Below are 92,629 nucleotides of genomic sequence, written 5' to 3' on the forward strand. Positions count from 1 at the left end.
CGCCTCACGAAGCGGCACGCCGAACCGCGTCAGGTAGACGTGGTCCTTGCCGAGGAGCTCGCGGCGCCGGTTGAGTAACTCCTCCAGCTGGCAGGCCTTCTCAAAGAGTTCCGGCTCGGTGCGGCGCGTATCGTGCCAGGCTTCCGGCCGCTGGAGAGGACAGAACCAGCAGCTGCTTTTGGGCGGTACCGGCAGGCCCGCGCCTCGGATGATGCGTTCGCAGTCCGTACGCCGCAGGCCGAGGTCAAGCAGCGGGTAGACGATGTCCTCGTGCGCTTCGTAGCGCCGGTTGTTCGCCCGGTGCATCTCGTCGACGGAGATACCTATGCCGATCGTCGCCTTGTTCCGGGCGGTCGCGCCTCGCCGTTTGAGTTCGCGGGCGACGACCTGGATTTTGTAGTCGGCCGTGCAGGAGCGCGTACCAGGGGCGCCGTTGGACATCCGTATGGGGATCTTCAGGGAGCGGGACCCCTCACGGGTCATGTCCTCGTACAAAGTCCTGGTGTCCCCGGTCCGCTGCATCACGCGTTGCAGCGTGCTCAGTTCGATGCCGTGCTCGGCGGCGAACGGGGCGGCGCGCTCGGCGACGTAGCGCAGGGTCGAGGGTTTCTCGGAGTCGTCGCCGACGTTGGCGAAGAGGAAGAGCGGGAAATCTATGACGCGCCGTGCGGCCAGGACGAGGAGAGCGGTGGACTGTACGCCTCCGCCGTAGCTGACGGATCGGAGCCAGGTCATCGGGGACCGCCGTCCTGGGCGACGTGCTGGTCGATGAACCGGTCGGCCTGTTTGGTGGCGTCAGATGTCCGGTGCGCCATCCACTCGTTGAGCGTGCCGGAGCCGACGGGCCCCGCCAGGTACCAGCCGGTGTACGGGGAATCGTCTTCCGGATTGCGCGCGCGGTAGCTGAGTTCCCACCAGTCGCCCGCCCATCGGTACAACTTGTGGTCCGTGGTGTCGGGGATCCAGCGGGCAGTGCCGAGGCGTTCCGCGAACGTACGGTTCTGGTCTTCGAGGCCCTGCACTCGCTCGGTGAGCCGTGTGGCGTCGTTGGTCAGGTCGGTGACCTGCGTTCGGAGCGTGTTCTGCTGGGCGGCCATACGGCGGATCAAGGTTGCGGCGCCATGCATGCCGTGCTGGTCCAGCCAGTCGGCGGTGGCGGCAGGTTCGATTCCGATGTTCGTCATGAAGGGTCCTGGAGTCGGGTGCTGCTCCGGCGCGTGGCCGGAGCAGCACAAGGCAGACGGGAGTTGATCAGCTGAGGGCCGGCTTCTCCTGTGGCCGGATGCCGGTGTAATCGCTGCCGATCTCGGCTGCGTGCTCGGCGTTCCACTCGTCGAGGGCGTCGGCGAACGCGTCGCCGTGTTCCCAGGCGGGATGGCCTTCGCGGTCCCAGCGCACGGGTATCTGGTCGAGACGGCCGGCCACGAGCGAGCGGACGGCCTCGGCGACGACCGCGGGCGGCGGGATGAGTTCGGCGGTGAGTTCCCGACCGTGTTCGGGTGCGCCGCCCCGGCGGACGGCTGCGTACTGCCAGCCGTCGTGCTGGTTCCACTTCACGAGAACGCCGTACGGCCACGCTCCGCTGTGCAGGCGCCGGCCCGCCTCGTAGGCGAGCGTGCCGTCGAGCTGGTGGCCGAAGTCGATGTCGGTCCAGCAGTCGTCGGCCTCGATGCCGGCGGCTTTCAGGGCATCCGCTACGGCGTCCATGTAGCCGTCATGCAGCAGGCGATCAATCAACAGTGTCTCCTATCTTGAGTCTGGCCGGGGTCGGCCAGGGCGAGGTGAGTCAGGAACGATTTCGGCTTCGATCACGACTCTCTCCAGGGGTGGCTGGCCCCGACTTGGGGTCGGCGCCGGGACCTGGTCTTGGGCGGGTTGACCTCGCGGGCCTTCCTCCTGCGCAGGCTGGCGGCTTCCCGGGCCGCTTGGAGGCAGGATTCGCAGGCTCGTTCGCCCCGCCGGTTGTGGGCGCGCGCTCCGGCTTCTCTTCCGCAGCTGTCGTAGGTGCCCGGTTCTCTCAGCCCATCGGGTTCATCGAGCTCGTCGGGGTGGGCGGATGTACAGCTCTCTATGGCCTTGCCGTCGCACCACAGGCGGCCTCCGCAGATCCCGTCGAACTTCGACTTGGCGGGACGGACGCGTGCGACGCAGGCGGCCCGGAACGGGCACGCGTCGCAGATCTTCAGCAGGTCTTCGCTGGGCACGCGCATGGGCAACTGGACGCCCTCGGGCAGGACAAACGCCTGGTTGTCCACGCAGGGGGCGTCAAGGACCCATGCGAGGCCGCTCATGAGGGGATCTCTCCTTCCTTCGGCAGTGGGGCGCGAGGCCGGACGGCCGGGCGCAGTCGGGAGGCTGATCAAGCGGCGAGCGCGAGCATCAGTCGCTCGCCGAGCCAGCGGGCGGCGTTGACGCTGACCGCGTTTCCGGCCATGAGGGTCTGTTCGCCCTTGTTGCCGAGCAGCACGTAGTCCGGGTGGAAACGCTGTCCGAGCATCTGCTCCCGGGGCTGGAGCATCCGGAAGTGGCACTCCTCCAGCTCTGCCGCCACCGCGACCAGCGCCGCCGAGTCCTTGGTCGACAGGGTGTGCAGCGGCATGTCCGTCGTTTTCGGCACGGACTTGCGGTACGGGATGACCAGGGAGTGCCGGGGCTGTGCGGCGGCGATGCGCCGAGTGGCTCCGGGAGTGGCCAGGCCGTGCGGGGTGGTCAGACCGTGGTGGCGCCCACCCGTCAGAGTGGACAGGGGTACGTCGACTCCGCGGGCTGTGCCGTGGTTCCGCATCTCGACGATGAACGGCACGGTGACGAGAGCCTCGCTCTCGCGAGTCGTGCGGGTGCGCAACGGCACGTCCACCGATGACGCGGTGTCGTTCCAGCTGCCGCCGACGGGAACGAGCAGGCCCTCGCCGATCTTCGCGGTGCGCGCGGGTAAGGGCTGGGCACTGACGGCGAACGCGCGGCCGTCGTGGTCGCCGTGGTTGACGGTGATGGCCGACGCCTCGTGCGGGAACATCTCCCGGCCCTTACGGATGCGTTCCATCGTCCGGGCAGCGAGCGGCTTCTTACGGTCGCCGATCTTCTCGCCGAGGTTCGCCCAGTCGATGATGTCGCGGGCAGGGCGTACGTAGGGCTCGACCAGCGCGTGACGGCATCGTTCGTTGGGGCAGCGGTAGTCGTACTGCTGCTTGTACTTGCCGACGGCGCGCCCATTGCGCCAGGTCTGTACGGCGCGTACGTCCTCACCGCACTCCGTGCAAAGGGCCAAGGGGTTCGGACGTACGTCCGGCAAAGGAATGCCTCTGCGGGTACAGACGATGTAGACCCGGTCGCGCCACTGAGGAGCTGGAGCGTTGTCGTCTCCTCCGAGGTGGGCCGAGGAGGCGGAGACGATCTGGACGTTGTAGCCCAGGCGCCGCAGACCGTCGGTCCACCAGTCGAACATCTCCCAGTCCGTCACGAACTCGACGACGTTCTCGATGATCGCCGCGAGACAGCGGTGGACTTCGAGGTAACGGATCACGTCGTGCGCCGTGGCTCTCGTACGGTCGAAGGTGCCCTTGTCGATGGGACCGAACTCCAGCAGCGTCTCCTGCCCCTTGGGGATGCGGCGGCGGCCGCCGGCGGGGCTGATCTCGGTACAGATCGGGGAGGCCCACAGAACGTCCGCTTTGGGCAGGCGGCGCATGTCGTAGTTGTTGATGTCAACGCAGAGGTGTTCGGCGGTGGGGTGGTTGGCCGCGTGCGTGAGCATGCAGACGTGAGAGTGGTTGGCGGCCAGCAGCAGTTCGAATCCGGCTTCCACCAGGCCGCTTGAGGACCCTCCGGCACCGGCGAAGAGGTCCACGACTTTCAGTGTCACGGTCGTCCCAACAGGGTCGAGGGCGCCGGACCCCGCCACCAGGCGGGGCCCGGCTCGGCGGTCAGATGGCGTCGTCGGCGAGCTGCAGCACGGTGAGATGGCTGTCGCGCTCCCACGTACAGGCAAACGGCCGGTCGGACTGCGCCCGCCACGTCATCCGCCAGCCCTCGACGGCCAGCTTGTTGGCGTGCTCGATGTAGCGGGCAACTGCGGTGCCGGCGTCTTCGTGTGGTCCGGCGGTCTTCTGGACGTATCCGCTGGGTGCGAACTTCACCGTGAGCATGTGGAAGCAGTCGTCCCGGTGGCTGGGGAACAGGGAGGCGAGCCGCCGGAACATGGGCACGGAGGCCTTGCCGTGGTGATCGTGCGCGCCACCGGGGGTGGAGTTGTAGAGCACCGTCTGATGGGTGGCGTCACCTACAGGCGTGCGGACGATGAGCCACCCGGTGACGTGGGACGGGTCGGCCGGAAGCGTGTCGGCCGTGGAGATGACCAGTTCGGTGCCGTCGGCCAGGTCGGCGCGGATGGTGTAGTTGTTGCCGACGGTCTCCACGTCAGTCACCCACCCCTTGGCGCGCAACGGAGTGACGACGTGGCCGTAGCGGCCGTAGAGAGACTGCCACCACTTGTCTTGGGTGAGCCGGTGGTCGGGCAGCGGTGCGAGCTTCATGTGGTCTCCAAGAGTGTGCGCGGATGGCTCGGGTTCATTACCCGAGCCATCCAGTGATGCAGTGTCACCTATCTTTTGGTTACACCTCGGGCCCGGCGGCAACCTCATGGGCCGCCAGGAGGGACAAGCCCCACACCACCCCGTCGGAGCCGATGACGATGGCCGCAGGGAGGCCGTTCCAGCGCCCGACATAGGCGGCACCGCGGCAGCAGTCCGCGAGAGCGCGGGCCGTCGTTCTCACCTCATCGTCGGCGGTGTCGACGACGACGTGCACGCGATTGCCGTAGCAGGGGCTGGACTTCGCACCGAGGAGCGCGTCGACCACCAGGACGTGGCCGATTCGCGCACCGAGAGTGAATGACATGCGGTCTCCAAGAGTTGAGATCGACTTCTTGCCGATCTTGTTACTTATATCTTATTCGCATAGCGATCTGTGTCAATGAGAAGGTTCGAAGAAGGTCATCTACCTACTTCGGCCATCCTGGACCGCGCCCTTGGCACGACGGGCGATTTGAAAGGCACGGTTCCGCGCCTCTGCCACCGCCTGCGCGTTGGCCTCGGCAACCCGGCGCCGCTGCTCCATGCCGGCCTTCCAGTCTTCGAGCCAGGCGCGCTGCGCCTCGCGCTCCCGCTCGTCCTCTTCCCGACGCTCCCGCTCGCGGGCCGCCCGGGCGTTGGTCCCGCACCCACGGCAGTTGCCTGCGGGAGTCGAGTGCTTCGGACAGCCGCCAGAAATAGCTGGGTCCGCGTCAGCGGTGGCGGGCTCCCCCGCGGCGCCAGCCGTGGGGGTAGGGGGGTAAGGACGGTGGGAGGAAGAAGCAGGAAGAGAAGGGGTTTCCCCAGGGGAACCCCCACGGTTCCCGTCGGGGAACCCACTGGGTTCCCCTGGGGGAACCCGCTCGCTCTCCCCGCCAGGGTTCCCCTCGGGTAACCCTGGCTGCACGTCGCTGCCGGCTTGTGCCCGGGAGGACTGCCGGGCCGCGACATCCTCATGCGTACGGGCGGCTGTGGCCGGCTTCGCACGCTGTACACCGGGGCGTGCCAGCCGCTCGTTCTTCGGCCGCTCGCGTGCCTCGCGCCGCCGCTCGGCCAGCATGTCGGTCGTCGGGATGGCTGGAACTCCCAGAGGGAAGACGCGGTACTCGGCACGCCGACCGGCACGTCCCACGATGATCCGCTGCACCAGGCCGAGTTCAACCAGCTCGGTGACCACCGTGGTGACCCTCTTCTCGTTCACCCCGGACCACGCCATCATGCGCTCCAGCCCAGGTCGGGCGATGCGCGTCTCCTCGTCTGCCGAGTCGCAGATCTTCATCAGCACCAATTTCTGTGTCGAGTTCACGACCGACTTCGGCAAGTACGCGGCCACCACCATCAGATGAATGCTCAACGTGTCCCCTCGGGTAGCTCGGGCCCAGAGATCCCGGGGCCGCGCTGGACGCGGAAGGCCCCGGGAGCGTGGTGGTAGTACGTCAGGTGCGGGCCGGGCGGACGTCGATCGACCGGGGAGTCTTCCTGCCCGTCTTGCGCATCGGTACGGCCAGGCCGGCCTCCTTCAGCGTGGCGACCATGGCGTCCCGGTCGGGGATCATGGGCACGGTCAGGTCGTTGGTCTCGTACAGGTCGACCATGGCCTGGGTGTCGGGCTCCTCCACCGGCTTCTGTCCGGACCAGCGGAGTTGGTTCGCCCCATAGACGCCCGCGGCGGTCTTGTCGAGCATGGCCCTGGCCTTCTTCTTCATCTGCTTGCCCGGGGCCTCCATCTCGTGCCCACGCACGTAGTCAGCCAGGGCCTTGGCCCGGTCGTCGTCATCGCGGACGAGAAGCGTCTGTACGGGGACTCCCGGTGGCGCCTGGCCCCAGCAGGCCGTGGCCCATGAGCAGTGGTCGCACACCGCGGACAGGCCGGGGCCGTCGTGGTCGCGCTGGAGGCGTTCGGGGTCTCCGGCTTCCAGTACACGCTCGACCCACCATGTCGCGGCGGACAGACGCATGGGGTCGACGTCGAACTCCTGGACGTGTTCCTCGCCGTTGTCGCGGCAGATGAAGCGGAAGCGGATCCGCTGTACCGGTATCGGCCCGAGGCGGGCCAGGTCCTTCTGCCCGCGGATGTCGGCGAAGCCGTGGCTGATGAGCATGCCCGCGTAGAGGTAGACCTGCCGTAACTCGGCCTCGGTGGCCCCGTAACGCAGTACGTGGTCCCAGCGGCGAATCGACTTCGTCTTGATGTCCTCGACCGTGATCACCTCGGCGGACACCTTCGGCCGCAGCCGCCTGGGTAAGCGTCGCGCGGTCGCCTCGTCGAGCTGGACCACGTCGACGTGCCCGCGCACATGCTCGCCCTCGACGGTGCGCTCGACCAGCCATCCGAACTCCGTACGGGCTGACTCCAGCAGCCCGGCGTGGATGTACGTACCGAGGATCGCGGCCTTCGCGTCGGGCTGGTCGGTGCGCTCGGCGCCGACCAGGATGAACGCCGCTCGTCTGGAGCACACGGTGTCGGACGCGCCGAGCCGAGTCTGTCGCGAGCGCGGCTTGCGGCCGTCCGCGTTGTGAGCGGCCTGCCAGATCGAGGGTGACTCCGCGAGTTGCACCGTCACGCCGACACCTCCGCGGTCTCCTCGGCGGCCGACGCATCGGCAGCCCGGCGGTCCACGGCTTCCCGCAGGCGCTCAGCGTCGGTCAGCGGGCGGTCGCCCATCTCCTTCTGCGGGTTCTCCAAGTCGGTGGCCCGGCGTTCGATCGCCGCGCGTACGGTCAGGATCTCCTCGCGCACCAGGTTGCTGTCCGGCCCAACGGTGTCGTGCCACAGCTTCTTCAGCTTGTCGATGTCGGTCATCTCAGCAGCCCGGTCCAGCCAGGGCTGGACTCGGTCACCGGCGAGAGCGGGCATGATCCGTGGCTGGGATTCCTGCGAGCAGCCGAGACGCTCGAAGACCAGGTCCTCGATGGAGAAGTCCCGCAGACGCAGGGGCTTGTTGCTCTCGACCCGCAGGCGGAGCGAACGGGCCTTGATGATCTGCGGGTCCTCGTCCCGGCGCATCCGTACCCACACGGTGGAGTCGAAGCCGAGGTCCTTCTGTCCGGCGACCCGCCACTCGGTCTTGTGCGGGATCGGCTTGCCGTTGTCGTCGATGGCGGAGGTCTGCTTGCCGCGTGCGAGGACGATGGCGATGCCGGACAGGGTGCGCAGTAGCCACAGGACGCGCGACCATCGCTCGTTGGCGTCGTTCCAGAGGTTGATCGCCGGATCGATCGCCGCGTCCGGGTCGTCCTGGAGCTTCTTGCGGTTGTGCACCGTGCGCCGTGCCCGTTCGTGGGTCCAGTTGGTCAGCATCCGCCACAGCGCGGAGCCGGAGTCGATGGTCAGCACGACGGGCGGTTCGCCGGCCAGGGCGGCGCGGCGGGCCTCGGCGTGTACGGCTTCGATCTGCTCCAGGATGTCGCGGTACGTGCCGTCGTGCTCGATGATCAGGTAGTCGGTGCCGGGGATCGCCGCGTACTCGTCGGCGCTCCCTTCGTCCAGGTCGATCCAGTAGGTCTGGCCGATCTTCTTGCTGGCCGAGAACAGTGCGGCCGAGTAGGTCTTGCCGGCTCCTTCCTCCCCTTCGATGAGGATCAGCGGCCAGGGAACGGTGCCGGTCGGCTTCCTGGTCCTGAGACGAGGACCGGATCGTGCCGGCGTCTTGGGCGCGGTTGCGCTCACGTTGTGGTCTCCAAGAGGTCTGGTGCTCGGTCCGTGCGCTGGGCGCGGACTTCGAACACGGTTGTCCACTCCGGGTGTTGCTCGGTCAGGAGCCGCATGTAGCGGGAGTGGAAGTTGTTGTTTGCCTTGCAGTGGTAGCCCTGAGTGGCCCGGTCGTAGCTCCGGTGTGGGGCTCGAAGAGCGTGCCGTTGTCGACGCAGTCGACGGTCAGCCGCTCCAGTAGCGGGAGCACCCAAGCGTTGAGCTCGTGGAACGCCTCGAACCTGCTGCTTGATCGACGGGGCGGAGTCGACGTCGCACTGCGCTACCAACTCGTCCTCGAGTCCGGGAAGTTCGCCCTCGACGGCTTGCACACCTCCATCCATCCAGAATGAAACTTGCAACAGTGTCACCTATATTGAGGGCGGAAGGAGCGGCAATCAATCCAGACCACCCCTCCTCCATCGACCCTCGCGACCGCCACCGGAGCCCGTGTCGAATTCGAACAGGAACCCCACAGGCGGGCACCTCCCAGTGAATACTTATATTTTATTCGCATTTCCCCTGAAAATCCACTACCCGCGCCGCGTCAGGCACCTTTGACTGTTTCGCCTGAATGCTTCGCTCGGTCACTTGCGCTGGGAGGTCTTCGGCCTGGTGATCAGGCTCCTGACTGGCTGCCCAGGGGCCTGTGTGAACCTTTCTGCCTCGAATGCCGACTGTCTCGGTGAAACGCGACACGAGGCGGGGAGGTGCGGTGAGGGGCGACGGGCGGCGCGAGGGGCTGTTGGCGGTGCGGTGCCAGCTCGGGGAGCGGGAAGCGTTCCGCGAGTTGGTGCGGGTCTGGCATGCCCCGTTGTGGCGCTACCTGCGGGGCATGGTCGGCTCGCCGCACCTCGCGGACGATCTCGCCCAGGAGGCGTGGGTCGCCGTGGTGCGCGGGCTGCCGCGGCTGCGGCAGCCGGAGCGGTTCGCCCCGTGGCTGTTCACCATCGCTCGGCGCGCGGTCGCCGACCACCTGCGGCAGGCATACCAGGCTTCGGAGACGTCCGTGGAAGAGGTGGACGCCGTCGTCGTCGATGACGGCTCTCTCAGCGGCGTGCTGACCACGATGCAGGTAGAAGCCTGCCTCAACAGGCTGCCGCCCGTGGAGCGTGAAGTGCTGATTCTGTTCCACCTGCAGGACCTGTCTCTGACTTCCTGTGCGGAGGTGCTCGGCGTCCCGCCCGGCACGGTCAAGAGCAGGCTGCACCGCGCGCGCCGCATGCTGCGGAGCGTCCTTGCCGAGAGGGGATACGAGGCATGAGCGAGCAGAACCCCGCAGCTCAGCGGGATGTGCCCAAGGAACTCGAGCGCGCGCTGGCTGCGGAGGTCTCGCTGGGCGCCCGGATGCGCCACGTGGCCGTGGGACTGGCGGGAGGGTGTGCGGCGGCACTGATCGCGGTGCTGTGGGCCACCGAACCGCATCCACTTCCGGCGCGCACCCAGGCCGCCTTCGCCGGACTGATCGCCATCGGGCTGGCCTGGGCCGCTTTCGCCGGCTGGGTGCTGAGCAGGCGCCGACCGCTGTTCGCCCGGGACCGGGTGCTGGGAGCCCGGCTCGCACTCGTGGTCACCGTGGTGACCGGCGTGGCCGGGACGGCACTGGCCGCGGCACGCGCCACCGCAGCCGGGACGCTGGCCACTGCCCTGGCCGGCGTAGCCCTCGTCGCCACAGCGGGACTCGTCCTGGTCCGGGCGCGGGCCCGTCGTCGCGAGCTGCTGCGGCTACAGGACGCTCTGCAACAAGATGCCGCCTCCTGAACCCTGAACCCCGACATGCATCCGTCCGGATCCCTCCAGATCACCAAGCTTGAGATAAAACCTCCGGATTCGAACAGCTCCGACCAGCTCCTCCTGTCGCACGAGCAGGCTTCGCGACACGGTCGGAAATCAGGGCAAACCGGGGTAGATAGTGCGCATGTCAAGGTGGCGAAGCCGACTTGCGGTCGCGTTCGAGCGGCGAGGTTTTATCTCAAGCCAAGGAGACTGCCGATATTCGCTTGCGCACCCTCGTCACTCGCGTCAACGTCTGACACCTGACGAAGGCGAAGAAGATGACCACGCAGCCCCACCCCGTCGACCACGAACTCATCCAGGCCGCAGCGCACGTCGCTCGTACTCGCTGCCAGGGCGACAACCACACCATGGCAGCTGCGGCCCGCACCCGGGACGGCCGGATCGTCACCGCGGTGAACGCCTACCACTTCACCGGAGGACCCTGCGCCGAGCTGGTCCTCATCGGCGCGGCAGCCGCCCAGGGCGCCTACGAGCTGGACACAATCGTCGCCGTGGGCGACCGAGATCGAGGGGTTGTTCCCCCGTGCGGCCGGTGCCGTCAGGTCCTCCTCGACTACTTCCCCGCCCTGAAGGTCATTGTCGGCAAAGACGACCGTATCCGAACCGTTCTCATCACAGACCTGCTGCCCGAAAGCTACGTCTGGGCCGACCACCAGCTCGACGCCGAGTAGACCGCGCCAATCAGCACGGGCTGACACCGTCAACTGACAGCAGGGCAAACTGCCTGCCGGGAGCATTAGGCTGTTCGCGTGACGCCGAGCGAAGACCGCCAGTTTCCTGCCGCGCTCGCCGCCGCCATGGCGGTCCGGTTCGACTACGCCAGCGGTGAAGGTGTCGACTTCGAACCCTTCGCGGCCTTCCTGTCTGCCGATGAGACAACCAACTGGTTCCAAGCATGGACCGGCAACAGCGAGCTGAATGGCGACGACTTCCGCGTGTTCGGCCAGGACGGCACCGGCGGATACGCCGCGTTCTGGCTGGTCCGCCCAGGCCGGGCACTGGTCGAGCAGCCTGTCGTTTTCCTCGGCTCCGAAGGGGAGACCGGCATCGTTGCGCGCAACCTGGACGCCTTCTTGTGGCTGCTGGCCGACGGTTTCGGCCCTTGGGAGGCAGCCACCTCGTACGAGCCCGACCGGGTTCCACACCCCAATCCTGAACTGACGGCCATCGCGGAGCAATTCGCACCAGGCCACCGCGCACCGGCAGCTTCCGTGATTGAGCAGGCCATACACGAGTTCCCCGACTTCGACGACACCATCATGGAGTTCTGTCGCTGAACACGGCCGCCTGCGCCAGAGGCGAATCGGCACCAGATCGCTTGAAAAAACCCTCCAGTGTGGCTATGAACGGGCGGCACGCCCCCGGGGGAGCACCTGCGAGCCGGGCCCCTCATAACGCCCCTCGCGGAGCGCCGCCAGCACTTCGGCATCGACGGCCCAGGGCAGGCTCCGCGCTGTCTCCCTCAGCCCGGGTGCGGCGGCCAGCATCGTGTCCAGGAGCCACAGGCGCGACCCCGACAGCTCCCAGTCCGCCGACGGGAAGCGACCGCTGGCGATCGTCATCGCGAGGGTGCCCTGCGACGGGATGCCGAACAACGCGATGGTCTCCTGCTGTCCGACGATGGGCGGTAGCTCTTCAGGAGTCTGAGCCATCCACCCCGGAGACTGGCTGCTGGTCAGCTCCTCCAACACCGACTCGTCGACGTGTTTCGGCCGGGCTGTCGTCGTGCCGTACCCCTTGGCGAACCCGAGTGGCCAGTAGTGCACTCCCGACACGATGACCGCGTTGGCGGGGTCCAGCACGCCGCGGTGCATCCACTGGCCGATCATCTGCGGCTTGACGGAGTAGAGCGCCGCGAACTCCTGGTTGCCGACCAGGAACGGCTTGCCACGCTGCATCCCGCTCTCCTTCCCGCCGTGGGCCTCCCAGTGCGCACAGATCATAATTGGTCTCGCACACCGAAGCCGTCGGCGAGCCCGCTGGTATCGTGAGAAGCGGTCTTCCAAGAGGCCCGAAGCCCCCCACCTCACGGTGGGGGGCTTCATTTGCGAAGGCGGGTGCTCTCAACTCAGGCTCTGCTCTGCGGTTCCTGTCGTGCGCAGCCACCTGGGAAGCAGCTTCTGCACGGCATCGAGCGCCATCACGCGGGTGAGTCCGGCGGCCACCGCGAGGGTGACGCCGACGCCGGCGAAAGTGCGCGGGATACCGGCGGCTTCGACGATCAGGGGCAGCGCGGCGGCGAGCCCGAGGAGGGTCTGCACGACGGTGCGTACCGTGCGACGGTTGGTGTCGGACATGTGGGGCTCACTTCACAATCTTGATCTTGTCGCCCGGGTAGATCTTGCCCGGGTCCTTGATGTCGTTCGCCTTGACGAGCCTGGCGACGGTGGTGCGGTACTTGACGGCGATCTCCGAAAGGGTGTCGCCGGTCCGCACCGTGTACGTGACGGTCTTCTCGCCGGACGAGCCGCTGCCCGCCCCTGCCGGGATCTTCAGCTTCTGGCCCGGGTAGATCGTGTTCGGGTGGGCCTTGAAGGAGGGGTTCGCGTCCAGCAACGCGTGCAGCGTGACGCCCTGTCGAGCCGCGATGCCGGACAGCGTGTCGCCGCTGCGGATGGTGTAGGTGCGGCTGCCGCTGGGCAATGGCGAGTCACCGGACGTACCAGCACCCGACCCCGTCGAGCTGCCCGACGCGCCGGCCCATGCCCGAAGGGCGGCGGCGTTGGCGAAGTTACCGAGGTTCGTGTCGATGGGCGTGCTGGTGTACTGGTGGAACTTCCATTCCGCCTTGATGCTGGGCCGGCCCGGCTTTCCGTTGTACTGGGCGATCCACAGGCCGTCGCCGGCGTACGAGGTGGTGTCGCGGGTGGTCCAGTAGTCGACGTTGCAGTACAGGATCACCCGGTGTCCGGGCGCCTTCCTCTTCACGTACTTCAGCCACGCGTCCTTCTCGGCGCAGGACACTCCCGGGTCCTCCCAGTCGAGGGCGAGGATGTCCCCGGCCCGCAGGTTGATCTTCGACAGGAAGTAGTCGGCCTGCGCGGTCATCGAACCGGGCCGGACGAAGTGGTAGAAGCCGGTGACGAGGCCCGCGTCGCGCGCGGTCCCGCGCTGGGCAACCCACTTCGGGTTGGTGTAGGACGTGCCTTCCGTGATCTTGACGAACGCGAAGTCCAGTCCCTTGGTGCTGAAGTCCGTCGCCTGATACGAGGCGACGTCGACTCCCTTGACGGTCATGTGGCGCGTACTGCCTTCTCCCCCGCGCCGTTTCTGGTGATGGTGTGCCCGCCGGTGATGGCTACGGGCTGCCCCGCACCGTCGCCCACAACTGGAAGACGTAGATGACGGGCGGTGCGACGAACGCGGAGATCACCCATCGACGAGTCGTGGTCTGCCGGGTCTGGTCCTCCTCGCGGGCACGGGACACTGCCTTGAGGTCCCGCTCCAGAGTGTCCAGGCGCTGGGTGACGGTGCGCTGGTCCGCGCGGTAGACATCCACGGTGACCACGTCGTCAAGGCGTGCAGCCAGCGAGGCGAGGTCGCTTCGAAGGTCGTCGCGGAGTTGGGCCATGCCCTCTCGCTGGTCGGCACGCAACTGCGCCAGGGTGCGGTGGAGTTCCCACAGAGTGGGCTCACCGCCAGGTGGCAGGGTCACGGTGGCTCCTCGCCAGATCCGGCCCCGCGCCGTTGCTCCATGCTAGGGGATCACCCCTCGTACGTCTTGAGGCATGCCTCTGCAAGATCGAAGTGCGCCCGAGTGCCGTGCTCGGGAGCTCAGGTGATGGCCTGACCGGCGTAGTCGTTGGCTGAGCCGCAGTCTTCTACAAGGAGATACGCCACGTTGTCGGCGTTGGCGGTGACGGTCCATGTCTGTGCCACTCCGCCTTGGACGCCGGTCCAGCACAGTGCGGTTGTGATGGTGCTGCCTGTGGTGTTGGTCAGGATGGTCTGGAAGGAGACCGCCGCGTTCGCCGGGGAGCCTTGCAGGTTGCTGACGCGTATCTGGTTCTTGTAGATCGTCCCGGAGACGTTGTTCTTCCGGATCCGGTACAGCGCGTAGTTGCTGCTCGGTGCTCTGTGGAGAGCCCAGACGGAGACCCTGTAGGCGCGGCCGGTCTCGAAGGTGATGCTGTCGGTGGTGATGATCGCCGTCTGGGTGCTGGAGAACGTGACGTCGGTGGTGAGGGTCTGCTGGGCGACGAACCCCCGGCCCTGGGCTCGTCCGTGGACGCTGAGATCGCGGTCGACGGCGAATCCGCTGGAGGTGAGCCTGGCGGAGGACTGCGCCGAGTCGCTGGGGGCGTCGCGGACGTACAGCTCGATGGAGGAACCGACGCTGGACGTGTCCGCCCCGTAGCCGTTGATGTAGGCCACGCCGTTGCCGCCGAGGTCGTTGGCGTGCAGGTTGAACACGGACCCCGAATAGCCGGGGACGTGCGCCTGCAGGAACAAGCCGGTCTCCTGGGCTGACCCGCTCACCTTGGGGGCGGTGAGCGAGATGCTGGGGATCTCGTAAGTGACCCCGCCTTGGAAGCCGTAGGCGAGGGCCGTGCGGAGTTCCGCTGGCGCCGATTCCTGGGCAGACCCCGAGTAGAACGCGATGAATCCCGTCTCCGGGTTGGTGTTGCCGGGGCTGATGACAACGCGCTGACCGGTCGCCGCGGTCCGCAGCACACCGCCGGTGATCGTGGCGCCGCTGATGAAGGCGCCTCGGATCGTCTTGCCGTTGATGGCGTCGGCGTCGAGCATGGCCGCTGTGATCGACCCCGCGGTCAGCAGAGCGATCCGGGCCGAGTTCGCCTCCAGGTGGTCACCGGTGATGGAGGAGAACTTGATCTCCCTGCCAGTGATGGTCTGGGCGACGACATTCCGGCCGACCACCGAGTCGGCTGCCAACTCGTTGGCGCCGATGGACTCGGCGAGGATGAGGCCGGCCACGACCAGGGTGCGCAGCTCGGCGTTGTCGAACCAGGCCCGCCCCTTGGTGACTTCGGAGGCCTCCACCACCAGTGCGGCGGACACGGTGTCGGGCGGGGCCTGGACTTGGGCTGTCACTCTCCTCCACGGTCCGCCGAGGGTCGGTGCTTCAGCAGCCTCGCCGTAGCCGATGACGGCTCCGGCCGCGTCCTGGTACCGCAGGACGATCTTCGTCCCGGTTCCGTCGAAGTTCTCGGAGACCCGGTAGTCCACGGCGATGAAGTGCCGCTCGCCGGGCAGTACCGGGAACTGGCTCAGGACGAGGTTCTTCCACGTCACGGTGTCGCTGGTGCAGTCGACCGTGAGGGCTTGCGGCGAGTCGGCACCCGGGGTCGCCAGGGTCCAGTCCGGGCGCTGCCCTTCGGGGAGTTCGGCGAGCAGGGCCAGGGTCGCCGGGCCTTCGAACGACGGATCGGGGACCAGGTTCCCTACGCCGACGGCCAGTTGATCCGGACCGATCGCACCGAGTTGCACCTTGGCCCGCGTAACGGCCTCGTCCGCCAGCTTGGTCTCGGTGATGATCCCTTCGAGGACGTCCTCGGCCACGACGACCGCCGGTTCGACAGGTCCAGCCTGGTCGGACGGGGTGGAGGCGGTGCCAGAGGTGTTACGGGCCACAAGCCGTACGTACAGCGGCTGTTCGGCCGGTACGGGGATGGTGCCGCCCTGAGGCGATTCGAGCGTGGCCCGCAGAGTGCCAGGATTCGGCTCGAAGCCGTCTGTGGTGGAGGTGTGGATCTCCAGGCGGGCCCAGTCCAGCGGCACGGCAGTGGTGTCGGTGAAGGCGCCGGTCCAGGTCACGGCGATCCCGCCGAGGACCGGTACGGCGGTCGGTGCTGCTGGGGTGGGCGGGGGTGCGCCGTTGACGGCGGTCACGCCTGAGGTGCCGTCGGGCTGCTGGCCGATGATCGCGCGCAGTGAGCCGTCGTCGTCGAAGACCTCGACCGCGCCGTTCTCGATGGAGGAGTACGCCAGGCGGGCCGTGCGGGTGGTGCGGGCGAGCTGCTTCTCCAAGGCTGCGACCCGTGCGGCAAGGCGGGCGATCTCGGTGGTCACGTGGTGCCTCCTCCGTAGGTGAAACGATCGGCGCGCTGCATCTGGATCACGGCGTGCTCCTGCTCGTCGCCGGAGGCGGGTTTGATCTGCCAGCCGGTGATGCGGCCCCAGGTGTCGAAGTCGGTCCACTGGTCGTAGACGCGGACACGTACGTCGTCGCCGATCTGCCAGCTGCCAATCGGCGCCGAGGGGTGGTCGCGGACGGTGATCTCGGTGACGTCGCCGATGACCTGCCGGGCGACGCGTTCGGTGCGGGCACGGGCGGCAAGGCGGTCGTTGGCCTTCTCGGAGTGGACCTCAAGGAGGTATTCCAGGCGCAGGCGGTTGTCGCGTACGGCGTCGATGGCGCGGCGGCGGTTGCGGCCCTCGCCGGCGCCGAGGGCGACAACGACCTGAGCGGCATTGTCGGCGTCGTACTCCACGGGCACGGCCTTGAGGATGTTGACGCCGGTGGTGAAGGAGATGTCGGTGCGGCGTCTACCCAGGCGTGGCCAGCCGAGGCGGATGCGCATGCGGGGTGTGCCCCTGTTCCAGGTCACTTCTTCCGTCCACTCGGGGCCGCCCTCGACCACGGTCATGTCGTCGACGACGTCGCCCAGGCTCGGGGTGTCCCACCAGTTGACGCTGTACGGGTCGGCGGGTGTACCGACGGTGACCTTCGAGGTAGTGGCATCCACAGCGACGCCCAGGTCGCTGTCCGGCTGCTCCTGGACGTACGCCCACACGTGCCGGATCACCGTGCAGGGGTCGGCGTACGTGTAGGGGCCGCGGCCGCCCAGGTTGCCGTGCAGGTCGTGGCGGCGGTACGGGTACGAGCCAGGCCCGGCCGCCTCGACGTGCAGGGCCTGCCCCTCGGGGGAGGCGCGCCACACGATCCCGCCCCACATCAGCCGGGCGTCCCGTTCGGCGAACAGCAGCGTGTTGCCCGGATCGAGCTGGGAGCGCACCAGGTGTGCCAGGCGCGGTTCGATGGTGCCGAAGAACCCTCCGCCGGCCGACAGCGCGGGCCCGAACTCGACCCCGGTCAGCGGCAGATCCCACGCCACGACCTCGCCGGTCAGCGCGCGGGCGGCGATGTACCGGTAGGTCATCAGAGGGTGCCCTCGGTGAACTCGACGTCGGCGATCAGCGAGGTCGCCGCGTCGACCCCGAGGTTGCCCCACTCGTCCCTGGAGGGCCGGGTACGGACGTAGAGGTCCTGGGTCGTGCCGCGCAGTGCCGCAGCGACCGTGATCGTGTCCGCGAGGACGACCGTGGAGCGCCGTACGCCAGAGCCCTGGTCGTCGTCGATGGAAGTGATCTGCCCGAGGTCGGTGCCCAGGACGGTTCGCATGTGCGCGAACACGTCGGACTCCGACAGGCGCAGCCCGGCGATGGTCACCACCAGTTTGGCGGTGGTGGCCCAGGCGGGGACCGGGACTCTCCAGCGGGCCGGGGCAGGCCAGTTGTACCACTGGCCGTTCTGGGCGATCAGCCTGCTCAGCGAGGACGGGTACGCGGTGTACAGCTTGCGGTCCCGGCGCGGGTTCGCAATCCGCCGCAGATCCGTGATCATCGCGTTGGTGATCGTGGCCGTGTTCGCCGGGATGTCGAGGCGGGCCAGCGGGATCGCGGTCATGCCCGACGGGGCCGTGCTGGCTGTGGCGGACACACCGGACACGACGTGGAAGTAGCCGATGTCGTCGGCGGCCGGGTCCCGATTGCCTTCGTACTCCGGGTCTTCCACGCGCAGGCAGACCAGGTCGGAGCGGGCCGAGGAACCGGTCGGGGCGATCGGCACACTGGCGTCGCCCACGTTGTACTGGGTGTAGGAGCCCTGGCCCCACGCGGCGCCCGTCACGACGGCCGAGCCATCGCCGACGCGAACGCCGGCGCCGGGGGTGGCCCATTGCCTGACCTTCAGGTCGTTTCCCTCGGTCACGCCCTGGCTGCCGCGTGACATGTCGCGGATCATCATGCGGAAGGCTCGGGCGGGGTGGGTTCCGCCGTGGGTGAGCATGGGCGGCTGGATCAGCGCCATATCGGTGCGGCTCCTAACAAGGGCAAGGCCCTACAGGGCGGTGTACGCGTCCCGCCAGGACACGGTGAGGCGGGCGGTGTTGGTGTAGTCGGTCGCGCCCCACCGGATCTCGCTGGTGCCGGCGGGGATGGTGAACAGGTCCAGGCGGGAGGCGGCGGTGAGGGCCGCTGAGGCGTTGCCGGTGCCGTTCCTCAGCACCCAGCGGGTGCCGGGTCGGGTGTCGATCCGCAGGTACTCCCCCACGCCGGTGCTGTTCGTCAGCTCCAGGGCACGCCCGGTCTCCACGATCCAGACCCTTGGGTTCACAGCGGGACCGGTGATGGTGATGCTGGGCCAGGCGGGAAGGTCACCGGCGTTCGTGACCCAGCCGGGGCGCTCCATGGGGTCGGCGACCCCGGTGGTGATCGGCGCGGTCACGGGGGCGGTGAAGCCTTCGTCATTGTCATCGAGAGCCAGGGGCAGCGTGATCTGCTTCTCGGTGTCGTCGTGCCATCGCGGGTCGGTCGCACCGAATTCCAGAGTGAGCGGGATCCATCCGTACAGGCTCTGCGTCATGGTGACGGCCTCCACGCGGCGCACTCGCCCGTGCAAGCGGCGGACTCCCCGGCCCGGCCACAGCACGCGCAGTACGTCCAGCGCGCCAGCGGTCTTGCGGACGGACGGGTTGGAGGCCGCCCGGTGCAGCGCGGCCAGGGCCTCGTTCGCGGCAGCCGGATCGCCGGGGGTGCGGATTCCCGCCTCGATGGTGACCGTGCGCGGCCTGTAGAGGTCGACTCCGGGGAACGCGCCGTCGTCGGTGGGCAGTTCGACGTCCTGGGTACGCAGCTCCGGCGTTCCCAGTCCTGTGACGTCGCCGAGGAGGTAGGGGGTGCCGGGGCCGAGGAGGACGCCCGCGAAGTCGATCTGGTAGTCAGTGGTGGGGGCGGGCATCAGATGCGGCCTCCGCGCTGGGCGTTGCGCAGACGCCGCATGATCGCGGCGCCGATGTCGTCGGCTGTCCTGCGGTCTGCGGTGCCGTTGACGGTCACGGGCATCGAGCCGACGAGTGCGGCGGGCCGCTCCTCGCGTATGACCACGACCTGGATGCCGGCCTGTGGGCGGGCGTCGACGAGCCGGACGGGGCCGGGGCCGCCCGACGTGCTGAGCTGGTAGCCGAAGCGTGCGGCGACGTCCTGCAATACGGCGGTCGCCGAGCCGCGCTGGGTTTGGCCGAGCGGGATGAACGCCTCGCCCTGGGTGGCTGGTTCGGCGAAGCGCACGATGCCGTTGCTGGTGGCGTAGATGCCGGGGGTGAGGATGCCTCCGCTGAGGTAGGCGAGGCCTTTGGCGGCCTTGTTCAAGTCGGCGAGGAACCGGTTGGCCTTGCTGCCGCGGGCCTTTCTGATTCGGGCCTTGCCGAGGGTGGCGATCTCGATGATGCGGTCCTCGTCCAGCTCGGTTGCCTCGGCGACGTCGTGGATGCCGGTCTTCGAGGTCGTGATGGCCCCGATGATCGCCAGCAGGTCGGGCAGGTCCTCGTCGGGGATGGTCTTGTTCGCCGACTTCGCGGCCTTGTTGGCGGACTTCGCCTTCTTCCTGGACTTCACCGCTTCGGCGGCCAGGGCCTCCGCGTCCTCGTCGCCCTGCTCGGCGAGGAGCGTCGCGAGGTCCTGGTAGCCCATCGCGGCGAGCCTGGCGAGGTTCGTCTCGAACGCCTTCTGGTCCTTGACTGCGGCCTTGAGCTGGGTGGTGAAGTCGCCCAGGGTGGCCTTCGCGATCACGCCCAGCCGCTGAAGGTCCTTCGTCATCTCTTTGAGGTACTTGGAGCTGCCGGTGGCCATCTTGCGGGTCAGTTCCACCCCGTCCTCGCCCATGGCCTCCAGGGCGTCGGCGACGTCCTGCCCGGCGCGGCGGGCCACCCTGGCGAGGTTCCTGCGCCAGGCGGCGGCCTTCTTCGACGCCTTGTCGAGGTTCTTCTCGAACAGAGCCAGGTCGAAGATCTCGACCTCCTTCCCCTTGCGCTTGACGGTACGCATCGAGTCCGAGCGGACCGATGACACCTGCACCAGCTCGGACAGGCTCGTGGGGCTGTACGACCAGCCGGACAAGCCGCCGTCGGCGTACCACTCGATGTGGCGGCCGCCGAGGCGCCGTACGGTCTCTTCGGCGATCGCCCGGGAGCGGACGCGCTTGGAGGGGTGAAGGGGTATGTAGCTTTCGCCCCCAGTGGAGGGCTCCGCCCACACTCGCCAGGCGCCCGCGGGGGCGACCTGCGCGACGTGGTTCTCACGTCGGATGCCGCCGTCGGCGTAGAAGTCGAGCACGGAGCCGTCGGCCTGCGGTGCCTGGATCCTGTCCGGGACGCCGTTGGCATCACGGTCGTAGGACGTGGCCTGTCGCTTGATGACCAGCGGGACGACGATCGGTGGCGGCTGATTCGCCGTCACGCTGACAGTGACGGTCTTGCTGCCGGGGATGCTCTGCACCGAGACCCCAATGGCGTCGAGCTGCGACTGGACGGCGGCCATGTCGCCGGATAGCAGAGCGGACGTGAGGGACGCGGCGGCCTGTGATCCCTTCTCCCGCGACACGACCGTGATCAGGTCGAGCATCCCGGCCCACGAGTCCCGCGCGTTCCGACCTGCCGTGTGGAAGGCTCCGACCACGCCTGCCAGGTCAGGGACCTTCACCTCCGCATCGGCGCCCCAGATCGCCTTGAGGGTGCCCATGGCCGTCTCGATCCGGCCGTCGAGGAGGGCGTCCTTGAAAGCGGCGGCCGAGTCCTGGCCCTTGCGCCGGGCGACCTCGGCGATCAGCTCCATGCCGCGCTCCAGCTGTTGGCGGGCGTCAGCCGAACTGGCCTTCGCGGCCTCGCCGAGCTGGCTGAACGCCATCTTCGAGGTGACCCGGGCGAACGCGGCCGGATCGTTCGTCTCCGACGCCTTCGCCCACTCGCGGGCGATCTTCTCGCCGTACTGGGCGGCGATCGCGGGCAGCAGGTCCAGGCCCTGCTTGTACGCCTCGGTGGACCGCGCGGCATCCTCGGTGACGATCGCCTGCATCTCGTCGGCGATCTTCGTCTTGCCCGCCCTCAGGCTCGTGACGAGTTCGGCGAGCATGGGCGCCGAGTCGACCCCGAGCTCGGCGAAGTGAGTGGTCAGGTCCCCGTACCCCTCGATCGCCAGCTCCGACAGATTCGACTGGAAGTCGCGCTGCGCCTCCGCCTGGGCGCGCAGTTCCCTCATGTAGTCGCGCAGCGACACCTTCGCGGAATCGGCGTCCTTGCCCGCCTTGCGCATGGCCTCGCCAGCCTTGGTCTGAGCGTCCTTGAACGCACGCGACGGGTCGACCGCGTCCCCCACCGCATCAGCGAGGGCCTTCATGTCCTCGGTGTATTGAGGGGCGCCGTTCTTGTCGAGCGGGATCAGCTGGTCCAGGTTCCATGCCGAGTTGCTGGTGGCCTGCTGCCGGATCTTCGCGGCGATGATGCGTTCCTGCTCCAGCCGCTCCTCGTAGTCCTTGATCGACTGATTCCAGATCCTGCGCCGGTCGTCGAGCGCCTTCTTCGCCTCGGAGAACCTGGTGATGTTCTCCACCCCGCCCGGCTCCTGACCGGCCCGGACCTTCCGGCTGTACTCCATCGAGTCCTGGTCGAGCCGCGCCTTGAGCGCGGACAGCTTCGCTCCACCGGAGGTGATCGCGTCGATGGCTTCGTTGATGTCCACCCCGGCGTTCTTCAGGGTGTCGATGTCGTCGCCACCGGTGATCTGCTCGACCAGCTTGCGCAGGGCCAGCCCGCTGCCCTGCTGCTCGTCCTCGGTCTGCAGCGCCTCGACCAGTTCCTCCGTCGCGTCCTTCGCCTTCTGCTTGGACGCGGTGTACGCGGCGTATCCGAGGGTGCCGACGGCGAGGAGCCCGGTCAGCCCGGACACGGCCAGACCCGCTCCGGACAGGACGGTGGGCAACAGCGCGCCACCGGCCCGGGTCGCGGCCAGGTTGGTGCGGAACGCGGTGACCTGAAGGCTCAACTTCGCGAACGCGGCCCTCGCGATCAGGGCCGTGGCGACGAGGACGGCCAGCCCGGCCGCCAGGGTCTTTACCGGTCCGGGAAGGTCGTTGACGGCTCCGGCGAACACGTTCAGGGATTCGCCGACCGCCTGCAGCGCCGGCAACAGCGCGCGGCCCAGGTCGATGCCCACCGCGCGGGCCTGGTTGCCGAACAGCTGCCACTGCCCGGCTGTGGTGTCCATCTGGATGTCGTAGGCCTTCTGCGTGGCCCCGGCCCGTTCGACCTCGTTGGCAATACCCGCGTATGTGTCGGCGTAGTTCTGTCCGTCCGCCGCCGCGAGCGCCAGCGCGGCACGGGTCGCGCGGATGTCCTTCCACAGGTTCGCCAGGTTCTCCGCCGTGCCCCCGGCGGCCCTGTTGAGCTTGTTGACCACCACGTACAGGCCGTCCTGCTCCACCGCGGACGCCGCCGACTCATAACCCAGCTCCTGGATGGCCTCCTTCACCTGCCGGGTCGGAATCATCAGCCGCGTCATCAGCATGTTCAGGGCCGTCGCGGACTCGGCGGCCGGGATACCGGCCAGCGTGATCGCCGCCAGCGCCGAGCTGAGGTCATCGAACTCGACGCCGGCGGCTGCCGCCATCGGCACCACGTCTCCGAGCTGCTGCGCGAGTTCCTCGAACGAGATCACGCCGAAGTTGACGGTCTGGAACATTACGTCCATGACGTCGACCGCGTCCGCGGCTTCCAGCCCGTACGCCTTCAGGACGCCCAGCAGGGCGCGTGCCGAGGTCTCCGACGTGGTCAGGCCGGCGGCGGCACCCTGTGAGGCGACCTTGAGGATCATCATGGCCTCGGCGCCGTCGAAGCCCGTGCTGACGATCTGATACAGGCCTTGGGCCAGCTGCTCCGCCGTCTGCGGCAGCTGTGTGGACAGCTCGACGATCTGGTCGGTGAACGCCTCGATGTTGTCGCCCGTGATCTGCTGGGAGATCGTCATGACGTTCGCCATCTCCCGCTCCAGCGCGATGGCGTTGGCCACGCCGACACCGAGGACAGCACTGATGATCAGCCCGTTCTGCGCGAGGGACGCCGCCCGCTGGTTCCGCGCCGCGGCGAGTTCAGCCTCTGCGCGGGCAGTGCGCCGGGCCGCCGTCTGGGCGTTGCGGGCGGCGGTGCGCTGCGCCTCGTCACGGGCCGCGACTGCGTTACGGGCCCGGCCCTCCGCGGTCGTCACCACTCCGGCCGCGCGGGCTGCCGCCGCCTGTGCGGCCGCAGTCCTCGCCTGAGCCGCAGCGTGGGCCTGGGCCGCCCGGGCTGCGGTGGCCTGGGCAGCAGCAGCCGTCCGCGCGGCTGCCGCTGCGCCCCGCCCGGTGGCGGCGGCAGCACGCGCAGCCATCGTCTGTGCGAGTGCCTGAGCACGGGCGGCCCGCGCCCCGGCGGCCGACTGGGCCGCGGCGGCGGCCTGGGCACGGGCAGCGGTCCGGGCAGCGACTGCCTGCGCGCGGGCGGTGATCTGCTGCACCTGAGCAGCCCTCTGCGCGGCCTGCGTCACCTGCGCATGGGAGCGCACCATCTGCGCCGATGCCGCCGCCTGCGCGCGGGCGAGCCGCGTGGTGGCGGCCTGTACCTGGTTCAGTCGGCCACCGACACCGGCGAGTTGTCCGTCGAACGCCCGGAGCTGAGTCGCTCCTGAACGCAGGCCACTCGTCAGATGGCCGAAGTTGGCCATCATGTTGACGTACAGGTTGTACGTGCTGGCCACGGCTACCTGTCCTTCCGGGGCCGAAGCCCGATCTTGACCCCGCGCCCTTCCGGGCCCTCCGGCACCTGGTCCCGCTCCATCTCGATCAACTCGCACCCCGGGCAGCGGCTCGTCTCCGGGATGTAGGCGAACCGGTCACCACCGTGCGTCTCGTCCCACTCCGCCGCCCGGGTGCCGCAACCGCTGCACACCGTGCGGGTGTACGCCAACCACGCCAGAGCCTTCGCCCGGTCCAGGGCCGTCCACCGCCCCTGTCCGGCGCCGGTGAACTGCGAGTGCGGGATGCCGTACTGCGCGCACAGCTCCATCTCGGCCCGGAAGCCGGGATCATCGATCAGCCTTTTCCCAGGTCGGCCCGGAGGGTCTGGTTGGGCATCAGCGCGGCAGTGAACAACGCCTTGGCGTCCGCGTCCGACCAGGTGTCCAGGAGTTCCTGTGCATCGCTCTCGGTCATGCCGTCCACCGAGCACGCGGCGATCAGGGCGGCAGGGAACGTCTCGACGTTGTACTCGTGCCCCATGTCCGCCTGCGCCTCGGTCGGAGGGTGCTCACGCAGCAGCTGCGCCCACACCGGCTGGGGAAGAGCACGGAAGGTGAGCCGGATCGTGCCCTCCTCCAGCGCGTTCTCGGCCGCCTGGAGTGCGGCGACCGCGGCAAGTACGTTGGGGCGGGCCTGGACCCACTCCTCCCGCTGCTCCTCTGCTATGCCCTGCTCGATCGACTCCGCCGAGGCCGTGGTGCGGGCCTTGGCGAGCGCGAGAGCCGCTTCGTTGACGGCCGTCTTCAGGCGCGGCTCGTCGACGAACGTGACAGGGCGCTCGGGGAGTTGTCGGGCCCGGAGCCGGGCCATCTTCGCGGCCCAGTGCGCGTCCTTCGCGACGGCCTGGGCCGACGGTTCGTGCGTCGTCGTAGTGGTCGTGGTCGTGGTCGCGGTCGTGGCCATGCGGTACCCCCAGGTGGTCAGGCCGCGGCCGGGATGGCCGCGTCGAGGGTGGGCTCGGCGGTGACGGCGAAGCTGACCTTGAACTTCGCGGGCTCCGCGCTCGCTGTGAAGGCGGCCGCGCGGCTACCGACCCGGACGGGGAAGATGTCCATCGGCTTGCTGCCGACGCTGTCGCCCTCGCTGCCGGCGATGTCGCCCTTGCGGAGGATGACGATGTACCCCTCGACGCCCTTGGACAGGAGTGACTCCAAGGTGCCGTCGATCTTGTCCTCGTAGAACGTCAGGGAGCTGTTGTCGGCCTTGTCCTCACCGGGGATGTTCGACGTGAACTCGCTGGCCATGTCCGGGGTGTCGATGGCGGTGTTCTCCAGTGCCCAGCCCTCGATGTCGGAGATGGCCGCCGACAGGTCGGTGCCATTGGGGCTGCCCAGCTCCGGGCGGGTGGGGATGTTGGTCGAGGCCTCGATGGCCTTGAGGAAGAGGAACTTCGTGACGCCGCGGCGCATGTACCGCTGCTGCGTGACAGCCACTGACTCTCGCTCTCCGAGGACCGGCCCCGAGAGCGCACCGGAGGCCCGTCCCCTACGAATCGCGCGATGCGAAAGGGGAGTTCGGCCCGTACCGGTGTGGCCGGGCGTCCGCGACAGGGCCTCCGCGGTGAGGTGGCTGATACGTCAGGACCCGAGAGTGGTCACGGTGAGGACGTACCGCTGCACGTAACTGTATACGCCGCCACTGACGGTGACTCCTTCCTCCTTGTCGAGCTCCCGGCCAATGACTGCACATCCGGCGACGGTGACGGCGTTGACGAAGTCGCCGCTGCTCGTCCGACCGAGGATCGCGGTACGCACCCTGTCGGCCATCCACTCCGCCTGCTCGGCGGTGAGGGCCACTGAGGTGACCTGGAACAGCACCCGGGCGTCTGCGTCGGCATCACCGTACGCGGGACCGGAGGTGGTGATGCCCAACGGATACAGCACGCTGTACGGAATCGTCGCCCCGCTGGGCGTGCTGGACGAGGTCGGCGCCGTACCGTACCCGCACGAGCGGGTCGTCGCGGCAGCGAGCATCGACTGCGCGGCCAGTGACACGAGCCGACCGGAGACGGGCATGTCCACTCCTCCTCTTTGTCCGCGTGGTTGAAGCGGCGGGTTGGTGTGCCGACCTCCACGCCGAGCAGGGAGTAGGGGGGGCAACCCCGCCGATGCCGCACCGCCATCTCGGTCGAAGGCTCGATCGTCCTCGCGTCGTCCCCTTGCTTCGGTGGCCATGACCGTGCGGGAGGAAGGCAGCCGGTATCCGTTCTGCTGGCGCGCTTCGTTGGCTGCATGTGCGGAACCGTGCTGACATTGCCGCCGCCACTCACAGCCCGTCGCGGATGGTCTCGCCGAGCGTCGTCAGGAAGAGAGGCCGGATCTCCTCGACGGCAGGTCCGACATGCGGGAAAGGTGGCTGGTTGAAGACTCTTCCCAGCGAGTCCTGGCCAACGAAGCCGAACTCCAGCCTTCTGGCCTGGGGCTTGCTGGTACCCACCACGGCCGTGACGGAGACAGCGTTCGCCGACACCTCATGCGTCCATGAGCGGCGGTAGTCGCCGGTCGGGGCGTTCGGGCCCGGCCGACCGCTGGCCTTCGCCTTGATGCGGGTCTCCAGCAGCATCGCGTAGTGCCGGACCACCCCCGTCACCTCCGGCAAGGTCCTGACGGCACGAGCGTCCAACTGGGCGGCGATCTGTAGCGCGTTGGAGTACACCCCAGTCGGCGGGCGGGCAGTCGTGCGCGGAGTCCGCGAGGAGGCCACGAGCTATTCCTCCTGCGCAGACGGCTCGTTGGCGCCCTGCCACTGGCCGAGCGCCCATTCACGCAGCTGGGCAAGCATGACCCGAGTGAGCTCGTGCGGTCTGCCGTCCATCAGATCGTGCCGGGCCAGTGCCGCCGTCTCCAGCTCACGGGGATCAATCGCTTCAAGAAACGCGGCGGCGGCCGGCCCGGGGTCCGGCGGCTCACCGACCACCACACGCGCAGTCCCGTCGAACACGGTGCCCGCCGAGGCGCTCGCCGACAGCCACACGACCATCTCGGCTACCTCGCTGGCCCGGTGGGTGATCGTGTAGGCGGCCAACAGTTCGGAGACGTCGTGCCCGTCGATCTCCACCACGGCGCTGTGGCCGGAGGCGGCGACTTTCACGGGGCGCACATCAACAGCCATTGCAGATTGCTCATCTTTCAAAAATGTCACCTAAATAACCTAAGGCCAGTCAGTGTCGGCGGCGAACCCCTCCCCCAGGCACCACCGATCCCCGGGTTTCAGGCGCCGGTGAAGCCTCGGCAACGCCGCTTCCGATCACGGTGGCGTGATCTCGTCCAGGCGGGTAACCCGCGCGATCTCCACCGTCGACGCCTCCGACGGATCGAGGACCTGCCACACCCGCCCCAGCGTCGCCGCATGTTCCGCCGCCGCCTCGATGACCTCCACCCGGTCGTAACGCGACGGCACCGGCGTGGAGATCGGGGTAAGAAGCCGGTACCAGGACACCGTGTCATCCAGCCACTCACGGCCCAGCACATGCTGCGCAGTAACCTGCCCGTGCCCAGACAACACCGCGCCAGGGCCCTCGTACACGAGAGCCGAGGGCACCGGGCCAAGCAGCCCCGTTTCGGAGTCCAGAACCGCAGTGCCAGTCGGCCGGCTAATGCGCACGGTGTCGACCAGCACCACAGCCTCCAGGCGCTGTCGCTCCTCCGCCGTATCAACGGGCGTACTCACGCGGCACTCCCACTACTCTGCGTCTCCTGATCCAGCCAAGTCGTACGCACCACGGCGAGCGTGGACGTCTCCCCAATGTCGAGCACCCGCCAAGTACGGCCCACCGCCACCGGATCGGCGGCAGCCGTGATCATCACCGTGTCCTCACGGGAGGCAACCGGCGCGGCAAGCGGAGTGAGCAGCTTGTACCGGGACGTGAAGTCGTCCACGTACGCCTGCCCTTCGAGATGCAGCACGATGCCCGGACCTCCATCTGGGAAGATCCCACCCGGCCCTTCGTACACGGTGACAGGCGGTCCCGGCTCGTACTGCCCGGTGTCCGGGTTGAAAACCGGCTCACCCGGTCGGTAGATCCTCACCGTGTCGGTGAGGATCTTCTTCTCGACGATCTCGCTGACGGCCCCAAGGGTCAGTCCCTCATTTACAGGAACGCTCATGCGCCTGAGCGTAGGCGGCGGCACAGACAGCCTCAGGCGCAGCACAGATCGCCAAAGCACCTCCTGGATCGGGCCACGCCTCAAACCCAGCCTTGTCCAACTTCCGTGCCACTTTCGTCCTACTTCCAGCGGGCGTTCGCTGCAACGTCCTACCGCTGTACTCCGGCAGCAAGGCACCGTGCACCCCTGGGGAGTTCGCCGCGTTCGACCCGGTACAGGATGTCGCCTTCCCGCCGGTCTGCGTGTCGAGTGAATCCCCGCACCGAAACATGTCGGACCCTGTGGATAACTTCGAGGGCCCGAAGGCGGGTGGGGCGCCCGCTGTGTTCCCCGGCCGGGCTTGCCTCTGTCGCTGGCCAAGACGTAAGTAGTAGAAGACGACATCCGAGTTGTCGCCGGAGGCCGAAAGCGGTCGGGGGCTCGCGCTGCTGGACGCCGTCGTGGACAAACGGGGTGTGGGGCCGAGATCGGGTGGCGGCAAGGCGGTCTGGTTCCAGTGTGAAATGCCTTGACCAAAAAGTCATGTACACGTAACGTCCGGGCCCTCTAGATGCCCGGGCGTACGCATGTCCATCCCCCCACCGCCTGGGGCTCCCTCGTATCCGTACCGGGAGAAAAGGACGTACCCCTGTGGGTTTAAGACGTGTGCGTCTCAGACGCGCCTTCCTGATGCTCTGCGCAGTGATCGTTTTGCTGGCTGCCACCGCGCAGACCCCCGCCCTCTCGGCGCCCGGGCGTGCCGGTGGGCCGCCGGGGCCCGCGGCCGGAATGGCCGGACAGACCAGGTCGCCCCAGCAGGAGACCGCTGCGGAGGCCACCGAGCCGCTTCCCGCGGCAGCGAAACAGAGCTTCAAGAACCAGAAGCAGGCCGATCGCAAGCCTCAGAAGGTCGAGGAGAAGCGGTCGAGGATCAAGCAAGGCGTCAGCTGCGACGAGCTGAGGCGTGATCCGGCGAAACGCAAAGGCGGCGCGGTCTGCGTCGAGGAGAGACGGGCCCCCGCCTCAGCCGCCCTTACCGCGGCCGACGCCCTCCCCGTCTGGTGCGACGGGGGCACGGCCCTCATCCAGGTGACCCGCTTCAGCATCTGCTCCGTGCGGTACTGGGGTGTCATCGTCTGGGACACCGACGGCAGCGAGCTCGGGATGGCCGACATCACCACCGCGCAGGAGATTGACACCGAGCCCAGGCAGTCGGACTTCATGGAGGAGTTCTACATGCGGGTCGATCGCATGGATCCCGCCCTGGCCACCGTGACCGTCTCCGCCAACACGGAGTGCAACTACCTCACCGGCTGCTCCGACGGCGGGCAGGACCCGTGGGTCGGCGAGCTGCCCCTGCCCTCGGTCGGCTACTGGTGGGAGGGCACCGTGCATCGCAGCTGGACCGGGGCGAACGGCCACGACTCGATCCTGATGCTGTGGACCCTGACGTTCACCAAGCCGGACAGCGGCAAGAGCTCCACCGTCTCGTGGGGCGGGTACGACTACGAGATCCGCTGCGACGACGAGATCGGCGGCACCGCGGGCTGTGTCGTCCCCAGCTACACCCCGACGATGGTCGTCGACGGCTCCGCCTACCCCGGCGCCCGTGACTACATCGGCCGCGTCCAGGCGAGCCTGGAGTCCCACATCGGCTGGCTGGGCATGGGCGAGGCGCTGCACCGCGAGGGCGACTCGACGGTGAGGGAGGAGAACCGCAAGAAGGTCTGTGACAGTTCGTGGGTCAAGGAGGACCGCTTCGGCGGGAAGAGCTATCCCGACCCCGACAGCATCGAGTGCGACGAGTTTCCCTTCGCCGCCACCAAGGAGAGCGGCGGCCAGACGGGCATCTCCTCGGGGACGGAGTGCCAGCAATGGACGGTCTGGCCGGGGGGTTCGGGATCCGGATGGCCGTCCACGGACTACGCCGTGCAGGCGTGGACGAAATCCGGCACCACCGGCGAGTGCGCCCGCGCCAGCATGCCCAGGAGGCAGAACGGCGGCGTGGGCACCGCGCTCAGCAACTTCTACCAGAACCAACGCATCCTCGACAGCGAGGACTTCTGGCTCGACTCCGGCGCGGCCTCCGTCTACGAGGACCCGGGCCCGGTCAAGGCCCACCAGCCGAAAAGCTGCTCTCTGAAGTCGCCGGTATTCTCCGAGGTGACGCCCGGTGCGGCCCCGCAGAGCGCCTTCCTGGACTACGCGAGGAGCACGCCGAACGGCTGGACCGGCGGCGACTCCACCTACTCGGTACGGCTACCCGACGGCCGTAACCTCTGGCTCTTCTCGGACACCTTCCTCGGGCCGCTCAACTCGGACGGCACCAGACCCACCAGCGCCCCACTGATCAACAGCTCCTTCGTCATCCAGGACGGTTCGAACCTGACGACGATCACCGGCCCGAACCGGACCGCGATCATGCCCAACAACGATGCCGGCCACTGGTACTGGCTCGGCGACGGAATGATCGCGGAGCGCGGCGGCACCAAGTACCTCCAGGTGATCTTCCAGGAGTACTACCGCTTCGGCGACGGCCTGTGGGACTGGGGCTGGCACCACAGCGTGCTGGCCACCTTCTCGCTCTCCGACCTCAACTCTCCTTTGAGTGTCGTCCCGTTGCCCTCGGCCGGGGGCGTCACCTGGGGATCGGGCATCCTGCCGTCCAGCAAAAGCGGCGACGGATACACGTACATCTACGGCGTGGACGACGCCCCCACCAAGAAGTCGATGCGCGTCGCCCGCGTCCTGGGCGACGACCTCAACACCCGCTGGGAGTTCCTCGACCCGGCGAACAACCGGTGGGCACTCGATGAGCGGCGCACCTCCAACACTCTGACCGGCGTGGCCAACGAATACAGCGTCACCCCCTGGAACGGCCAGTTCATGCTGCTCACCCAGGACAGCAACCTGGCCTTCAACGCCCAGGTGTACTCCTACTCCTCCTGCGATCCAGCAGGCGGATGGTACAACCAGGCAGAGGTGTACAAGATGCCGGAGACCGGGCTGTGGGGCACGTACGGCGACGAAAACATCTTCGCCTACAACGCGCACATACACCCGCAACTGAACTCCGACGGAACCCACTTCACCTTCAGTTACAACGTCAACACGTTCGACAGCCGGGTCTCCGAGGAAGGCTCGCACTACAAGGACCCCAGCATCTACAAACCCCGCTGGGTATCCTTCGCCGTTCACCCCAATCCCTGCCCACCGAGATGCTGACAGGATGACGGAATGACCGACGGACTCCGCTGGGTGTTCGAGGCGTACCCCTTCGGTTACAGCCTCATCTTCTGCGAGGACCTCACACCGGAGGAGGTGCTTCAGCGACTCGGCGCCCGGCGCGAGTCCGTCTTCCCGCTCACCCGAACCGAGGCCCAGGAGATCGAGGTCCGCAACGCGGCGGACGAGCCGTACGACCTTGACCACCTGGACGACCTGGATGTGGAGGCGGTGGAGGAACGGGGTTTCCTACGACGCGAGACGGACGCCGTGATCCGGGCCGGGGCGATCGAGGGCTGGTCCTTCGCGATCCAGGCCTCCACGTCGTATGTATCCTCCCGCGGCTACCTTCCCGAACTCTCCCGGGATACCCGGGTCATCGCGGCCAGCCGGGACGTGAATGCCGTGCAGCGGGTGGAGTACGCGGTCGACGGGCGCATGCTGTCGTCCTTCGACCCCGGGATGCCCGCGTACGACGACGGCGCCGATCCGGCGGCGTTCGGCTGGCCGTCGGAGAGCGAGGGCATGAGTTCACCGCAGGTGCTGGAGTATCTGGAGAGCCGGTTCGGGCTGTGGGTGCCGAAGGACTCCGAGGGGCAGCGGCTGCCAGCGGCGGGATTGTCGACGACCGGCCGATGAGTCACAGGGCACCCGCGGCGCCGGCAGCCCGGCCGCAGCCCTCGCGGTGTTCAAGCTCGTCGAGTCCGCCCAGGCCCGCTGGCAGTCAGTCACCGGAGCCCACCTGGTGCCCCTGGTCCGTGCGGGCGCCCGGTTCGAGAACGGCGTCCTGGTCGAGCGCCCTGAGCCTGCGGTGGCATGACCGTCGAAGTGTCAGAAACTCACTGGTCCAGCTGAATCCCGAACCGTGATACTCGATGTTCATGACACGCGATAACGTCACCGGAGACATCCCGGTCAACCCGGCGTTGCGTCGGGTTCTGGCCCGGGCCGACGGCCCGGAACTGTTGGAACTGCTGGCCAGCGGGATGTCGGGCGCGGATCTGACCACGCTGCTGCTGGAGGTGTTCCGGCGCCGGGCGGACCGGCTCTCGCCGGCCGAGGTGATGCGGCGCTATCGCAGCGATCGGTTCGTGGCCCCAGCGCCGGTCGAGTTCGCCGCACTGCGCCGCACCGAGGACGCGTTGCTGTCGGCGTTACCCGACAACTTCGAGGTCCTCGTGCTCGCCCCGGTCGTGCCGCTGGCCGCGCATTCGGCCGTGGCGACCGTCGATCCGCGCAAGGTGATCGCGACTGTCCGGGGCAGCGAGGTGGCCGCCGATCCGACGAACGCACTGGCGCTGGAGGCATCGCACCGGCGCTCCGTGGCCCTGGCCGCCCATCCGCGTTCGCACGCGCCGGTCCGGCTGGCGGCCAGCCAGCGAGTGGCGCGTGCCCAGAGCTTCAACGGTCCGAGGAACCTCGCCCACTTCCAGCTCTTCGGTCTGGTGACCGCCGGCCGAGACACCGGCAACCGACTCTTTGAGCACCGGCACCTGGCCGAGCACCTGCAGTTCGCCGCCCAGGTCATGGCCGACATCGGGGCACAGGACACACAGATCAGACTGACCTTTCTGGAGGACGCGACTGGTCCGACCCTCGAACGGATACGCCACAGCCTCGCCGGGCTGCCAGGAGCAGAGGTATCCGAGGACCCCGACCGGGCCACCGGACGCGGCTACTACACCGGCATCTGCTTCAAGATCTACACCAGCATCGGAGGCCACCAGCTGGAAGTCGGCGACGGCGGCTTCGTTCAATGGAGCCAACTGCTCACCGGTAACCGTAAAGAACGCCTACTGATCAGCGGATTCGGCGTCGACCGCCTTGCCGAGGCCCTGACGTCGAAGCCGGGGCCTGGCGAGTCCTCATCGCAGCAGACAGATCGAGCAATCCACAAGTCTTGATTACTCGAAGATCTGGGCCGCCGGCCAGATCTCCTCGGCCCCCGCGACGGCCTTCGGTTCCGCCTCATACGACGGACTGATTGCCTAACCTCGATCTTGCATGAGGCTGTCAGCGGGTGTGTCAACTTCGACCAGCGTGCGTCGGAGCTCCCCCTCGCTGATGTCGAGCGCAGCCATCAGGTCGGCCCGAATTTCTGCCGGAATGCCGCCCCGGCCGAGCGCGCAGGCTTCCACCACGTGGCCGAGCTGTTCGGCTTGGAGACTCGTCAGGAGGCTGGAACATCCGGTGTGAGCGAGCACGTCGCGGGCCGCGTATCCGTCGCCCGTCGCCACCGTCTGATCAATGAGTTCCGCCGCGGCGCGATGCGTAGCGGATGGGTCGACGTCACTGGCGACATCGATGACGCAGAGACCCAGCCGGGTGTGGAAGACGGCCAGATCCGGAGTGCGGTCGAGCTGTTGATAGTGGTCCAGCATCGCGGTGAGATGTCCGCTGACCGGCAGGGCGGCCTGCCGCCGGGAGATCATGTCCAGGCAGGCCGTCACCGCGTTCTCCCAGGGCTCGCCCGGCGCGGTCTCCGCCAGGAAAGGCACGGCTTCGGACGCTTCGCCTGCCATGAGCCTGGCGATCACCGCGACCTGGCGGCCGTCGAGCATCCGCTTGCCGATCCCCTTGTGCCTCTGAAGGTGGGCGAGGGCATCCGTCCACCGGTCGACGCCGGCCAAGGCGCGGGCTCCGTCGGCCAGTAGTACGGCCCATAGCCACTGGTGCAGCTCTCGATGGTCATCCTCTGGCCCGCTGATGTGCTCGAACGACACCGCGCGCCCGTCGATCACGGCATCTGACCGGGACTTCACCGCGTGGAACAGTGTGTCGAGGAGGTCGTGTGCGGCTGCGCCGTCGCCGGAGCGGATCAGAAGCCGGGCCAGGTTGACCAGGGGTTCAAGACCGTACCGGGCGACCTTCGCATCCAGTGGCTGGGTGCGCAGGTACGCCTCGGAGTGTCGCCAGCACAGAGTGCGGGCCAGCTCAGGGAGCCCACAGTCGCTGGCGAGGAGCGCGGCTTTGTTGAATGCCGCGGCAGCCAGTGACAGACGGCCAGTGTGTTCGGCCTGTCGCGCCAGGGCGCCGATCTCCCGGACCCGCTCGGCAAGAGGAGCGCAAGCGGGCCGAGGGCGGGCGACCAGAGGGAACCGCCGGACTATCGGGCCGACGTCCATCTCACTGCCACTCGATGACGACCCGGTTGATCGGGTTGTCGAGGGCGAAACGGCCCGGCTTCGAGGAAAGCGGGGCGGCGTCGAGCGGCTGGATCTCGAACGCCACATCCCGGCCTCGGAAACCGCGGTCCCAGATGCGCATCTCCTCGGTCACCCGGTCGGCCAGCTCCTTGCCCGCTGGGCCGTGGCCGACGGCTCCGGCCTCGTAGAGCTGGTTGCCGTCCTGGTCCGTGTCGGCTTTGCGCAGGGTCAGGTAGGCGACGCTGCCGTGCTCCGCCGCCGCCATGGGACGGAAACCCTCCCTGAGCCGGCCGACTCCGATGGCCTTGCGATCGACTTCCATCCGGCTCAGGGCGTTGTCCAGGGTGCAGGACAACCACAGCCACATGAACTCCGGGGATTCCGGTCCCCGGAATGTCACGCCCGACCACGCCTCGGTGCCCGGCTGTTCGAGCACCCCGCTCAGGGCAGCCTCGTCAGCCTGCTGCTCCTCATTGAACTGGAGCACGACGGCACCGTCGTCGGTCAGCGAGACGAGGCGGCGAGGATCGTCGGCCACTCCGGCTCGCAGCGGCATGAACGTGCACATCTCGCTGCGGACGCTTCGCCAGTGGCCTGCGTCGTTCCGCTCGAAGGCGACGGCACGTGAGACGCTGCCGCGCAGTCGCATCGGCACGATGAGACGGCCGTCAGGTGTGAGCTGGTCCAGCCACGCCTGGGGGATGCCGTGAGCACCGACGGTGGCCACGATCCGGTCGTAGAGAGCACCGCCCGAGTGTCCGACCGCGCCGTCACCGAGGAGGACGGTCACGTTGCGCACCCCGGCCTTGTCGATGGCAGCGCGGGCCCCGTCGACAAGGTCCTGGTCCACGTCGAGCGTGAAGACGTGCCCGTCGGGGCCGACCAGGTGCCCGAGGTAGGAGGCGAACAGGCCACTGCCAGCGCCAGCCTCCTGGACCCGCATGCCCTTGCGGGCATCGGTGAGTTCGAGCATCAGCCCGTTCACCGTGGGCTGCGAGACCGCGCTGATGGAGACGCCCGCGTCGTCGAACTTCGTGTGGACGGGCCGGTCTGCATACGACTCCTCCAGGGAGGCATCGGGCTTGAACTGGCGAACGAACACGTCGCGGGGCACGGTCCGTACGGCCGCGTCTACCGCATCAGTGGTCACTGTGCCCTGTGCGCGCAGCCGGTCGGCCAGCTCTCCGCGGAGGTGTTCGGCGGTACGGGTGTCGTCGGTCATTTGAGTGCTCACTTCGTTGAGGCTAGTGCTGGTTTTGCTGGTCCTCGGTGCCAACGCGGCGCCGTCCCTCGTTCCCATGACGGTCTGTTTCGCCAGGGTTGACAAGATGCTCTGGTCTGCGGCCGACAGGCCCAGACGGTTCCATTGGAAGATCACGTGGTGGGCTATGACCGCTCGCAGGCCGCGTTCCAGGACGCCGCGCCAGCTGAGGTCTGCGAGCTGCCGGCCGGTCTGCTCGAATGCGGCGATCCAGTCGGCGAGTGACGCGAGTGGTCCGCCGTTGACCAGGTTGCTCGTCGGTCCGACGTCGACGGTCATCAGGCGGCGTACGGCCTTCTTCAGTCGTTCGGAGATGGGTGCGGTTTTCCTGGGCGGTCGTTCGTCGGCGACGCGGGCCCAGACGTCGCCCTGCTCGTACCAGTCCAGTCCCGCGCTCCTCATGAGCACGCTGGGCAACAGGATTCCCAGCTCGCGCACGCCGAGTTCGGTCCCTTCGGCGGATTGCGAGCGGGCCAGGTGGTCGAGAACGTTGCGGCTGTCGTGCTGGAACAGTTCGTGGGCGATGTCCATCCCGGCGGGGCCGCCGAAGGCGTGGACCTCCGGTTCGTAGATGCCCGGGGTCCATCCGGTGATCTGGCCTTCGGTGGTCAATGCGTCGAGAAGCGTTTCGAGGTGTCGGTGTGCGCGGCCGTCCGCGGGGAGGTAGCGGAGCCGAAGGCCGGGAGGCTTGCGGATGAACCACCAAGAGATGATCGCGCCGTCGACGACCAGCGCCGTCAGCTCGGGGTGGAGGCCTTCGGCGGCCAGTCGCTCGGCGGCGTGCTGATCGGTGCACTCGATTCCGTACTGCGGCCAGTGCTGCGTGGGCTGCATGGTGTTGCCTTCCTTGGGGCGCCAGGTGTCAGTTGATGAGGAGGAATGCGTCCCAGCCGGAGAGCGGAGCGCCGGTGCCGACGGCGAGCAGGGCCAGCGCGACGCCGGCTCCCCCTTCCAGGAGTCCGATGTCCCCACCGTCGGCTTGGGTGAGGGCGGCGGCCACGGTGTCCGGGGCGGTTCCGATCTCTTCGAGGAGGTGCGGAATGCGGGCGGGGAGGTCCTGGGTGAGCGCGTCGGCCGCTGTTTGTGCGGCGATGTGGGCCATGCCGGCGTATCCGTGGCACAGGCTTCGGTCGGTCGTTGCCGCGAGTTGTCCGGGGTCCGTGAGTGCCCTGACGAGTGCCCCTTCGGCGGCCTGCTGTCGTTCGGTGTCGCCGATGGCCAGGGCGGCGAGTTGCTGTGCTCGCGCGTGCCCGGCAGTGCCGTAGCACCAGGAGGGCCTGGAGGGATGTACGGCGAGTGGTCGTTCGCCGCGGTACTGGGCGCGGGTGACCAGGTGTGGCCACCAGGGACCGACTGGGCTGTGCTGCCGCCAACGGTCGAACCAGGCACAGATCCGTTCGATCGCGGAGAGATGGCCGCTCACGAAGATGCCGTTGCGGGCGGCGAGGGCGAGCAGCGCGAGCGGACCGCCGATGCCGTGGGCCATGCCGTGGTTGGAGTGCCCTCCCGGGTAGTTCGGGGAGGGCACTCCGGAAGGAGCGAGGTCGCTCCACCAGCCCGGCAGCAGCTCGGCGTCGCCCTTCAGCGGCTCGGTCAGACGCACCAGATAGGCGAGGACGTCGCGCAGGAGGTCTGCGTGCACTGGGCGTCTCAACAGGTACGCGCCGATGCCGGACAGGCCCCGGATGCTGTCGAACTCCGCGAGAGCTGGATGTGCGGCTGCGTCTATCCGGGCGTGGGCGCGTTCCAGGCGATGCCGCGTCGTTTTGGCGATGTTGCGGTCCAGCGTGTCCAGGGCTCGGGCGTACTGGCCTGGGCGGTCGGCTGCCGCGTTCAGGGCGAAGGCGACCGCCGGGACGCCGTAGTGGAGGTGGCTGTCCTCCCAGGACTCGATCTGTCCTGCGGCTGCGCAGGTGAGCCAGTCGTGGGCGCGCTGCCATGGCCCCAGGCCCGTGCGGGCAAGCTCAACGTGCAGCAGTGCGACTCCCGCGGCCCCGTAGGCGAGGGACTGCGGGTGCCAGCCCTGCGGAAGGCCGAGGTGCCGGGCGGTGGATGGCGTGGCCAGCCGGTCGGCGACGGCTGCGGCGATCTGTTCAGCTGCTTCCGGGGGCATGGTCATCCTCCCTCTTCCACGGTGCGGGCCCGCCACGAGAGCGCGACGGCACGGGCGAGCCGACGGCAGGCCGCCTCGCTGTCCCGGTCGATGCCCAGAGCCCGGATGTGGTGAGCGTGCAGGAGAGAGTCGAGGACCGCGTCCAGCTGCAGTTCCTCACCGCGGGCCAACTCCTCGCGGTACCGGGCCAGGGCTTGACGCCGTGCGGTCCACGCCGCAGCGATGGCCGGGCCCCCTGGTACCGCCTTCAGCGCGCTCCAGGCGTCGGCGGGGTCGGCGAGGCGTACGGCGGTCTTGAGCAGGGTCCGGTCCATCGGCCGGGCAACTGCACCACGGGCATGTTCGAGCAGCCAGGTCATACCGGCCTGGGTGCTGCCGGTGAAGTCGCACGCGATCGATACGAAGTGGATGGCGGCGAGGACCTGCGCAGGTGGCCGGTCCGGCACCGTGAACTGGGTGGCCAGAGCGGCGGAGTCGGCGACGAAGACGTCCTCGGCCGCGGCCAACGCCGAGCCGCTCCCCCAGCGGCCGGTCTCCGGGTGACTGCTCGCGAACTGCATGTCGCTCAGCAGCCCTTGCTGACGCAGGCTGCCAGCCCATGTGTTGATGCGCTGTGCCGCGATGCCGAACTCGGCCATGTCGGTTACGGCGATCCGCAGCCTCATGTGCCACTGCGGGTCACGGAATCGCGTGAACCACCACCGCGGTGGCGCGTCCCACGCGGCGAACAGCTCCGGCAGGTGCCGGGCCACGAGATGGGGAAGCCGGTCGGGGTGACCGTACAGCTTGGCGTGCAGCCAGGGCGGCGAGCCGGGGAGGTGGCCGTGGTCGCGTTCGACTGGCCTGCGCGGCTTGGCTGTTGGGAGTGGCGGCGCAGGCGGCCGGACGGCCGTCATCGTGGTCACGATCTCGTGGGGGCGTCCGCCGAACCAGCCCTGGGCGGGGTCTGTCGGGGCCTCGATGAGGATGGCGGACCCGGCGTTGACCTGGTGCGCCCGGAGCAGCACAAGGTGGGCGGTCTGGTCGAGGTCGAGCTTCAGGCGGTGGTCACCCTCGGCGAGGAAGACAGTGGACGCCAGGCGTCGCCGTTCCCGCCACTCGACCACCGCTTCGCTCCACTCGTCCCACGAGGCATCGCTGCCTGGAAGGTCGGTGGCTTCCAGCCGCCAGCGGGCCGGGGCCAGGACGGTTCGCCCGTAGCGCAGGCGCGGCAGGTACGGAAGGTGAAGTGCCGGGCCCCAGTCGAATCCGGTGACCACCGCGTGCTGGGCCCTGGCCACCTCGACGAGGAACCGCACCAGCGGAGGGGTGTGGGCCCTCAGGTCCAGGGCGTGCAGCATCGTGGGGGACAGTCGGCGTCCACGGGACAGCGAGACCAGGAACAACCGGTCCTTGGTGCACTGCACCGCCAGGTCCTGAAGCGGGATGACACGGCTGTCCGGCGCGCGGTGTTCGCCCACGCTGATCAGGTCGGACAGCATGTCGGGCGCCCGAGCGACGTGCGCGTTCGTCGGTTCGAGCGGCGGAAAGGACACCTGCACCGGCAGCGCCTCCGGGTCGGCGACCGTGAGCTGGTCGAACACTGTGGCTATCTGCTCGCGGTCCGGCCGCTTCAGCAGGCCGAGGAACCGGCCGGACATGGTGCCGGCCGCCCGCGAGGCGCTGACCACCCACAGTTCGAGGTCCCCGCGGTTGAGGGCGGCGGGCGAGGGGGCCGTGAGTTGGAAGCACAGCTCCATGTGCGGCGGGACCTGCACCCGGTCCTGGTCGGCCATGGCGAGTTCGCTCACCAGCCGCTCGTCCAACTCGATCTCACGGCGCCCGTCCAATGCCGCCCCCTGCGCCATCGCGAGGAGCCGCCGATGGCGGGCTGAGAGGGGCTCGCGCGGCTCGGGCTCACCACCCAGGTATCCGGCAGGCAGGCCGAGCCCGACATCCGGATCTACGAGGTCCAGCAGCGGCACGGGCGAGCCGACTCCGTACCGTGCGAAGAACCGTGTGAAGTAATCCGCCCATGCCGGGGTGCCGAACGGGTACAGGCTCAGGCGCGTGAGCACGCTGGCGGCAGTTTCCGCCTCTTTCGCCACCTCGCACGGCAAGGTGAGCGAGCAGTCGACCAGCAGGTCCACCGCCAGGGGGCGTCGCACGTCTGGGGCCAAGATCGTCATGTTCCTGATCGCGGCCGCACGGATGGTCCGGGCGTCCATGGCCGCGTCACCCCCGTTGTGGAGGTCCAGCAACATGCGGGTCTCGCGCAGCTTGCTGACCAGTGGCGCCACCTCGACGATCCCGTCAGCGCCCGCGATCTCCAGCTGCTCCAGCACGTGTCCGAAGGCGTCGCCGATCCCCGAGTGCGCCTGCAGGGAGGTGATGAGAACGTGCTGCTTGACCAGGGCGACCAGCATCCGCTCGATGGTCGGAGCCGGTGTCGTGGGGAACTCGGTCGCGAGCTTGTCTGCCAGGGCGTCGAAGCGGATGGGGGCTTGGGCCTGGGCCACCGCGGTTCGGACCGCCTGCGTGTGACGTACGGACACCTCGGCCAGTGCCGGGCCAGTCTCCCCGTGAGGGCGTGGCGGGTGCGGCACAACGAGGCGATCACCGCGCACGAAGACAGCAGTGTTCACCATGACGGGCAGCCGGACGAGAAGGTCGCGGCAGGACTCCAGTTCAGCGACGACGCGGACCAGCCAGGAGGCGTCGGCCATGGCCACGGCACGGTGGTCCGTACCGAAACGTACGGCCGTTTCTGAACCGAAAGCGACAGCGGAGACTCCGGCAAACAGACCGAACGGGGTACTTCTGCCTCTCATCCGCTGCACGTACCTGGCAACCGACACAGACGTGCGCCGCACCTGGCGGACGTCTCTCGCCCCTGCCGTGAGCACGGCGCCGACCTGCCGAGCGAGGTCCGGGCTGGCCTGCTCGATCGCATCGCGGACGGTGCCGGGCTTCCAGGCCTCCCCCAGCCATGCCGTCCAAGCCTCAGCGTGCTCCCGCGAATCGACGGGCACTTCAGGCCAGTCCGGCAGCTCCGCTTCCGCGTGGGCGCTGGACCTCAACAACCCGATGCCTGCGCACCGATACAACTGCTGATCCTTCTCCACCACTCGATTCCCCATCGCCATGAGATCCCTGCGGGTGGTGGCGGCCCGCGGCTTTGTGCGGGCCGCCACCGTGCACCGAGACGATCAGGCCACGTTCGTGGCACAGGAGTCCGGGCACGAGGGGTTGCAGCCGTCGTCGGTCAGGGTGATCAGCGGGACGGTCCCGCCGCCCAGCTCCAGGACGTCGATGTCCAGGTCGAACGGGTCCCTGTCGATCGGGTCTCCTACGGCTCCGTCCGCCGCCTGGGGCGTGTCCTGCACGGTGGTTGCGCTCATGGGAAGAACCCTTCTGTCGGAGTTACATGTCGTCTTGCTGACGACCAGGTCCCGCCGAGCGCGTAGCCGACCAGCTACGTCGTACCGGCGTTCCCCGGCCACCGGCCCGAGGCGCCTTGCCCCGCATGAGCAGAGGGGTAGGAGGCTGCTTTTCCCGGGACGGCGTTCTCGCCCCGCCCCCGTAAACCGGGCTCGACGCGACCGGTTCACGGAGGCGGGCGTCTGTCAGGCCGCGGTCTCAACCGCTTGCTGATTGAGCACGTCCGAGAGGCTGTCGGCGTCGAGCGTGACCCGGACGATGTGGTGGTCGGATTCGTCTTCGGGTACCTCGATCACATCGACACCGATCACCGCGCTCAGGAGGTCGGTGGAGGTGTAGACGCGGTCGATGCGGGAGTCCGGACCGTGTGTCTCGCAGCCGTTGACCGTACGGGCGACCGCCGTACGGTCGCTGTGTTTGACGGCCCAGTGGCGGGCCACGTCCTCCAGGCCGGCGGTGCGCAGCGTCTCGTCCGGGCGGGTGTCCATCACCCGGGTGCCGTCCGGACCCACGTACGAGCGGTGCAGGCGGTGTGGCCGGTCGTTGATCTTCTCCAGCAGCGGAAGCGCCGGGTCGCCCGCGACACCGGGGGCCGGGTAGCTGTTGTTGTCGCCTGCGGCGATGCACGGCATCCGTATGGTTTCGCCGTCCGGTGTGGTCCACTTCTTGTCTGCCCAGGTGGACAGCCATTCCGTCTCGGCGACTCGGTTCGTCCCGGACGCGTAGTTCAGGTGGTAGGAAGCCAGGGCCAATGGCGTCGCCTCGGCTCCTGCAGGCAGGAAGCGCATGGTCAGCGCCGTGGGCGGCAGCACCCACATGGGCCCTGTCTTCGGCCACTCACGCACCGGCTGGAAGAGGCGCGGGTCGGCGAAGATCGCGGTGCACGCCTCCGGACCGAGCCAGCCGCGCAGTCCCAGCACGTCCTCCAGCTGGTACAGGATCGCGTTGCCGTCGGCATCCGCCTTCCACATCTCCTGGCGGAACACCAAGTGCGGGTTCAGGCGGACCAGCCTCTCGTGTGCTCGAAGGCGCTTCGTCGCGTCGCCGCCGCCGTTGTTCTCGAAGTTCCAGGACAGCAGGGTGATCTGCCTGCTCATGCCGGGGCCTTCTTTCCAGACAGGGCGGCCCGGATGTTGTCGTCGGGCTCAATCACGACGTTTCTCCTCGGGAGTTGGTGTGAAAGGTCGGCCGTCCAGGCGGCACGCACGAAGGCACCGCTCGCCCTCTGCACCGAGCCTTCAGCCATGAAGGGGGCGAAGTCGTCGGTGTCGTACAGGGAGAGTTGCCCCCACGGGGCGATGCCGGAGCTGAAGCGAGCGGATTGCTGCGTCAGGTCGAACAGCAGAGACAGCACGAGGGCTGTGATGCGGTCCGTACGGTTTCCGCGATCGAGATGGTCCGCCGGAGCCTCGGCAGTGGGAGGGCGGAGTTGCTGGATCTCTGCGGGCCGAGCGAGGAGATCACGCACGGAGGAACCCCCGATCGATACGGCGGATCCAGGTGTCGGGGTCGGCGATCTCCTCGTCGGTGGGAAGGAGGGTGACGTCCTTCCAGACCTGGTTGACGAGGCCGGTGCCGTGTGCCTCAACAGCGTGTGCGATGAGGCGGGATCCCTGCTCGTATGCCGCGCGGCTGGGGCCGAGGCGGCGGATGCCGGGCAGACGGTTGTGGAGCCGATAGCGCAGGGTCTTCGGTGATTGTCGGTGATCGGCCGGTGTGCCGAACAGGCGTGTAGTCACTTGCCGGTCGGCCCAGTCGGCGTGTCCTTCGAGGACAGCCGAGACGCCACGCGGCGTGATCCCTCGCTTCTGGGGAAAGAAGGTCTTCCAGACCGTGCCGCTGCGCGCATCGGCCTGCACCTGGTGGACCAGCTCATGCGCGACGACCTGATGGAGAGCCGGTTCATCGGCCAGCAGTCCGCCGTGACGCAGGGCCCTCGGAGCGAGGATCGTCTCGCGTCGGCCGTCGGCGGCCGCCAGAGTGTTGGCGAGCATCAGGGGCCAGACCAGTACCGGGACGAATCCCATGATCTTGAGTCCACCGCGGGCAGCGTCGATCTCCTGTGAGGTCAGCTCCAGGTCGGCGATGTCGCGGGCCAGGATGCGTTCTTGGTTCATCCGGAACTCGTCCCGCCATGCCTTCGGGGTCAGCAGGCGGAAGCGGACCTCCGAGGGGAGGGGAAGGTCGGTGAGCTCCTTCACCATCGGCGCCACCCGGTGAAGGATCCCGGAGATCTGCTCGGCCAGGTCGGGATGGCCGCGGGTGTCGTCAAGAACGGTGAAGTGGGGCTGGGTCACTGATGGTCCTGTCCAGAGAGTTGGTTGGAGTGGCCGTCTCCGCGGTGTGCTTCGGAGACGGCCAGTCGTCGGCTTCGTCGGCCCTTCGCTCCCCGGCCACCGTCATGTCCCGGGGAGCGAAGGGGGTTTGTGCCCCCGTCGCCGAGTGGGGAGTTCGGGCTTTGTCTCGACGACGGGGGTGGACCCGCGCGCGGCAGTGGATGACAACGGGGCTGCCGTGCGCGGGAGTCAGGCGGTCAGGCCCTCCGGGCGGGCCCATGAGGCTTCGGCGGCCAGTCGTTCGGACCATTGGATGGTGTCTTCGTGGAGGGCGGCCTCGGCGAGGCGAATGCGCTGGAACTCACCGGTCCCGGCGGGCGGGTAGGTGTGCTGGATGTCCCGCCACAGGCGCTGGAGCGGATAGTCGGCGTCCAGGGCGCGGGCGCCGTGCAGCTCCATGGCGTCGCGCCCTGACTCGACGGCCAGTTGGTCTCCGCGGTACTTCGAGTTGATGAGGTCGTGGTCGCAGGGCAGTTTGTGGTCGAGCAGGTGCACGGCCTGGTAGGCGAGGACGCGGGCGGCTCTGAGCCGGGACTCCATCTCCCCGAGACGGTCGCGGAGGACCGGCAGGTCGGACAGGGTGCCGTTGTAGCGGGGGCGGTTCTTCAGGTAGCGGGCGGTGGTCTTCACGAAGGCTTCGTGGAGACCGAGGCTGACGGCGCACAGGTTGGGCCGGCCGTACAGGATGCTGCTGCACTGGCCGACACTCATGCCCTGGCCGATGTCGCCGAGCACGTTGGCCGTGGGTATGCGCACGCGGTCGAGGTCGAGGCGGCCGACGGAGAAGCCGTGCAGCCCGAGTCCGGGGCGGTGGCGCTCGACGCTCAGTCCCTTGCGGTCGTGCTCGATCAGGAAGGCGGTCAGGGCCTGCGACGCGGTCACTCCGGGCGGTGCGGTGCGGGCGATGACGACGTGTACACCGGCGATGTGGCTGTTGCCGATGTGGACCTTGCTGCCGGTGATCAGCCACTCGTTGCCGTCCTTCTCGGCGACGGTCTCCATGCCTCCGATGTGGCCGCCCGTCTCCGGTTCGGTGGCGGCGATCGAGAACAGCACCGAGCCGTCGGCGACCTGCGGGAGCCAGCGCGTCTTCTGCTGGTGCGTGCCGAAGTGCAGCAGGGCGGCGACGGGGATGAGGCTGGCCTGGAGGATCGCGGCGGCGGCCGCGGACACCGTGGCGATGCGGTGGATCAGGATCGTCTTGGCGACGTGGCCGGCGCCCATACCTCCGTACTCCTGCGGGACCGTCACCGCGAACCAGCGCCGCTCGGCCATGCGCTGCGGGAGTTGGCGTTCCACCGTGCGGGGTGAGGCTTCCATGCTCTTCACGCGCGGGGCGACGTGCTCGGCGGCGAAGGCGTCGGCCTCCTGCCACAGCCGTTCGTGGCCGGGGTTGAGATAAGGGCTGAGTGCGGTGGGCGGTGTAGTGGACATGGTCGTCTCCCTTTCCCTGGCAGGGGTCGCAAGGCGGAGTGCGGCCGGATCCGCGGAATGGGTCTCCCGGGTGGCGGAGCGGAGAGGTCAGGGGGTGAGGGCGCCGGTGGTGATGGCCTGCATGACCGTCTCGCCGGTGTCGATGACAAGGTCTCTGAGGCGGCGGGCGTCGCTGACGGGGCGCTTGTCGATGTCGGTGACGCACACGGTGCCCAGCACGATGCCGGTCTCGTCGTGGATCAGGGGCGCGCCGAAGTACGAGCGGATGCCGATCGTGTCGACGACGTGGTTGCCGCTGAAGCGGGGGCTGGCGTGGACGTCGTACAGCGGCAGGGCCTTTTGGCGCTGAACGACTTCGGGGCACCAGCCGTGCTCGCGTCCCAGAGTGCGGCCGACGATGATGTGGCCGCTGTCCGCTGGGGGGTTGTGCAGGCCGATGAAGGTCTGCTTGGCCAGGAAGAGGTTGATGAACCCGTACAGGAAGCCGGTCCGGGTTGCCATCTCGGTGGCGAACTCGTCGAAGAGGGGGTGCGGGCCCGTGGGGATGCCCAGCTGCTGCATGAGCCGGGTGCGGGCGGCCAGCTCGGCCAGCTCCTGGGCGTCGGAGCCGCTGACGGTTTCGCTGCCCGTACGGATCGCTCCGTGGGGCGGGACGATCACCCCGGGCTCTGCTTCCACGGGCAGCCGGCGGGGCGGGGGGCCGCTGACGGCCGATGGGATCGGGGCATGGAGGTCATGTGTCATCAGGCGTCCAGGAGTGTGGAGTTGGCCGGGTGGATGGGGCCGGTCGGGGTGCGGGACAGGGCGTGGTCGACGAGGGTGAGCAGGACCCCGGCGACCGAGGCGGGGACCCGGGCGTCGCAGGCCACCACGGGGATGCGCGGGTCCAGGTCGAAGGCGTCGCGGATCTTGTGTTCGGGGTAGCGGTAGGCGTCGGCGAATTCGTTGATGGCGACGACGAACGGCAGACCGATGTGCTCGAAGAAGGTGACCGCGGCGAAGCTGGTGTCCAGGCGCCGGGTGTCGGCCAGGACGACGGCGCCGACCGCTCCGCTGGACAGGTCGTACCAGAGGTCGACGAACCGGTCCTGGCCGGGCGTGCCGAACAGGAACAGTTCCAGGTCCTGCGGGTCGTCCAGGGTGAGGCGGCCGAAGTCGAAGGCCACCGTCGTGGTCGACTTCTCCGCTACGCCCTCCACGCTGTCGGTGAAGGCGCCCGCCTCGGTCAGGTACTCCTCGGTGGTCAGCGGCTCGATCTCGCTGACGGAGCGCACACACGTCGTCTTGCCGACTCCGAACCCTCCGGCGATCAGGATCTTCAGGACTGTCGGGCCGCCGGCCCGCTCGTCGTCGGCCGGCACAGCCGGGTCAGCCGACCCGGCGGTACGGGACGGCATCGGGCCACTTCTTCCTGAGACCGACACTGACTGCCTCCAGAAGCTGTCGGGGCGGGCGCGGATCGTCCGGGGAACCGGGCGATGTCGTGTAGGCGGCGGTGACGGGGGGCACCACGAGGGCGTCGGCGTCCAGCAGATCCGAGATCAGAACCATGACGGGGGTCACCGGGCGGCCGATGGTGCCCGCCAGTTCGGCGACCGAGCGCCGCCGCAGCCGGCACAGGGCCACGATCTGCCCGCACTCCTCGGGCTGCCCCGGGCCGGGTCTGCCAGGGCCCGCCTCCAGCACCGTGTCCAGACCCAGCAGGTAGCGCGGACGCGTCCGCCCCTTGGTCAACGTGTAGGTCCGCACGAACTCGGACGTCTGTTCGTCTCCCGCCGCGTCCGGTCCCGCTGCTGACGGTGGACGCCGACTGTGGAGGTTCACCGGACGTCGTCGCCCTCGATGGCGTCGGCACGGACCGGGATGGCCATGTACGGGGCGAACTGGCCTACGAGGCGGCCCATTTCGTATCCAACGGTGCCTACGTCGGCGTCGGGCCGGGCGAGCACAGCGAGCACGGTGTCGACCTCGCCCCGCGTGTTGCCGGGGTGGTCCTCGAAGGCGCGGCTGGTGCCCGCGCTCTGGAGGAAGAACAAGGCGTCCTCCCGCTCGATGATGATCTGCTGCGGAGACACCTTGGCGTTGCCCGGCCCGGGGATGTTCGCGGTCAGCGAGGCGATGCCCGAGAACCCGGCGGCCAGCTTGTCCGCCCAGTCCGGGTACATGTCGCTGTCCAGAAGCCTCAGGCCGTCCCGTGACAGCAGCAAAACGTGCGTGACGCCCGGGACGCTGGAGGCGAATTCCTTCAGCAGCCAGGTCATGCTCTCTCTCGGTTCGCCCGTGTCGGGGGGAAGCACGCGTGCATGGGGGTCGCTGTTCTCGCTGGTCATGTCAGGGGTGGTCATGATGGATTCGCTCCGTGAAGATCGGGGTGGCCGCCCCGGCGGGGGGCGGGCCGTGGGGTGGAGGATCAGGCATGTGCGGCCGGGGGGCCGCCAGGACCCGAGGCAGGCGGGACCGGGACGGGGGCCGCCGTCCCGCCGGTCCACTGGGCCTGCATCCCGCCCCGGAACGCCGCGGCCAGACCGGGACGAGCTGCGATCGTGGGGGCCTGCGGCCTCTCCTCGGCGGGTGGGAGATTCTCTCCGCGTACGCGCTTCGGCAACGGCGGTGCGCCGACAGGCCGCCCCGCCCCAGAAGCAGGGGCCGTCGAGCGTGTCACGGCGCGGGCAGGCGACGTGCCCTCAGCCGCAGCCGGCGGCGTCGGCCGTGGGGGCGCCGCGGCCGACGACGGCGGGGCTGCAGCGGAGACCATGGCTGCGACGCCGGACGGCGGGACCGTCACGAGGAGCCTGGACGGTACGACCACGAGGGCTGTCGTACCGCCGGTGGCGTTCTCGGACAGCCTGATGGTCATACCGTGGCGCCGGGCGATCTTCGCGGCCGTGAGCAGACCGATCTTTCCGTCACGCACCTGGGCGCTGACGTCCACCTCGTCCGGCACCGCCAACAGGAGGTTCATCTTCTCCCGCAGGTACGGATCCATCGGCATCGCCCGGTCCTCGACCTCAATCGCCAGCCCGGCCGCCACCTGCTGCGCCCGCACCCACACGTGCGTGGCCGGATCGGAGAAGTGGCACGCGTTCTCGATCAGCTCGGCCACCAGGTGCGACAGGTCCGGACCCGCGTGCCCGGGCAGCGCCAGCTGAGTCCCTACCGATCTCGCCACTACGGTGACCCGCTCGTACTGCACCACCTCGGAGGCCGCACCACGCAGCACCGTCTCCACGTTCACGGGACGGCGGACGCTGCGCAGGGACTCACCTCCCAGCACCGCCGTGCTCTCCACCTGGCGGCGCACCCGAGTCACCAAGTGATCGATCGCGAAGATCTGCGCCAGCAGATCCGGGTCGTCGGTCAGCTTCTCCAGAGCCGACAGCCCCTCCAACGCCCGGCCCACCAGAGCGTGTTCACGCCTGGCCAGACGACGCAGCATCTCCAGCACCACCGCGGACTGCGACTCGTCGTGCACGCGTATCAAGGACGCCACAGCCACAACTTGCAGCTCTCCCAGTACCGCTTCGACCACTGCCGCCGGACCAGCGTCCTCTACCAGCCCGAGCGGGCCGGGAACCGACGGCCGTTCACCCCGGCACAGCTCCTCGGCCGACCACACCACCGACTTCTCAACCGCGGCCGCCGCGTCCATGACCCTCTGCGACTCCGCCACCCGCACCCGATGCAGAGCAGCAGCCGCCGCCCGCGCTCGGTACACGCCGACGAGTGCCGCGACCGCCACGCCGCACGCCAGGCCGAACAGGAGCTGCCCCGTCCCGGCCTGCTCCACCCGCCAGACGATGACGGCCACGCCCACCAGCACCACGACGATCACCAAGGGAACGGCCACGGCCGCCCGGACCTGTCCGAGCACGAACGGTTCCACTGGAGGGCGCCGTCGACGAACACGACGGTGCGTGACCGGGCGGGTGGACGACACGCGGTCAGACATTGGGTTCCTCGGTAGTCGGGTTCTTGACGGGACAGGGCACGCTGAAGGAAGCCGGGCAGTGCGCCAGCTGTTGCGTCACGGGCAGGTGGGCCGCATACGCACCCGCACGGTCTTGCCGCGTTCACGAGTCGAGCTGCCCCAGCTGATCTCGCCCCCCCCAGCGCACGTACGAGCCCGAGCCCCGTCTGCTTCCGTTCAGCAACGGCCTCGTCGAACCCGTCGAACTCCGGGGCCGAATCCGACACCTCGATAAGCAGGTCCTCGTCCTGAGCAACCGAGAGGGCGAGCGTGACCTCGCCTGTGCCGACGTGCCGCACAGCGTTGTGGACCAGCTCCGCAACCACGGCGGTAGCGGCCTCTTGGTCGCCCGCCCAGGCCGTCATCGTCAGACGTGTACGGGTATGCAGACGAGCCAGCCTGGGAGCCCCGAGCGTCATGGGCCATGTGCCAGCCCATCTCTGGGGACGGACGGGAACTGCGGGGTACGCGACCACCGGAAGACGTGTCGCCGATGTCATGCGGACCTCCTACAGCGCACCGGCGAGGTGCCCGGTGTCGCGCTGCCGGCACGCGAAGGCGGGACAAGGGCAGCAGGGATCACCGTGGGACTTTCCGGACGGTGGTTTCTGGGAGGGCTGTCGCGTGCTTCGGTGGCCGACGGTCCGCAAAGGGGTGCCGTGAGGGTGCACCAGGTACGTGTGCCGCCGTTGCTCGTGCCCCAGCTCCCGCCGCATTCGGAGGCGATGGCCTCTACCAGGAGCAGCCCACGGCCGCATTCCTCATCAAGGCCCGCTGTTCCGGGACGCGGCAACTCAGAAGATCCGTCGTCGACTTCGATTCGCACCACACCATGGAGTCCGTCGGGCGTATACGAGATCGAAAAGCCGATCTCGGTCCCCGCACCGTGCTCAAGTGCGTTGGTGACCAGCTCACTGATCACCAACGCAGCCGGATCGACGAGCTCCTCGGGCCCCCAGTAGCGGAGCTTCGCCCTGCCGATACGCCGGAGCCTCGGCACCCATGCCGCATGCTCCGGCTTGAGTGAGCCGCCGTAACCTCTGCCGATGCACTCGAAGGACACGGCAGCCCCGTCGGCCATGCGGGGTCTGTCTGCGGCAGGGAGCGCCTCGCCGCATTGCACCGTCGCTGGAGCGGCCAGCTCCGGCAGCATGAGCGTCATTCGTGTCCCCTTGATGACTGGCGCCGAGCATGTCTGACGTCGTGTCGAAGTGCTCGGCTCTTCAATCTCGGTGACCGAACGATTTCGCCGAGTAGGCGGACCTCGATACGGCCACCGCGTGGACTTCTGGGACGCGCCGTGGTCGTGCCGTGGACTTCTGGGACTTCAGAGCACCGCTGGCCCCGCTGGGATGGGTATGGGCCTCACAATCGCGTCATCAGGTGAGTGGTCCGTGGCGCCGATCCGGAGGGGGATCCGTAGTGAGCGAGCGGCAGTTGACGAGGTTCGGGTGGCTTCTGCGAGAGCGGGACTGGCCCTATTCGCGCTTTGCTCGTGAGAGCAGGCGGATCGCGGCCGAGCTGCGGTTGGACGATCCGACCCCTCAGCGCAAGCAGTTCGACCGTTGGCGCTCCGGAAAGATCAAAGGCCTGCCACACGCACCGGCGTGCGAAGTGCTGGAACGGATGTTCCCCGGGATGACGGCCCAGGAGCTCTTCAGCCTGGTGGACACGACGCCGACGCCCGTGCTTGAGCCCGCGGACGATCCAGCAACGGTGACAGAAGAACGAGGCCAACCACCGGCGACGGTGGAAGTCCTGGGCGAGGAGGACGACATGAAGCGGCGAACTCTGCTGCGTGGCCTGGTCATGGGGTCAGGACTCGGTGTCTCCGGCGGGGCACTGGAGGTACTGGCCACGGCCCGTCAACGCATGGACTCGACCCTGGAGACGACCACTGTCAGCCAGGCGACCCTCGAACGCTGGGAGAGTGCCGTATTCGAGTACGCCCACGCATACCAGACGGTGCCACCACAGCAGCTGCTGGGCGATGTCATTGCCGACTTCATCGAGCTGCAAGGGCTCCTGGAACAGCGACAGCCGATTCGGTTCCGGCAAAGCCTGTGCCGGTCCGCAGGCCAACTCGCTGCTCTGGCAGGAATCTTCATGTCCGCACTGGGTGCTCACCGGGAAGCCCGCGGGTGGTTCCACACCGGCCGTCTTGCCGCCGCCGAGGCCAGTGACGCCCAGTTGGAGGCGCTCATGGGGGTGCGTACCGCCATTGTGTCGCTGTACTACGGCAGCCCCGCCTCGGCGTACGACCAGGCTGCTCGGGCACGCCATGCCCTGGGCAACTCCGCGGGGCCGGCCGCCTCACGCGCTCTTGTGGTCGAGGCACGAGCACTCGCACGCCTGGGGCGGGGGAACGAGGCGTTTCCCCTCCTCCAGCAGGCTGAAGACACCTTTGACCTCCTGACACACGAGGAACGGAACGACCCCGCCCTCGGCTACACCGAACGCCAATTGCTCTTCACGGTCGGTAACGCGTGGACCCATGTGGGCCGCACCGAGGAAGCTTGGCGGGCTCAGCGCCTCGCGCTCGATCTGTACCCGGCGGACGAGTACCTCGACCCAACGTTGATCCGTATGGACCGGGCCGTGTGCCTGGCACGCAGCGGCGAACCCGAGGAGGCGTACCGAACCGCCACCGAAGCCCTCACCTCTCTGCCGGACGAACACCGTACGGGCATGGTGCTGAAGTACGCTGCCGACTTCCACCGAGTCGCCGGGCGTACGGACATTCCCGCCCGTACGGAATTCGCCGAGCTGCTGCGCGCGTGAGATTCAGATGACCGGATTGGTCAGCGAGCCGATCCCGCCGATGTGGACGGTCACTTCATCACCGAGCACGATCGAGCCGACACCGGCCGGAGTCCCGGTGAGGACGACATCACCGGGGTTGAGCGTCACGGCCGCCGTGATGTGTTCCAGCAGCTCAGCGACCGGTATCAGCATGCTGGACGTTGCCGCGCGCTGCCGCTCGACCCCGTTCACCTCGCAGCGCACTTCAAGTTTCACCGGATCCAGTCCCGGGACGATCCAGGGGCCCAGAGGACAGAACGTGTCGAAGGCCTTCGCCCACGATGGCTGGCCATCCGCACGCTGGATGTCCCGCGCGGTGACATCGTTCCCGCAGGTGTAGCCGAAGACGTAATCCAGCGCCCTGTCCGCTGCGACATTCCGCGCCTCCCGCCCGATGACCACAGCGAGTTCCGCCTCGTAATGCACTTCCTTCGATTGCTGCGGGTACCGGATCCCAGCCCCCGGACCGATGACTGCCGACGGCGGCTTGAAGAACAGCCGGGGCATCGCCGGCGTTTCCATATGCATCTCGGCCACATGGTCGGCGTAGTTCTTGCCTACAGCAACGATCTTCCCCGGCTCAACAGGGGCCAGCAGCCGCACGTCGGCCACCGCAACACTGCGGCCCGAGGGCGCCGAGGATCCGCGTAGAGGATCGCCGCTCAGCACCTCCAGTACTTCCGCGCCCTCCCGGCCCGTGACCAGACCATGGAACGTCTCGGCCTTCCAGTCGAACCTCGCGTATCGCTGCGTCTCGTCCTGTGGTCCCATGGTCCGCACCGTATCCCGCGCACCGGAGCGGGGAGGAGGGACACCAGATACCTCAAGTACAGCCGTAGACCTTCGAAACTGGGCGAGACGAGGCACCGCTGAGCGAACGGTACGGGTGGCGCGAGCAGCGACAGAGCACGCCGGTTGATTACGCCGTTGCGCCGAGGAATCTCGAGATCCCGGACAGAGTTGTCCAATGGGCTGTACCGGGGCGGAGAGACGACTACGTTAAGCGCCTGCGGTGTGTCGCCACGAGGGGGAACGGGTCATACGAGTTCGGTATCGCGTGCTGGTCGCCTGTGCGGGCGTGGCGCTGATCGTTCTGTACCTCTGCGTGGCGAGTGTGGCTGGTGCGGTCCCGTCGGCGCCGACGTTCCGGGGATGGGTGGCTGTGCTCGTGCCAGCGGATGCGAAGCCGCACCAAGTCCTTATCGATGCAGCCCCAGTTGATCCCGGTGCTCCGGGGTCGCACCCGGTGGTTGACATCCGCGTCATGGCGTGCGGACCGTCGCCGTTCAGCGCCATTGTGCTCCTGGGAGGCGCGGCGCGTCTTGCCGAGCCCACGCTTACTGTGCCTGATCCGGATGCGGCACGACTGATCACGAAAGCGGTTACGCCCACCAGGCTGACTGGCGGTCTCTACAGCCTCTACAGCGTGGCGGAGGGACGTGACCTGGCTGGAGATGATACCGAGTGGCTACGGGTCAGCCTTCCGGAGGTCCCAGAGTGCCTGGAAGGGTCGGAGCCCGTTGCCGTGGGATCGTCTGCCGTACTCAGGGGCTCTCTTCGCGAGCCCGTCCGCCGCAAGCCCAGGATGCTGCTGGGGGACGCTCCGCGTGAATCGCAGAGCTGGCCTCTGATCGGCGGGCCACCGAGTGTGCCGTCGAACTTCCTCGGAGCGTTTCGTCTCAGCGGGATTCCTGGTTCGTGGGTGAGACCGTCGCAACTCGCTGTACAGGTGTCCGTTGGATCGCTGGAGCGGAGGACGCAGGTCGAGGCAAGCCGACCTGCACTGGAGAACGCAGAATCGTTGACGTGGTCGTCCTCCACTCCCATCGCGCCCTCTGCTCGCTTGATCGATGTTCAGGCACAGGCGCAGTGGCAGAACTATTTGGTGGCAGCCGGTGTGGGCCTGGGCGTTGGGTGTTCTCTGCTGGCCGCCATGCCCTTCGAGATGGCCAGCACGCGTGGCAATCGAGACCGCCGGCACCTTCACCGGCCACCGTCGCCAGCGCGACCATCACAGACAGTCGCAGACCGGAGAACAGATCCAACGTCGCCGGTTCCTTTGGCTGGACCGGCGCGGGACCGTGGCGCCCATCAGGGACACGCCCACGGACGTGTTCCTCACCAGTCGCCCGAGCGCGTTCGTCCCACGTGGACCTTCCTCGGAGGCATACTGGTAGGCGCAGTTGCGCGGCGGCTGCTTGCACGACGGGGAACCAAGAAACATGGCCGGAGACGCGCATAACCTTCTGCACCCTTGCCGGTGGCTGAGTACGGCCGCGCTGCCAGCACGCGTAGGCGGCACAGCTCGAAGCCGACATCCAGCGCATCTTGACCACGTACCCCAACCGCCCGGTCGGTCCGCTCTTCCGGGAAGTTCGTGAGCTCCGCAACCGAGCCTTCGACCTGTTGGAGGGCCGCCAGCCGCCCCAGTACACCCGGGACTCTACGTCGCCGCCGGGATGCTGTGCGGAGTCCTCGCCAACGCCAGCTTCGACCTCGGACGCTACGACGCGGCAGAGACCCAGGCCCGTGCCGCGTTCATGTGCGGGGAACTCGCCGGCCACAACGGGCTCCGCGCATGGGGCCGAGGACTGCAAGCCTTGATCGCCTACTGGGACGGCCGCCCACTCGACTCCGTTCGACTCTGCGAAGCCGGAAGCGACTTCACCCCCGAGCACGGCACGGCGCACATCCGGCTCGCCAGCATCAAGGCGCGTGCGTACGGCCAGCTCCAGCAGGCCAGCGACGCCCTTGCCGCACTGCGCAGCGCCGACACCATGCGGGACGAGCTCACCGACACGGACGACTTCCCCGACGGCATGATGGCCTTCCCCACCGCCAAGCAGCTCTTCTACGCAAGCACCACCAGTCTGTGGCTCGGCGGAGCTCAGCACCTCGCCAACGCGGAAGCACGCGCGGAGGAAGCGGTGAACCTGTTCGAGGCCGCGCCACCGGAACGGCGGCGGCTCGGAGAGATGTCACTGGCACGCATGGACCTGGCAGCGGCCCGTCTGAACCGCGGTGATCTCGACGGCGCGGCGATCCAGGTCCATGACGTGCTCGCGGTCAGCGCGCGCCGGGGCACGGAGAGCGTCAGAAAGAGGCTCGGGCAGTTCAGCCGCGAACTCGCGCTCAGCCCGGCCGTCGCCTCCCCCGCCGCCATCGGCATGCGAGAAGCTATCGTCGCCCACCAGGAACGCAGCCGCGCCGAGCTTCCGCCGGGAGGTACACAGTGAGAACGGTGACCGTGCTACACCCCGGCTCGATGGGAGCGGCCATCGCCGCCCAGGCGGTGAGAAACGGTCACCGCGTCCTATGGGTACCGGACGACCGCAGCGCGAAGACACACAAACGCGCGCAGGCAGCAGGACTGACGACGTGCGCCTCGCTCTCAGAGGCTCTCGACGCGAGCGAGGTGGTGGTCTCCATCTGCCCTCCTCACGCGGCGGAAGAGGTCGCGACAACAGTAGCCGGGCACGGGTTCAACGGCCTCTACGTTGACGCGAACGCCATCAGCCCGCAGCGCATGGAACGCATCGCGAACGACATCAGCCCCGCGCCCACGGTGCTCGACGGAACCATCATCGGTCCCCCGCCCAACGCCCAACAGACCTGTCGCCTCTACCTGTCGGGCAGCGAGCAGGCCATGAACCTTGTGGACGGTCTCTTCCAGGACTCATCCGCCAAGGTGATGAGAGCAGGCCTCCAGATCGGCGCGGCGTCGGCCCTGAAGATGTCCTTCGCGGCCTTCCAGAAAGCTGCCCGCACGCTGGCCGGGGTAGCTCACGCCCTCGCCGACAGCCACGGCGTCGCCGACCTCCTCACCGCAGAGGCTCAGCGCATGCCCTCCAACATCCTCTCCGACCCCGACTACTTGCCCAGTGTCGCTGCCCGAGCCTGGCGTTGGGCACCTGAGATGCTGGAGACCGCCGACACCTTGCGCGCGTCCGGCCTCCCCGCCGACATGGCCGAAGCCACGGCGGCGGTGATGGAACGCTGGGCGAAGGACAAAGACCGGTACGGCATCCCGCTCGCCGAAGTCCTCGACCACCTCCGGGACACCCCAGAGCGGCCACCTGCTCAGCCGTAGGCCCTCGAATCAGGCGGTCGGCATCAGGTACGGCCGCACTACTTATCGGGACGGGGTCCGAAAGCCCGACGACAGCGCGGATGGGAGATCGGCCACTCGGCGGCTTCCTCGACGGTACGTACGGTGCGGTTGGCCTTGTCGAGGTCACGGTGGTTGGTCCAGCCACAGTCGGAGCCGTCGAAGACCTCGACCCAGCCGACACCGGCCTCTCGCGTCTTGTTCAGCGTGCCGGCGTTGTACGCCACGGCGCTCTTCGCGAGGGTCGCCGCCTCGGCCCAGATCCGGACTGGAACACGGGCGCCGTTGCGGTAGACGACGTAGGCCAACTGGTGGTCAACGAGGAGCCGGTCGGCGAGGTTCTTGGCGGCCTGGCGGTCGGTCATGCCCGCGGCGGCCAGAAGCGGCACCTCGGACCGGGCTGCAGCGCGGGCGGCTCGGTAGAACTGCTCTGCCATGCGCCCAGCTTCCTGGGAGCAGCGCAGGAAGTCGGCGTAGGAGTCGGAGGCGAGGGCCTGGAGGGCATCCTTGTGGATTTGCGTCCAGGTGAACGGTGAGCCGATCGCGGCGGCGGCCGCCCGGGCGCCCTGCTGGTACAGCCAGGGAAGCTGGCGCTGGACGAAGGCGCGAGCCTCGTCGTCCGCACGGTTGCGGAAGTCGCTGATCGCCTGCTTGAACTCCTCAAGGGTCGCCAGGATGAGCGTGGCGCGTGGGGTGTTTGCCATCGTCTCGATGACGGTCTGCTGTCGGTCCTCAAGCCGCCGCCACGCCTCCTGCAGGACAGCAGCTACACGCTGCGCCACCTCGTCCGCGTCTCCCGGAGTCAGCGGTGGCCACTCGTACACCATGCTGCCCGCTATCTCGTACGACGTGCTGGCAGGAGCGGGGCGGTGGCCAGCACAGCGGTCTCGTCTGCCGGGGCGGTGTCGTCGGGGGCGACGGCGGCCGTGACAGCGGTGATCTGGCGCTCAATGCCGGTCAGGTTGTTCGTGTTGTCCATGGTGACCACACCGTCGACCGTCAGGCGTAGAGGATCGGCGAGGAGTTTCGCGCGCCGTTCGGCCAGGACTTCCAAGGCGACGGCGCGCGCGGAGCCGAGCCGGGTGTAGCGGGCCTCCAGATCGGCGACGTCGGTACTGGTGCCGAGTTGGGCGAGCAGCCAGGAGAGTACGGGCTGGTCCATTCGGGGCGTCTCCGGGTCCGGGCAGGCCCGCCCCGCTGCTTCCAACTGGGCGGGCCTCGATGGTGGTTACTCGGGGGTGGTCTTGCGGGTGCGGGTCTTCGGAGACTCGGCCCGCGACGGTGTCGGCTCGGGCTTCGGGATGCCGACGGTGGCCGGGCTTGGCTCCTTCACCGGCTCGGTGACCGGCTGGGGCTGCGGCACGAGCGCAGCGTCCGGCTCCTCCGGCTGAGGGAGTTCGGGCATGATGCCGTCCTCCCACGCGTCCGGGTTGGTGATGAGCACGGCCACCTCCGGCTTCGGTTCCTCCCCGGGCTGCAGCACGACCGGCTCTCGGGTCGACGGGTGCTGGAGGTGTACCGCCGCCGCCAGTCGAGCGCCCATCAGATGACCTTCGCCACGAGGTGCGCGTCCGGCGTGTGCAGGACCGGCATGGCCACGGCGGCACCCTTGGTCCAGATCTGCGGCGGATCGTCCTGGGTTCCGCGGGTGATGATGACGCCCGGTGCGTCCTCGCGGGTGATCTCCGGATTCGTACCGCGGCTGAGCACCAGGGACTCCACGGTGGTGCCGTACTGCACCTGGCCCCACTTCGTGCGGTCCGGCGGGACGAGGATCCAGCGGTCCTCCGGCAGCACCTTCGTCTGCACCCCGTCGACGCGGACCTGGGCCTTGTAGAAACGGATCGGCGGCAGACCGTAGTTGCCCCGCACCACGTTGACCTGCTCCGGGTTCAGCGACGCGGTCGGCGTCGCCGACGGGGACACCGACCCGTAGTAGGCGGCCCGGTAGGCGTTGTTGGACGCCAGGTAGGAGTACGCCCTGCGGCTGGTCAGCACGAACTCCGGCTCCGGCACCCCGAGGTCGTCCAGGTAGGTGATCCAGCCCAGCTCGTCCTGGAGAGGATCGGAGGCCGGGTCCGACCACAGCACTGGAACCGTCGGCATGTTCCCGGCCGGAACGCCCCAGTCGACCTCGATCGTCAGCCCGTTCTCGTTGACGAGGGAGAACTTGCCGTCGGTGAGCACGTCGCCGGCGGCCAGCTCCAGCCGAGACCGGATGGCCTCGACGTGCCGCTCGACGTCGTCGTACAGCAGCTCGATCAGCCGGTCCTGGTCGGCACCGCGCGAGGCCTCCAGGAGGAGCTGCTCCTGCTCGCCGACCAGCAGCTTCTGGCCGAGCGGGGGCAGCATGCCCTCGCGGGTGGTCTCCCAGGCCGCGCGGGTGGCGAACGGCACGCTCGCGTCGTACGCGCGGTACTTGGCGGCGTTGACGTAGCGGCCGTTGTCGCGTACCCGCCACTTGACGTCCTGGACCTCCAGCGCGGGGAAGATCCCGTCGGCGTTGGTCAGGAGGTAGTCGCCTGGGGTGGGGATGGCGCGGGCGAAAGCGGTGAGGTCGCGGGCGGTAACACCGTCGATGAGATCCTGAATCGTCACTGGCCGGCCCCCTCACACGAACCGGATCTGGGCGCCCGTGGAGGACGGGCTCACCGTGGAGGGATCGATACCGCCGGGCACCGCCGCGGCCTTGACCACCCCGTGCCACAGCAGCGCCGCCGGGACCCGCGTGGCAGTGGGCGCGAACAGGGCCTCGGCGAAGGTGATCCCGGCGAGCTCCTGGCGGCCGTCGGCGGCGGCCGCGTCGTACGGCCCGTACAGGCCGGAGGCACTTATCTTGCCGACGGGGATGCCCGACAGAACCCGGCTGTAGGGCTGATGCGGGTCGGTCGACGCCACCCAGTGGGTGTCCTCGGCGAACGTCGAGATGTCGAGGGTGATGGTCTCGGTCTGGTCGGTGCCGTGCAGCGACGCGAGCCAGGCCCGGTCGGCGGTGTACGACCTCGACGAAGCGATCGGCTGAAGGGTCACAGCCAGTCCTCCCGTGGACGAGAAGCGAATGGGGGATTCGCGCGCTCACCGGCTGGTGGCGCCGTCCACGGAAGGAGGTCGGGGCGTGGTCCCCACTCCGGCCTTGTCCCGCCGGTGGGAAGGAGTCGTGGATCAGTTGGAGGTGACGTAACCGCGTCGACGGGCCATCTCCAGCCCGGCCGCACCCGGCTTCGCCGGAGAACTCCCGCGCGGCGGCGGCCCGCCGGCCGGAGACCCACCCGGAGCGGGCGGGGCACTCCCGCCCGGCGTGCCGAACAGCTCCGGCCGCCGGGCCGCGAGGGCCTTCGCCGCCTCAGTAAGCGCCTGGTCGTCCGCGTCGTCCGGCACGATCAGCAGCTGCTCGGCATCCGCGAGGTCGTCGCCCGTCGCACCCAGAGCGACCAGGGCGGCCCGGCGCTGAGCCGCCCGCTCCCGCGCCGTCGCGGCCGCCTCGCGCGCGGATGCGGCCTGCTCCCTCTCGGTCGCAGCCCTCTCCCGGCGCTCCAACTCCGACAGCGCCTCCGTCTCCGCCTGCTTCTTGTCCTGGATGAACGCCGTCAGGGTCGCTGCATCAGCGAATCCGGTCTGCTCCAGCAGCTCCTTCACCGCCGCCCGGCCGCCCTGCTGCTTCTCACGGGCCAGCAGGGTGGTGACCTGCTCCTGGGTGAACGCCTTCGGCGCGGCGGGCGGTGGGTTGGCGGGATCCTCGCCGGAAGCGCCGAGGATCGGGTAGATCGGCTGTCCATCTCGGCGATACCCGACCGGCGTGAGCGGCGGGGGGAGCGAGCGGCGCGTCATGCACGAACCATCCAGTCATCTACAGCGCCCCCGCGCCGCAGATCAGCATAGCGAGAGTTGAGACAGCGCACGCCGCGGTCAGTAACGCACCGGGAGACTCAGCAGGCCGCGGGCCCGCATCGACGGCCGCCAGCGCAGTTCGCCCGGAGGGATGTCAAGGGCGAGTCCAGGGAGGCGCTCAAGGAGCGCGACGAGAGCGACCTCGGTCTCCAGCCGGGCCAGCGGTGCGCCGAGGCAGTAGTGGATGCCATGGCCGAGGGCGAGGTGGCCGGTGGCGTCACGGCCGATGTCGAGCCGGTCAGGGTCGGTGAAGCGATGCGGGTCTCGGTGAGCGGCTGCGAGGGAGGGCAGGACGGTCTCGCCGGCCGGGATCGTGACGTCGCCGATGGTGATGTCCTCGGTGGCGAAGCGGCGGATGGCCAGCAGGGCGGGGCCGTCGTAGCGAGCCAACTCCTCGACAGCGCCGTTCACCCGGGCGGGGTCGGCGCGCAACGCGGCCAGTTGGTCGGGGTGGTTGAGCAGGGCCAGGGTGGCGTTGCCGATGAGGTGGACGGTGTTCTCGTACCCTGCGAACAGGATGAGGAAGGCCAGGGACATCAACTCGTCTTCGCTCAGCCGGTCTTCCTCGTCGCGTACCGAGATCAGGGCGGAGAGCATGTCGTCGGCCGGGGCTGCGCGCTTGTCGGCGATGAGCTGCGTGAAGAAGACCAGCATGCTGCGCACGGCTTCCTTCGCCCGGGAGGGCTGCGCCGGGTCCGGGGCGACGAGGGCGTCGGTCCAGGCCCGGAAGTCATGACGGTCGTGCTGGGCCACGCCGAGCAGATCGCAGATCACGGTGATCGGCAGCGGTGCGGCGTAGGAGGCGATCAGGTCGGCGCGGCCGTCCGGCTCGATGGCGTCCAGCAGCTGGTCGGCGGTCTGCCGGATCGGCTGGCGCAGTTGCGCGATGCGGCGCGGAGTGAACGCCTGGGACACCAGCCGCCGGATGCGGGTGTGGTCCGGCGGGTCCATGTTGAGCAGGTTCGCGTCCAGCGCCGGTGGCAGCGCGAGCCCCTGGTAGCCGCCGGGTTTTGCATTGCGCTTGTCCAGGGAGAGCCGGGGGTCGGCGAGTGCCTGGCGTACGTCGTCGTAGCGGGTGACCAGCCAAGCCGGGAGCCCATCCGTCCCGGTGATGCGGTGAACGGGCCCGGCCTGGCGGAGCCGCGCGTACACGGTGTACGGGTCGGCGATCAGCTCTGCGGGGTCAACAAGGGGCGGCTGACTGGGCGTTGTGGTCGGCATGGCCTCAACCCTAAACAGGCAGAGCCTCCACCACGGCGGGGCAGAGTCAGCCGTCTCGCCCCTCTCGTAAACCCTTAAGTCGGTGGAAGAACCGGCACCGGCGGGACTCCGGGGTCAGCCTTCGGCAGACCGAGGTAGGCACGCACGGCGTCGTTATCACCTGTGGCATCGGCAAGGCGGGCGGCAGCGTCGAACGCGCGCTGCTGTATCCGCTCGACTTCGTCTTGAGCATCCTCGATTGGATACCCGGCGTCGATCAGCATGCGAACGCAGGTCTCCAGCGACAACACCCCTGCAGTGAAACCCTTCACGACCTCGTTCAGGACAGCCGCCCGATCGGTGGGCATGTGCGGACCCCAGGCCAGCCGGGCGGAAAGAGACGCCCCAGCGGGCCAGCCGTCGGCGTGACCGGCCTGGTGAAGACGCTGCACCATCTTGAACAGCAGCCCGTACTTGTGGGCGCGCGCCAGTCGCATCGAGCTGACCAAGGAATCGAGCGGGCCGAGGGCGAGTTGGAGCGCGTACCCGGACGGCACCGCAGCAGGATCGAGGGTGCCCAGGCCGGAGGAGGTGAGGCGGCTGTTGCCGGCGATGCGGTCCAGCAGGTGATCGACTCGGGCGCGCAGTTCGGCGAGTTGTGCCGAGGTGTCGAGCGCGTCCATGCGCCCTCCTTCGTCGAGCTGCCACACCATGCCAGCCTGGACACGGACCGGCAGCGGCTGCCCGGTCCTACGGTCAACCGGTAGCCGGGCCCCGGCCAGACCGATGATCGGCGAGCCGGTGGTCGCGGACGCGGAGGAGGAGTCGGAGTCGGTTGCCGACAGCTCGTCGAGCCCCTGGAGGACCTTCGCGAGTACAGGTTGGCCCCAGTGTTCTCCGGCCGCGGGGATGCTGTTGATCAGGTGGATGACCGGAATGAAGTCCACCATCAGATCGAGCCGGTCAAGGACCTCTCCGTCCGAGCGGACGCGGTAGGCGGCCTTGTCCGCTGGGAAGTTGTACACGTCGTCGGCACGATTGAGGTCGTCGAGCAGCCATTCAGCATCAGTGAGGTAGCACGTGGTGCCGGAGGGCTGCTCGGGCGACCACGGGTACATGCGTCGCACCGTGCCGGTGTCGGCGTCGAGCCGGTCGCCGACGATCAGCACTGGTTCGCCGTCCGCGCCGTAGACCCGTTCGCGTACCGGCTTCCCGTCCTTCGCCGTGCCGGCCTTGGTCGCGGGGCCGATCGGCCCGAGTTCGTACGTGACTCGGCGGACTCGTGCCTTCAGGCCCCGCCTCGGGTCCTCCGGCAGTTCCCATGCGAAGTGCACGCGGGTCGGGAACTCCGTTCCGTCCTGTTCGCCGTCCTCGGGAAGTTCCGGGAAGTAGAACCCGGGGTCAAGGCTGCGGAGCAGCACCCGCGCCTTGGACGGGTCCCACGCCAGGGTGTAGATCCCGTCCCCGGTCAGGATGGCCGTCCGCTCGGTCTGCTGCATACGCAGCGGCAGCAGCTCCTTCTCCGCCCAGGACCGCAGCTGCGCTTGCACTGCGGCTGCCTCGGCCGCGTTCGCGGGCGGGTCATCATCGTTCGCGTGCTCGGCACCCTGTACGACGATCGTCTGCTCGGAGCCCAGAAGGTAGCCGAGCGCGGTGTCCACCAGCTTGGCCGCGTCGCCGAGTTCCCGGCGCTCGAGTCCGGCATCGTCGCCGGACGCAGCGGTAACCTGCCCCGCCTGGTTCGAGTCGTACGCGGCCAACAGCTTGTACGCGGCGAGGCGTCGCAGGTCCTCGTCCGGAACCCACGATGCGGCGAGCTCGGTGAACGCATTGCGGCCTGGCCTTCGCGGGTCCGCCATCACCGGCTTGTAGTTCAGCCACGACCAGGCGTCGATGACGAGTTGACGCAGGCGCACAGTACCCCTCCAGAGAGTCGGCCCCGCGCCGCACGATCAGCGTAGGGTGCCAACCCGTCATCTGCTTCGGCGACTCATCCTTACCCCCACCTTCAGGCTGAAGGGGCATGTCCTCTCCGCCACTCCCGTGGCGTCCTGCAGCCCTGTCAAGTTCGATGCCCTGGTAAACCTGGGGGACCTCAGGCAGGAACTCGGATACAAGAAGCTGGGCAAGTGGGTGTTTGTCGAGGTGGCGGAGGCACTGGGCATGGACAAGCTGGGCTACTTCCAGGAGTGCATGCTCGACCCGCAGCACAACACCGTTCCTCGCCAGGCGCAGACGGTCTGGATCTACGAGAACAACGGCGGCACCCGCGCCCAGATCATCAACGCCGTTCTGCACTCGGACCGGCGCGACGTTCGGGCGGCGCTGGACGCCCTGGCGGACCACGGCGAAGCTCTGACGCCGGAGCAGAAGCTCGACCGCATCCGCGACCTGGTCGGCTCGTAGGAAGATGAAGCCGTGATCCCCGCAAGGGCAGGCCGCTCAGGCAGGGGTCACGGCTTCATCGGCCGTGGGTGGGGCCGCGCAAAGCGGCCCCGGTCTCCGATCCGTCGTTCCTCAGTCCGACGTGGCCCCTATCGCGAGGACGCACGTCCAGAACGGGTATTGCCCCCACGGTCGCTGGAGGTTCTGAAGAGCTCCACCGACGCTCTCCCCGACAGCAGGCTGATCAGCCGGGACCTGATCGTGGCCGCCATGAGGGCCGTCCCCTCCAACACGTGGCCGCTGACTATGGCAATGAGGCTTCCTGCAAGGACGATCAAGACGATCGTGAAGTGCATGAGCTGGCCGATGCCTGCGCGGCGCTCGTTATGACGGACAATCAGCCGCTCTAGGTTGCGGCGGTGCCGATCATCGGCCTGCAGTCCACGGTGATGCATTTCGGGCATAGTGCACCTCTCGGTGCACTGCCTGCCCGATGGCGAGTGCTCGCTTCGGCTATTCCAGCCGGGTCAACTTCACTTATCCGAGATCGAATTCTACCGCAGCGGATGCGACCAGGCGGGGCGCATGGCCGACCCGGCGGGCGCGGTCACGATCGAAGCTGACTGGCCTGCGACAGTGCTGACACGTCCAGACCATCGGCCACGAATTCCCGGTCAGCGAGTAGATCTTCGCCGCCGTGTCCTTGCTGCTGTCCCGCCACGCTGGTGCGTGCGGTGGCTGCTCACAGAGGTCATACCGGAAGTCGACGATGATGTCGTCGTTGGTAAGCCCTTGTCCATCGCCACGCTGTGCCGTGCCGCATCGCTTGCCGCACCCTTGGTTGCCGCAGTGCAGTGCCGTACTCACAAGTTCCTGCATCCGAAGAGAGTAGGGCCTACGTCGCGAACTGCGGGATTTCACTTCCTGCATCCCAACGGTAGTCATTGAGGAGGACGCGGACGCTGTGGTCTTCGACCCTGGTCGCCTGTTCGGCGGAAGGGCGGAACGCTCGCTACCGTTATTGACTGTTCCGTTGGTGCACCAGTATCAACCCCCGGAGGCAGCCCAGGAAGCATCGTCCCGTGTACGCGGCGAGCACCCCGGTCGGTGCCTCGTGGCAGACGTGGTTGTTTTCAAAGGCTCATCATTCGGATTAGCGAAAAGTAGTGATGCTGTGGCAGAGTGTGACGCGCACGCCCGGCGCCTAGGCGACGTCGGGCACCCTCCTCGGTCAGGTCGCGAGACCGCGTCCGGAGGGATGTGTCACGCGGGCTGACGGCTTTGGCCGTTCAGCACCAGGGCACGAAGACGATTCGCTCACATCCCTGAGCAACGCTCAGGATCACTAAGCCAATCAGAGACGCTGCCCTTGTGGCGGACCTGCTGTCCCGGCCCTGTCTGGGGTGCTATATCAGGACAGCAGTTTCAGCCGCTGCCCGGCAGGCGGCATCCGGCGGGGTCTCCCGGGGGGTAAGTGTCGTACAAGATGCCACCGCTTGACGGTCAGCTGCGCCCGGACTCGTTGTCCATGCGCCGACTCGTTCTGGCTGTACTGTTGGCGACCATGCTGGCCATGGAAGCGGCCTCCTGGCCGACGGTATCCCGGTCGGACGATGCCTCCGCAGGTCCGCCGTCCGGGCTGGCTCCCGGTGTGTTTGTCAAGGAGTGGGAGACCCGGGTCGAAGGCGCCAGTGAGCTGGGATATGACGCTCCCACCCGTACCCTGTTCCTGTGGTACTCCGACGGTGGCAGACCATGGTCTCCCCACCGGCTGTTCGTACTCAACGCGGACACCGGTACCCGCCGCTGGATGGCCCAGCCTGCGGGATGGGACATCCAGCTGGACTACCTGCCGGACGACTACGTGCTCGGCAACGTCGCCGTTGTGGTCGGGACCGACCCGTCGGGAAGATTCGGGGCCGCCGCCCTCGATGTCGAAGACGGTGACCTGCTGTGGACGCGGTTCTTCCCGAAAGACTATCCCGAGATCGCGTTCTTGCGGGATGCGGTCGTGGTGCAGACCTCGGCATCGACGGTAAGGGCGCTGGATGCCGCCGGGGGCGGCACCCGGTGGACGTGGTCCACCCCGACTGACTGCACCGTGGAGGTGGTACGGGGAAGCGCGGAGCTCGTCGTCGTCGAGACCGCGTGCGGCGACCGGCACCATCTGCGGTCCCTGGACCCGCGCACCGGGCGCGAGTTGTGGCGGCACCGTATCGACACCCGCGGCGGGCCGCAGTTCGGCCCCTCCTGGACCGTGAAGGGGGGGATGGTCGGCCTCAGCTACCAGGATCAGATGTGGGCGTACAACAAGGGTGGGGAGACCGTGTTCGACCGCCCGAGCGGCGCTACCTGTGTGCGAGGCCTGCGAGGCCAGGGCTGCTTCGCAACTGCCGACGACGTCGGGGTCCTGTCATTCCACACCGGCCGCAAACCTGTAGTGGAGGCTGTCGACCTGCGTGACGGCACCCGCCTGTGGCGGCACTCGATGGGGCAGCCCACGTGGTTCGAAACGCGCGGAGAGAGCCTGCACATCTTCGGAACCTTCCCTGAACCACTCTTCCCGCATTATCTCGCCACGGTGGACCTGCGCAGCGGCACGTACCTGCTCAATGCCACGCCCATTGCCTTTGACGGCACTGCCGAATTCATCGGAATCGTGGACGAACGCGTGGTTCTGAGCGAGAAGCACAGGCACACCACCGCCTACCGGATCAAGCCGCGCCAGAGCGGGTTCTTCGGCGGTGCGCCTCCGCGCGCCTGGCCAGACGCCTGCACGCTGCTAAGCCCCGAGCAGGTGGAAGATGCGGTCCCGAACGTAGACCGTTACGAGGCGGTACCGGATCGGCTGGCCTTTCTCAGTACCTCCTTGCCAGAGCCGGTGACCTGCCGATACCGGCCGGACCCGCTCAGCGGCCCCGTCGCGACCGTCTCCATCATCTGGGTGGCGGACACTGCACAGCGAGCCCAGCAGATCCTCGGGCGCTTCGCCGACGGGGCTGGGAAATCCCGCGAGATACTCCCGGAAATCGGGGATTCTGCGGCATGGAGGGTGCCGTGGACAGGCCAGGACTCGCACACGGTGTACTTCCGTGTCGGCCGCCACCTCGCATCAGCGACGGTCGACAGCCCGGACGACTCCGCTGAACTGGCCCAGGACCTAGCGCAGAAGGCCGCTGAGGGGCTGCGTTCCATCGGCTGAGTGCCTCTAGCACACAGTGTCCCGACCACAACCTGCCGAACAGGAGCGAGATGGGCTTGCCTGGGGGACCACGCCAGTTGAGACGCCGTGTTCGGATCAGCTCACCGAGCAGACGCCGCGCGGCACCGGAGCCCGACAGCGCACCCGACGGCGCGGCTGCCAGCTCACCCCGCACGCCGCGCGGCTGGCTCATGCTCTCCGTCGTGCTCGTCGTCACCGCTTTGGCCACCAGCATCGGCGGCGGGTTGGGAGGCGACCTCTACGGCGCGCTCAAAGCACTGATCGGCATCGGCGACCAGGAGACCGACTCGGACGATCCTTTCACGGTGATCGTGTCTGCCGACTACACCGACGTGCCCGGTGTCGCCCTGAGCAAACCGCTGCGCAGGGGGGACGACGCGTTCGCCCTGCGACGCGGGATCGACAGCAACGAGAAGTGGGCCGACCTCCTCGCTCGTCAAGGCGGCGCCGTCATAGACGAGTTGAAGGTGTCGTTCGTGTTCACCGGAGTCCGGGACACCTCCGTGCGCATCACCGACATGACCATCCACAAGCTCGCTACGTCCCCGACTCTCAGCGGCACAGCGATCTATCCGTACACCCAGGGAGAGGTCGGCTCCATCCCCGTACACGCGGACCTGGACCAGCCGCGCCCGCGCATCCTCGGCAAAGACGGCAAGCCGTACTTCGCCGCATACGACATCGACCTGGCCAAGGACGAGCGGGTCACCGTGGCACTGTCCTGTCAGGCGGATGCAGCGATGTACCGCTGGGTGATGTCCATCGACTACGTCGACGACGACGGTGCCCACACCGTGTATGTGGACCGTGGCGGCAAGCTTATTGAATCCCGCGACAAAGTGTCCTTGAAGTCCACCTTTGCGGTGACCGGAGAAGCAAAATCCCACACTGTCGTCTACGAAGGAAACAATTCCAGCCCAGGCTTCCACGTAAAACCGTGAGTGCGTTGTGGTGTGCAATATCCTGCAGGTTCGGCCGAGCATCTCCGCTCTGTTGCAGCAGGTCAGCCGGGCAGGTGAGATCGGCGAGCCCGTGTGGATCATGATGGAACTTCGAGAATGCTGAAGTTCCATCATGATCCACACGCGGATGTGCGGGCCGCTACCTGCGGACTACCTAATCAGTCCCCGTGCCGAGACATTGAGCGTCACGACGAACTCACAGGTTGTTGCATACCCTTCCTGCAGCGGCGGGCAGCCGCGGCGACGCTTGCCGGGGAGAGCTCGACGGCCCCAAGGTCTCGTTCGCCCGGGCGGCTCAGGTTCCCGGGCTCCCGACGGGGACCATCACCATCCTCGCGGCCGCGTCCGTACGGCGGTAGGGAGACGGCAGCGGCCCCGGACCAAAGGAAGTCCGGGGCCGCTGCGCTGGTCTGTCGAGCGGTCAGCCCTGAGGGGGCTGCTGAGCGGAGACTGCCGCGATCCAGGCGGCGGCCGCGACCTTGAGCAGCTCCAGGGCGAGTCCGTGCGCACCCAGGGTGAGGAGCAGCAGCCCGGCCCCGCAGGCGGTGGTCCCGCTCCAGAACAGGATTGCGCGGCTGTGGCGGCGGGCCCAGCGGGCGGCGGCGCGGCGCTTCTCGCGGCGGCGCTCACGGCGCATCTGCCGAACCCGTCGGCGCTGGAGAGCCAGGTCCTTCTTGGCGTCCCTGATCATGTCGTCGAAGGTCGCCCGGGCCCACGCGGGCGGCTCCTCGCGCTGGCTGTCGGGAAGGTGGATGCTGGTCATGGAACTGACCTCCTGGTCGAAGTTCCCGCCGCTCGTGGTGTGGCAGCCGAGTCGAGCGGACGGTGCCGGGACGCTTGTGTGTCCCGGCACAAACACCAGTAGGGCCGGAGGCCCTGGCGTTTGCTCCAGGTCTCCGGCCCTACTGGTCTCGCTACGGTGGACGCTTCCGGTCACCGTTTAAGGAAACTCCGGTTGGTCACTGCTGAGACACCTCCCGCTTGGTCGGACGGGTGAACAAGGCGCTTGCCAGCGCGACGATGTGTAGTCCTGCCCGCTTACCGAACCGGGTGGATCGAGGCCCGTCGGTGGGAAACAGTGCCTGCTTGATCGGCACCATCGCGATCAGGACTGTGTCCCAGAGGCGGGAGATCCTGTAGGAGATCAGCGAGACGATGGTGCGCATCGCTAGCCCCCAGTCTTTGTTCTTCGTCTTCATACGAGTGCTACCCCCAGTAGCCGGCGTGAGTGCGTGTGGTTGGTGGTATTGCGGCCAAGCAACCCACCCTCGGTGTGCAGGGGCCTCGTGTCGCGACGGGCCCCTGCACCCGGGGGAACGGTTACTTGGACGGCACCGCCCAGCCGAGATTCCCGCGCATCGGCTTGAGCTTCTTGCGTGCCCGGTGGACGGCGTTGCGTACGGCGCCGTCCGTGATCCCGAGCAGGGCGGCCGCCTGCGGGGAGGTGAACCGGTCGAACTTCACGAGCGCGAGCGCGAGCAGCTCCCCGGGCTCCAGCTCCGCGGCGAGCGTCTTGCCGTACTGCGCCATCTCCATCCGGTCGGATACGGTCGCGGCCACGGAGTCGAGGCCGAACTCCACGACGTAGCCCGCAACCGGCTGGGGGGCTTCCTCAAGCACCCATGTGTCGTCGCCGATGAGCAGTTCCCGCGCCCGCTGCTTGGCCAGCGTGTTGTGGAAGGCCCTCACCGCGTTGTTGAAGGACTTCCAGGCATAATCCTTGATCTCCTTCTCGACGGGCCCGCTCTTCAGCTTCGTGTGCAGGCCCTGGAAGATCTTGTCGGAGACGTCGCCCTCGTGAACCTCCCCCACGTTGACCCGGATGTGCCGGCGGAAAGCGGGCTCGTTCTCCGCGACGTACCCCCACTGAGGCAGGGACTCCGACGGCAGTTCCGCCGCAGGGCACAAGAGGGGCAGGATGCTCTCTCGCTGACCTGGGATCAGCGGACGCTTCTTCACTGTGGTTGTCCTTCGGTCAAGTTGCCTACAACTACGAGGGCACCTCAACCCGACTCCCCGGAGCCCCGTAGTAGTTCCAGTCCTGGGCGTTCGCGATCCGTTTGTAGCCGACGCGTGACCTGAGTCACATGCGGGCCATGGCGACTGGATCGGGGGCGGCTTTGCCGTCTGGGGGCTGGGGTGGGTCTGCTGCTGTGCGGGGTGCATCCGGACGATGACCCGCGCCCGCATCTGGGCCCGCTGGGTCGTTTGCGCCTCCTGGGAGTCACTGGCGACCTCGGTTCCGGAATACGACCGGAACAGGCAGCCGCAGTAAATGCGGGCACCTGATCTTGCCTGGGAACCGCGTTCCCGCAGGCGGCGGCACAGCCCGCTGACCTGCGGCTCCTTGCTGCTACGGCACGTTTCTGCCGTACTCCGGAAGCCCTCCGGGGCGGGGGCTTCGGTGCTCAGCGGCGCCAGCGTTCCTGGCCAGGGCCCTTGCAGGTGTAGACGACGCCCTTCTTGCTGATGCCCGTCGATCCGGGAGGGGAGCAGTAGGCGCCGGGGGTGACGGTGTCGATACTGCCGTCCCCGCCAGAACTGGAGGAGCCGCCGGACGACGAGGAGCTGGAGTCATCCGAGTCGTCATCGCCCGTGCTGGGCGGCGTCGGGTCCGGGTGCAGCTCGGTGAACTCCGTCTTCGGGCACGCAGTGCCGGGCGCGGTCACCTTGAGATACGCCGTGGTGGTCTTCGGGTATTCGATCTCCTCGCCCGCTTTCGGCTCCTGGAAGCAGACGGTCCAGTCGTCCGCCGTGGCGGGGAGGGTGACGTCGGTGTAGGCACTGTCGGCCTCGATCGCCTTGAAGGCGAGCGGCTTGAGCGTCGCGGACGCCTTCGCGAAGGTCTGGCCGACGACCTTCGACATCTTCGGGTAGGGGATCGACTCACCGTCCTTCGCAGGGCACGGCCACTCGTTGCGGACCACGCCGAAGTCGAGCGTGGGCATCGTGCCGACCTTCTTGGCCGACACAGCCTGGAAGCACACCTTCCAGTTGTCGTCGTCCCACTGCCCGGCGTCGTCGTCCGAGGCGTCGTGCGAGATGGCGTTGTACCCGGCGTCGTAGGCCGCTGCCTTGGCCGTTTTGAGGTTCTGGCCCACAAAACTGGGCGGTCCGCTCGGAGTCGGGCTCGCGGACGGGGTGGTCGTTGCCGGGGCTGTCGCAGCGGCCTTCGGCTTGGCGTCCTCCTTCGGGTCCTTTGGCGAGTCGCCGAGGAACAGTGTGATGAACCAGAGGCCGGCGAGGACGGTAGCGATGATCTTCTTCGTCTGGCTCCAGTGACTGAGCCACGCGAGCGCGATGCCGCCGGGCGGAAATATGACCAGGGCCGCGATGACGAGCGCCGGGTGCTGCCACCAGCGCCGGACCGGCGTCGGAGGATACGGGTACGGCGGAGGTTGCTGGGGGGAGCCGTATCCGGGCGGCGGTTGCGTCATAGGGGTCTCCACGAGCAGGGAATCGAGCGGCGCTCAACATATACAGAACGTTCACGGCTCTTAACTGCTTGGTGCGAGAACTGAGACAACTGCTCTTCCTGGACTACAGGGGGACAGCCCAGTACCCGACCCGGACCGGCACTGTGCCTGCCGGAGCCCGTGCTCCGGGGCCTTGCCGACGCCAGCGCCGTACGCGTGCTGCCAGCAGCAGAACGGGCAGCGGACTACGAGGGTCCACCGGAGTCGATACACCCCGAGCGACCACACACGGTCACCAGCAGACCCGCCAAGGCAGCGAACTCGCGACAGTTGATTACGCGAGCTCACCAGTACGGCCGCGATCGAGCCGTACGACGCTGCCGGCTGGTCGAGAATTGCCCGGCCTGCGGCGAACTGGACCGGCTCTGCCGCTACCACGAGGGCTACACCACGGGGTACGAGGCGCTGAACCAGCTGCTCACGGAGGCCTCCCGCGTCGACCCGAAGGTCACCATCAAGGACGCGCTCCGGCGCCTGGCCGACGCGGACGAGGCCGCCGAGCGCGGCGAACTGGCCGCCGCCGTCGACCGGCTGACCAGGGGACAGGGACGACGCTGACCAGCGCATCGCCGTGCCCGGAGTCCGCGGGCCCGGTCGTCCCGCCGTTCGACCTGACGCCCGGCACACTCGTGGTGGCGGTCGGCAAGCACAACAGCTCTACGACTCTGGCACCCCGGTTCCGAAGATCGCCCGCACCTTCAAGGCTGCACCCGCCACCATCTACCGCCACATCACACTCAAAACAGCAAGATGATGGGGCTGAGGAAGGGGCGGGACGGTCCTTCCTGCCCTGAGCAGTTTTCGGAGGTCACCGGGACTGACGACGAGCCTCCCACGCCAGGTGAGCAGTGCGCAGTGCCGCGTGAACGCTGTCCGCCTCCTGCTGCGAGACCGGGATCGTCCGCATGCAGGGGCTTCCTTCCGCTGCGCTGGTGCGGATCTCGTCGCTCCCGATTCGGGCTCCCTCCTGCGTGGTGCTCTCGGCGACATCAAACACGTGCCAGGTGCCGTGCTCGTTGTTGTCCTCGTCGTCCTGGAACTCCGTTCCCTCCCACTGCCGTCCCTCGAAGCTTCTGGCATACCGTCCGATGTCGAAGCCAAGATGGTAATAGGTGCCGACCTCCAGCTGGGCGGCGTCCGTTACCGCTTCTCCAGTGCGCCCCCACAGACGGAACTTCGCAGGTGCGTCGCCATCGGCCGCAGTTTCTTGAAGCTCCTCAAGCGTGGGTTGCTCACGTTCTGCACGCTTACGCGCTTCTTCCTTGCCAGCGGGGGTGAGGTAAGGAAACGTAACCGGCAGGCCGAGCTCGGTCTCGATGCGGGTCAGATGCTCCTTGGCCAGGATCGTGATCATCATGTCGTCCGCCGGCACTCCGTGGTCGTACCACCAGCTGAACTTCGGGCCGTGGGCGCCTTTCGTGATGAGATAGGTGACTCCACGGCCATCGTCCAAGAGGGGTGCGTGGCGTCTGAAGCCGAGCAGCCTCTTCGGGATTGGCGACGGAGGCACCTGTCCCTGCCCTCCATCGCGCCACGTCTTGGTCTCCTTGAGCGCTATGACCGGGAAAGCGAAGAAGGTGAAGAAAGCTGTGATATATCCGAAGAACGATGACTTTGGCACATACGGGATCGGAGCGAAGAACAGAACCGCCCACGCAGCCCATGAGGCGGTGAGCACAAGCAGGGTTCGAACAGCTCTCGTTGCCATGACGTCGCTTCTTTCCCTGAGGTCGAGTCGTGCGGACAAAGCAGGTCAAGCACACGGCATCACCTACGTTTACGGAAGCACCGTTCGATAATTCCGCGTTGTCGAGCATGAGAGAGCCTGCTCTTGTCGGCGACAGCTGAACTCCTGCCGTCTGTGCCGGCCGTTGGGGTGTGTGGTGTCGGCGTCGTAGACGCCGCCGGTGAAGATCATGATGTGGACCGGATCGCATGCTGCTGCGGCGACTGCGATGCCGCTGCCCACTGCGTACTTCCGCGAAGCGACGATGACGTGGTTCACCTTGAGGCTGTGCACGTCGGGCGCTCTGAGGAAAGAAGCGTCACGGCGGTCGGCCTGGGACTTCCCCCCGATCGTGAGGGGGGCGCCATGCGTGTAGCCGCTCACATCGTCGAAGTCCCGGCACTCCACCGGATCGGGACGGCAGTTCGTCACGCCTCGCCTGGCGTGAGCCCCGTCCCCGGAGGTCTGGCCGGGACGGTATATGCGGGTCATCCCACCGTCCGGCCGTCTGCGACTGTCCGGGCGCGGGTCAGGTCCTCCGGGGTCTGAAGGGTTCCGGACTCGTTGATGCGCAGGTACAGGGCGGCCTCGTCCTCCACGGTGGTGGCACTCTTGTAGTCGATGACGAGTAGGGAGGCCCGGCGCTCGAACCTGAGGCGGCCCGGCTTGCTCAGCCCGGTGAAACGGACGTACGGGCCGTCTTCGGTGGCTTCGGTGACGTCGATGTACTCGGAGTCGATCCAGGAGGCCGGCACCGCGAACTGACCGGCGAACCACATCACCGCGGTGGTCAGCTTGTTCTTTATGGTCTGGCCTGGTCGCGTTCGGTGATCGTCTCGGGTCGTTTCACGGTTTTGCCCACGTCGTAGCGGGTGGCGGGCCGCCGGTTCTTGGAGCCGAGCGGTCTGCCGGGGCCTGGCCGGCTGGGTTTCGGCGCACGGGCGGGGCAGCTCAAGGCGGGGCGGAGGTTTCTGAACCCTCGGCGGACCCGGGCCGGGTGAGCCGGCCGGGCTCCGCGGGCTTCTCCCAGGGGCGGCGGAGGTCCTCGGCGAGAGGGCGGGTGAGCCGAAGTTGGGTGTGAGCGGTGATGACCAGCCACGTCCAGCGGTCCGCCGCCTCAGGAGTACGGACCTTCGGCCGGGTCCAGCCGAGCGTCTGCTTGATCATGCGGAAGGTGTGTTCAAGATCGAAGCGGCGCAGGAACGCCTGCCAGCGCAGATCGACGTCCGCGCCGGTCATCCCGGTCTTCGAGGACCACAGCCAGACCGGCAGCGGGTCCCCTCCGCCGGGCAGGTGGTCGACCTGCAGGCGGATCAACGTCCCCTCAAGGATGGGGAGTTCACCGTCATGTCCGATCCAGGCCGAACGGGTGGTAAGCCGCGGGTGGATCCGGTCCCAGGCCATCGTCTGCGCGGTGCCGTAGCGGTCGGTGACCTGCGTGGTGGCCGTGTCCGGCTCGCCCCAGGACTCCGGTTTGACGAAGCGGAACTCCTTGCCGTGCTTCGGGGGCCGTCCGCCCTGCGGCGGTGAGATCCACGGCACGGGGACGGGCTTGCGCATCACCCGGTCCGACCGCATCCGCCCCAGCACCTCGACGGGCAGCCCGTGAAGGAGGTGGGCCATGCGCGGGGCGCCGTAGCCGGCGTCGAAGACGATGAGGATGTCCACGTCGCCCTGGCGCCACCGCCCGCCCGCGATCAGGTCCTGAACCACGCGGCGGACCTGGACTGCGGTGACCTTGGCGACGTCGTCAGTGGGGCCGAGGCGGACCGCGTCCAGCAGCTGGCACCACGACGTGCGCCCGGATTCGAGTGCGGCGACGAACGAGTACGGCCAACCTGGGATCATCAGGTGCTGATCCTTACTACGGCCGTAGGCGTGGCAGAACAACCTGTCCGCGCTGCACTCGGCGTCCGGCCGCAGCCAGTTGGACACGTCCACGGCCAGGACGAGCCGGCCGTCGGCCGCCTTGGGCTGGGGCAGCGCGGCCAGCGTCCGCCGCAGCCGCCCGGCGTCGATCCGGCCGCGGTTGAGAGCCTCGTACGAGGCGCCGTGTCCACGGCGGTGCTCGGCCAGCAGCGTCAGGTCCACCGGCGTCCTCACCGGCCCGTCCGCGCACAATAACGCGTCGGTGAGTTCGAACAGTTCGTCACGGCGGGCGGTCAGGCACGCATAGAAGTCGTCCCGGAAGTGTGACGCCACCGCGAACGGCTCCCGCTGGGCATCGTGGTGCAGCAGACTCATTCCCCACGGCCTTCGTACTGGTCAAGTGCCTCTTTGGTCGGAGCACAGGATCAGGCGAAGGCCGTGTTCACGTCCCCGGAATCCCCGTACGAGCGATCACGTTCGAGGCATCGCTCGAGGCCAGACCATAAAGAACAAGGCCAGAAGCTGTTTCTGATGCCGACATGTCAAGAGCCGACATGTCAAGAGCCGGTGGATCCGAGACCGACCGGTGGCCGGGGTTCTACGTTGAGCAACAGATTGGCGCCTGGCATTTGAGAAGTCTGCCGCCTTCGTTACATTGACGCGCAAAGCACTGGCGGGGAGTGTGCCCCGACCGCAGTAATCTCGGGGAGAGAGCAGTGTCCATACCGCCGCCGCTGGCAGGGGCTCCGATTCCGAATTTTGCCCTCCGCCGGGTCACCCGTGTCCTGGCGGTGGTGCTGACTCTGGGGGTATTCGCCTGGGCGCCGTTCGCCTGGTCGGCGGTGCGCCAGCGTTCCAAGGCCGACGCGTTCCTCGCGACCGTCCTCTTCACCACGGCGATCTACCTGGTGTCATTGGCCTCCAACGAGGGGAACGATCTGGCCTTCTGGACAGTGCTGCTCATCCTGATGCCGGGCGGCAGTGTGCTGGCAGCGAGACGCACCCCGCGCACGGCGACCGTCCCGGCAGGAAGCAGGGCGCGAGCGACCTCGCTCATCGCTGTCGGGGCGGTGGTCTACTTCGTCGCGGCCGGGGCTTTCGCACCGAGCGAGCCACCAAACCAGGATGAGACCACGCCGCCGGCTTCATCGCCTGCCCCTTCGCTGTCGTCTGAATCAGAGCCCACCGCAGCAGTGACCGAGTCCGTCACTCCACCCGATGTCGCCCCAGAGACGGAGGAAGCAGAAGAACCCGACGCCCCGAAGGCAGAGGAAGATGACAACGGCGGGACGGGGGGCCGGGACTTCGACGGGCAGGTGGGCATCCAGTTCGGGTACGCGTGTTCCCCCGTCGGCGCTCTCGGCATTGCTGAGGATGGACGTCCCGCCAAATGCTTCATGGGCAAAGACGGCCGGGCTCGGTGGGGCTACGACTCGAACCGTGGCTAGCTGACCTCGGCGTCCTGCTCCGCCGATGCCGGGTGGGCTGCCGGACCGCGCCCGAAAGGTGTGCACAGACCTCAGGAGCGATGCCGAATGCTTGTCGGTGAGTACGCGGCCGGGTGTCGATGTTCGTCGCGCGTGGGCGGAGGAGACGTCGGGAATGGATGAGGGGCTTGCCGCTGTGGTCGCCGGTCTCGCAGGTGCCATCGGGGGCGCTGGTGGTGCGGTGTTCGATGCGGTGGCGACCGCGCGTGCGATGGCACGGCAGGTACGTGATCAAGCCTCCACAGAGCACGGACAGTGGCTCCGTGGCCAGCGCATGCAGGCTTACCTCACGCTGCTGCAGGAGTGGGATGCGGCGCACAAGCAGCTGAAGAACATTTGGCCCCGGGCAGTTGAGGCCTACTACGAGGACTCGATCAACATCTTCCAGGGCGACATGGTCGTCGTCACCTGGCGCTGAAGGAGGGCCGGGGGCACAGGCGGTGGCGGGAGGCTCAGCCACCGGCCAGGGCACTGATCAGCGTGCGAGCCGCCGTCTTGGTCCGCCGCTTCGCGGTCGTCGCGGTCCGTTCCCTGGGGAGGGCACGCGGCGTGATGCTGGTGCCTTTGACTGCCTCGGTGAACGCGGCGTCGAACTGCTCCCTGCCCGCCTTCTCCGTGAGGGTGGCGAGGTACTTCAGCTGCGCGGCGGTGGCCGGTTCCGTTTTCGCTTTCGCGGCCCGCCCCCGCCGCGGGCCGTAGATGTGTTCGTTCTCTGCCTTCTGCTTCGCCTCGGCTGCCGGACTGCGCCAGGTGACGTACACGCTCTCGAACTCGGTTGGGTGCCGGGCCTGCCGGTGACCGCCTCCCACAGCGCGTTCGCTGTCAGCGCCGACTCGTCCACGCCCGGCCCGGGCCTACCAGCCCGTAGTAGCCGGACGCGCACAGGGCCACCGGCAGGCTGGGTCCCTCAGGGAACTGGCGACAGTTGAATAGGCGAGCCCACCAGTACCAAGGCCGGTTACCGCCGCCCGGACAGCCGCTGGTCGTCACCGTGGCCCACGTGGGTCTGACGCTCCAGAAACAGATCCCACAGCGCCCACACCATGGAATCGAGCAGGTCCGGCGAGTCTTCGGCCTCCCCCATGCCGACGAACGTGGTCATCTGCTCCTCCAGTTCGGCGAACCCGCGGGCCCGGCCTACGTGGTGGATGCGGGCCTGTTCGTACAGTTGGGCCACCGGGGCGGCGCGGGCGCGCTTGCCGCGGGTGGCGTGCACGATGCGCCACGGCACAGCCGGGTCTACCTGCTCCAGCAGGGCCGGGAGGTATTCGCCGCCGTTGTTGGCTTCGAGGACCACGCAGTCGGCCTCGTACTGGTGGTACAACTCGGCGGCACGGCGCATCGCCGCGGTCGGGGTGTGGCGCTGCTGCTCGGCGTGCAGGACGTATCCGCGGGGCCGGTTGTCTCCGTACACCGTGGCGGGCGGGATGCCGCGTCCGGCGACGGTGAAGGCGGTCAGGTCGGCGTTCTCGTGGCTCTTGGTGGCGGGGTCGACGGCGACGACGATGCGGTTGAGGGCGGGGAGGTGCTCGCGGTGGATGCGGAAGCCTTCGACTTCGAGCATCCAGCCCTGCCACAGAGCGCCTTCGACATCTTCGAGGAGTTCGCCGGACAGTTCCTGGCGACCGAGGCGGGTGCCGGCGTACTCGGCTTCGAGTTCGGCGCGGGCGACCTCGGAGAGGTTCGCAGCGTTGTCGTCCATGTGACCGCGCACCATGACGATCTTCGGACGCTCGGCAGCCCCGTCACCAGCGGACTTGGCCTTGCTCCACTGCTGTTCCTGGTCGCGCCCACGGGCGACCAGGCGTTTGATATGCGGGAGCGGCTTGGGAGTGGTGGAGACGATGATCTGCGGCTCGTCGGATTCGCGCAGGCAGAACCACAGCATGTCGTAGACCTCCTGCGCGGTCTGCCGGGGCCATGCCGCGTACTCGTCGAGCCACGCCTTGTCGAAGGCCCAACCGCGCAGGTTGTCCGGAGTCTCGGCGCCGAAGCCGCGGATGATGGTGCCGTTGCGCAGCCGGAGCGCGGTCTCGCCGAGGGAGGAGGTGTAGCGGCGTACCTCGGCGTCGGGGATGACTGAGCGCAGGCCGGACTTCGGAGACTCGAAGCAGATGTCGCGTACGAGCGTGGCGTTCTTGGCGACGACGGCGATCATCTGGCCCGGCTCGGACGCCCACTGCCGTACCTGCTCGGCGGCAGTGCGCGTCTTCCCCCACCCCCTCCCTGTCAGCAGCAGCCAGATCGTCCACAGCCAGTCCGGCGGACGCTGGTTCGCGCGGGCATGGTTGTGGCGCCAACCTTCGTGCGGCAGACCGTCGCAGTCGCGTCGAGGGCAGGTCCAGCGGCGCCGTGACTGTTCGTCGGCGGCCGTCAGGGCCGCGACCTCCGCGCGCATCTGGTCCAGGGTCATGACGGACGGGTCGGGCAGGTTCTCGATGCGGCGCCGCAGAGCCCAGCCGCTGTCGTTCACGGCGTATCCCCCTGGCCGATACGGCGCTCCAGCTCACGGCGCAGCTGCTCCATGCGGGCCTTGCGTTCCTCATCGGTCAGCGCCTCCGCCTCCACGGCGCCTCCGCCGTCGGCGACAGCGTGTTCCGGGCTGCCGAGGTTGTCGCCAACTGCTCGGCGTTCGATGTCGGCGGCGGTGGCGAAGTACCTCAGCAGCTCGGCGGGAGACAGCTCGCGCGGGTCGAGGATCTGCAGGCGGGCAACGGCCTTGCCGAGGAACGCCTGGGCGAGCTTGGCGTGACGGCGAGCGGTCTCCTTCCGGGCCTGCCGCTGCTCGGCGGCGAAGATCCGGTCCTGCTCCCGATCGAAGGCCTGGGCGCGCAACACCCAGGCGTGGGCACGGGACCAACGGCCGATCAGCGTCCGTGACTTGCCCAGCTGTCGTGCGACTTTCGTGATGCTCCGGGCAGGCCCCATGTCACGGTAGGCGGCGAACGCCGAGAAAGCGGCAGTCGTCTCGCTGTCCTGCCGCTCCCAGGGGTCGTTCGCCGTCTGGTCGTCGCCCGCCATGTGTCCTTCTTCGTGTGCTCCGTTCTCTACGGCTATGTCGTGTCGCCAGGCGACACCACGGCCGCGGCGAGGATATCGAGGGCGCGCCACGGCTCGTTCTCCGGCACGGTGCCGTCCTTGACGAGGACGTCGACGGCGGCGCGTACGGCGGCCGCGGTGTCGATGGGGATCGCCCGGGTTCCGAAGACGGTTTCGACGGGCGCGGTACCGGTGCGGCCGGCCTGCCGGGATTCCGGGTCGTACCAGCCGTCGGCCAGGTCTCCGAGATGGGCCTCGAACACGGTGAGGATCACGCCGAGCGCGGTGGCCACGTTGCCGATCTTGTACGCGGCACGGGATGTCTCGATGGCATCAAGGACCGCCTCGTACTGGGCCAGTCCGGCGGCCCAGCGGGCATCGGCGGCAGCCGTGGCCTTGGCGGCGTCGATCGCGCCTTCGGCGCGCTCCAGTTCGTCGGGCAGGAACACGACCTGGACGGTGGCGAAGTCAAGGTTGGCTTCGCCGAGCCCGGTCACGTCGACCTTCTCCAGCAGGTCCAGCGCCCTGTCGTCCAGGCCGCTGTACTGCCGCCACTCGACGGCCTCCAGCTCGTCGTACAGCTCCTTGAGGATCGCCGGATCGTCCTGCCCGGCGATGGCGTTGTGGGAGAGCTGGAGCGCGATCTGCCGCTGCCGGGGCAGCGGTTCGGCGATCTCCAGCCAGCCGATCCGGCTCAGGCCCGCTTCGATCGCGGCCATGGTGCGGTGGTTGCCGGACAGGACGATGCGCCGCCCGGTGTCGCTGTCGTTCCACACCAGCGGAGTGGAGGTGAGGCAGCCGTCCCGCTTGATGTTGTCGACGAGCTGCCGGAACTGCTCGTGCGGCAGGTAGCGGGCGTTGATGTCCAGCAGGGTCAGGTCCCGGGGGTCGCCTTCGACGTACGTCGGCGGGGCGAGGTGGTCGGTCATCCGCCGGCCTCCGGCGCGTAGCCCGTACGTCGCGGTGTGCCGCCTTTGTCGCCTCGCACGGTGGCGGACTGGTGCAGGCTGCGCGCCAGGATCCGGCGCGGTCGCTTGCGGCTGTCGGCGTCCTCGATACGGGCGCGGGCGTGCCCAGGGGTGTAGGCGGTGACGTGGAGGCGCCGTCCTTGCTCTCGGGGATGGCAGGCGACGTACACCTGTCCGAACTGGATCTGGTCGGTCATGGGTTCACTGCTCCTTCGAATTCTTTGAAGCGACAGAGGGCTCGGGGATGGCGCGCTTGCCCCACTTGGTGGTCCACGTCGTCCACGCCTGGTCGAGGGTGTGGCCGCCCATCCGGCCCTGGTACTGGAGTTGGTAGGCGTAGGCGTCCTCGTTGGAGGGGCTGCGCTTCGTCAGGCGGAGCAGCCCGCGGTACTTCATCGACACCGGCTTGTTGGTGAACGCGGTGGTGGCGACCGTGCGGATCCGCTTGGAGAAGGCGCGCTGGCACAACAGCTTGGCCTCGGCAGAGGTGGCCGCCAGGACCACGAGCTTGGACAGGCGCGGGTAGTCGGTGGGGCCGACGGCGAAGTCGGACAGCAGGTACGCCTCGTCGGGCGTGTGGTTGCTGGGCGACATCGCGAATACGCCGATGACCTTGCCCCCGGCCTTGACCGCGACCGCGAGGTGCGCGGCGCCGGGAGCGATGCGCGGGTTGAGGTAGCGGGAGCGCAGGGCGTTGAACTGGCCGGGTTTGAGCGGCGCGAGGGTCAATGGACCTTCGATCTGGTCGCCCTGGCGCAGGCGTACGGCGGTGACCGGCTCGATGGCCTGGCGGGGGGCGACGATGCGGGTGCGTGCCGCGGAGGCGTACACGTAGAAGGGGGCTGCGCGCGGGGTGGCCTTGATGACGCCGCGCAGGTGCGGGCGCAGTGCTTCTACGTCGTGGTTGGAGGCGGTGAGCCAGTAGGGGCGGTTGGTGATCGCGCCGAGGATCGAGACGACGTCGGCGTCCGACAGGGGTTCGTAGTGGGGTGCGTCCCAGGTGAAGTGGGCGTCCAGCGGCTCGTACAGCTTCTCGTAGCCGCCCCCGTAGAAAGGGGGGAAGGAGCACACGGGGGCGTCGGGGGGCACCTTGTCCAGCCATGAGCGGACGTCTTCGGCTTCGTAGGAGGCCAGTCGCAGGTCTGTGTGCGACAGCTTCTCGACCGTTTCGGCGTGCTTGGCCTGCCACTGGTCGCGGTAGGAACGCACGACCCGCTGGTGCCAGAGCCCGTCGCGGTCGACTGAGGCGAGGAAGCGCGTGCCGAGCATGAGCGTCGCCACGGTGCCGGGGCCGTCGTCCAAGAAGTCGGCGAGCCAGCCGAGTTGGTCTTGGGACTCCTCCCTCAGCCGGACGCCCGTGGGCTGTCCTGTGAGCCAACGGCCAATGGTGCTGGTGTAGATGGACACGTCCGAGGAGTGCAGCGCGAAGGCGGCGTCGGACAAGGTCCGCTCGATGGTGAAGTTGCCGCAGCAAGGGATGTAGACCGGTCCGGCCGGCCAGGCGCGTGCGGTCTCGCTGACGATGGAGCGCATGGGGCCCGGGATGGTGCCCTGGAACATGTGCCGCCTCCCCTGGGACGAGGTACGGGATACGAAAGCGCCCGGCCTGGCAGGTGCTGCCGGGCCGGGCGCCGAGCTGGAACCTAACACATACTAGGTTCAGACTATTCGATCAGTGTCATCTATCTCTACGCATTCGTCGGAGTCGGGGAGCGGCAGTGTGCCGTGCGGGTCGGGATCCGGGTCGGTCGTCAGCTTGTCGCTCGTCCAACTACGCGCCGTGTCGTCGTAGAAGTCCTCGCGCCTCATCGATGCCCAGTCGGGCCGCCGGGCGGTGCTCACAGGAGTGTCCCCTGCTCGTACTGCCCGGCCATCGGCCCGAGTTCGCGGACATCGTCACCGGTGGCTTCCTTCCACCAGGCGGCGAAGATCCGGCGGTGGCACCACAGGGTCGGATCGGCCAGGTCCTCGAAGCACAGCAGCACGAGCCGATGGTCTCCGGCAGCCCCCGCGATGGCCTCCAGGAGGGCCGCGACGCGTTGAACGCCGAGGACGTCGAGGTCGGCTCGATAGGCTGTGGTGAAGTCCGGACGAGGCTGGGTGAGGTATTCGGCACGCGGCGCGAGCTCACGCACAGAGTGTGTGAGCTGGTAGGAGAGTTTGAAGCGGGGTGCGCCGCGGGTGATGCGCACCGGAACGCCCTGCGGGGGCCGGAACGCCTGGTAGCGGTTGGTGAACAAGGTCAGCACAGCGGCTGCTTCCTTTCGTGTCTCGGCAGGCCAATACCCGCCGGATTGAGACCGGCGGGTATTGGGCTCAGCTTTTGTCGGGTACCTCCGTGAGCACGTACTCGCACTCAGGTTTCTGATAGACCTTCCTCGGTCCAGAACTCGGCGGGCAGTCGTTCGACTACGCAGACTCAAGAATTCGGCCGAGGATTTCGGTGTGAGGGTCGCGCTGGGTCCAGGAAGCCACAGGCCGCCAGGGCAACGCCTATGGCGCGGCCGGTTTCCCGGCCGCGCCACCTCCTTGGATCAGGCCGTCGTCCCGGCCTTCCCGCGGGGCCGCCTGGTACGGGGCTTGGGCTGAGCCTTGGCCTTGACCTCGGCCTCCGGCGCCTGCTCCGCCTTCGCCTCGACCTCCGGCGTCTGCCGCGCCTCGGACCCAGCGGGCTCCGTGGGCTTCGGCTCCGCCGGAGCAGTGTCCTGCAAGGCCGCCTCCGGCTCGGCTCCCGTCGTCTTGACCTCCTGGAGCGCCGAGTTCCAGGCGACTTCCCGGGCCTGCGCGATGCCGTTGGCCTGGCGAACGATCCGCCGAGCAAGGGTGACGCGCTCAGCCAGCCGGTCGACCTCCCGGACGTACCGCCCGAGTTCGGTGCCGAGGATGGTGGCCAACTCGTCCGGCTTCACCTTCGTCAGCTCGTCCAGCAGAGGCATGAGGACCTCCTCGACCTTGGCGAGCTTGTCCTTTGTCTTGGCCTTGGCCTTCTCCCTCTTCTCCTTCTCCTCCTCGCTGGGCGCCTCCTCGGAGACGAGCGAGACCTGCTGCTCGGCCATGCGCAGCCCCTGGGCGAAGTTCGCGGCGTCGGCCTCGCTGTCGAAGTCGCCTCGCATGTAGCGCGTAGCCGCGATGATCTGGTTCTGCGGGGTGAGCTGAGCGATGTGCCACGCCAGGTTCGGCTTGATCTTGCCCTCGTTGACCCACTCGGCCACCTCCGGACGCAGGGTCAGCAGGCCGAGCCGCCACTTGATGTGGGTCTCGGTCTTGCCGAACTTCCCGGCGATCTTCTTCGGGTTCCAGCCGAGCGCTGCGAGGTCAGCGTAGGCGCCGGCCTCCTCCAGGATGGTCATGTCGGCGCGGTTGACGTTCTCCGAGATCGACAGGACGAACGCCTGCTCTTCAGTGACGTCCTCCAGCACCCGCACCGGCACCGTCTCCAGGCCAGCGTCTGTGCTGGCCCGCCAGCGCCGCTCCCCCGCGACGATCATGTACGGGGCCTTCTCGCCCTCCACGGGGCGGACAACAATCGGCTGGAGCAGTCCGTTCTCACGGATGGTCCCGGTCAACTCCTTGTGCGCCTCGTCGTCGAAGAACTTACGGGGCTGGTTCGGGTTCGGGATGATCTGCGCAATTTCCAGTTCGAGGTACATTCCTCACACCCTTCTTTATGAATCCCAGATTTTCTAGGATTTCCGGCTTGCTGTTATTTATATCTTAATCGCATTCACCCCTAAAGCAAGTTAATTCCTGGCATTAAATACATGGAATTCCATTCGACTTCTTTTCTGTCATTTACTCTGCAAAACCGGCCGGATTTACTTCCATGCCTGCGGCGTGATTCCAGCGTGGTGCGGAGAACGGGGCTCCGCGGGAAGCCCTTTCCCGCGGCCGAACAACTGCCGCTCTGCACTGGCTGCAGCTTTGCGACGCCTCCGAGGCGTCTGCGAGCTCGCGGCAGCCAACCGGGCACGTCCGACATGGCTCGCCCAGATCCCGTCGGCACGCCCAACGACCGAGCGGCACACCGGAGATGACGATGAGCAGTACGGCGAGAGCGGCGCCGTGATCGACGGTCATCGAACGGAGCATTCCGCTCGGCAAGGTTCACGATCGGCCACCGCAGAGGGCAGAGCAGTCACCGAGCAGCCCCAACCGCGCAGCCGACCAGGCCGAGGCGATACCGGCACAGGGATCACGCCCCTGCCGCCCGAGCCGCCCGCGCCGCCCCCAAGGCTCGGAGGGGGCCGGGCCTTGCGGTCGGCACTCCGACATCGCCGCTCCCTGAAACGAAAGGACCCGCCCCAGCGAGGTCGGGGCGGGTCCAGTTCCTATCGCGCCGCCTGGCGCCCCGCATGGTCCGCCATCGGTGCGGGCCAGCTCCTCGCAGGCGGGGCGCGGGGGGGTCGGCCGCCTACGAGGAGCAGTTGAGGGGAACCACTGAACATGGCGCGGTCGACCCCGTGGGCCGCAGAACAGCATCCGCGTGGTCGACAAGCCGAATGTATCATCCAAACATGCAAGCGTGTCACCTATCTCTGATCACTACCCCGCGGTCTGGGTCGATCGGAGCGCAAGACCTCGCCCTCCGACTCCTCCTCGAGGACGATCGCTAACATGCGGAGCGCTGCCTTCGCATCCCTGGACACCCTCGGCAGCTCACCCGGACCCAGGACTCGCACAGCTCGACGCGCCAGGTCAGCAACGCGCTCCGGATCCACCTTGACCATGAGACTCCTCCCCTGCGGCGTAGACGCCCGCACGCGGAATGCGGTGGACACCAAGGCACCCCGACACTCCTTCACAATTACCAACGCACCCCGCCCGAGCGGCCTCCGACGTAAAGAGCGCCACCGTCTTCTCCCCCGCCACAGGCCGCGAGCCCTTCGCACACAGCACCGTGCCCAGCGCGGACGGAAGCCACTAAGCACCCGAAGTCGACCCATGGATCACAGGTGAAGATCCTTTGCTCCGGTCTGGGACTCAGCTGGATACAGCGCACTGCGGCTGGCGCCGGTTGATCCGGCTGGAGCATGCAGGTGCTACCCCATCCCATGAGCTGACGGAAAGGGCATCACCCCCGATGATCACGCACAGCAACCGGATGCCCCGCCTCCGCCACCCGGGATATTGCTACGCGCAGGCACGGGGAGTCAACGATCATTTTCAGCTAGGAGGCGGCGGTAAACGATCGTTGAGTATCGTGGGTGACGCGCGTAGCCTCCTGGTTGGACACCGGCATCGACCCACCTTGGGAGCGCAATGAGAGACCCTGCCCCTTCTCTCTCCGAGACGCTCGCGCATATTGAGGCGCTCATCCAAGAACAGAACCTGCAACGATCAGTACTGCTCAACGTGAAGGAACTTGCAGCCAAGACCGCTCTGCCCGAAACCACCGTCAGCACGTTGCTGAAGGGCGGTACACCGCCGGCCGACATGGTTAACGACCGGGTCCGCGCGCGCATCAGGGCACTTGCTCAGGCCGACCTGACGCGCACCGCCGACAGGCGCATGTCGGATCTGGCCAGCGCCGTTTCCCGGCAGCTGGGAGTCTCTGACTATTGGGCGCGTCAGGTCTGCGAAGGCAAGAAGGTACCCAGTGTCGAACTCCTCCATGGCTTGGTCGACTTCTTCGGAGTCGACGGAGGAGAGGCCTTCTTCACCGCCCCGGCACCCGAGGCCCTCAACCGTGTGCTACAGCCCATCGTCGCCGCGCAGCAGTCGGTGCCAGAGAGGCCGGAAGCCGCAACTGACCCACTGGCCGAAACACTGGAGCAGTTCGACGACGTCCGCGGCGCCGCTCTTCGACAGGCACGCAAACTCCCAGAAGAACGGTGGAAAGTCCTCAACGCGACTCTGAAGGCCCTGCTGGAGGTCGATGAGGCCGAAGGAGACCAGTGAGTACGGGACCAAGGGCGATGCGGCAACTCAGTGCACGACTCGTCCGCCACCTACGGCCGCCCGCCAGCGACGCGGTTGTCATCCCCTCGATAGGCCAGGCCCTCACCCAGGTACGAGGACGGCAGGTTCGGTTACGCAAGGCAGCGTTTCCGCCCGGGATCGCCAGCGGGCTGTGGGTCGACCGCACCAGCCACGACCTGATCGCCTACGAGGAAAACACCGACCCCGAGCACCAGCTTGTGATCATCGGCCACGAGGCGTGGCACATGTTCCAGGGCCACTGCAGCAGCACCACCGCCCACGGTCCCGCCGCCTCCCGCGCCGGAGAGAACGAGACGACAGGCGCGCTGGCGGAACTTGTAGCCGTCCTCGCCGAAGCCGACGACACCGATCTGCCTCCCACCGTTCGTATGGACGCCGCTCTGCACTTCGCCGCCCGCGCCGATGCCCGCAACATCCAGGAGGAACTCGAAGCCGAGCTCTTCGGGTTCCGATTCGCCACGGACGTGCAGTCCGCCCTGGCAGAATTCCGCGCCCCCGCCGACCCGGACAACCTCGCCGGTCGTATCCAGGCCTCCATGGCACACCGCATCCCCCGGATCTGACCCGCTGGGCACGGGCCTTCCTACAGCCCCTGTACTGAGGAGAAAAGCAGCAAGGTGACATCCGGAACCAGCAACCTCGGCTACTACACCTGCGGGATCATCCTCCTGCTGGTCTGCGCCTTGAAGATCCCCGCGTTAGTCCGAAGGCCGCACGACACGCTGCTGCGCGCAGCCTGCCTGCTGCTCTTCGCCGCGGGCTGGATCATGATCTTCGCCGCCCCGGAGGCCATAGCCGCGCTCAACCGGATCACTGGGATATCCAACGTCGCCGCCCCCGTGGTGTACGCGATGACGACCGCGTTCTCCGGGGCGAGCCTTCTGCTGATCATCAACTGGCGGCCAGCGCCCCCGGAGCAGACCCGGCGTGCGTCACGCCTGTGTGTGACCGCCTATAGCTCGGCCGTCCTCGCCATCATCGTCCTGTTCTGGGTCGGGAATGCTCCCGTGGAGCAGGTCACCCTGTTCGATGTCTACTACGCCAATACGCCGTACATCCGGGAGATGATCGTCACCTACCTGGTCGCCCAGGGGGTGGCCATGATGGCCGCGAGCACACTGTGCTGGCGTTGGTCCAAGGTCGTCGACGGATCGCTCCGGGCCGGCCTGCGCATCCTCGCCTCCGCCTACCTGATCATCGTGTGTTACGACGTCATGAGACTGGTTGCCATGACTGCCCGGTGGACGGGCCACAACCTGGACTTCCTCGTCGACAAGGTCTCTCTCCAGCTCGCCGCTCCCTCCGCCATTCTCGGCGCCATCGGGTTCGCTCTTCCCCTCGCCGGCCCGCGCGTGGCACAGACCGCCCGAATCATGCGGCAACTACGGCAACTCACCCCCCTGTGGCGGGCCCTCCAGCACGTGCCCACCCCCGGCGCCATCCGCACTTCGCTGCCATGGTGGCGAACTCCTCCGGCGATGCTCCTGACCGGACGGAAGACGGCCCTGTACGACGCCATCCACGCACTGACCCCTTACTGCGACCCCGCCGTCCGCGATGCGGCCTACCGCGCAGCACTTCGCGACAGCGGCGACGAGTCCTCCGCTGCGGCCACCGCGGACGCGACCATGATCCTCACCGCTCGCGAGCGACAACGCGCCACACCCGACCAGCAGAACGAAACCCCGCAGACCTCGGCGTGGCGCTCGAAAGATCTGGTTCCCCTGTCCCTGGCGCTGGCATCGCCCATCGTCCGCGATTTCCACGAGCACTACGTTCCTCAGCAGAAAGCAGCCCATCATGAATGAAGCCCCGCGCCGGAGACCCACCCGTGCTGTCGTCATCGGGGGCAGCATCGCCGGCATGCTCGCTGCGGCCGCTGTCAAGGACCATGTTGATTCCGTAGAAATCATCGAAGCCCACGAGCTGCCCGCAGGACCCGAACCGCGCACCGGCGTCCCACAGGCCGTCCACATCCACCTCCTGCATGCCGGCGGCGCCGAGGCCATCGAAAGCCTCCTGCCCGGCACCCTCGACTTACTGCTGGCCGCCGGCGCCAACCGCATACCGATGACCACCAACATGGTCATCTACTCTCCCGAAGGCTGGTACCGACGCTGGCAGCGCGCCACTCATTTCCAGATCTCTGCAAGCCGGGACCTGACTGACTTCGTTGTGCGAGAACAGGTCCTCAAAGACCCCCGCATCAGCGTGCGTACGAACACCAAGGCCATCGAACTGCTCGGAAACCGCCGCGCTGTCACCGGCGTACGGGTCCACACCGCCGACAGTGCGGAAGCCGAACTGCACGCCGACCTCGTCATCGATGCCTCCGGCCGGGCCACCCGCACCCCCCAGTGGCTCACCCAACTCGGCATCACCGGCCTCGCCGAGGACCACATCGACTCAGGTCTCGTCTACGCCAGCCGCGTCTACCGCGCTCCTGTCCCCACCCGCCACTGGCCGATGGTCGGTGTGCAAGCCGACCCACGTCTGCCCCAGCCCGGCAACGCCGGCGGCATCCTGCCGATCGAAGGAGACCGCTGGCACGTCAGCTTGATGGGCGCCCCCGGCGGACAACCCACCCGTGACGCGGACGCCTTCGAATCCTTTGCCCGCACCCTGCGCCACCCCATCCTGGCCGACCTCCTCGCGCTCGCCGAACCGCTCACCGACGTCAGCGTCACCCACAGCACAGCCAACCGGCGCTACTTCTACGAACGGCTCACCCCCTGGCCGGAGGGCCTGGTGGCGCTGGGAGACTCCGTCGCAGCCTTCAACCCCGTCTACGCGCAGGGCATGTCAGTGGCCGCACAGGGCGCCCTCGCCCTGCGAAAGCTACTCTCAACCGGCCTGACACCAGGCCTGGCCCGCCGCGCTCAGCGTGCCATCGCCCGTCCTGTCAACACCGCGTGGACCCTTGCCGTGGGGCAGGACATCCACTTCTCCACCACGACGGGCGGGAGCCCGAACCTTGCCGATCGCCTCCTGCACCACTACGTCAGCCGCCTGTCCCGCACCGCTACAGGCTCCTTCCACGCCGCCACGGCCCTGACCGACGTAGTGGCCTTGCAAGCCCTGCCCATCTCCCTCGTCAAGCCCAGCGTGTTGATGACGACGCTGGTCGGCCCCCTGCGTCCGCAGCTCGACCGGCCTCAGTTCACCCCGGCGGAGCGCAGGCTTCTGGATGCTCTGAACGAGGCTGCCGGATCTCCCGAGTAGAAGGTCGCACCGACGCCCTGCCTCCCAGCCACACATACCGCAACACCTGCGGCAATGCCCCGGAGCGACCATCCAGGTCGGCCCCAGCCGCCGCAGGCGATTCCGCGCTGCATTGAAGGGCCACCTACATCGCACTGAGCGCGTCACTTCGCCACAGCAGTCTTCAGGAGGCGACGCTCGGCGCAGCCCACTGGCGCCACTCCAGCGCCACTCGGTCTCCATCCACCGTACGGGATCCGCGGGATGCAGCCGGGTATACCCCGATCCGCGTCAGCATCAGCCACACGAGCCCCCTCTGCGCCTTGAGCGGGGCGTGGCTCCACCAGCGAACGAGATCAGGCACGCCTCCTGTCGGCGCGTCGGCGATCTGCTCCAGGAAGCGAAGCTCCGCAGCAGCCTTCTTGATGCCGCGCGTAAGCTCCTTGTCCGCTTCTTTCATGGCAACCATGGAGATCTCCCCTCGGCCGCGCTCAGCTCCGAGCTCGCGCTGCCGAGTACGGTCCGCCCTGATTCGCTCGCGCAGCTTCTCCGCGTCAGCCAAGATCTCCTCGCGGGCGCGCTCCAGTTCGGCTCGCACTTCCGGCTTGGACGCTTCGGCCAGCACGTGCTCGGCTACGTACGTCTCGAACAAGTCGGCCTTGATGCGCACCTTGCCGCAGCCGCCAGGGTGCTGCGCGGTACTCGGCATGCAGCGGTAGCCACGGCTGCCTGCATTGGATGGTGAGGGACCCAGGCTGAATCCGCACAGGCCACAGACCGTCCGGCTCCCGGTCAGCAGGTATTCGCGCTGCGGTGACCGTCCGCCCTCGGGCTCCTTCTCCGCCCGCAGCTGCCTGATCCCCTTAAACTCTTCCGGCGTGATGATCTGAGGACCACCGGTCTCCACCAGATTCCCACCCTCATCCTCCGCGAGCCCCGCGATCGCCGGATGATCCAGCACCGCCGCGAGTGACCCGGGCCTGAAGTCGTTGCCCAGCGTCGTGCGGTGGCCCTCATCCTTCATCCAAGCGGTGATTTGGGGATACGGCTGGCCGGCCAGCCGGCGGCTGGCTGCCTGACGCAGCACAGCCGCCTCCTCTGAGCGCACCCGCCGGAGTGCCTGGTCCTCGAACCCATAGAGCCGCGGCATCTGGCCCTCCTCGCACCTCAACCGACCCCGATGACGCAACCATGCTAGCGAAGATAGGTCACATCGCTACAAAGACTGGCGCATACCTGCGAGTAATAAAATATGCCGCAAAGCGGTGTGGATCACTCCACTTTCGCGTCTACCGGAGCCTTCACCCCAAGAACCTCCCACAGCAGGGCCGTTGGCACCTTCACCATGGTCCCCAGCCGCAGTGTCCGAACCGGAAACTCACCGTTCCTGATGAGCTCGTACGCCGTGTTCGGGCTGATCCCCAAGGCCCGCCCCGCGGTGACCACGTTTACCGTCGCCGGTAGCGCGAGGAGTTCTTCCATCCCCATCGCACCGGATTCCACCGGGGCCTTCTCAGCGTCCCTCTGCGTTGCCATGCCAGTTGTCGCATCCTCCCCCGCGCCAACTCATGCGCAGCATACGGCACTGTCCGACGCCTTGAGCAAGGTGAAGAACGAACGAGAAAGAAGATCCAGATCACCCACGCGTCTAGGGCCCAGGCTCGCAGACAGGGAGAGGACACCTTTGTTCGAGGAAAAGACATACAAACGGTGTGCCTGCACGGGACCGCTGGTCCACAAGCGCGGCAAGAGGAAGGGGCAGCCCGTCCTCAACGAAGACGGCACCCCGAAGATCGGCCGCCTGGAAAAGGACTGCCCCAAGCTCTCCAAGAGGAGCCACGGATCCTGGTACTACTCCATCGAGATCCCCGCCGGCCCGGGCGGCGAGCGCCGCAGAGCCAAGAAGGGCGGCCACAAGACACAGGAGGAGGCAGCGAAGGCGGCAGAAGCCGCCTGGGAGGCAGCCAAAGCCGGAGTCGACCTTACCTCCAAGGAAACCGTCACCGAGTTCCTCACCCGCTGGCTCAAGGCCTCCACGCGGAAGCCCACCACCAGCCACGGGTACCGCAGCCACATAGATCACTACCTCATCCCCTACCTGGGGCACCTGAGAATGCGCGACCTGCGGCTGCACCACATCCGAGCGATGTTCACCGCGATCAACGAGGACAACGAACAACGGTCCGCGCACCTGGTGAAGGTCGCGCTCCTGGAAGAAGACTGCGAGCGGGCCCGTACGGCCTGGCGCAGCTCTCCGGCGCCGCGCCCGCCGGAACTCCGCCAGGCGTGGCAGAAGGCACGAGACGAACTCGCAGAGGCTCGCAAGAACCTCAAGCACCCCACGAAGGCCGCCACGCATCACCGGATCAAGGCCACACTCAGCTCCGCGCTCAAGGCCGCGGTCCAGGAGCAGTTGATCCCTCAGAACTGGGCCCGGCTCGTCACCCTGCCCTCCGGGAAGCGGCCGAAGGCCTTGGTGTGGACGCCGGAGCGAGTCAGGCGCTGGGAGCGTACGGGCAAGAAGCCGTCACCCGTCATGGTGTGGACACCCAAACAAACCGGCGCCTTCCTGGACTCCGTCGTCGACGACCGCCTCTACCCGCTGTGGCACCTGATCACCTTCCGGGGACTGCGCCGCGGCGAGGCATGCGCGCTCTCCTGGGACGAGGTCGACCTCGAGAACGGCGTCATCCACATCACCGAGCAGATCGTCACCGTGTCCTACGAGACGCACCAGGACGAGCCCAAGGCCGACTCCGTACGGGACATCAACCTCGACCGGGAATCCCTCAGGCTGCTCAGGAAGTGGCGGAAACAGCAGCAGGAGGAGCAGGCCGAGTGGGACCGGTACAAGGCGCGAGCGGACTCCACCCCCAGGGTCTTCACCAAGGAGAACGGCGAGACGTACCACCCTCAGTACTTCACCGACCGCTTCGAGCGGCTGCACAAGAAGGCCAGGCTGCCCCCCGTGCGTCTGCACGACCTACGACACGGCAGCGCGACTCTGGCGCTGGCAGCCGGCGTCGACAAGAAGGTCGTGCAGGAGACGCTGGGCCACTCCTCGTACCACTTGACGATGGACACCTACACCAGCGTCCTGCCGGAGCTCGACAAGCTCGCGGCGGAGGCGACGCTGCTGATCGTGCCCCGCGCGGGAAGGGACGACGGCGAGAGCGACGCACCGGGCGAGCAGGAAGACGAGGTGGAGAAGTTCCGGGACTTCCTCGACCAGATCTCGCCCGAGGACTTCGGCACCAGCGACGAGTGAGCGTTTCAGCTCCTCCGCGTTCCCATCTCGTTCCCATCTAGCCGATGAGGGGCCCCAGATGTTCGATCTGGGGCCCCTCATTCTGCGTTTCCGCAGGTCAAGCGGTAGGCCCTGTGGGACTCGAACCCACAACCAATGGATTAAAAGTCCACTGCTCTGCCAATTGAGCTAAGGGCCCAGGCGATGTTGCCTCCCCGA

94 protein-coding genes, 1 tRNA gene and 2 pseudogenes (1 of these 97 running past the window's edge) are annotated in these 92,629 nt (G+C 68.0%); 25 read left to right on the forward strand and 72 right to left on the reverse strand.

Annotated features, from left to right (window positions below; translation table 11 throughout):
- From ACWD3C_RS14780 to ACWD3C_RS14815, 8 genes are all read right to left on the reverse strand, one after another.
- Window positions 1–735, reverse strand: the 5' portion of a protein-coding gene (locus tag ACWD3C_RS14780; protein WP_451143772.1) for a phosphoadenosine phosphosulfate reductase. The gene continues 78 nt to the left of window position 1, outside the view; 735 of the gene's 813 nt are visible here — the first part of the coding sequence; it begins with the start codon at window positions 733–735; the stop codon falls past the left edge of the window.
- The gene (locus ACWD3C_RS14785) at window positions 732–1,184 is read right to left on the reverse strand and encodes a hypothetical protein (RefSeq protein ID WP_451143774.1); all 453 of its coding nucleotides are present in this window, start codon (window positions 1,182–1,184) and stop codon (window positions 732–734) included. The genes ACWD3C_RS14780 and ACWD3C_RS14785 overlap by 4 nt, the downstream gene beginning before the upstream one ends.
- A 67-nt stretch (window positions 1,185–1,251) precedes the next feature.
- Window positions 1,252–1,737, reverse strand: a complete 486-nt coding sequence (locus ACWD3C_RS14790) for a DUF6292 family protein (RefSeq protein ID WP_451143776.1) — start codon at window positions 1,735–1,737, stop codon at window positions 1,252–1,254.
- Window positions 1,738–1,808: 71 nt separating this feature from the next.
- Window positions 1,809–2,291, reverse strand: coding sequence for a hypothetical protein (locus tag ACWD3C_RS14795; RefSeq protein WP_451143778.1), 483 nt, complete (start codon window positions 2,289–2,291; stop codon window positions 1,809–1,811).
- A gap of 68 nt (window positions 2,292–2,359) precedes the next feature.
- Entirely contained in the window at window positions 2,360–3,847 is a 1,488-nt protein-coding gene (locus ACWD3C_RS14800) for a DNA cytosine methyltransferase (protein ID WP_451143780.1), read from the reverse strand.
- Between the two features lie 76 nt (window positions 3,848–3,923).
- A complete protein-coding gene (locus ACWD3C_RS14805) occupies window positions 3,924–4,532 on the reverse strand; it encodes a hypothetical protein (RefSeq protein WP_451143782.1) in 609 nt (202 codons plus the stop codon).
- A 79-nt stretch (window positions 4,533–4,611) separates the two neighbouring features.
- On the reverse strand, window positions 4,612–4,896 hold the full coding sequence (locus ACWD3C_RS14810) for a hypothetical protein (RefSeq protein ID WP_451143784.1): 285 nt from the start codon (window positions 4,894–4,896) through the stop codon (window positions 4,612–4,614).
- A gap of 99 nt (window positions 4,897–4,995) precedes the next feature.
- Window positions 4,996–5,811 (reverse strand): hypothetical protein, encoded by an 816-nt coding sequence (locus ACWD3C_RS14815; RefSeq protein WP_451143953.1) that lies wholly within the window; start codon window positions 5,809–5,811, stop codon window positions 4,996–4,998.
- On the opposite strand from ACWD3C_RS14815, the gene ACWD3C_RS14820 reads away from it, so the two are divergent.
- A complete protein-coding gene (locus tag ACWD3C_RS14820; protein ID WP_451143957.1) occupies window positions 5,738–5,914 on the forward strand; it encodes a hypothetical protein in 177 nt (58 codons plus the stop codon). The two genes, ACWD3C_RS14815 and ACWD3C_RS14820, sit on opposite strands and share 74 nt — an antisense overlap.
- 90 nt (window positions 5,915–6,004) lie before the next feature.
- Here ACWD3C_RS14820 and ACWD3C_RS14825 read toward each other — a convergent pair whose 3' ends face one another.
- Together ACWD3C_RS14825 and ACWD3C_RS14830 are read right to left on the reverse strand one after the other, a co-directional pair.
- Window positions 6,005–7,132 (reverse strand): PD-(D/E)XK nuclease family protein, encoded by a 1,128-nt coding sequence (locus ACWD3C_RS14825; RefSeq protein ID WP_451143786.1) that lies wholly within the window; start codon window positions 7,130–7,132, stop codon window positions 6,005–6,007.
- Window positions 7,129–8,238, reverse strand: coding sequence for an AAA family ATPase (locus ACWD3C_RS14830; protein WP_451143787.1), 1,110 nt, complete (start codon window positions 8,236–8,238; stop codon window positions 7,129–7,131). The genes ACWD3C_RS14825 and ACWD3C_RS14830 overlap by 4 nt, the downstream gene beginning before the upstream one ends.
- Window positions 8,239–8,477: 239 nt before the next feature.
- Between ACWD3C_RS14830 and ACWD3C_RS14835 the strand changes: the two genes are divergently transcribed.
- From ACWD3C_RS14835 to ACWD3C_RS14855, 5 genes are all read left to right on the forward strand, one after another.
- The gene (locus ACWD3C_RS14835) at window positions 8,478–8,612 is read left to right on the forward strand and encodes a hypothetical protein (protein WP_451143789.1); all 135 of its coding nucleotides are present in this window, start codon (window positions 8,478–8,480) and stop codon (window positions 8,610–8,612) included.
- 362 nt (window positions 8,613–8,974) lie between these two features.
- Window positions 8,975–9,523, forward strand: coding sequence for an RNA polymerase sigma factor (locus tag ACWD3C_RS14840; RefSeq protein WP_451143791.1), 549 nt, complete (start codon window positions 8,975–8,977; stop codon window positions 9,521–9,523).
- Window positions 9,520–10,020 (forward strand): transmembrane transport protein, encoded by a 501-nt coding sequence (locus tag ACWD3C_RS14845; RefSeq protein ID WP_451143793.1) that lies wholly within the window; start codon window positions 9,520–9,522, stop codon window positions 10,018–10,020. Before ACWD3C_RS14840 ends, ACWD3C_RS14845 begins: the two co-directional genes overlap by 4 nt.
- Before the next feature lie 293 nt (window positions 10,021–10,313).
- Complete coding sequence (locus tag ACWD3C_RS14850; RefSeq protein WP_451143795.1) at window positions 10,314–10,727, forward strand: cytidine deaminase family protein; 414 nt, start codon at window positions 10,314–10,316, stop codon at window positions 10,725–10,727.
- A gap of 78 nt (window positions 10,728–10,805) precedes the next feature.
- Window positions 10,806–11,333, forward strand: coding sequence for an SMI1/KNR4 family protein (locus ACWD3C_RS14855; RefSeq protein ID WP_451143797.1), 528 nt, complete (start codon window positions 10,806–10,808; stop codon window positions 11,331–11,333).
- A 63-nt stretch (window positions 11,334–11,396) separates the two neighbouring features.
- Here ACWD3C_RS14855 and ACWD3C_RS14860 read toward each other — a convergent pair whose 3' ends face one another.
- The 17 genes from ACWD3C_RS14860 to ACWD3C_RS14940 form a co-directional block, all read right to left on the reverse strand.
- Window positions 11,397–11,954: a hypothetical protein gene (locus ACWD3C_RS14860; RefSeq protein ID WP_451143799.1), complete on the reverse strand. Its 558-nt coding sequence runs from the start codon at window positions 11,952–11,954 to the stop codon at window positions 11,397–11,399.
- A 165-nt stretch (window positions 11,955–12,119) separates the two neighbouring features.
- Window positions 12,120–12,353, reverse strand: a complete 234-nt coding sequence (locus ACWD3C_RS14865; protein ID WP_451143801.1) for a hypothetical protein — start codon at window positions 12,351–12,353, stop codon at window positions 12,120–12,122.
- 7 nt (window positions 12,354–12,360) lie between these two features.
- Window positions 12,361–13,293, reverse strand: coding sequence for a GH25 family lysozyme (locus tag ACWD3C_RS14870; RefSeq protein WP_451143803.1), 933 nt, complete (start codon window positions 13,291–13,293; stop codon window positions 12,361–12,363).
- Window positions 13,294–13,354: 61 nt separating this feature from the next.
- Window positions 13,355–13,711 carry a hypothetical protein gene (locus tag ACWD3C_RS14875; RefSeq protein WP_451143805.1) on the reverse strand — a complete coding sequence of 119 codons (357 nt, stop codon included), beginning with the start codon at window positions 13,709–13,711 and terminating at the stop codon, window positions 13,355–13,357.
- A 119-nt stretch (window positions 13,712–13,830) separates the two neighbouring features.
- Complete coding sequence (locus ACWD3C_RS14880; protein WP_451143807.1) at window positions 13,831–16,089, reverse strand: hypothetical protein; 2,259 nt, start codon at window positions 16,087–16,089, stop codon at window positions 13,831–13,833.
- Window positions 16,086–17,180 carry a hypothetical protein gene (locus ACWD3C_RS14885; RefSeq protein ID WP_451143809.1) on the reverse strand — a complete coding sequence of 365 codons (1,095 nt, stop codon included), beginning with the start codon at window positions 17,178–17,180 and terminating at the stop codon, window positions 16,086–16,088. The genes ACWD3C_RS14880 and ACWD3C_RS14885 overlap by 4 nt, the downstream gene beginning before the upstream one ends.
- Complete coding sequence (locus tag ACWD3C_RS14890; RefSeq protein WP_451143811.1) at window positions 17,180–18,109, reverse strand: hypothetical protein; 930 nt, start codon at window positions 18,107–18,109, stop codon at window positions 17,180–17,182. Before ACWD3C_RS14890 ends, ACWD3C_RS14885 begins: the two co-directional genes overlap by 1 nt.
- A gap of 30 nt (window positions 18,110–18,139) precedes the next feature.
- Window positions 18,140–19,039 carry a phage distal tail protein gene (locus ACWD3C_RS14895; RefSeq protein WP_451143813.1) on the reverse strand — a complete coding sequence of 300 codons (900 nt, stop codon included), beginning with the start codon at window positions 19,037–19,039 and terminating at the stop codon, window positions 18,140–18,142.
- Window positions 19,039–23,862 carry a phage tail tape measure protein gene (locus ACWD3C_RS14900; RefSeq protein WP_451143815.1) on the reverse strand — a complete coding sequence of 1,608 codons (4,824 nt, stop codon included), beginning with the start codon at window positions 23,860–23,862 and terminating at the stop codon, window positions 19,039–19,041. Before ACWD3C_RS14900 ends, ACWD3C_RS14895 begins: the two co-directional genes overlap by 1 nt.
- Before the next feature lie 2 nt (window positions 23,863–23,864).
- Window positions 23,865–24,170 (reverse strand): hypothetical protein, encoded by a 306-nt coding sequence (locus ACWD3C_RS14905; RefSeq protein ID WP_451143817.1) that lies wholly within the window; start codon window positions 24,168–24,170, stop codon window positions 23,865–23,867.
- 26 nt (window positions 24,171–24,196) lie between these two features.
- Entirely contained in the window at window positions 24,197–24,805 is a 609-nt protein-coding gene (locus tag ACWD3C_RS14910) for a hypothetical protein (protein ID WP_451143819.1), read from the reverse strand.
- A gap of 17 nt (window positions 24,806–24,822) precedes the next feature.
- A complete protein-coding gene (locus ACWD3C_RS14915; RefSeq protein WP_451143821.1) occupies window positions 24,823–25,335 on the reverse strand; it encodes a phage tail tube protein in 513 nt (170 codons plus the stop codon).
- A gap of 144 nt (window positions 25,336–25,479) precedes the next feature.
- The gene (locus tag ACWD3C_RS14920) at window positions 25,480–25,917 is read right to left on the reverse strand and encodes a hypothetical protein (RefSeq protein ID WP_451143823.1); all 438 of its coding nucleotides are present in this window, start codon (window positions 25,915–25,917) and stop codon (window positions 25,480–25,482) included.
- A gap of 250 nt (window positions 25,918–26,167) precedes the next feature.
- Window positions 26,168–26,605 (reverse strand): HK97 gp10 family phage protein, encoded by a 438-nt coding sequence (locus tag ACWD3C_RS14925; protein ID WP_451143825.1) that lies wholly within the window; start codon window positions 26,603–26,605, stop codon window positions 26,168–26,170.
- 3 nt (window positions 26,606–26,608) lie between these two features.
- The gene (locus tag ACWD3C_RS14930) at window positions 26,609–27,013 is read right to left on the reverse strand and encodes a hypothetical protein (protein ID WP_451143827.1); all 405 of its coding nucleotides are present in this window, start codon (window positions 27,011–27,013) and stop codon (window positions 26,609–26,611) included.
- Window positions 27,014–27,148: 135 nt separating this feature from the next.
- Window positions 27,149–27,571, reverse strand: a complete 423-nt coding sequence (locus ACWD3C_RS14935) for a DUF6093 family protein (protein ID WP_451143829.1) — start codon at window positions 27,569–27,571, stop codon at window positions 27,149–27,151.
- On the reverse strand, window positions 27,568–28,008 hold the full coding sequence (locus ACWD3C_RS14940; protein ID WP_451143831.1) for a DUF6093 family protein: 441 nt from the start codon (window positions 28,006–28,008) through the stop codon (window positions 27,568–27,570). Before ACWD3C_RS14940 ends, ACWD3C_RS14935 begins: the two co-directional genes overlap by 4 nt.
- 681 nt (window positions 28,009–28,689) lie before the next feature.
- On the opposite strand from ACWD3C_RS14940, the gene ACWD3C_RS14945 reads away from it, so the two are divergent.
- From ACWD3C_RS14945 to ACWD3C_RS14960, 4 genes and pseudogenes are all read left to right on the forward strand, one after another.
- Window positions 28,690–31,212 carry a hypothetical protein gene (locus ACWD3C_RS14945; RefSeq protein WP_451143833.1) on the forward strand — a complete coding sequence of 841 codons (2,523 nt, stop codon included), beginning with the start codon at window positions 28,690–28,692 and terminating at the stop codon, window positions 31,210–31,212.
- 12 nt (window positions 31,213–31,224) lie between these two features.
- Complete coding sequence (locus ACWD3C_RS14950; protein ID WP_451143835.1) at window positions 31,225–31,851, forward strand: DUF6461 domain-containing protein; 627 nt, start codon at window positions 31,225–31,227, stop codon at window positions 31,849–31,851.
- Between the two features lie 10 nt (window positions 31,852–31,861).
- Window positions 31,862–32,032, forward strand: a pseudogene (locus tag ACWD3C_RS14955) (IS256 family transposase); the annotation flags it as partial.
- Window positions 32,033–32,087: 55 nt separating this feature from the next.
- Window positions 32,088–33,116 (forward strand): hypothetical protein, encoded by a 1,029-nt coding sequence (locus tag ACWD3C_RS14960; protein ID WP_451143837.1) that lies wholly within the window; start codon window positions 32,088–32,090, stop codon window positions 33,114–33,116.
- A gap of 84 nt (window positions 33,117–33,200) precedes the next feature.
- Here the strand turns inward: ACWD3C_RS14960 and ACWD3C_RS14965 are convergent, their stop codons facing one another.
- The 16 genes from ACWD3C_RS14965 to ACWD3C_RS15040 form a co-directional block, all read right to left on the reverse strand.
- A complete protein-coding gene (locus ACWD3C_RS14965; protein ID WP_451143839.1) occupies window positions 33,201–34,337 on the reverse strand; it encodes a hypothetical protein in 1,137 nt (378 codons plus the stop codon).
- 1 nt (window position 34,338) lies between these two features.
- Window positions 34,339–36,453 (reverse strand): methyltransferase, FxLD system, encoded by a 2,115-nt coding sequence (fxlM, locus tag ACWD3C_RS14970; protein WP_451143841.1) that lies wholly within the window; start codon window positions 36,451–36,453, stop codon window positions 34,339–34,341.
- A 28-nt stretch (window positions 36,454–36,481) separates the two neighbouring features.
- On the reverse strand, window positions 36,482–37,732 hold the full coding sequence (locus ACWD3C_RS14975; protein WP_451143843.1) for a lanthionine synthetase C family protein: 1,251 nt from the start codon (window positions 37,730–37,732) through the stop codon (window positions 36,482–36,484).
- A gap of 2 nt (window positions 37,733–37,734) precedes the next feature.
- A complete protein-coding gene (locus ACWD3C_RS14980) occupies window positions 37,735–40,857 on the reverse strand; it encodes a lantibiotic dehydratase (RefSeq protein WP_451143955.1) in 3,123 nt (1,040 codons plus the stop codon).
- 63 nt (window positions 40,858–40,920) lie between these two features.
- The gene (locus ACWD3C_RS14985) at window positions 40,921–41,112 is read right to left on the reverse strand and encodes an FxLD family lanthipeptide (protein WP_451143845.1); all 192 of its coding nucleotides are present in this window, start codon (window positions 41,110–41,112) and stop codon (window positions 40,921–40,923) included.
- A gap of 225 nt (window positions 41,113–41,337) precedes the next feature.
- Window positions 41,338–42,249, reverse strand: coding sequence for an endonuclease/exonuclease/phosphatase family protein (locus ACWD3C_RS14990; protein ID WP_451143847.1), 912 nt, complete (start codon window positions 42,247–42,249; stop codon window positions 41,338–41,340).
- Window positions 42,246–42,620 carry a hypothetical protein gene (locus ACWD3C_RS14995; protein WP_451143848.1) on the reverse strand — a complete coding sequence of 125 codons (375 nt, stop codon included), beginning with the start codon at window positions 42,618–42,620 and terminating at the stop codon, window positions 42,246–42,248. Before ACWD3C_RS14995 ends, ACWD3C_RS14990 begins: the two co-directional genes overlap by 4 nt.
- Window positions 42,613–43,449 carry a zinc-dependent metalloprotease gene (locus tag ACWD3C_RS15000; protein ID WP_451143850.1) on the reverse strand — a complete coding sequence of 279 codons (837 nt, stop codon included), beginning with the start codon at window positions 43,447–43,449 and terminating at the stop codon, window positions 42,613–42,615. Before ACWD3C_RS15000 ends, ACWD3C_RS14995 begins: the two co-directional genes overlap by 8 nt.
- 228 nt (window positions 43,450–43,677) lie before the next feature.
- A complete protein-coding gene (locus tag ACWD3C_RS15005) occupies window positions 43,678–44,922 on the reverse strand; it encodes an acyl-CoA dehydrogenase family protein (protein WP_451143852.1) in 1,245 nt (414 codons plus the stop codon).
- Window positions 44,923–45,009: 87 nt separating this feature from the next.
- The gene (locus tag ACWD3C_RS15010) at window positions 45,010–45,582 is read right to left on the reverse strand and encodes a GAF domain-containing protein (protein ID WP_451143854.1); all 573 of its coding nucleotides are present in this window, start codon (window positions 45,580–45,582) and stop codon (window positions 45,010–45,012) included.
- An 83-nt stretch (window positions 45,583–45,665) separates the two neighbouring features.
- Window positions 45,666–46,319, reverse strand: coding sequence for a GTP-binding protein (locus ACWD3C_RS15015; RefSeq protein WP_451143856.1), 654 nt, complete (start codon window positions 46,317–46,319; stop codon window positions 45,666–45,668).
- Window positions 46,291–46,746, reverse strand: a complete 456-nt coding sequence (locus tag ACWD3C_RS15020) for a DUF742 domain-containing protein (protein WP_451143858.1) — start codon at window positions 46,744–46,746, stop codon at window positions 46,291–46,293. Before ACWD3C_RS15020 ends, ACWD3C_RS15015 begins: the two co-directional genes overlap by 29 nt.
- Window positions 46,743–47,267, reverse strand: a complete 525-nt coding sequence (locus tag ACWD3C_RS15025; RefSeq protein WP_451143860.1) for a roadblock/LC7 domain-containing protein — start codon at window positions 47,265–47,267, stop codon at window positions 46,743–46,745. Before ACWD3C_RS15025 ends, ACWD3C_RS15020 begins: the two co-directional genes overlap by 4 nt.
- Window positions 47,268–47,332: 65 nt before the next feature.
- Window positions 47,333–48,793, reverse strand: coding sequence for a sensor histidine kinase (locus ACWD3C_RS15030; protein ID WP_451143862.1), 1,461 nt, complete (start codon window positions 48,791–48,793; stop codon window positions 47,333–47,335).
- Window positions 48,751–49,389 (reverse strand): ATP-binding protein, encoded by a 639-nt coding sequence (locus ACWD3C_RS15035; RefSeq protein ID WP_451143864.1) that lies wholly within the window; start codon window positions 49,387–49,389, stop codon window positions 48,751–48,753. Before ACWD3C_RS15035 ends, ACWD3C_RS15030 begins: the two co-directional genes overlap by 43 nt.
- Window positions 49,386–50,051: an ATP-binding protein gene (locus tag ACWD3C_RS15040; protein WP_451143866.1), complete on the reverse strand. Its 666-nt coding sequence runs from the start codon at window positions 50,049–50,051 to the stop codon at window positions 49,386–49,388. Before ACWD3C_RS15040 ends, ACWD3C_RS15035 begins: the two co-directional genes overlap by 4 nt.
- 476 nt (window positions 50,052–50,527) lie before the next feature.
- Between ACWD3C_RS15040 and ACWD3C_RS15045 the strand changes: the two genes are divergently transcribed.
- Window positions 50,528–51,670 (forward strand): hypothetical protein, encoded by a 1,143-nt coding sequence (locus ACWD3C_RS15045; RefSeq protein WP_451143868.1) that lies wholly within the window; start codon window positions 50,528–50,530, stop codon window positions 51,668–51,670.
- A gap of 3 nt (window positions 51,671–51,673) precedes the next feature.
- On the opposite strand, the gene ACWD3C_RS15050 is transcribed toward ACWD3C_RS15045, so the two are convergent.
- Window positions 51,674–52,462 carry a fumarylacetoacetate hydrolase family protein gene (locus ACWD3C_RS15050; protein WP_451143870.1) on the reverse strand — a complete coding sequence of 263 codons (789 nt, stop codon included), beginning with the start codon at window positions 52,460–52,462 and terminating at the stop codon, window positions 51,674–51,676.
- Between the two features lie 1,688 nt (window positions 52,463–54,150).
- On the opposite strand from ACWD3C_RS15050, the gene ACWD3C_RS15055 reads away from it, so the two are divergent.
- Complete coding sequence (locus ACWD3C_RS15055) at window positions 54,151–54,927, forward strand: hypothetical protein (protein WP_451143872.1); 777 nt, start codon at window positions 54,151–54,153, stop codon at window positions 54,925–54,927.
- A 5-nt stretch (window positions 54,928–54,932) separates the two neighbouring features.
- On the forward strand, window positions 54,933–55,781 hold the full coding sequence (locus ACWD3C_RS15060) for a DUF1932 domain-containing protein (protein ID WP_451143874.1): 849 nt from the start codon (window positions 54,933–54,935) through the stop codon (window positions 55,779–55,781).
- A gap of 38 nt (window positions 55,782–55,819) precedes the next feature.
- On the opposite strand, the gene ACWD3C_RS15065 is transcribed toward ACWD3C_RS15060, so the two are convergent.
- The 8 genes from ACWD3C_RS15065 to ACWD3C_RS15100 form a co-directional block, all read right to left on the reverse strand.
- The gene (locus ACWD3C_RS15065; protein WP_451143875.1) at window positions 55,820–56,581 is read right to left on the reverse strand and encodes a hypothetical protein; all 762 of its coding nucleotides are present in this window, start codon (window positions 56,579–56,581) and stop codon (window positions 55,820–55,822) included.
- Between the two features lie 53 nt (window positions 56,582–56,634).
- On the reverse strand, window positions 56,635–56,961 hold the full coding sequence (locus tag ACWD3C_RS15070; protein ID WP_451143877.1) for a hypothetical protein: 327 nt from the start codon (window positions 56,959–56,961) through the stop codon (window positions 56,635–56,637).
- Window positions 56,962–57,027: 66 nt separating this feature from the next.
- Window positions 57,028–57,342, reverse strand: a complete 315-nt coding sequence (locus ACWD3C_RS15075) for a hypothetical protein (RefSeq protein ID WP_451143879.1) — start codon at window positions 57,340–57,342, stop codon at window positions 57,028–57,030.
- Window positions 57,342–58,397 (reverse strand): major capsid protein, encoded by a 1,056-nt coding sequence (locus ACWD3C_RS15080; protein ID WP_451143881.1) that lies wholly within the window; start codon window positions 58,395–58,397, stop codon window positions 57,342–57,344. The genes ACWD3C_RS15075 and ACWD3C_RS15080 overlap by 1 nt, the downstream gene beginning before the upstream one ends.
- A gap of 12 nt (window positions 58,398–58,409) precedes the next feature.
- On the reverse strand, window positions 58,410–58,829 hold the full coding sequence (locus ACWD3C_RS15085; RefSeq protein ID WP_451143883.1) for a head decoration protein: 420 nt from the start codon (window positions 58,827–58,829) through the stop codon (window positions 58,410–58,412).
- 132 nt (window positions 58,830–58,961) lie between these two features.
- Window positions 58,962–59,627, reverse strand: coding sequence for a hypothetical protein (locus ACWD3C_RS15090; protein WP_451143885.1), 666 nt, complete (start codon window positions 59,625–59,627; stop codon window positions 58,962–58,964).
- Between the two features lie 78 nt (window positions 59,628–59,705).
- Window positions 59,706–60,908, reverse strand: coding sequence for a cytochrome P450 family protein (locus ACWD3C_RS15095; RefSeq protein ID WP_451143887.1), 1,203 nt, complete (start codon window positions 60,906–60,908; stop codon window positions 59,706–59,708).
- 74 nt (window positions 60,909–60,982) lie between these two features.
- Window positions 60,983–62,803: a hypothetical protein gene (locus tag ACWD3C_RS15100; protein WP_451143889.1), complete on the reverse strand. Its 1,821-nt coding sequence runs from the start codon at window positions 62,801–62,803 to the stop codon at window positions 60,983–60,985.
- Between the two features lie 127 nt (window positions 62,804–62,930).
- On the opposite strand from ACWD3C_RS15100, the gene ACWD3C_RS15105 reads away from it, so the two are divergent.
- The gene (locus ACWD3C_RS15105; RefSeq protein ID WP_451143891.1) at window positions 62,931–63,293 is read left to right on the forward strand and encodes a hypothetical protein; all 363 of its coding nucleotides are present in this window, start codon (window positions 62,931–62,933) and stop codon (window positions 63,291–63,293) included.
- A gap of 516 nt (window positions 63,294–63,809) precedes the next feature.
- On the opposite strand, the gene ACWD3C_RS15110 is transcribed toward ACWD3C_RS15105, so the two are convergent.
- Window positions 63,810–64,151, reverse strand: a complete 342-nt coding sequence (locus ACWD3C_RS15110; protein ID WP_451143893.1) for a hypothetical protein — start codon at window positions 64,149–64,151, stop codon at window positions 63,810–63,812.
- 685 nt (window positions 64,152–64,836) lie between these two features.
- Here ACWD3C_RS15110 and ACWD3C_RS15115 point away from each other — a divergent pair.
- Window positions 64,837–66,474 (forward strand): outer membrane protein assembly factor BamB family protein, encoded by a 1,638-nt coding sequence (locus ACWD3C_RS15115; protein ID WP_451143895.1) that lies wholly within the window; start codon window positions 64,837–64,839, stop codon window positions 66,472–66,474.
- A gap of 203 nt (window positions 66,475–66,677) precedes the next feature.
- On the forward strand, window positions 66,678–67,436 hold the full coding sequence (locus ACWD3C_RS15120; RefSeq protein WP_451143897.1) for a hypothetical protein: 759 nt from the start codon (window positions 66,678–66,680) through the stop codon (window positions 67,434–67,436).
- Between the two features lie 442 nt (window positions 67,437–67,878).
- Here ACWD3C_RS15120 and ACWD3C_RS15125 read toward each other — a convergent pair whose 3' ends face one another.
- From ACWD3C_RS15125 to ACWD3C_RS15140, 4 genes are all read right to left on the reverse strand, one after another.
- A complete protein-coding gene (locus tag ACWD3C_RS15125; RefSeq protein ID WP_451143898.1) occupies window positions 67,879–68,220 on the reverse strand; it encodes a hypothetical protein in 342 nt (113 codons plus the stop codon).
- 196 nt (window positions 68,221–68,416) lie between these two features.
- The gene (locus tag ACWD3C_RS15130; protein ID WP_451143899.1) at window positions 68,417–68,656 is read right to left on the reverse strand and encodes a hypothetical protein; all 240 of its coding nucleotides are present in this window, start codon (window positions 68,654–68,656) and stop codon (window positions 68,417–68,419) included.
- A gap of 121 nt (window positions 68,657–68,777) precedes the next feature.
- Complete coding sequence (locus ACWD3C_RS15135) at window positions 68,778–69,416, reverse strand: sigma-70 family RNA polymerase sigma factor (RefSeq protein ID WP_451143901.1); 639 nt, start codon at window positions 69,414–69,416, stop codon at window positions 68,778–68,780.
- Window positions 69,417–69,865: 449 nt separating this feature from the next.
- Window positions 69,866–70,894 carry a PASTA domain-containing protein gene (locus ACWD3C_RS15140; RefSeq protein ID WP_451143903.1) on the reverse strand — a complete coding sequence of 343 codons (1,029 nt, stop codon included), beginning with the start codon at window positions 70,892–70,894 and terminating at the stop codon, window positions 69,866–69,868.
- Window positions 70,895–71,203: 309 nt separating this feature from the next.
- Here ACWD3C_RS15140 and ACWD3C_RS15145 point away from each other — a divergent pair, with 309 nt between their 5' ends.
- Window positions 71,204–71,491 (forward strand): hypothetical protein, encoded by a 288-nt coding sequence (locus ACWD3C_RS15145; protein ID WP_451143905.1) that lies wholly within the window; start codon window positions 71,204–71,206, stop codon window positions 71,489–71,491.
- 13 nt (window positions 71,492–71,504) lie between these two features.
- A complete protein-coding gene (locus ACWD3C_RS15150) occupies window positions 71,505–71,687 on the forward strand; it encodes a helix-turn-helix domain-containing protein (protein ID WP_451143907.1) in 183 nt (60 codons plus the stop codon).
- 54 nt (window positions 71,688–71,741) lie between these two features.
- On the opposite strand, the gene ACWD3C_RS15155 is transcribed toward ACWD3C_RS15150, so the two are convergent.
- From ACWD3C_RS15155 to ACWD3C_RS15170, 4 genes and pseudogenes are all read right to left on the reverse strand, one after another.
- On the reverse strand, window positions 71,742–72,641 hold the full coding sequence (locus tag ACWD3C_RS15155; RefSeq protein WP_451143909.1) for a hypothetical protein: 900 nt from the start codon (window positions 72,639–72,641) through the stop codon (window positions 71,742–71,744).
- A gap of 69 nt (window positions 72,642–72,710) precedes the next feature.
- Complete coding sequence (locus tag ACWD3C_RS15160; protein ID WP_451143911.1) at window positions 72,711–73,091, reverse strand: hypothetical protein; 381 nt, start codon at window positions 73,089–73,091, stop codon at window positions 72,711–72,713.
- Window positions 73,092–73,147: 56 nt separating this feature from the next.
- Window positions 73,148–73,438: a hypothetical protein gene (locus ACWD3C_RS15165; RefSeq protein WP_451143913.1), complete on the reverse strand. Its 291-nt coding sequence runs from the start codon at window positions 73,436–73,438 to the stop codon at window positions 73,148–73,150.
- A 23-nt stretch (window positions 73,439–73,461) separates the two neighbouring features.
- Window positions 73,462–74,903 (reverse strand): annotated as a pseudogene (locus ACWD3C_RS15170) (NF041680 family putative transposase).
- 341 nt (window positions 74,904–75,244) lie between these two features.
- Here ACWD3C_RS15170 and ACWD3C_RS15175 point away from each other — a divergent pair.
- Entirely contained in the window at window positions 75,245–75,976 is a 732-nt protein-coding gene (locus ACWD3C_RS15175; RefSeq protein ID WP_451143915.1) for a hypothetical protein, read from the forward strand.
- A 154-nt stretch (window positions 75,977–76,130) separates the two neighbouring features.
- Window positions 76,131–76,433: a hypothetical protein gene (locus tag ACWD3C_RS15180; protein ID WP_451143917.1), complete on the forward strand. Its 303-nt coding sequence runs from the start codon at window positions 76,131–76,133 to the stop codon at window positions 76,431–76,433.
- Between the two features lie 34 nt (window positions 76,434–76,467).
- Here ACWD3C_RS15180 and ACWD3C_RS15185 read toward each other — a convergent pair whose 3' ends face one another.
- The 8 genes from ACWD3C_RS15185 to ACWD3C_RS15220 form a co-directional block, all read right to left on the reverse strand.
- Entirely contained in the window at window positions 76,468–76,824 is a 357-nt protein-coding gene (locus tag ACWD3C_RS15185) for a hypothetical protein (RefSeq protein ID WP_451143919.1), read from the reverse strand.
- Window positions 76,825–76,973: 149 nt separating this feature from the next.
- Window positions 76,974–78,488 (reverse strand): terminase large subunit domain-containing protein, encoded by a 1,515-nt coding sequence (locus tag ACWD3C_RS15190; RefSeq protein WP_451143921.1) that lies wholly within the window; start codon window positions 78,486–78,488, stop codon window positions 76,974–76,976.
- The gene (locus ACWD3C_RS15195; RefSeq protein ID WP_451143923.1) at window positions 78,485–79,036 is read right to left on the reverse strand and encodes a hypothetical protein; all 552 of its coding nucleotides are present in this window, start codon (window positions 79,034–79,036) and stop codon (window positions 78,485–78,487) included. Before ACWD3C_RS15195 ends, ACWD3C_RS15190 begins: the two co-directional genes overlap by 4 nt.
- Before the next feature lie 32 nt (window positions 79,037–79,068).
- On the reverse strand, window positions 79,069–79,983 hold the full coding sequence (locus ACWD3C_RS15200; RefSeq protein ID WP_451143925.1) for a ParB N-terminal domain-containing protein: 915 nt from the start codon (window positions 79,981–79,983) through the stop codon (window positions 79,069–79,071).
- Complete coding sequence (locus ACWD3C_RS15205; RefSeq protein WP_451143927.1) at window positions 79,980–80,219, reverse strand: hypothetical protein; 240 nt, start codon at window positions 80,217–80,219, stop codon at window positions 79,980–79,982. The genes ACWD3C_RS15200 and ACWD3C_RS15205 overlap by 4 nt, the downstream gene beginning before the upstream one ends.
- A gap of 4 nt (window positions 80,220–80,223) precedes the next feature.
- Entirely contained in the window at window positions 80,224–81,582 is a 1,359-nt protein-coding gene (locus ACWD3C_RS15210; protein ID WP_451143929.1) for a putative antirestriction adenine methyltransferase, read from the reverse strand.
- Window positions 81,583–81,860: 278 nt separating this feature from the next.
- Window positions 81,861–82,271 carry a hypothetical protein gene (locus ACWD3C_RS15215; RefSeq protein ID WP_451143931.1) on the reverse strand — a complete coding sequence of 137 codons (411 nt, stop codon included), beginning with the start codon at window positions 82,269–82,271 and terminating at the stop codon, window positions 81,861–81,863.
- A gap of 285 nt (window positions 82,272–82,556) precedes the next feature.
- Window positions 82,557–83,672: a ParB/RepB/Spo0J family partition protein gene (locus tag ACWD3C_RS15220; RefSeq protein WP_451143933.1), complete on the reverse strand. Its 1,116-nt coding sequence runs from the start codon at window positions 83,670–83,672 to the stop codon at window positions 82,557–82,559.
- A 1,609-nt stretch (window positions 83,673–85,281) separates the two neighbouring features.
- On the opposite strand from ACWD3C_RS15220, the gene ACWD3C_RS15225 reads away from it, so the two are divergent.
- The 4 genes from ACWD3C_RS15225 to ACWD3C_RS15240 are packed head-to-tail and all read left to right on the forward strand — an operon-like array spanning window position 85,282 to window position 89,184.
- Window positions 85,282–85,920, forward strand: coding sequence for a hypothetical protein (locus ACWD3C_RS15225; protein WP_451143935.1), 639 nt, complete (start codon window positions 85,282–85,284; stop codon window positions 85,918–85,920).
- The gene (locus ACWD3C_RS15230) at window positions 85,917–86,525 is read left to right on the forward strand and encodes a toxin-antitoxin system, toxin component (protein ID WP_451143937.1); all 609 of its coding nucleotides are present in this window, start codon (window positions 85,917–85,919) and stop codon (window positions 86,523–86,525) included. Before ACWD3C_RS15225 ends, ACWD3C_RS15230 begins: the two co-directional genes overlap by 4 nt.
- Window positions 86,526–86,579: 54 nt before the next feature.
- Entirely contained in the window at window positions 86,580–87,770 is a 1,191-nt protein-coding gene (locus ACWD3C_RS15235; protein WP_451143939.1) for an MAB_1171c family putative transporter, read from the forward strand.
- Window positions 87,763–89,184, forward strand: coding sequence for an FAD-dependent oxidoreductase (locus ACWD3C_RS15240; protein WP_451143941.1), 1,422 nt, complete (start codon window positions 87,763–87,765; stop codon window positions 89,182–89,184). Before ACWD3C_RS15235 ends, ACWD3C_RS15240 begins: the two co-directional genes overlap by 8 nt.
- 163 nt (window positions 89,185–89,347) lie before the next feature.
- Here ACWD3C_RS15240 and ACWD3C_RS15245 read toward each other — a convergent pair whose 3' ends face one another.
- The gene (locus tag ACWD3C_RS15245; RefSeq protein WP_451143943.1) at window positions 89,348–90,313 is read right to left on the reverse strand and encodes a recombinase family protein; all 966 of its coding nucleotides are present in this window, start codon (window positions 90,311–90,313) and stop codon (window positions 89,348–89,350) included.
- Window positions 90,314–90,435: 122 nt separating this feature from the next.
- A complete protein-coding gene (locus ACWD3C_RS15250) occupies window positions 90,436–90,699 on the reverse strand; it encodes a DNA-binding protein (RefSeq protein ID WP_451143945.1) in 264 nt (87 codons plus the stop codon).
- Between the two features lie 148 nt (window positions 90,700–90,847).
- Between ACWD3C_RS15250 and ACWD3C_RS15255 the strand changes: the two genes are divergently transcribed.
- A complete protein-coding gene (locus tag ACWD3C_RS15255; protein WP_451143947.1) occupies window positions 90,848–92,431 on the forward strand; it encodes a tyrosine-type recombinase/integrase in 1,584 nt (527 codons plus the stop codon).
- Between the two features lie 105 nt (window positions 92,432–92,536).
- Here the strand turns inward: ACWD3C_RS15255 and ACWD3C_RS15260 are convergent.
- A tRNA-Lys gene (locus tag ACWD3C_RS15260) sits at window positions 92,537–92,609 on the reverse strand.
- Window positions 92,610–92,629 lie beyond the last annotated feature (20 nt).

It is taken from the genome of Streptomyces sp. NPDC002845 (genome assembly GCF_053591955.1).

What these genes read in the sequence shown, in the direction of transcription:
- ACWD3C_RS14885 (WP_451143809.1), bottom strand. Translation starts at nt 17,180, where the DNA reads ATGACCTACCGGTACATCGCCGCCCGCGCGCTGACCGGCGAGGTCGTG.
- ACWD3C_RS14810 (WP_451143784.1), bottom strand. Translation starts at nt 4,896, where the DNA reads ATGTCATTCACTCTCGGTGCGCGAATCGGCCACGTCCTGGTGGTCGAC.
- ACWD3C_RS15095 (WP_451143887.1), bottom strand. Translation starts at nt 60,908, where the DNA reads ATGCCGACCACAACGCCCAGTCAGCCGCCCCTTGTTGACCCCGCAGAG.
- ACWD3C_RS15090 (WP_451143885.1), bottom strand. Translation starts at nt 59,627, where the DNA reads ATGACGCGCCGCTCGCTCCCCCCGCCGCTCACGCCGGTCGGGTATCGC.
- ACWD3C_RS14930 (WP_451143827.1), bottom strand. Translation starts at nt 27,013, where the DNA reads ATGGCTGTTGATGTGCGCCCCGTGAAAGTCGCCGCCTCCGGCCACAGC.
- ACWD3C_RS15210 (WP_451143929.1), bottom strand. Translation starts at nt 81,582, where the DNA reads ATGTTCCAGGGCACCATCCCGGGCCCCATGCGCTCCATCGTCAGCGAG.
- ACWD3C_RS14920 (WP_451143823.1), bottom strand. Translation starts at nt 25,917, where the DNA reads ATGCCCGTCTCCGGTCGGCTCGTGTCACTGGCCGCGCAGTCGATGCTC.
- ACWD3C_RS15115 (WP_451143895.1), top strand. Translation starts at nt 64,837, where the DNA reads ATGCTGGCCATGGAAGCGGCCTCCTGGCCGACGGTATCCCGGTCGGAC.
- ACWD3C_RS14865 (WP_451143801.1), bottom strand. Translation starts at nt 12,353, where the DNA reads ATGTCCGACACCAACCGTCGCACGGTACGCACCGTCGTGCAGACCCTC.
- ACWD3C_RS14905 (WP_451143817.1), bottom strand. Translation starts at nt 24,170, where the DNA reads ATGGAGCTGTGCGCGCAGTACGGCATCCCGCACTCGCAGTTCACCGGC.
- ACWD3C_RS15015 (WP_451143856.1), bottom strand. Translation starts at nt 46,319, where the DNA reads ATGCCGTCCCGTACCGCCGGGTCGGCTGACCCGGCTGTGCCGGCCGAC.
- ACWD3C_RS15070 (WP_451143877.1), bottom strand. Translation starts at nt 56,961, where the DNA reads ATGGACCAGCCCGTACTCTCCTGGCTGCTCGCCCAACTCGGCACCAGT.
- ACWD3C_RS14965 (WP_451143839.1), bottom strand. Translation starts at nt 34,337, where the DNA reads ATGGACGTCGGCCCGATAGTCCGGCGGTTCCCTCTGGTCGCCCGCCCT.
- ACWD3C_RS14910 (WP_451143819.1), bottom strand. Translation starts at nt 24,805, where the DNA reads ATGGCCACGACCGCGACCACGACCACGACCACTACGACGACGCACGAA.
- fxlM (WP_451143841.1), bottom strand. Translation starts at nt 36,453, where the DNA reads ATGCAGCCCACGCAGCACTGGCCGCAGTACGGAATCGAGTGCACCGAT.
- ACWD3C_RS15225 (WP_451143935.1), top strand. Translation starts at nt 85,282, where the DNA reads ATGAGAGACCCTGCCCCTTCTCTCTCCGAGACGCTCGCGCATATTGAG.
- ACWD3C_RS15195 (WP_451143923.1), bottom strand. Translation starts at nt 79,036, where the DNA reads ATGGCGGGCGACGACCAGACGGCGAACGACCCCTGGGAGCGGCAGGAC.
- ACWD3C_RS15005 (WP_451143852.1), bottom strand. Translation starts at nt 44,922, where the DNA reads ATGTCCACTACACCGCCCACCGCACTCAGCCCTTATCTCAACCCCGGC.
- ACWD3C_RS15240 (WP_451143941.1), top strand. Translation starts at nt 87,763, where the DNA reads ATGAATGAAGCCCCGCGCCGGAGACCCACCCGTGCTGTCGTCATCGGG.
- ACWD3C_RS15250 (WP_451143945.1), bottom strand. Translation starts at nt 90,699, where the DNA reads ATGGCAACGCAGAGGGACGCTGAGAAGGCCCCGGTGGAATCCGGTGCG.
- ACWD3C_RS15220 (WP_451143933.1), bottom strand. Translation starts at nt 83,672, where the DNA reads ATGTACCTCGAACTGGAAATTGCGCAGATCATCCCGAACCCGAACCAG.
- ACWD3C_RS14860 (WP_451143799.1), bottom strand. Translation starts at nt 11,954, where the DNA reads ATGCAGCGTGGCAAGCCGTTCCTGGTCGGCAACCAGGAGTTCGCGGCG.
- ACWD3C_RS15110 (WP_451143893.1), bottom strand. Translation starts at nt 64,151, where the DNA reads ATGCAGGAACTTGTGAGTACGGCACTGCACTGCGGCAACCAAGGGTGC.
- ACWD3C_RS15165 (WP_451143913.1), bottom strand. Translation starts at nt 73,438, where the DNA reads ATGTGGTTCGCCGGTCAGTTCGCGGTGCCGGCCTCCTGGATCGACTCC.
- ACWD3C_RS15200 (WP_451143925.1), bottom strand. Translation starts at nt 79,983, where the DNA reads ATGACCGACCACCTCGCCCCGCCGACGTACGTCGAAGGCGACCCCCGG.
- ACWD3C_RS14870 (WP_451143803.1), bottom strand. Translation starts at nt 13,293, where the DNA reads ATGACCGTCAAGGGAGTCGACGTCGCCTCGTATCAGGCGACGGACTTC.
- ACWD3C_RS14845 (WP_451143793.1), top strand. Translation starts at nt 9,520, where the DNA reads ATGAGCGAGCAGAACCCCGCAGCTCAGCGGGATGTGCCCAAGGAACTC.
- ACWD3C_RS15035 (WP_451143864.1), bottom strand. Translation starts at nt 49,389, where the DNA reads ATGACATCGGCGACACGTCTTCCGGTGGTCGCGTACCCCGCAGTTCCC.
- ACWD3C_RS15075 (WP_451143879.1), bottom strand. Translation starts at nt 57,342, where the DNA reads ATGGGCGCTCGACTGGCGGCGGCGGTACACCTCCAGCACCCGTCGACC.
- ACWD3C_RS14895 (WP_451143813.1), bottom strand. Translation starts at nt 19,039, where the DNA reads ATGCCCGCCCCCACCACTGACTACCAGATCGACTTCGCGGGCGTCCTC.
- ACWD3C_RS15055 (WP_451143872.1), top strand. Translation starts at nt 54,151, where the DNA reads ATGCTGTGCGGAGTCCTCGCCAACGCCAGCTTCGACCTCGGACGCTAC.
- ACWD3C_RS15180 (WP_451143917.1), top strand. Translation starts at nt 76,131, where the DNA reads ATGGATGAGGGGCTTGCCGCTGTGGTCGCCGGTCTCGCAGGTGCCATC.
- ACWD3C_RS15025 (WP_451143860.1), bottom strand. Translation starts at nt 47,267, where the DNA reads ATGACCACCCCTGACATGACCAGCGAGAACAGCGACCCCCATGCACGC.
- ACWD3C_RS15045 (WP_451143868.1), top strand. Translation starts at nt 50,528, where the DNA reads ATGACGGCCCAGGAGCTCTTCAGCCTGGTGGACACGACGCCGACGCCC.
- ACWD3C_RS15050 (WP_451143870.1), bottom strand. Translation starts at nt 52,462, where the DNA reads ATGGGACCACAGGACGAGACGCAGCGATACGCGAGGTTCGACTGGAAG.
- ACWD3C_RS14975 (WP_451143843.1), bottom strand. Translation starts at nt 37,732, where the DNA reads ATGCCCCCGGAAGCAGCTGAACAGATCGCCGCAGCCGTCGCCGACCGG.
- ACWD3C_RS15205 (WP_451143927.1), bottom strand. Translation starts at nt 80,219, where the DNA reads ATGACCGACCAGATCCAGTTCGGACAGGTGTACGTCGCCTGCCATCCC.
- ACWD3C_RS14985 (WP_451143845.1), bottom strand. Translation starts at nt 41,112, where the DNA reads ATGAGCGCAACCACCGTGCAGGACACGCCCCAGGCGGCGGACGGAGCC.
- ACWD3C_RS15125 (WP_451143898.1), bottom strand. Translation starts at nt 68,220, where the DNA reads ATGACCAGCATCCACCTTCCCGACAGCCAGCGCGAGGAGCCGCCCGCG.
- ACWD3C_RS14960 (WP_451143837.1), top strand. Translation starts at nt 32,088, where the DNA reads ATGTTCATGACACGCGATAACGTCACCGGAGACATCCCGGTCAACCCG.
- ACWD3C_RS14950 (WP_451143835.1), top strand. Translation starts at nt 31,225, where the DNA reads ATGACCGACGGACTCCGCTGGGTGTTCGAGGCGTACCCCTTCGGTTAC.
- ACWD3C_RS15140 (WP_451143903.1), bottom strand. Translation starts at nt 70,894, where the DNA reads ATGACGCAACCGCCGCCCGGATACGGCTCCCCCCAGCAACCTCCGCCG.
- ACWD3C_RS14890 (WP_451143811.1), bottom strand. Translation starts at nt 18,109, where the DNA reads ATGGCGCTGATCCAGCCGCCCATGCTCACCCACGGCGGAACCCACCCC.
- ACWD3C_RS14990 (WP_451143847.1), bottom strand. Translation starts at nt 42,249, where the DNA reads ATGAGCAGGCAGATCACCCTGCTGTCCTGGAACTTCGAGAACAACGGC.
- ACWD3C_RS14805 (WP_451143782.1), bottom strand. Translation starts at nt 4,532, where the DNA reads ATGAAGCTCGCACCGCTGCCCGACCACCGGCTCACCCAAGACAAGTGG.
- ACWD3C_RS14940 (WP_451143831.1), bottom strand. Translation starts at nt 28,008, where the DNA reads ATGAGCGTTCCTGTAAATGAGGGACTGACCCTTGGGGCCGTCAGCGAG.
- ACWD3C_RS14795 (WP_451143778.1), bottom strand. Translation starts at nt 2,291, where the DNA reads ATGAGCGGCCTCGCATGGGTCCTTGACGCCCCCTGCGTGGACAACCAG.
- ACWD3C_RS15245 (WP_451143943.1), bottom strand. Translation starts at nt 90,313, where the DNA reads ATGCCGCGGCTCTATGGGTTCGAGGACCAGGCACTCCGGCGGGTGCGC.
- ACWD3C_RS14785 (WP_451143774.1), bottom strand. Translation starts at nt 1,184, where the DNA reads ATGACGAACATCGGAATCGAACCTGCCGCCACCGCCGACTGGCTGGAC.
- ACWD3C_RS14850 (WP_451143795.1), top strand. Translation starts at nt 10,314, where the DNA reads ATGACCACGCAGCCCCACCCCGTCGACCACGAACTCATCCAGGCCGCA.
- ACWD3C_RS15040 (WP_451143866.1), bottom strand. Translation starts at nt 50,051, where the DNA reads ATGACGCTCATGCTGCCGGAGCTGGCCGCTCCAGCGACGGTGCAATGC.
- ACWD3C_RS15155 (WP_451143909.1), bottom strand. Translation starts at nt 72,641, where the DNA reads ATGGCAACGAGAGCTGTTCGAACCCTGCTTGTGCTCACCGCCTCATGG.
- ACWD3C_RS15130 (WP_451143899.1), bottom strand. Translation starts at nt 68,656, where the DNA reads ATGAAGACGAAGAACAAAGACTGGGGGCTAGCGATGCGCACCATCGTC.
- ACWD3C_RS14980 (WP_451143955.1), bottom strand. Translation starts at nt 40,857, where the DNA reads ATGGCGATGGGGAATCGAGTGGTGGAGAAGGATCAGCAGTTGTATCGG.